This is a genomic window from Edwardsiella piscicida (genome assembly GCF_021733145.1).
Taxonomy (GTDB): domain Bacteria; phylum Pseudomonadota; class Gammaproteobacteria; order Enterobacterales; family Enterobacteriaceae; genus Edwardsiella; species Edwardsiella piscicida.
Map to the genome: position 1 here is coordinate 2,582,588 of NZ_CP090968.1, position 115,343 is coordinate 2,697,930.

Here is a 115,343-nt window from a genome sequence, read left to right on the forward strand (position 1 = left end):
CTACAGCCTGGCCTATACCACCTGGAGCCAGTTTAAAGAGCTGAAGGCCACCGATAACAGCAACGATACCCTGTTCCAGAAGGATGAGCAGTTCCACGATGCCTATCGTATGGCGCTGGGGGCCACCTACTACTACGACGATAACTGGACCTTCCGCGGCGGCGTAGCCTTTGACGCGACGCCGGTGCCGGCGGAGCACCGCTCCATCTCCATCCCGGATCAGAACCGCGCCTGGCTGAGCGGCGGCTTTAGCTACGCCTTCAATCGCGATCTCTCCGTGGACGTCGGCGCCTCCTATATGCACGGCTCCCACGTTGACTTCAAGGAAGGCCCCTACACCTTCCGCTCCGTCGGCAAAGCCTGGCTGTACGGCGCCAACCTGAACTACGCGTTCTAATCGCGACGCCGTTGCAAACCGAGCGCCCCTGCGGGGGCGCTTTTTTTTATCTCCACGTCCGCGGCCGCCCGGCAAACCACCGCCATGCGGTGCCAACGATGATGGCGCGAGAGTGATGATGGCGATAGAGAGGCGCCGACGCGGCAAAGTCCGGCGGCATAGCAAGGGTCACGAGAGAGGGACGCACAGCGAGCGCGGCGCGGCAGAGATAAAAAACGGGCGCCCGTTGGGCGCCCGCGCGGCTATATGGCTCAGTTAGCCGAGTCGATGTCCTTCAAATCGTCCTGGATCGCCTGCGCATTGGGGTTGGTCTCCGGCTGAACCTGGCCGCCGTTGACCAAGAAGTCATTGTACTGGAAATAAGCCTCGCGCACCGTGATGTACGGATCGGGCGAGTTGCGCAGCAGGCCGTCGGAGTCCAGCAGCTGGGCCCGGGTTTCAATCCCCTCCAGCGCCCACTTACCGGCCGACATCCAGAAGGTCAGCCACCCCAGCGGCGGATAGAGGTAATCCACCGAATCGCCCCCCTCCTGGCGCAGGGTAAAGCTACCGTAGCCCGGCAGCACGACGTAGGGGCCGTAGGGGATATGGTAGTAGCCCAGCGTACTGCCGAAGCGCTGCGGATCCTGCTTGCCCAGCTTGTCAGGGTTGGCCATCGCCGCAACGTCGATCAGCCCGCCCATCCCCAGCGTCGTGTTGAGGAAGAAGCGGTTAAAGTGACGGAAGCCGTCATAAATCCGCCCCTCGGCAAAGCTGTTCACCATGCTGGCCGGCTCCGCCAGGTTAACGAAGAAATTCATCAATCCGTTACGCGCAGGGCGAGGAACGTAGTCACGCCATACCACGGCCACCGGCCGCACCAGGTAGGGGTCAAGGTAATCATAGTTCACGCTGAACATGGCCCGGTTAAAGCCCTCCAGCGGATCCGATCGCCCCTGTGTATCCTGCTGGGAAGACCCCGTGGCACAGCCAGCCAATACCACGCTTGCCAGGGCCACCCCCGCCAGACGATATTTCATAATTCACTCCATAAACAAGAACGCCCCTCTACGGGGCGCCCTTCACCAGCCTTACGCACCGCTCAGCCGCTTAAGGCGCCTGACGGCTAAGGGTTATCGCCACCGTTTTACCGTTAGTATAGGGTAAAACTGCACTTTCTCCGAACACATCGCTCGGCCCGTCCACCTCCGCGCCCGGCGGCACCACCCGCGCCCGGATGGAAAACTGCGTCAGCGAAGAGAGCAGCCGCTCCGGCATCATCGCATCGCCGTCTGACAGGGTCACCGACTGCGGGAAATGGCCCAGCGGCAGCCGTTTTACCGCCACCGGCAGCGGGCTGCGGCCGTCGGTCAGGGTGATCATCAGCTGGCTGCCGGACGGCAGCTGACGCTCCAGCGCCGGATCCATGCTGATATCGACCCGCACCTGCGCGGCGTCGATCCCCGCCTGCACCCGCGCCTGCGCAATGCTGCGCTCGATCATATCGCGACGCCGATCGTCCGGCGGCAGCAGCTTCAGCATCATCTCCCAGGCGCCGATCGCCTGACGGAACTCCCCCTGTTCGAAGGCGTTAAACGCCAGCAGGCTCAGCACCCGGGTATTCTGGTGATCCTGGCTAAGCAGACGGCGCAGCAGCGCGGCGGCGTCGCGGTTATCCTGCGCATCGCTGGAGCGCGTCAGAACCTCGGCGTAGCCCAGCCCCACCTCCGGCGCGTTGGGGGCCAGCTTATAGGCATGGGCAAACGCCTGCGTGGCCGTCGTTGCGTTATTCAACGCCATCCCGATCCGCCCCAGCATCACCCAGTCCGCCACGTTGTTCGGCTGCGACTGCAGCTCGGTGCGCAGCCCCAGCCCAAGGCGCGTCAGCTCCTCGCGATCCAGCGGCTGCTGATCTTCGTGCATCACCCGCTCGCGCAGCTGCGGCAGCTGCGTCATAACCCGCTGCCACTCGGCCACCTGGCTCCAGCCGCCGGTTTTCAGGTAGAAGCCCAGCGACAGCGCCACCAGCACCAGCACGCCCGGCAGCAGCGCCCAGCGCCCGATCGGCTGAGCGCGCGGCGCCCCGTGCTTCGGCACGTCATTCAGCAGGTTATGCTGCAGATCCGTCAGCATCTCTGCGTGACCCTCTACCAGCCCCTGCGCCTCATCCTTCGCCAGCTCGCGCAGGCGCTGATGATACAGCTGGGTATTCAGGCGATCGCGATCCGCCCCGTCGTCGCCGCGCGGCGTACGCAGCGCCGGGACCAGAAACAGCGCTGCGGCAGCGGCCAGCAGCAGTAGCACTATCAGCCAAAAGGTTATCATCGCGGCTCTCCATCATGCTCTTGGTTAAGCAAGCGCCGCAGGCGCTGCCGCTCGGCCTCGCTGAGGTCAGCCTGCGCCGCCTCGCTATCGCGCTGCGCCGCGCGCGCCGGACGGCGACGGGCCAGACGCACCAGCACCCATCCCCCGCCCAGGATCGCCAGCAGCGGCCCGATCCACAGGATCAGGGTCGCCGGCGTCACCGGCGGCTCATAGGTCACAAAGTTGCCGTAGCGCGCCACCATATAGTCCACCACCTGCTGCTGGCTATAGCCCTGCTGCATCAGCTCATACACCTTCTGGCGCATGTCCGAGGCGATGATGGCGTTGGAGTCGGCAATGCTGTTGTTCTGACACTTGGGGCAGCGCAGCTGCTCCGTCAGCTCGCGATACTGCTGCTCCTGCGCCTCGCTGGTAAAGTTGTAGGTGTCGATCACCGCCGCCCACAGGACGCCCGGCAGCAGCAGTCCCAGCGCCAGCAGCGCGCCGCGTAGCCCCGTCATGATTGACCTCCCTGATATTTCAGCCACAGCGGCTCAATCTCTTCTTTCCAGACCCGCTCATTCAGATCGCCGGCGTGGCGATAGCGAATAATGCCGTTACCGTCGATCAGGAAGGTCTCCGGCGCGCCGTACACCCCCAGATCCAGCCCCAGCATGCCGTCGCCGTCATACAGGCTCAGCGCATAGGGATTGCCCAGCTCGTTCAGCCATTTTATCGCCTTCTGCCGATCGTCCTTGTAGTTCAGGCCGACCACCCGGATCCCGCGCGCCGCCAGGGTATTCAGATACTGATGTTCGGCATAGCAGGTGGGGCACCAGGTGGCCCATACGTTCAGCAGCAGCGGCTTGCCGTCGCGCAGCACCGACTGGCTGTAGGTTTTGCCCGGCGTATCCAGCGAGGCGAGGCGGAACGCCGGCACCGGTTTACCGATCAGCGCCGACTCCAGCATCGTGGGATCTTCACCGCTGGCGTTACGCTGCAGCTGGATCAGAAACGCCAGCACCAGCAGTAAAAACAGCGCCAGCGGAATAAAAAGCAGTTTACGATTCATGCCGTTTTCTTCTCCTGAGCATCCTTGGCGCGGCGCGCGCTGCTGCGGTAGCGTGGATCCAGCATACACAGCAGGCCGCCGAGCGACATCAGCACGCCGCCGTACCAGATCCAGCGAACAAAGGGTTTGTAGTACAGCCGGACGGCCCAGGCGCCGTCATCCAGCTCCTCGCCCAGCGCGGCATACAGATCGCGCGTCAGGCCGCCGTCCACCGCCGCCTCGGTCATCATGCTGCGCGCGTTGGTATAGAAGCGCTTCTCGGCGCGCAGCGTGGTCTCCGGCCTGCCGTTGCGCAGCACGTCGATCAGCGCCTCGCCGCCGCTGTAGTTCGGACCGCTGATCTCATGCACATCGCGGAAGACAAAGCGGTAGTCGCGGATCTCCAGGCTATCGCCGGACTTCATGCGCACGTCGCGCTCAATGCTGTAGTTCTGGCTGAAGGCAATGCCGATCACCGTCACTGCCACCCCGAGGTGGGCCAGCACCATCCCCCACTGGCTGCGCGACAGCTTACCCAGCCCGCGCCAGAAACCGTCGCGGTGAGTCGCCCGCTGGTACAGCTCCACCAGCGTCAGCACCACCACCCACAGCGCCATCAGCAGCCCCAGCACCGTCATCGCCACGATGCGATCCTGCAGCAGCCACGGCAGCAGCAGCGCCAGCGCCGCGCTGATCACCAGCGCGGCCAGCAGCGGCGTGCGCAGGCGGCCCAGCGTATCGCGGCGCCAGCGCACCAGGGGGCCGACGCCCAGCAGCAGGGCGAACGGCACCATCAGATAGGTGAACATGGTATTGAAAAACGGTTCGCCGATGGAGATGCTGCCCAGCCCCAGCTGCTTGTGCACCAGCGGCAGCAGCGTCCCCAGCAGCACCACCAGCGTCGCGGCCACCAGCAGCACGTTGTTCCCCAGCAGCAGCGTCTCGCGGGAGAACAGCTCATGGCGGGTATGGCTGCGCACCTGACCGCCGCGCAGCGCGTACAGCAGCAGCGAGCCGCCGATCACCACCACCAGATAGGCCAGGATAAACATGCCGCGCGCCGGATCGGAGGCGAAGGCATGGACGGAGACCAGCACCCCGGAACGCACCAGGAAGGTGCCCAGCAGGCACAGGGAGAAGGAGGTGATGGCCAGCAGCACCGTCCAGGCCTTAAAGGTGCCGCGCTTCTCGGTCACCGCCAGCGAATGCAGCAGAGCGGTGCCGGTCAGCCAGGGCATCAGAGAGGCGTTTTCCACCGGATCCCAGAACCACCAGCCGCCCCAGCCCAGCTCATAGTAGGCCCAGAACGATCCCAGCACGATCCCCAGCGTAAGGAATACCCAGGCGGCCATGGTCCAGGGGCGCGACCAGCGTGCCCAGGCGGTATCCAAGCGCCCGGCCATCAGCGAGGCGATGGCAAACGCGAAGGCGACGGAGAAACCGACGTAGCCCATGTACAGCAGCGGCGGGTGGAAGATCAGCCCCACGTCCTGCAGCAGCGGGTTCAGATCTCGCCCATCGATGGGAAAGCCCGGCAGCGTGCGAATAAACGGATTGGAGGTCAGCAGGATAAACAGCAGGAAGCCGATGTTGATCATCCCCATCACCGACAGCACCCGCGCGACCGAATCCAACGGCATGCGGCGGCTCAGCAGCGATACCGCCAGCGTCCACCAGCTGAGCAGCATCACCCACAGCAGCAGCGACCCCTCATGGGAGCCCCAGGTCGCGGCGATACGGAAATAGACCGGCAGCTGCGAATTGGAGTTGGCCGCCACGTAGGCCACGCTAAAGTCATTGGCGATAAAGGCATACACCAGGCAAATAAAGGCCAGGGTGATGGTGGCGAACAGCCCAAAGGCCAGCGGCCGCGCCAGGGCCATCATGCGCAGATCGCCGCGCGCCGCGCCCCAGCAGGGGTAGACGCTGAGCAACACGGACAGCGCCAGCGCCAGCGACAGTAAAAAGTTACCGATCTCTGGGATCATGATGGATTTCCGTCCCGTTGCTCTGCGCCCGACGTGGGCTGATGATGGTTCTCTTTCATCGCTTCTTCGATCTCCGGCGGGGTGTATTTCTCATCATGCTTGGCCAGCACCTCTTTGGCCTGAATGACGTTGCCCGGCGCCAGTACCCCCTGGGCGACGACCCCCTGCCCTTCACGGAACAGGTCGGGCAGAATGCCGTTGTAGGTCACCTCGACCGCGCCGCGGGCGTCATACAGCTTGAAGCTCACCTTCAGGCTATCGGCATCGCGCTGCACCGATCCGGGCATCACCATGCCGCCGATGCGCAGGCGCTGGCCCACCTCCGGCTTCTCATGCTGCGCCCCTTTCCCCATGATGATTTCACCGGGGGTGTAGAACAGATCGATGTTGGCGCGCAGGGCGTACAGCACCAGCGAGACCGTGACGGTCAGCCCCAGCAATACGCCAACGGCCAGATACAAACGGTGTTTACGTCGTGAATTCATCATACGGGGTCACTCTCCCTGTTATCGTCATCCGCGGCCTGCTGCGCCCGGCGTATCCGCTGCTCCCGCGCCTGATGGCGGCGGATCTCACCGAACAGCGCGCGCCGGCGCAGGCGGGTATGCAGCACCAGCCCCAGCAGCGGCAGCAGCGTCAGCGCAACCGACAGCCAGACATAGAAGGCGTAGCCGCCCATCGCAAAAAACGCCTGCCAAGAATTAAAGAACGGTGTCATTGCGGGCGCCTCCCTCGCGAAGCCGGCGACGACAGCAGCGCGGCGACCCAGGGGCGGTGCCGCTCCTGCTGCAGAATAAGGTTACGCAGACGCATCAGCGTCAGCGTGACAAAGAAAAACAGGAAGCCAAAGATGCTCAGCCGCAGCGGGGCGCGCATGCTGGGATCGATGCTCTGCTGCATATTGCTGGACCCCTGGTGCAGCGTGTTCCACCACTCGACGGAGAAGTGGATGATCGGCAGGTTGACCACCCCGACCAGCACCAGAATGCCCGCGGCCCGCCCGGCGAGACGGCGATCCTCAAAGGCGTTATACAGGGCGATCACCCCCAGGTAGAGAAACAGCAGCACCAGCTCGGAGGTCAGGCGAGCGTCCCACACCCACCAGGTTCCCCACATCGGCTTACCCCAGGCTGATCCGGTCGCCAGCGCAATAAAGGTAAACACCGCGCCGACCGGCGCCATGGCCGCGCCGACCAAATCCGCCATCTTCATCTGCCAGACCAGCCCGACAAAGGCCGCGACGGCCATGCCCGCGTAGATCCCCATCGACCAGATGGCCGCGGGAACGTGCAGGTACATAATGCGGTAGCTGTTACCCTGCTGATAGTCCGCTGGTGCAAAGCCGAATCCCCAGATCAGGCCGGCCAGAAGAAACAGGATACCAAGCCCCCCTAGCCAGGGGGTCAGTCTGCCGCACAGCCGATAGAGCCGTTCCGGCATGGCAAGCTGATGAAGCCATTTCCACATAGCGATTGCTCACAATTGTAATGAATGGTCCGGGCTGGCGCCCGGAGTGATGAAAAGTCATTCAAATTCGGCATTTATATACAATAAACGCCGCAAATTTTGTCCTGCCGATAGCCCTAGCATCAACACGGTTTTAGTTATCGCTGCATGCAAGAACCGGCCTATAACTGTCACCCTACTGAATACTCACCCGCAGCGCGGCGGCGGCGGCAAAGGGCGCCAGCGTCATGCTGCCCGCCAGCATCGCGCCCAGGATGGCCAGATAGCCGCCGATGGGCATCCCCATCGACGCCGCGTCGATGGCCGAGGTGGCGAAAATCAGCACCGGGATATAGAGCGGCAGCACCAGCAGGCTCAGCAGCACCCCGCCCTTGCGCAGCCCGACCGTCAGCGCGACCCCGATAGCCCCGATAAAGCTCAGGGTCGGCGTACCGAGCAGCAGCGTCAGCGCGACGGCCTGCCAGGTTGCCGCGTTAAACGACAGCAGCAGCGCCACCAGCGGCGACAGGATCAGCAGCGGCAGCCCGGTCAGCAGCCAGTGGGCGATCACCTTGGCCAGCACCGTCAGCGTCAGCGGCGCCGGGATCAGCACCAGCTGCTCCAGCGAGCCGTCCAGAAAATCGTCCTTGAACAGCCGCTCCAGCGACAGCAGCGCCGCCAGCAGCGCCGCCACCCAGACGATCCCCGGCGCGATACGCGCCAGCAGCTGCGGCTCCGGCCCGATGCTCAGCGGGAACAGCGTGACCACAATCAGAAAAAACCACAGCGGGTTGATGATCTCCGCGCCGCTGCGCAGCGCAATGCGCAGCTCGCGTCGAATGACTGCCAGTATCATACCGCCTTCTCCTCACCGCGCAGGCGCAGGCGACGCATGGCGGGATAATTCAGATCCTGGTGGGTCGTCAGCACGATAGCGCCCCCGGCCGCACAGTGGCGCTCAAATAGCCCGATCAGCCGGGCCACGCCGCGTTTATCGATCGCCGTCAGCGGCTCATCCAGGATCCACAGCGGCGCCTGGCTCAGCCACAGCCGCGCCAGCGCCACCCGACGCTGCTGCCCCGCCGACAGCTGGGCGACCGGAACATCCTCAAAGCCGACCAGCTCGACCTGCGCCAGCGCATCCCAAATGGCGGCCTCATCCGTCTGCCCCAGCACCCGGCAGAAAAACGCCAGGTTCTCAAACGCCGTCATCACGCTTTTGACGCCGGGATGATGCCCTAAATACAGCAAATTCTGCTGATAAGTCTCACGCTGACGACGGATGGGCTGCCCCTGCCACAGGACCTCGCCGCGATCCGGTAAGGCCAGCCCCGCCATCATCCGCAGCAGCGTGGTCTTCCCCGCCCCGTTAGGGCCTTCAATCTGAATTATCTCCCCCGCCTGTACCCGAAAGTCCAGATCGTCAAACAGCACACGCTCATCGCGGCGGCAGCCCAGCCGGGAAATGGTCAACATGGATAGATTCTGTCCTGATTTTAATCGCTGCATAATAGCATAAGCCCTTCGTCCCCCGAACCCCGTAGGTGACACTCCTCCTAACTCATTCGGGGTAAAATAACGCGTGAGATCAAGGATAATCACCGGGTAGATCCCGCCAAGGCACCGGAAATGCCGCCCATACCGACGCAGTTCACATTTTACCGCCCGACGCCCGGCGCGCGCTCCCTCGACAGGAGGAAAGCGGCCGGAGAAAACGCGCTGCGATCTGCGCCAAGAACAGACGGCGTAGCGTAGCGCACCTCACCCATCGCGTTGGCGTCAGCCTCCGCGAACCGCGCGCTTTCCTATCCCGCCCCATCATCATTAAGCACAATAAAGAAAGAATTAAGCACAATAAAGAAAGACTTCATTATTTCTTAATTAGATTAGGCTGATATATAGCAAATATATCGCGTATATATATTATGAAAATACATCCCCGCACTACAGCGCAAACACCGCGTCTCTCGCGGCCCCGTAAATGTGACGCCTCGGCGATACGGCGCGCGCCCTCGGCGTCGATTTACGGCGATACGATGGAGAATAGTAGCTATAATAGCATAATAAATATGATGATTTTGGTTAGAAACCCGACAATCCCAGATAGCGCGCGTCGGCTTTAGTGATACATTGGATTTACTTATAAAGATCTGTTTCATTACCACACGAAATAGTAATTATCATTATCAATGGTGTGTTATATAGTACCTAAATAGAACTACTATAATAGCCACAGGTAATCATGGAACTCTTCAACGATGTCGTGTTGCTTAACGCCTTCATCCCCAAGCTGGTGGTATTAGGTATTCTTTGTTTCATTATCACTCAGCTGTCGGTTAAATTTGCCGCACGCTATCGTCTATTACGCTATTTCTGGCATCCGCGCCTGATCGTCTGGGCTTATGCATCGGCCGTCTATGCATTACTGGTTATCACCACGCTTTATATTTAACGGGTCATGATATGCTAAAGTCACCTGCTTCACGCACGGCGTTATTTCTCGCCATCACCTTCACGATCATTATCTTTGCCATCCATAAATACAATCAGCAGCTGAGCACTCGCCACGGCGTCGTGCGGGCGAATATCATCAATATCGCGCCGCAGGTGAGCGGCCTGGTCACTCAGGTCAATGTGCGTCACAACCAAGCGGTCAAGAAAGGCGATCTGCTCTTCTCCATCGACGACAGCGACTACAAGATCAATCTCCAGAATGCCCAGGCGAATCTGGCGAACGTCGAGCAGCAGCTGCTTGAGCAGAGCGCCGCGGTGCTCTCGGCCAAGGCGGCGCTGCAAAACGCGCAGAGCCAGTACCGCTATCGGCAGGCGAACTTCCAGCGCATCAGTAACCTGAAGCAGCGTAATTTTGCCTCGACCAACGATTACCAGCAGGCCGAGACGGATCTCAGCGTGAGCAAGGGAAATGTGGCCACCGCGCAGGCGCGGCTGCAACAGGCGATCGCCGCCCGCGGCGCTATCGGCCCAGACAATGCGCAGCTGCTGGCGGCCAAGGCCGCCTTGGCGAAGGCCGAGCTGGACCTAGCCCGCACCCACATCTATGCCCCCAGCAACGGAAACATCGCCACGGTCAACCTCAACGTCGGCGACTACGCACGCCCCGGCAGCGCCGTCCTGGCCGAGGTCGATACCGATAACATCTGGGTAGAAGGCGCCTTTCCAGAAACCGTCATCGCCGGCATTCGCGTCGGCGATCAGGCCAAGGTCTACCTGATGGCCGATACCCACATCGTCTACCGCGGCCATGTACAGAGCATCGGCTCCGCGATCAACTCCAAGGAGTTGCCAAACCCGGGCCTGCTGTCGGAGCTGCCCCAGGTCTTTGACTGGGTTCGCCTGGCGGAAAACGTCCCGGTCAATATTCAGCTGGACCCTGGCAGTGACATGGCGAATCTGATTCCGGGGCTCAGCGCTACCGTCGATATCGTTAAATAGGGCGTCCCATGCTACTGCAAAGTTTAAAAGCCCTGCGGCTCACCCTTGCCGTGATGCTCTCGCTCTATATCGCCATGCGACTGGGGATGCACTCGCCGGATTGGGCCGTAACCAGCGCGCTCATCGTCTCGCTGGGGACGATAGGCCAAGTCCGCAGCCGCTGGTGGCAGCGCATCGTCGGTAACTTTGTCGGTGGCTGCATCGGGTTCTTCGTCATCTGGTGGTTAGCGCAGGATCCCTTTACCATCATGCTCTGCGCCGCGCTGTTTGGCAGCGTCTGCACCTATATCAGCCTGACCAATTTTCAATATAAGGATATGTGGCGCTGGGTGCTCATCGGCTTCATCATCGTCTTTAGCGCCTCTCTCTCCAATCCCAGTCACGCCTTCAGCGTACTGTTCGACCGCGTAGGCTGCGTGTTCATCGGCTCCTCGGTGATCTTCATCTTCAACCTGCTGTGGCCGCTGGAGTATGCCGCGTCGTGGCAGAGTCAGTACCACGCTATCCTGGAAAAACTGGACTCCCTGCTCAATAAAGAGGATGTGGATGCGGTGACGCTATACCTGGATCTGTCGCAGAAGATCGACCTGCTGCGTCAATCCATGTCCTTAAACTATAGCGACTACCGCGCCATCTACTCCCATGAATACAATCTGATCAATAAAATCTACGCGCTGGAGAAGCTCAGCCGCCACCTCTACTCCCTGCGAATGCAGCACGCGCTGGATAGCCAGACAAAGGCATGGATTAGCGCCGCCATCGCCGCGGCCAAGGCGCACCAGACCATCCCGCCGATGACGATGGCGCACTCCCCGCGCTACGCCTCGCTGCTGACGCTGATCGCCGCCGATTTGCACGACATCGTGCAGAAAAATGCCACCACTGACGCACAAAGCCGCTTTCGCTGGCAGTGGCAAAACCGCATGTTCAGCGCCGGAACCGACTCCGCCTTTAGCAGCGCGCTCCTGTTCTTTGTCAGCTGTATTCTCAGCATGCTGCTCTGGCGCTATGGCTGGCCCGGCGGTCCTCAGGTGATGCTCTTGACGGCGGTGCTGCTCGTGATGTGCCAATACGGCGAGCGAATGTCGCCCAAGGGGTTCGCCATCGGCTTTAGCCTCGGCACGCTGTTCGCTTTTCCGATCTTTATTTTTCTCCTGCCTAGCCTGCACAGCGCCAACGCATTCTGGCTCAGTATGCTGTTAATCTATTTTCCGATGGCCTTTGTGATAAATGGGCAATATAAAGTGCGGACGCTCCCCTTTATCGCCTTTGCGGTCGCCGTCATGGTCAACGCCAATAGCCACAACTATGTTCCTGGCAATGACTATTTCAATGGCTACACCACCTTTCTCTTCGCCCTGGTCGCCGTCATCACCATCAGCTCGGGAGCGCTAAGCCTACTGGTGGTGAATGATACCGAGACCCGACTCAAGGCGCAGATCGACGGATGGGTCAAGGAGCGCCAGCGTTTTTTCAACCGCCGCAGCCAGGCGCGGAGCAAGATACTGGTACGCCTAGAGCGCCGCACCGACATCATCCTTAGCATGTACAGCAAGCTCGATCCGGCGCAGCAGGAGAATTGGCGTAAAAGGGTATCGACAATACCGTTGATGCTGACGCGCATCCAGCGCTGGGAACATCTCGATACCCTCGCGGCATCGACAAGCACCTGATGCCGGCGGGGCTACGGCGCCCCCGCTCAGCGCGGCGCCGCGGACTGCGCATTTAGTAGGCGGCGCCGCGCAAAAAGAGCGCGTTCTGTCCCCTCTCCCGAGGATCGGCTTGAAAAAAAGAGAGGGAATACGGTAGGATAGCTCAATGCTTCGGCACGGATAGCGCCGCTGCGCCACACCGTATACACGTGTTCCCTTAGTTAAATGGATATAACGAGCCCCTCCTAAGGGCTAGTTGCAGGTTCGATTCCTGCAGGGAACGCCATTACATAGTTCGTCAACATCCGCATAAGTTCGCTAACCCCACGCCAGATAAGCAATCACAGATAATTTCCGTCCGCTACCGTTCGATTTAGATCGTTGACAGCCGCACTCTTTTGCGGGTAAAAAGCGGGTAAAACATTTTACCCACCGGGGTTTTACCCATGCTCACGGTTAAACAGATTGAAGCAGCAAAGCCAAAAGACAAGCCCTATCGCCTACTGGATAGCAACGGGCTATACCTCTACATACCAGCCTCTGGAAAAAAGGTGTGGCAACTGCGTTTCAAACTAGGCGGTAAAGAGAAAATTTTAACCGTGGGTAAATATCCTCTTGTTTCTTTACAAGAAGCTCGTGACAAAGCCTACCAGGCAAGAAAGGATATTGCCGATGGTATAGATCCAGTAAGGACCAAAAAGGAAAGCGAGAAGGATAACTCATTCTCCGTGATCTATAAGGAATGGTACGCCCACAAGCGCCAGGTATGGTCTGAAGGGTATGCGAATGAATTACAGCGGATGTTTGAAACTGATATTCTCCCGCTCATAGGTGCGATGGAGATGGATGAAATCGAGCCTATGGCCCTTTTATCTGTTGTGAGGCGGATTGAAGAGCGCGGAGCCATGGAGAGAGCAAACAAGGCCCGGCGTCGTTGTGGTGAGGTGTTTCGTTACGCCATAGTAACGGGGAGAGCAAAATACAATCCAGCGCCGGATCTCGCTGATGCAATGAAGGGATACAGGAAGAAAAATTTCCCTTTCCTTCCTGCTGAACAGATCCCTGCATTCAACCAGGCATTGGCTGGATATTCAGGCAGTATAGTTTCGAAGATTGCCACTATGGTGTTGCAGTATACAGCCCTGCGAACCAAAGAGCTCAGATCTATGAAATGGCCTAACGTCGATTTCACTTCCGGACTAATTACGATCGACGAATCGGAAATGAAGAGCCGTAAGCCTCACATTGTCCCTATGTCGCACCAAGTCGCTGAGTTGCTCAAAGCATTAAAGCCAGTCACTGAACCTGTATCGCAGTTTGTATTTGCCGGTAGAAATGATAAAAATAAGTCGATCAGTGAAAATGCCGTTCTATTGGTCATTCGCCAAATCGGCTATGAAGGGCTGGCGAGTGGTCACGGTTTCCGCCACCAATTTAGCACCATTCTACACGAGCACGAATGGCCTTCTGAGGCGATAGAGCGCCAGCTTGCTCACACAGATAAACAGTCCGTGCGCGGGATCTATAACCATGCACAATATCTGGATAAAAGGCGAGAGATGATGCAATGGTGGGCTGACTGGATAGACGGCAATGTCGCATGACCTTCGCGTTACGAACTCAAAGAATTGCCTTGTAACATAACCAACGCCGCGCTCACACCGTCCCACGTGTTTATGGCGTCCATGCCCCACCCCAATCACTCAACCAGCCGGCTTTGGCGGCCATGCGATATCAGGAGCCGCCGAGGTATCAACTGCCTGAACCGCCTTGATGTAGGTCATCCAGGTAATCAGGGCAGCTTTATCGCTATCGGTAATCATGCCGAGTTGCAGCTCCGTCTGCCACAAGCCAATTTTCTCTTGAGCTTCACTCAGTAGGAGGCTCTTTTTCTGTTCAGCAAGTTCCACATTAGCAGCATGCTGAGCATTGAGATCGGTAACCCATGCTGTACCATCCCACGCATCGTATGGTGTGCTTGGCTTTATCAGGGTATATCCTGGCTTTATGTCACCAAGATACGTGACTTGCGATGACTCACCAGTTGACGTTGAATACACAGTATCCCCCCTGTGATCATCTATATATTCCCAAGCACTCCCGTTAAAAATACGAGTTTTACCTGAAATTTCCTTTGGCGGCGTCAGAATAGTGGAGTCGCTTGGTATTCCTGTCCCTGATAATAATCTGACATCATAACCTCCAATAAACTCATGATCATTACGAGAGAAACCATATACAGTCATGACGATATCGTTTATCGCATTACCATTCTTATCTAACATAATTATTTTGCCCTAGTGATATAATTCCATGCTACAGACTTAACCCGAGTCTGTTCTGCGGTTCTAACGACATTAGAGGCATTAAACCCAATTGCACAATCACGCCTTTCAGTTCCGCCACCCCAGACATTAGCACCAATTTTATCAACCGAAAAAGCACCAGATGCTACGGGGGACGATCCATTAAATGGCATCCATCCAAATTGTCCTGTTATATTTTGTATTGCATCATCTTGATAGCTGAGTAATGCGCGACCTATATCGATCCCCCTACCATTATCCCACCCTCTTGCGGTATACCCCCGCATATCTGTAGGAAGCCTGTTGTCAGGATACACATCATGTAATTTTGGGAATAGCTCTGGATCAAAAGATTGGCCCATGTATGGGATAAAGTGCATACCACAATTAGGCCATATTTCTTGAGGCATTCTCTCAAGTGCCCAAGGGATTAGCGATCCAATAAGCGGACATCCATACTCAAAACTGGAGTTAGGGTCATAAACTGCCCACGACTTAAAATTTGGTTGATCACCCCACTTAATTCTCGCTGCAATCTGACCATTGTGTGATATATACAGCTGCGATATTGTACCACTATTTGATGTTACATATAAAACACCATAACCATAGATATATGTTCCATTTTTCATTGGAAAGTCGGCAACAGATGATGGCGTCCCTATTGAGACCTCATAAATGCCTCCCTGGTTACATCCAGCAAAAGCTCCGCCATTGTTAAGACGTCCAATATATTTTTTTGACCATGCATTACCCGCTAAAGTTACGGTTTCTTTTAACCCTAGGCATTCAATAGCACTGTCTTGGTCAGTTTTACTCAGTAGCGATTTAGCAAATGTACTCAAGTCCGCAGCCTCGACAGAGCTGGGCCCCGTCAACACAACGATCTTATTTGCCGCATCCTGCAACGCAGCAATCGCGCCCAGTAGTTCTGATTTATCCTGCTTGGTATCCAACCCCCCAGAGATACGATCAGCCTCTACCTTGGCACTCTGTGCAGATCCTTCCGCCGCCAACGCACTCCCTGCGGCGGCTGTTTCCGAGGATTTCGCGGCGCTAGCACTACCTGCTGCCGCACTGGCTGAGCTTGATGCCTGTGACACTGATTGCGCAGCAGATGATGCGCTCTCTGCCGCTGCAGCTTCTGAAGCTTTCACTTTATCGGCCAATCCCGCCGCCTGTGACGCTGACTGAGCAGCTGCCATTTGCGAATTATGAGCACTACTTGCCGATCCAGCAGCCTGCTCTGTAGAGGAATGCGCTTCCGTGGCGCTGGATGCGGCACGATCTGCATCTGCACGCACAGCCTCCTTCAGAGTAGCCTCGGTTGCCTGTGCCGCTTTTGCAGCTGCATCATTTGCCGCAGTTTCCGCAGAGGAGGTCGCGGCCAACTCCGACGCTTTCGCAGCATTCTGGCTGGCCAATGCTGCAGCTGCGCTCTCCGCGGCTGCCGACTCTGAACCATGGGCGGACTGCTGACTGGCCTGAGCGGCCAGGGCGCTACTGGCGGCTGCCTGCTCTGATTCTTTAGCTGCATTCTGACTGGCCAGCGCAGCAGCAGCGCTGTCTGCTGCCGCAGACTCCGAGGCTTTGGCCGCTTGCTGGCTGGCCTGCGCAGACTGGGCGCCACTAGCAGCTAATTGCTCCGACGCTTTCGCGGCGTTCTGGCTGGCCAGTGCTGCAGCGGCGCTCTCCGCGGCTGCCGACTCTGAACTATGGGCGGACTGCTGGCTATTCAGTGCTGATCGAGCGCTCTCTGCGGCGGCATCCTTATTTTTTTCAACCTCAGCAGACTGGGCTGAAACTTTGGCCACCATTATCTCAAACTCTTTCATCACATCAGGGCGTAAATCACCATCCACTGGGAGCCCTAGGAAATAGTTCAGGGTGCCATCAGGAGAGTCGTGGTAAATTTGGATATCCCCGACATACTCCGGCGGATATCCATCCACACAGAGCGTTACGCGGTACTGCCCTGGCTCCGCTGCCATGTCATATAGCCCTGCCTCTCCAGGGCTCTGTGATGCGACAGTATGAACAATGACGCTTGCGCTCGTTCGTAGCGCTTTCAACGCAATTTCACAATTGGTAATAGGTTTCCCCATCCCATCTTTTAGGATGCCGGTAATGCGTGCCATATTGACTCCATAAATAAAAAAGGCCACCGATGGTGGCCCTGTTACTTAGTGACTATTTATTCAGAATGGGAGAGCCCAAGTAATACTAATGGTCCCATCTCGAAAGTTAGCATTCCGATCACCTCGCCAAAAATACCGTGTTCCGCTATAGTTACTATATGAAATTGATAAATCACCAGGTTGATAACCTGAAACATAGCCAATGCTATAGGTATAGTCTGCATCCCATGGTTGTTGCTGAGATCTATCTGGGTAAAAGAACGTCGAAACCCTGAAAAAATAATTATGTTTTAATGTATACCCGCAACTTCCAAGCAATACACTCTTCCCTTTCCGTATTCTACTCTCTTGTGTCGAGTAATATCTTGGGCCATATAAATAGCCTATTTGGCATGTTAGGCTATCACTAGGATATATCAATATATTTTTATTCCATGAGTTCGGAAGCGAAAACTTATATGCCGCAGTAATCATTCCTTGCTCTATTTTTGTTCTGCGATCACCTTCTTGTGGGAAGAATTTATTATTGTCACCATAATTGCTATATACTAGGCTGAATGTTCCTGGCCTCCAATCATCATAGCCAAAACTATAAACAAAATCAGCTCTATAACGATTAATATTTTGCAATGGTGTCCTAACCGTCAAATTAGCAAAAAAAGAGCTTAATGGGGAGTACTGAAAACTAACAAAGACTCTTTGGTTATATATGTTTTTGGTCTCACTCTCAGTATAACTTACTGGTATATACTTGTCTTGATTAGACAATGGTGCATTATAAGTAATAGCTGTAGACAATCTCGCTTCTGAACCAGAAAAAAGGCGAGACCACGGGGTGGTAAACACGGGAACAGAGTCCTCTGCACCATCAGCACCAAAAGCACATATCGGAAAAATAAAAAACAATAAAAAAACATATTTTCTCTTATTCATTTATCTCATCTCAACCATCCTTAGGCTTTTCTTTAATTAAGAATAGATACAGGTGGATGCTTTCTCCACCCCATAGAGAGAAAACAACAAAATGAATACACATCTTATTGATTTATAAGAAAGTGCAAAGCGAACCAATAACATTTAATCGCACCACACTTACCCGTCATGTCAAAACTCTAAAAAATAAGACCAACCCCAACCAAAAAGCCATGGCTGCGGTCATCACCGCCAACACCGGTATATGAGAAGTCCAGGACATAACCTCCGGCGTTAAGCTGGACTCCGGCGGCGTAAGCCATCGATACACGGGTTAACTGCTGATCCGCAGTGTGCAAAGCCGTCCCAAGCACATCGTTAGCGCCATCGTCCACCTGAATATGCCAGCTCAGCCGATCAACGCTGGCACCCGCCAGCCCATATAAACTGAGATTGTCGGTAACTCGATACGATGGACCCGCCATGATCCCCCATCGCTGGGAACGGCTACGCCCATCAACAAGTACAGGGACACCCGGCCCATAATTATGCCCGCGCCGGATCTGCATTCCCCGGCGTAATCCGGTGTAACTTAGCCGCCCTATCACGCCCCAGCAGTCGGTAAACTCATAGCGATAGGAAAGTGCAACACCTTCCGCATCACGGTATGGCGCCGTGGACGCACCAAAGTGTTCAGATCCAATAAACTGATCTGTAATCTGCTTAAACCCAGCCAAATCTTTCTCAACCTGGCCATTCGATTGCTGTATATAATTCAGCGTTATTGTTGAATCACCTGAACTCGCTTGAGCCATACCAGCAGCGAAAAGCAAAATAGCAGGACATAAAATGCATACACGCATACCAGATCCTTTTATGAAGGGGTAATGTGGAATAGTAGAAATAAGGGAGGAAGTTAAAAGGAGAAGTAATCTTCTGCGTCAAGTACCATCAATGGCGAGTCACCAACAAACCATGGCGATGAATGAGCAAACTCACCAGAAACCCGCCCCATTGCCGCGCCGATCGAAAAACCATCGCTGCGCTGGTATAGCTTGCGGACCCCACACTGACCAACACCTGTAGGCATATACATTGGCCTGCGAATGCCGGAAACCCCGGTCATACTATTTTGAGCCATACCATTCATATTTAACAGTATTGGCCGTGTTAGCATACGCCACCCTGAGTTATAGGCCAGCACGCCATTATTGTATAGTTCAAGGCCATAGGTATCACGTTGAAGTCCGCTACCTCCATTTCCCGTACCAAAGATAACAACTTTCGCACGAACAGACCTTGGCTCAGCATTACTGATATCTACCGGGTAAAAATTTATTTGCTGTGGCTCTTCATGACACGATATGCAAACAGTAGGATCAGTGGTATAGAAAAACACTACAGAGTTATATCGATTGAATGCCGGATTGATTCTGGACGGAGCCCATCCGTAATCTATGGTTACCTCTCCTCTAAAAAGCTCAGTGCTAAATGATGTATCACCTGTCAACCTAAATAATGCAGACCCATTTAACACCTCCAAACCATATGTGGCTTTCTGCTGCGTTTTAGTCGGCCACGCAATGACAGCATAAAACAGGGCAGGAATACGATAATCGGCGGTATTGGTTGTATCAATAAGCACTCGCCTTGCGCCATCAAGGCGCGAGTATCTCCGATGAAACCCCCACGGCCCTCCTATCGATAACCTGTCATAACCAGCGATGGGGGCACTATTCCAGCAATAGTAATCGTACCCATCAGGAATAACGATCCCTGTATTAAATGGCGCCTTGGCGAGATTTAAGCCATCACCAGGAACTCTTGATACTCCCAAAATTTTTGATACGGTTGTCTCGCTGTTCAGCGTTAGGAAGGAGCCATCATCACGAAAGATTCTCAGACCATAGTCACTCATACCAGCGTTTTCCTCAAATCTCCCAATTTTATAACTGGCCGGCCCGATTCATCATTAATCTGTATCAGATCGCTATCCATCATTAAACCAACGCGGCTATCTTTGTGAGATCGAATGGTGAGCTGTCCATCTGGAGTAACAATAAACCTATCGTTAATATTAAGTGACTTCATGAAAGCCTCATCAATAATAACCTGGCCATTCTGAATGATGAAAGGCAACAACTCGCTGCCATTATTGGGATTCATAACGGCAAAACGATCGGCAAGTATCAGCACTTGGCCAACACCTCCCTCAGCCGTAGCCTGAATCCCGGCAATAACCTTTTTACCGTCTTGTGTGGTCTGAACCTGCATTGACCACATGGCAGACACATCGCCCTTAAGATCTGCCTGCGCCTTGGAAATCACCTGGACAGCAGAAGCGTTGTCTCCTACCTGAGCATTAACATTATCTATCTTCTGGGATAACGCTGCATCCTCCGTCGCAACAGTCTGAGACAACGCCTGCAATTGAGCCTTAGAGTCACCAACAGCAGACTCCAGAACTGTCAATGCCTGATCAACTTTAGCCTCTGAATCATCCAGTGCTTTATTAAACTCATCACGCACCAGATTATTATCAATGCCTTTCAGAAAATCCTGCGTCATCTGACTGGCGGTAATTTTATCTTTCAGAATGTCGAGGACGCCATCAGCATCGCTATTTACCTGACCAACAGCCTCAACGAAAGCAGACTTTCCAACCTGATTAACACTGCGGACGTAAAAGTAATAATCAGTCCCCAACTTCAACAGCTGATCTTTTACCCAATAGCTCGCGATCCCCAACCGCGATGCTTGTGATTCAATCTGTCGCACATCAACAATTCGATTTTCAGAAAACCAAAATTCGAACTGCGTATCTTTCTGGTAATAACTAAGACGCGGATTAACCGTTATCTGAAAATAGCCTGGCGTTAACTCAATAAATGCTGGCGCCTCCGGTGCAGAGATATTGAATTCCACAGATGATGGATCACCTTTCTGACCGAACTGATTAATTGCTCGAACAGACAAATCATATTTACCGAGAGGAAGTGATGAAAAATGATACTCCATGTCGGAGGTTGTCTGCGTTCCAACAACACGATCAGAACGGTTCAGTTTTAGTTCAAACTGCACACCGCTAACCACCCTTGGCGTATCCCACCGCGCAATGGCCTGATATTGACCATCGTCCGGGGTTACCTCTACAGTGAGATGCTCTACGGCTGGAGGAATAGATGAACTATCAGAGCCTGGTTTGGGGTCAAAGCTGGCGCCATTATCAACAATTTCCTCTTTCTCTGGGACATGTTGAATGGCCACAACGCTATAAGTGCCGTCTCGATTATCCTTGATAGATATGCAACGATATAAACGCTGACGCAGGGACGGCAACAGCAATGACCACACGCCCAACTCTTTCAGCCCGACGGGGATACGCTTTAACAACAGCGTATCAGGGGCCGGATGCCCTTCAACATCCAGGCGAACAGGACGGCCATCATCACCAATAGTGTTTACGGTAACCTTACCGTTTGGCAGAGTGACGGCCCTATCCAAAGTAATAGTCCGCCGCGCAACATCAACATGAAGTAATCGCCCGCCAATCTGGTTAGCGGCATAGTCATTATCAGCGACCTCGATCACATCACCCGGTAAATGCTTGAGCCCGTCAGCGCCGACTTTGAAAGATACGGTTTGCACCTCAAGCTTTTCCGTCGTTAAAATCCACAGGCCATGTCGATGCGCTTGTCCTCTGCTTGTACAGCAAAAGGCGTCGACATCGATCTGATTCAACCCATTAGCTGCGATCGATAAATCATCTGATACATACTCAAAATCCTCTTTCCACCCGTTGTCAGGGTTAATCCAACGCACGAGTACCGCATTATGCCTAGATGATTTAGGGCTAAAGGTATACGAGAACTTGCCATCAACCACGTTGGCATTGGTATAGGGCCAAACACAATCAGCAGGGCGATCCTGAATAAAGGTAAGTTGCTGGCCGTTCCAGACGGGCATACACCGCATGATAGAGCAGAAATCACTAATCACCTCATAGGCAGAACGGCGATCGGTGATATAACCATTGCAGCGCATACGCGCCTCTTCACCGCCATAGCCATTAGGCACCATGGCATCAGCATATTGCCCTATTGCGTAAAGAGCCCATTTATCCACGATAACTGAGCCAATTTTTTTACCAAGGCCATAGCGGGGATGAGTCAGCACATCGTATAGGCACCAAGCGGGATTATCTGTCCATCCGGGTTTGAATGAGCCATCCCATATACCACTATATTCCCTGGTCAGCGGGTTATAATTCGCAGGAATTTGCACAATGCGCCCACGGATGTGATAGTTACGACTTGGGATCTCACTACCGTACTGCTCACTGTCAAATGTCAACCCGACAACTGCCGTATTGGGATACTGCTGCTGTACATCAATGATCTCGGTGTAGCTGGCCCACAGCGTTTTGTTTTGTAGTGTGTCGCTGCTGCTGTTAGGTGTATTTCTCACCATTCTGATATCAAACGGACGCGGCGGGAGATCGTCGATCACCAACGCATTCAGATACTGCGATGTTGTTTTCCCTGAGATCGTAATATTTCGCTCTGTCACCCACGCCTTATCCCGCATAATCTGGATCTGCAAATCAACTGACGTTCCAACACGGTCGCCGTTGTCCTTAACCTGCACTAAGGACTGCACACCAAACGTAAAGCGCAGGCGGTCAATGTTTGTAGAGGTAATGGTGCGGGTCAACGATGCGCCGTTTTTAATTTCAGCGTTTACCGGCACCTCCGTTCCCGACCCTTCAAACCCTTTCAGTGCCGGCTGCTCGTTCTCACCAGCTACCCACTGCAGGCTCATACCATTCACATTACTGTTGCCGTTACTGTCCACAGCTGGCGTCATTTTCAACAGGACACTCTGCAGGCCATTAACCGGCCCCTCGATTGGCCCCTCACCGATCGCATCGATAATTGAAACCTTCTGCTTTGATTTCAGGCTATCGGGTTGTTCATAAGGCGTATGCTGCTCGCCCCCACCTTTTCCCATGGCTATGCTCCAGAAACAGAAAAGCCACCCGAAGGTGGCTTATTGAATAGCGCGAAAATTATAACGTCTGCCCAGCTTTACCGAGATCGACATCAGTATCACCGTTGCCATCCCATATACTGACGGACTGCGATATAACCCGCGACCCGGTAAGGATCTCGCCATAGGGAATTGGCATGACATTTCCCTGTGAAACGGCGTTATCCAGGTTGGAGAAATAGCTATTCCCCTTTCCGTTATCGCCCTGTGACGACGCAGGCGTCCGAGGTGTTGGCGTCAGCATTTGAGCAACACCCCCCAACATCATCCCGATACCCGCCGCTGTAAGGGCAGAGCTAATCCCTGTCCAAGATGTCAATAAACCAACAGTAGTGAGCACGGCACCAGCAATGAACTGGAAGATACCGCCTTTCGCCGCACCCTCCATACGCGGAACGATATGCACAATCGCCCCGGGGGGAAGTGGTTCATGCAAACGCTGCATTACTTTGTCTGACGCCACATCATGACCCGCAATGCGTACCTGATACCATCCTTCGCGTAAATGCTGACGCAAGCCACTAATCTGCACTAACAAGGCGTGGAGCCCCTCTGCCGCCGTCATGACCTGTAATTGAATTCTGCGACCAAATCGTTGTAGATCCCCATGAAAGAGGAAGGTTGCCATGCCGTATGTCGCCATAGGCTGTGCATGCGTCGTTGCCATGATCCGGTTAGCTCCTCTCGCTTGCTGAGTTGGTTAGGAAGGTGATGAAGGATAGTCTGCCCACCACAGTAAATGGCGGCATGGTTGGCGACCGAGCATCCATAACAGAACAGCATGATATCGCCTGGCTGCGGCACACCTTTGACTTGCCTAAACCCGGTGGCCACCATATTTTCTAAATAGAGATTTTGACCATGCCGCCACCAGTCATCCTCCCGGCTAAAGTCGGGCATAGCGATCCCAACCAGGTGATAGGCGTCTTGGAATAAGGTGTAACAGTCCATCACCCCATGCGTAAACTTACGCCCTAGCAACGGCGGAACGCAGCGGAATCTCTGGACCGAACCATCACAGATCAACCACCAAGGCAAGGCACTTTGCACTTGGATCAACCGATCTGCGGAGCTCAGAAATGGAGGCCCCTCCGGGTGGCTGTGCACAAGGGCGACAACATCACCTTTAGACTGCGCTGCAAAAAAGTCCTCAGGAGCCATGCGGAAATACTGCGTAGGTTCGATCGAGCTATTTTTAACGGGTAGAAAAATATCACCTTGTTGTGTGCGTACCACATAACCGCACGCTTCAGCTGGCGTACATTGGCTGGCATACGCAACGAGATCATCATCAAACATATGGCTCCCAATGCAAAAAGCCCGACATATAGTCGAGCTTAATAAGAAGTGTTTACTCAATCAATAGAATTGATGGTAAGGCTTATGACTCTCCACTCATCGCTATCAGGCTAATCACAGCAGATATTTCCAACTGGTGCACATGACAGAGCCCCCTTGCATCATATGCTCTTGACCACTGGCACAACCAATTCTCCAAGTCATCCACATCATAATCCTTGCAAGCCAAACCAACCGCTATTTCGACGATCTCGTCTCCTGGGGCGGTAAGTTCATAGCCATTCAATAGCAAAAATACAGCCCCCGCCATCATGGCTGTTCGCTTGTTTGCGTTCGCGAACGGATGATTTTGAATCAAACTTTCAATTAATGAGGCAGCTAAAACAAACATATCATCTGTTTGCTTATAGTACTTGACCATGCTTGGGCGAGCTTGGGAAGATGACAGATTGGATAAATTTAGAACCCCGATAGGCTCATCTGGCGTTTGTGCCTCGATGAGCCTTCGGTTGAGGTAAATCAGATCGTCAACGGATAAGTAGTTTACCGCATCAACTATATCTGCCATGCAGTATTAAACCTTTGAAAGGTCTTGCATTGCTGATGCATATCGGGTGAATGCAAAATCAAAAGCGTTCTTAACTTGATCTGCATGCAAGCATTTTTCGTCGATCGCCGCACGTGGATGAGCCAGCTGAGACTTGTCACGAGGCTGAATGCTCAAGCGAGCGGCCTTTTTCAATGCGTGACTCATGATGATACCCTCTGTATTGCTGCGCAAAGTTACAGCGACGCTGCAACTGAAAACTATGTATGGCTTTGGCTATGTTAAGTACATTTAATACCATTAGTGATATCAGGTCAACATCATGCTGATCATTACTACCACTTAGTCAAGCCCATACATAGCAAAAATCACAGTTATTACGATAACTTACTGATGGACAAGAAGCCACCAAAGCGGCCCATGTTATTACGCAGCTCACACGATTTACGGCACTTCCCACACTTGTCTTTGAGCGGGTCGCTAGTTGTTTTATCAAACTCATCGGCCACAGCCGCCCCCCGGTAACCACACTCATCAGAGCGATATACCCAGGAGCAAATGTCCGCCAACATGGTCCTGCCAGGGAACTGAGCGCCATCAGTCTCTGTCGGAATAGAGAGCGTGAATATAGCCCACTCACAGGTTAGCTCCGACAGCTGCTGAACCTCATAGCGAGATACAACCTCCTCGGTGGGATCTGCCGTAGGATTCCCACGCTCAAAGTTCTCCCCATCCAAAAAGCAGGCATAGACCTGTCTCCGCACTACTCTAGCGCCAACCAAGCCATCATAATCCTCTGCTAGCCCAGTAATCAGGCCAAACAGATTGGATAACTTCATCGTTGGGCGGTTACCGGGCCCCTTGCCATTAAACTCAAATCCATCGCCACCGGCAGGGTATGGTTCATATTTACGCCCCTGCCAGATAATAGCCTTTCCGCGCTCATTAACCCCATCGTGGAAAAAGAAGCGTGTACCGCCAAATGGGGTGAGATCGATCTCCCACAAATCGAGGTGGGGATTTTGCGTAAACTCCCCCAGCTGTCTCAGTGTGCCTTGAGGGATATCTTGCATACAGCCTCCTTATGCCGCCACCTGATCGAACTTGCAGGACACGTCCACATAGTTGTTATAGACCTGCTCAGACCATTCACGACAGACCACACGGATCAGGACGTGTCTCTGCGGAGAGCGCCACAAGAACGCCTTTACAGCGCCTTGACGCCGGAAGAACGCTTCGATCTCCCGAAACTCGTCATGGCTAACGCGGAATACCGGGGAATAACTCTCTAGGATGTGGTTAATGCCAGCTGGCCGCCGCTGCTCATAGCCATCGCCAAATTTAACCACAGTAACGCTGGGCTTAATGGACGCCCCCATAGCTGGCCGTGGCGACCAGTGAAAAGTATCCATATTTATTTATCTCAATAGTAAAAACCCGCCGAATGGCGGGTATATAGTTTGCATTTATTTGCTAAGACTCATATCCCTCGTCTGCACACATTGCATGAGAAATAGAACCTGCTGTGATTCCTCCCTGCGCCCAGTCAATAACGCCACGGCTATTTTTTCTGACCTCAAGCGCTATAAGGGTTTTCCCTACATATCCACCATATGAATTTTTTGAATTAACCCAAGCGCAATATAGTCCACCGCCTTTATAATCCTGCCAAGTATATTTTGCACTGTCAGGATCTTTTAGTTGCGCATTGACAATACCCATAATCACTTGCTTTTCTGATTGCGCCAACTCCCTCGCAATGACAGATGTCGAAACAAACGCCGACACACCACATAGGGCTAACAATATTAATTTTCTCATAACGCCTCCTATCTGTGTTGTGCCCGAATACTGGCACAATCCAGGCGAAAACGCTAAGACCGACGCCGGACGAACTGATCCAGATCGCCGCCATCACGCATTGCATCTTGCAACTTAGCCTCTACCGTGCCGATCACCCACTGTTTAACCTCCTTCGTGAAAGCCGGCTGCTGCGTATTATCGACATCACCTTTGTCTTGATGCACTGATATGGGAACCGAAATGTTCAGCGTAATCGGCGCCTTTGGCGTTGCCACTGACGCAGAGGGTGATGGCGTCGATGGCGATCTTCCGCCAACCAATCCCCCATCAGCATAACCCTTTCCATAAGTCAGTTGATTGAGAAAGCCCAGCATACCCGGCTGCTTTACCACCTCTTGAGGGACAACCCATTCTCCTCGGTGAACGACGCCTGCGACGTCATGCTTTCCGCCATCACCGGTATAGCCACCACTGGACCACCCCATGAGACTGGTTCCGGCTTTAACCAAATTAAATACGGCCATTTTTGCCATCATAGCGGCAATATCAGACAATACCGAGGTTGCAAAGGAGCGGAAATCGCCCTTACCCTTCACAACAAAATTCGCTACCGCGTCCCCCATCGAGTTCATGGTATTCATCGCCGCATCCTGCGCCAGGCTAAAGGAGTTACCTGCAGCCTCTTGCCAGTCCTGTAGCCCTTTTTTCATCCCCTCATAACCATTAGCTTCAATCGTAACTTTTTTATCGTTACTAGCCTGAACTATGGCTATTTGCTCTTGTTCCTGGGCAATTAAATACTCAACCCATTTTTTATAATAGGATGATGTTTTATCAACAGACTCTTTGTCGAGCTGCTCGCGCTGTTTACGAAAATCATCCTGAATGCGCTGGATCTCAACCATCTGATCATAGGTAGCTGGGGTCATGCTCATCTGCGCAATTTTATTGTTATGCTCCTGCTGTAACTGGCGGGTAGACTCGGCCACATCGCGCATCTGCTCCTGGGCTTTCAACGCAATCTGATGCTGCTGCGAAGCTTTCTCCAGGCTGACGTTGATCTGCAGCTGGGCGCGTAGTTGGGCCTCGGCATTCAGCAAGCTCTTCTGACTGGCTGTCAGTATCCGCTTGCTTTTTATCTCTGCCATTTCCTGATTAAAGGCCAACAGCTTTTTCTCAGCGGCGGTCAGATCTTCAGTCGTCGTATTCTGCTGGCGCAGCACCACCTCCTGCTGCTTTAACTCCGCCAGGCGGCGAGTGGCCTCATCATCCTTATAAGCTCCCGTTGCCTTCTTCTGGCGTTCGCTATACATCTTATCGACGCCTTTCAGCGCCTGTGCATACTCGTCAGCCGTCATCCTGCCCGCTTTATAGCGGGCGTTGATTGCATCGGTGAGTTTGATAGCCTCGACTTTCTTATCGGCGCCCGCTTTCATCACAGCCGCGATCTGACTTTCCGTGCGCAGCGTTTCTAACGCCTGCTGCTGCTCATCCTTGAGTTTACGGGTTCGTTCTTCGGCTTTGGCCTTATCATCGGCCGCGGAGGATGAGGCGGCCTTAATCTGCGGTATCTGCGCAGATAACAGGCCAAACTCCCCCATCGCAACGTTGGCGCCGCGCCAGCCCAACGCCAGCTGCTTCAGCGACTCAGTCTGTTCATCTGTCAGGCGCTTCTGCTCTTCCAGATTGCGCTTGGCCGCCTCAGCAGCCTCCTTTTGCGCCAGATCACCGGCAGCGACCTTTTCCCCCCGGCGCTCCAGCGCGGAAATCTGCTGGATGATGGTTTCATTTAACACCACGCCCTGCTGCGTCAACTGCTCCATGGCACGTAGCGGATCATCACGCAGGGCGCTCAGCTGGCTGACCAACTCATCAGCACTGCCGCCGGCTTCATCTATCTGCCTGGCCAGATCGGCAACCTCAGTCAGTGCCCCTCCGGAGAACCCAGCGGATACTGTTACCAACGGTGCGAAAGTGATCCATATCCGACGCCTGAAATTAGATCCAGGGGTTAATCTGCTCTCCTGATTCGGGAGAGCTTATGGTCACTTTTGAGACAGTTATGGAAATTAAAATCCTGCATAAGCAGGGTATGAGCAGTCGGGCGATCGCCAGGGAACTGGGTATCTCCCGTAACACCGTAAAGCGTTATCTGCGTGCGCAGTCTGAGCCGCCAAAATATACGCCGCGTCCCGCAACCGCTTCACTCCTGGATGAATACCGGGACTATATTCGGCAACGCATCGCCGATGCTCATCCTTATAAAATCCCTGCAACGGTCATCGCCCGCGAGATCACGGAGCAGGGTTATCGTGGTGGCATGACCATCCTGAGAGAGTTCATACGTTCACTTGCCATTCCTCAGGAACAGGAGCCTGTCGTGCGCTTCGAAACAGAGCCAGGACGACAGATGCAGGTTGACTGGGGCACCATGCGTAATGGCAAATCACCACTTCATGTGTTCGTTGCCGTTCTGGGGTTCAGCAGAATGCTGTATATCGAGTTCACTGACAATATGCGCTACGACACCCTGGAAGAATGCCACCGTAATGCGTTCAGCTTCTTCGGTGGCGTACCGCGTGAAGTGCTCTACGACAACATGAAAACGGTAGTGCTACAGCGCGATGCTTATCGGGCCGGGCAACACCGGTTCAACCCTTCACTGTGGCAGTTCGGCAAAGAGATGGGCTTCTCTCCACGGCTGTGCCGCCCCTTCAGAGCACAGACTAAAGGCAAGGTGGAGCGGATGGTGCAGTACACCCGCAACAGCTTCTACATCCCGCTAATGACTCGCCTGCGTCCGTTGGGGATCACCGTCGATGTTGAAACAGCCAACCGCTACGGCCTGCGCTGGTTGCACGATGTCGCTAACCAGCGCAGGCACGAAACAATACAGACCCGTCCCTGCGATCGCTGGATCGAAGAGCAGCAGTCCATGCTGGCTCTACCGACGGAGAAAAAACAGTATGACGTGCAGGTAGACGAAAGCCTGGTGACCTTCGACAGGCAGCCACTGCACCACCCGCTATCCATCTATGACACGTTCTGCAGAGGAGCCGCATGATGGTGGAACTGCAACATCAACGGCTGATGGTGCTTGCCGAACAGCTGCAACTGGACAGTCTGATCAGCGCAGCGCCAGCCCTGTCACAGCAGGCAGTGGAGCAGGAATGGAGTTACATGGACTTCCTGGAGCATCTGCTTCACGAAGAGAAACTGGCCCGACATCAGCGTAAACAGGCAATGTATACCCGGATGGCGGCCTTCCCGGCAGTGAAAACGTTCGAAGAATACGACTTTACCTTCGCCACCGGTGCGCCGCAGAAGCAGATCCAGTCGCTGCGTTCACTGAGCTTCATAGAGCGCAACGAAAACATCGTGTTGCTGGGGCCATCCGGCGTGGGGAAAACGCATCTGGCAATAGCAATGGGCTACGAAGCGGTACGGGCGGGTATCAAGGTTCGCTTCACTACGGCGGCGGATCTCTTGCTTCAGCTGTCCACGGCACAACGCCAGGGGCGCTATAAAACAACGCTTCACCGTGGCGTGATGGCACCAAAGCTGCTCATCATCGATGAAATAGGCTACCTGCCGTTCAGCCAGGAAGAAGCCAAGCTGTTCTTCCAGGTCATCGCCAAACGTTATGAAAAGAGCGCGATGATCCTGACCTCCAACCTGCCGTTCGGGCAGTGGGATCAGACGTTCGCCGGTGATGCGGCGCTAACATCCGCGATGCTGGACCGGATCTTACACCACTCACACGTTGTTCAAATAAAAGGAGAGAGTTATCGACTGAAACAGAAACGAAAGGCCGGGGTTATCGCTGAAGCTAATCCTGAGTAAAACGGTGGATCAATATTAGACCGTCGGTGGAGATGTAAGTGGATCACTTTTTACCCGTCGTTGACACACAGTGCGTTCGGCTATTGAGATTGCGCATCGTGTTGATTGGGATTTTCGTGAAGCGGAGCGTGTAGCTAAAGAAGTTGCCGCTGCTGGCATCGGTAAGGGGGAGTGAGGCATGAGTTATTCAACAGTGGTTTCAGTATGGCCCGGCGAAAAATCAGAGGAACTGGAAGAGTTGCAGAATGCTTATGGTAGTGGTCCGGTCATCTGGAATGACATGGCTGTACGCTATCTCGGTATGGCCAGAAACTCTTACACCTGGGAGATCGATAAAGTCTGGCCCTTACCTAAACGCATGGATATCCCCGAACATAATCGCGCTGTGCTGGCGATGACGTACGACAACATGATCGTAGTTCGAGAAGACTATGCCCGCGCTGCGCAATGCATTCGCCAGTATCTAATTGATTTCCCCGTGGACGAAAGATACGTCAATCACTGGCCTCGAATTGCTGAAATTTTCGAGAGCAATCCTGAATCACCAGCAATTGGTTTATGGCTCACATCTGTTTGCGAAAACCCATTTGCTGGGGAATGGAATGAAGATGCTGATGAGTACGATCAGCAAGATTGGTCGAAATACTGGAATGTATTTGAATGGCTGGACGCTGGCGCCAGTAAGGGGGAGTGAGATGGCAGAGCAAGCAGTTTTAGATATGTGCTGCGGTAGCCGCATGTTCTGGTTCGACAAGCAGAACGAGCGCGCTGTTTTTAGCGATATTCGCGCCGAACAGCACACCCTTTGCGACGGGCGTAGCCTAGTCATAAACCCTGACGTGATTGCTGACTTCCGCGCGCTACCGTTCGGCGATGCTTCTTTCCCTGTGGTTGTATTCGATCCGCCGCATCTTGAGCGCGTCGGTGAAAACGCCTGGATGGGTAAAAAATACGGTCGGCTGAACAAAGAAACCTGGCGCGATGACCTACGCGCCGGATTTCGCGAAGCCTTCCGAGTGCTGCGGCCACAAGGCGTTCTTATCTTCAAATGGAATGAAACCCAGATACCGGTAAGCCAGATTTTAGCGCTTACAGACGAGAAACCGGCGATTGGCCAGCGCACCGGGAAGGGCGACAAGACCCACTGGATCATTTTTGTAAAGGACTAACCCATGACCACTATTACCAAAGAACAGGCACAGAAAATCATCGATGCCGCCGATGATGTTATTTCCGCATTAGCTGGCACTAACGATGATATTCATCCAGAGAGTGAGACGATGATTCACGCATACGACTACCTGAACGACGTTGCGGCACCGCCTGCAGTTGTGCGCGAACTGGCGCGCATCGCGCTGGCGTCGCTGGAGGCTGCAAAAAGCGACAATCCTATCCATGATTTGTTTTTGCGGGCAAAGGCACTGATGTACCAATCGGGCGGCTCGCCAATCGAAAACTCACTAAATCCTGTTGACGCATGGCTGTTTGAAGCGGAGCGCTCCGGGCTGCCGGTAGCGCCACTCTACACCGCCCAGCCAGCGCCGGCAGTTATAGATGAGCGAGCATTGTTCGACGCGTGGAATAACGAAGACAACCTTCCAATTGCAGGAGTTGGTGCGAAAAACGCTGCCTGGTTAGCATGGCAGGAACGAGCCAAGATGGGAAACCAGCCAGCACCTGAACTGAAAATGGCGCACCTGATTAACAAATTTTATGAGCGCTATCCGCTGAACACCTTCAAAAGCGATTCACGCAGCGAAGCATTGGGTTATTTCATGGCTGGCGCTGAGTTGCAGTGTTTTGGTGAGTTTATTAATTATGCTGAATTGCTGGGTGATGAATAATGAAACTCACAAAAGAGCGCCTGCAGGAGATTGTAGAAGATGGCTTCCTGAAGCACGGGGAAAGCAAAGAGCTGGCGCGTATCGCGCTGGCTAAAAAACTGAATCTGGAAATCATCCATCAGACTACAAAGGCGGCCAGCGATGACTAAAGACGTCGTTATCGATACCGAAACCATGGATACCGTGCCGAGCGCCCTGCTGCTCTCTATCGGGGCTTTTGCAGTAGATGTCAGCAATCTGGAGGATACCCAGGCCAACATCCTGAAGGTATCCCGCGATATCGATCTGCAGGACTTCTCCGTGCTGGCTTTTTATACCCGGCTCGACGCCACAGATCAGCTGATGCTGGGCCGAACCGTCAGCCAAAAAACCCAGACGTGGTGGAAAGACCAGGCCGAGGATGCACACGAAGCTCTAACCGGCGATCGCGTAGCCCTCAGCGAAGCCCTGATCGGCCTCTCTCGCTGGCTGGATTATCACCCCGGTGCCAGGGTGTTTTTTCGTGGGCCAGATTTTGATGGCGCCATTCTGGAGAACGCCTACCGCATGTGCGGTCTGGAGTGTCCATGGCGTTACAACGGCAAGCGCGACGTTAGGACATACATCGATACCAAGGTCCCAACCCGCGGGCGTAAGGGCTATTTAGAGGGGCACCAGCCGTGCTTCCAGATGATTAAGCACCATGCGCTTCATGACGCTATGAATGACGCAGAACAGATGGCCATCGCGTATCAGGAGGCGTGTTAATGGAAACCTTTGCTAAATACTCAGCCACCGATTGGATGATCATGCTTCAGGTTGTAATCATCTGGCTCTGGATGAGCATCAAAGCGTGGCAATGGGTTTTCGCCATAGCCTTGCGTAAAGGCTGGCGGTGGTGGAATAGGAAAGACGATAAATCACTGGCCCTAGAATCATTTTGCGAGGCGTTCAACCTTGAGGCTATTCAGCCAGGGCGCTCCATAGTAGTCAAAACCAAAGGTGACATGCTGATTCTCATCAGCAGGACAAAGGAGGTCAGCAATGGCTAACTCATTCAAGAAGATGTCCCGAAAAGGTGGCCCTATCTCTCGCCGTGACAGCGGAATGTTCATCAGCCTGGATAATATCCACGTACAGGAAGGGTTTAACAAGCGTATTGATGATGAGCGGACGCAGCAGGCTGATGATGATCTATTTCAGTTCCTGTTTTCCGGCGGAACGGTGCCGCCGCTTGAGGTCCGTCCACGCGATGAGGGCGGTGTATGGGTCGTAGAGGGGCACCGCCGCATTCGAGCGTATCGCCGGGTAAGAGAGGCTGGCAAACCCATCGAACTGATCGCCATTGCTCCCTTCACGGGCAGCGATGTGGAGCGCGTAGCGCGCATCATGACCAGCAACAACCAATTGCCGCTGACGCAGTTCGAACAAAGCCTCGTTGTGAAGGAGCTGGCCGCGTTCAATCTGACACCAGATGAGATCGCCAAGCTGATCCACAAAAGCCGCGCAACCGTAGACAAACTGCTGATCCTCAGCGCGTCGAATTACGACGTACAGCAGCTGGTGAAAGACGGCGAGGTAGCTATGGATGTAGCAGTCGATCGCGTGAAGGAGCACGGGGAGAGCGCCGGGGATGTACTGCAGGAGGATGTGAAGCGGGCGAAAGCCCAGGGAAAAAAGAAAGTCACCCGCAGCGTCACCGGCAGCCAGTTTAGCGCAACACGCGCACGCCGGCTGGTCGAGCTGCTCAGCGATGCCGAGATCGATGGGGATGGACGCACCCTGGTCCTGCGGGAAGGGGTTGGTGAAGAGGTGCTGAAGATTATCAACGAATACATGCATAGATAGATCTGCTGGCGCAGACGCACTGAACACTTAGGCAATCAGATCAGGAAAAAATGACAGGTTCGATTCCCTGTCCGGAGATAAAATCATGACACATAATATGACCCCAGATTCGCTCGTTGATTTGAAATTCATCATGGCGGATACTGGCTTCGGGAAAACCTTCATTTATGACCGAGTGAAGGATGGAACCCTGGTAAAACCTGAGAAGATTCATGGACGTTCACGCTGGCGCTATCGCGACCACTGTGAATTTAAGAATCGCCTCCTGTCCAGCTCCAATGGGTAAAATTACGGGTAAAAAATTTAACGAACCCGTAAAAATCATTTTATATCAATTCCCTGTATAGCAACTTCGACGTATGCAGGGAACGCCATGAGTACCGCTTCTGAAGTCTACCAAACCAATCACGTATCCAGAGAATCAGTAAAACAGCTTCAATACTGGATAATGGAACGCGTGGTTAACCTTTCGCCTTAAGCACTGCAGAGCTTTATCGACTTGAGTTTTAGACCGATAGCCTGTCTATATGCAGCTCAAATCTCCCTCGCGCCAGCCAACGAGAAGAGACGTCAATACCGAGATAAAAACACCGTTCTGGGTTGAAATCTCGCACCGGGCCACTAAACGCTCCACGGTGAAAGCCTCCAGTGACAACACGTGAGCGCCCTGGCAACATCGACCGCCAAGTACCTTGAAGATACCCCCGTAGCCAATCAGTATCTGAGAGACTGGATTGATGGCTAGAAAAAATGCTCACCACCGCGTAATAATAGAAACGACCATTCTCCGCATCAAGATGCTACCCGGAGCGCATCTGAATTTGCATGACGGTGCGAAATATATTGTAAACTCTCTTCCATCCCCCGGTGCCAGCAAGGCTTTGTCACTAACGATTTATTAGTACACTATCTTGCTCTTTTACTTATTTTTAGTGCAATAGACCAGACAGAAACGCTCCCAACTTACCTTCTATATTACTGTCGATCGTACATAACCTGAGCAATGGCAGGTTACATTTCTTCAATATACTGTTCTTAAGTTCATCGCGCTCAATCTGTGGGCTTTCCAGATGATATCCGCCATCTACTTCAATAACACCCAACGGAGTCTTACCAACCTTATAGTAAATAACAAAATCACAGCTGGCCCGGTTATGCATAAATGACAGTTCTCTGGGGGTAAATTCACCCAACTCCAACGATACCAACTGGTTCAATGCTATCTGTGAATGGAACATCATGTTTCGATAGTTATCCAGTGATAATGCATCCCGCAGCAGGCTAGCAACAATCTGCTCTGACTTAAAATTAGAATCATCTGGGTTCAGCTGGATATTTAACCGTTCCAGTGATTTATCATACTCGCTATACAGCAAATCAAACGCAGATATCACTGGGCTCTCGCAAATATCCTCATCGTTAGCATAATATTTGATGTAACGAATCAGTGCAGCAATATGCTTGCCGTGATTTTCAAAGACATCATCTCCTGTCACTAGGGTAAATTTTTTTCGAGCTCTAGAAACTGCGACGTTCACCAGATTAGGGTCATCAACAAACATAATATTCTTACTTTGCTGACTACTGTGTTTTCTATCCAGAACGGTTGAGAAAACGATCTCATCACACTCTCTTCCTTGAAATTTATGCACCGTCGATTTCACAAAGTCAGCAGGTAGCACAGTTTCAGCTAGATTAACCTGTGCATTATAAGGGGCAATATATCCTCTACTGCTTTTTTCATCCCAGGAATGTTCCTCTATTGATTCAAGCTCCCTGAGGTTAGAGAAATTGCGGGTATGGTTTCCTTTTGCCGTAATCACCAAAGATAATGATGACTCGCCTGAGTCTGTTGTCAGCGGGATCAGTGTATTATCATAAAACTGCTTATTACAGAACTGAATTATTTTAGGGTGACAGCGATAATGTTCTTTCAAAAGCGTTACCGGTGCAGTTTTCCCAAATAAAATACAGAGAGAATCAAGAAGGCTATTCGTCACGCAATTATAGTATTCTGTCGGTGGAATACTTGAGCTAAATACAGGAACATGCGGGAGCTGCTTGCGATCCCCTACAACAATCACATTTCGGGCACACCCTAACCCCAAAATGCCTGGAACAATATCTTGCTGCGAGGCCTCATCGATGATTACATAATCAAGAATAGCCCCATTCCCAAGAGAGTTGATAATGGAATGGGTGCTACTTCCGATAATAGGAAAGCGTTTTATAAATTGGTTAAAGTTATCTTTATACGTCTCTGCGAAAAATGACTTTGTTATTGGAATGCTTTTTTTTAAATATCCTTTCAAATAATCCATCGATAGCGACACAAGCTGGCCTAGCAAAGTATTAAAATCTGATGTAGCTAATATAACATTATACTCATCTAGAGATTTTTGTTTTTCCTGAATGGATTTTTTATAAAAAGATAACTGAAGAGAAGTGAAAATCCCCAGTCTTTTCTCCTGGTTCTTCAGTGGCTTTACTCTTATAATTCTAAAATTCAGAAATAAATCAATTCTATTTTTAAACCCAACCCGCCGCCCAGAAAGATAATGAATGTAAGCCATCAGGTCAGCTGTTTTCCGAGAGGAAAAATGGTGGCTACTAGCAAAAGACTCCTCAGATAGGAGATTCCTCTCCTGCCATTGCTGCAAGTATTTATGCTCAATATTCAGCTCATCAATTTCCGCTTTCAACAAAGCAACTTGATTGATGGCGTTTAGATATTTTTTCACCTGTTGAAGAACATCGTCAATTACACCTATTGGCGGAGAATCTGATAATACTTCATCAGGTATCAAGGATAGTGTAGAAAAAAATCGCTGTCTATTTTCCGAACTCCCCAGTCGGGCAATCAGATATCCCAGCCCTTGCTTATCCATTTTCTCATAAACATTACTGACTGCTGTGTTATTGTTGGATAAAATCGCCACTGTTTTATTTTGAATCAATATGTTCGCAACAATATTGAGAATGGTCTGCGTTTTACCGGTTCCTGGAGGCCCTTCGATAATTGAAATCTGTGAAGAGAATGCCCGTTCGACTGCCAGTAATTGACTTTCATTAAGACCGAATGGAAAAATCAAATTTCCCGAAAAATCACGCTTTTTATTCTGTCCTGAACAGTATGCATGCAAGGCAGTATCAGGATGAGGAACAATTCTCTTTATCTGACGAAGGACATTCTCAGCAATACTCCTATCGTTTCCACGAGCATCACTAATACGCTCTTCAGCTATACGACAAAAATAGTCAAACACAGCATGTTCTGTGAAATTTGAACACGCCTGAAAATTAAGCCCTGCGGTTTTCATAATGTAGGGTTTGTCATTTCCCGAGTAGTAAACAACCGCATATTTATTGCCATAGAGAATAACCCGTTCAGCCCGAGATGTTACAGCAAAGCCTTTCCGTTCAAGAAACACATTGTGCAGGGTGCTAGTCGGCGTTATCTGGCATACAGAAAGCGGACGGGTATATTTTTTTCCGCTACGGAAATGGCAGGTCAGCATAACATCCCCATTACCATATCCAGACCATAAAGTCCAATCTGATATTTTATTGGTTTTATTTTCCCCGTCAACGCAAATCGTAACCATATTATCATCCAATCATCATTGATTAACTTACGGAAAAACCGTTAGGACACGCTGAGATCTTATCCTAAATGGAGTTAACCATTTTCTCTTTTAGAGGGAGTTTTACCCCAACACACTTTACCGCCGATTGACAACCTGGATTACTCTACCTCGTAGGCTATTTCATCCGTCCGGATCACTCATTTCTGAATATAGCACTCTCAGCAGAGGATCTTATCCTAGGATACTGGTGCCAAACCTCGTCAGGCCCATTCCCCAGCCTAGGCTAAAATAGCGCACGAGATACATCCCGGCAGCAGCCCATTCATCCATATCATATATTCGCATCAATGCCATTCCCAGCGCCATCCACGCGCTATCCCTTACCCCGCTTCAGCTGGGGCGCCGAACCGCTCCCCGCCCCGACGATTCTACTCTCCTCTCGCCAATAATTTATATAGATCGGCGTATGAAAAGTCATATTCTCCACATAAATAACTGTATGTTGAGATCACCTCAGCATAAAAGCCTACCTGATAGAGGCCAGCTTGCCCCTGCAGGGGGTCGACATTGCGGATACGGCTCAGTATTTGAACCTCTTCAATCCAGACTGGGACTGGCTCCTTAATTCAACCTGAAACGCTGGACAATACGGAGCACTGCGTTAACAGCTTCAATTTTAAACACCCCGAGATAACGCTCCCCATCATGAGCTCCTCGCATTAGGTCATCTTAATGACGAGGAAAGGCCTTTTAAAATCCTTGGTGATTCAATCACATCAAAAAGCATCATCAACATTCATAGCATCACTGCCGCTACGCTAGATTACTCATAAGCATTATTCATATCGTTACAATTTCCTTACAGCCTCAAAACGGCTAAAATGGACAATATTTCCACTAAAAATTAAAGAGATGCTCTTCTCTGGCAATCAGGAACAATGTTGGAATGAATCCACGCTTAACCCGCGGCTATCGCAAAATAAGGCACTATCTACACGGGCGGCCGCGCTTTCTCTTTTCCATACTGATGGCCACCGTCATCTACCTCTGCCTTACGCCGTTTTTCTCCCCGGCGATCCGCCTGATGTTTGGCTGGAACGTCTTCGCCTGGCTGTATATCCTCTTTTTGCTGACCAAAATCGTTAACCGCAGGGCCCACGATATCCGCAAAATCACCCGGCTGGAGGATGAGAGCGCCAAGATGGTGATCTTCTTCGTCGTCATCGGCTGCTGCATCAGCGTGCTGGTGCTGTTTCTGGAGCTGGCCACCGCCGGGCAGACCAGCGGCCACCAAAAGATCCTGCACTTCATTATCACCGGCTCTACGCTGATCTCCTCCTGGCTGCTGCTGCCGATGGGCTTTACCATGCACTACGCCCATGTGTTCTACTCCAACCCCAAGACAGACGATCCCTGGCTGCTGTTTCCCGACAAGATCCAGGCGCCCTCCTACTGGGACTTTATGTACTTTTCGTTCACCATCGCCGTCGCCTCGCAGACCGCCGACGTCTGCGTCGGATCTCAGGAAATGCGCAAAATTGTCCTGCTGCAGTCGGTGATCTCCTTCGTGTTCAACATGACCATTCTCGGTCTGTCGATCAACGTCTGCGCCAGCCTGTTCTAAGCCCGCGCTCGGGGGCGCCGCCGCGGCGCCTCCCGGTTACTTCTGCGAGAAGCCTCACACTTCATCACTCTCTCCCGCCGTGTCTATTGTCTGTTCAGACGCGTAACGGTAAATTTACTCAAATCTGGTTTAAACCAAATGGATTATATCATGGAGACAGTTTCTACCGTCGAGCTGGCCAAAGAGCAGCTCAATCAATGGATTGACAATGGCATGATCGGCGCCGGCGGAAAGCTTCCCTCAGAGCGTGAGCTCAGCGAGCTGCTCGGCATCAAGCGGATGACCCTGCGTCAGGCGCTGCTCAATCTGGAGGGGGAGTCCAAAATCTTCCGCAAAGATCGCCGCGGCTGGTTTGTCGCCCTGCCGCGCTTTAACTACAACCCCAATGAGGCGACCAGCTATAAGCAGGCCGCCATCGAGCAGGGGCGCGTGCCCTCCTGGGGCTATCTGGAAAAACAGCGGGTGCTGGATGCGCCGCCGCGGATGCAGTCGCTATTGCAGGCCGACCCGCAGCAGGGGCTGTTCCGTATTCGCGGCTGGGGGGCGCTGGACGGCCACAAGGTGTTCTATCACGAAACCTATATCAACCCGCTGGTCGCCCCCGACTTTATCGACCATCTGGGCGAAAGCGCCTTTGCCGACGTGTGGAGCCAGCACTACCAGCGCCCGACGGTCACCCGGCATCTGGCGTTCAAGCCGACGCGGCTGAATGCCGAAGCCAGCCGGGTTATCGGCGGCAACTGCACGACGCCGGCGATCCAGGTGGAAAAGTTCCGTGCCGATATGCTGCGCAATATCCTGCAGATTGACATCGAATACTGGCGTTTTGAATCCGTAGATTTTTATATCGACCTATAAGGTAATTCCCATGACACCCGAACAGGCTACAAAAATCGTTGCGCGCGCCGACACGCTGCCGCTGTATCTGCACGCCTACGCTTACCACCTGAATATGCGTCTGGAGCGAATCCTTCCCGAGGATCTGCTGGAGATCGCCCATCGGCAGGGGCTGCACGGCGTAAAGGTTCACGTGCTGGATGGCGAAAGCCGCTCGCTGGCCCACGCCAGCGCCGAGCGGCTGACGCGCTTTGGCGCCGCGGCGCGTCGGCTGGGGCTGGATATTCACATTGAAACCAGCGCCTCAGATAGCGATGCCCTGGCGCAGGCCATCGCCATCGCCGAGGGCTGCGGCGCCAGCTCGGTACGCTTCTACCCGCGCTATGAGGGCGCCCTGAGTCAGGTGTTGAGCCAAATCCGCGCCGATATCCAGACGCTGCGCCAGCATCACCGGCACAGCGGGCTCCGCTTTACCCTGGAGCAGCATGAGGACCTGAAAAGCCACGAGCTGGCGGCGCTGATCGCCGAAAGCGACTTTCCCGCCCTCTCCCTGCTGTTCGACTTTGCCAACATGATCAACGCCAACGAAGAGCCGCTGCCGGCCCTGCGCGCGATGGCACCCCATGTCACTCAGGTGCACATCAAGGACGCGCGGATCACCCGCGAGGCCCGCGGGCTCGGGCACCAGGCCTGTATCTCCGGTCAGGGGGAGATGCCCATGCGCCAGCTGCTGACCGAGCTGATCTGCCTGGGCGAGACGCAGCCGCAGGTCACCGCCTATGGGCTGGAGGAGGAGGTCGACTACTACGCCCCGCCGCTGCGCTTTGCCGACGAGGGCGCCGATCCCTGGATCCCGTGGCGCGCGATGAGCGAAACTCCGCTCCCTCAGCGCGATCTGGCGCAGCGCTTGGCGCAGGAGCAGCAGGATGCGCTGAATCAAATCCACTATGTCCGCACGCTGGTTCAGGATATCAAGCGAGAAGCCTTAAATTTAATTAATTGATCGCCATTATTATTTTTTAATTTATTCCGCAGCGTCAGCGCGAATTATTCCTTCGGGAGTAAGGATGCCTGTCGACCCTACATAACGCCATGCCATACATTTTTATGTGTGTCGGGGGGACTTTATGCTAACGAAAAGAAAATGGGCCATCTTCAGTCTATTAATGCTATGCGGTGGCACGATTTATAAACTGCCATCGTTAAAAGATGCGTTCTATATTCCAATGCAGCAATATTTTCACTTAAGCAACGGTGAGATCGGCAATGCAATGTCGGTAAACTCGATTGTCACCACCATCGGATTTTTTCTCTCGATCTATTTTTCCGACCGCCTGCCGCGCAAATACACCATGTCCTTTTCGCTGATCGCCACCGGCCTGCTCGGCCTGTACCTGAGCACCATGCCGGGCTACTGGGGGATCCTGTTCGTCTGGGCGCTGTTCGGCGTGACCTGCGATATGCTCAACTGGCCGGTGCTGCTCAAATCCGTCAGCCTACTGGGCGATAATACCCAGCAGGGGCGTCTGTTCGGCTTCTTTGAGACCGGGCGCGGCGTGGTCGATACCGTCATCGCCTTTTCCGCGCTGGCGATCTTCGCCGGATTCGGCAGCGGCTATCTGGGGTTTAAGGCGGGGATCCTGTTCTACGCCGGCTGCGCCATCGTGATCGGCATCCTGATCCTGTTCGTCCTCCGCGCAGACGGCGATGCGCCCTCTGCGCCCGTCGCCAAGCCCGAGCAGGCCAAACCGGGCATCGGCAGCGTACTGAAGGACAAGACGGTCTGGCTGATCGCCTTCAGCGTCTTCTGCGTCTACGCCGTCTACTGCGGGCTCACCTTCTTTATTCCGTTCCTGAGCACCGTCTACGCCCTGCCCATCGCGCTGGTCGGCGCCTATGGCATCATCAACCAGTATTGCCTGAAAATGGTCGGCGGCCCCATCGGCGGGCTGATCGCCGATAAAATTCTCCGCTCACCGAGCCGCTACCTTTTTTACACCTTTATTCTCAGCGTACTGGCGCTGCTGCTGCTGATCGTACTGCCCCATGAGAAGATGCCGGTATACCTTGGCATGATGTGTACCCTGGGGTTCGGCGCCATCGTGTTCACCCAGCGCGCCGTCTTCTTCGCCCCCATCGGCGAAGCACGGATTGACGAGGCGCACACCGGCGCCGCCATGGCGCTGGGCAGCTTTATAGGCTACGCCCCGGCCATGTTCTGCTTTAGCCTGTACGGTCATCTGCTGGACGCCTATCCCGGGCTGCGCGGTTATCAGATCGTGTTTGCCCTGATGGCCTGCTTTGCCTGCCTGGGGATCATGGTCTCCGGTCTGCTGGTCAAGCGTATCCGTACCCAGCGCGCCGCCGCGCCGCAGCCGGCGCCGACCGACGCCTAAAAACGAAAGGCCCGCACCGCGGGCCCTCTATAAGCAAGACGCAAGCGCGGCGGAGACGCTCAGGTGCCGAAGCCGTTATAGGCGCGAATGTCGCTCGCCAGCGCATTCAGGGCCGGCTGCATATCCTGCAGCGTCAGCGGGGTCTGATCGTTGCGCAGCGGATTACCGGCGATCTTGCGCACCACCTTCAAGACCGGCTTATTGGTCGCCGCATCGATAAACTCCGCCTGCAGATAGATAGCGCTATCCAGCGTACGGTGCCCCGTCGCGGCCTGCGTCCCGGCGATCAGCAGCGTCACCGGCAACACCTCATAAAACTGCAGCCCCTTTTTCTCCGTGTCGATGGCGGTGATCGCCCCGCGGAAGATCAGCGTCTTACCGGTCGGCTTATCCACCAGCGGGTAGTGACTGGCCAACGCCGCCTTCACCCTATCGTTGGCGTATGCCAGGATCTGATCCAGCGTGCTTTGGCTGATCTGCGCCGTTGGCTTCGGACACGGCGCATAGATCACCGGTTGATAGATCAGGCTATTAAACTGCTTCATATCCACCCCGGGCGCCCGCCAGTACAGCACCGGCTGACCCGACGCCGTCGTTCCCCGGGTGACGTTTTCATAGGGGGTAAAATAATTGCCGTATTTGTCCTTCTCCGGCACCTTGGAGGCGCAGCCGGCCAGCAGCAGCAGCGCCGGCAGCACGACGCAGCCAATGACCTTACTCTTCAATCGTTTCATATTTTACCGATCCTTAAATAACATCTGAGTTGCCCGTTCGATGCCGCAATACGCGCGGAGGAGCAGCGCGGTAATAAGACGCAGCGGTGCCGCCAGCCTGCCGCAATAACAGGCTGTGCCATCCCTTATTTATCCTCTTCTCCATCAGACGCTTTATTTTCCAGCGGGGCGCTGGAGCCCATCCGAGAGACCCGCGAGCGTCAACGTAATCTAGACGCATGTCCGGGCCGCCCCCCACCGTTATTCCACCGCCGACGCCGCGGGATAATAACAGCGTAGCACACGCCTGACGCCGCGCTGGCCCGTTTATAGATGCGCGCGACGCCGCGGATAAACCGTTTGTCCAACACCCTGATGACGTTAAAAAAACCCCGCCAGGGGGCGGGGAAACGTCGTGCAGCGGTTATCTTTCGCCGCCATCATAATCTGCGCGCCAGGCGTCATCATCTGGTATTTTTGCTAAAGATAGATATCATTTTTGATATACCTCCTACTGGATCACCCGATGAAAGATTATAAGTTTGATGAGCTGCGTATCGCCCTGGCGATCGCCGGTCAGGGCAGCGTCACCCGGGCGGCGCAGCTGCTGCAGATGCCACAGCCCAACGTGTCGCGCACCCTGGGCAGCCTAGAACGCCGTCTGGGGCTGGCGCTCTTTGTCCGCCACCGGCAGGGGCTGATCCCCAGCGAATTCGGCCAGCGTTTCCTGGCTCAGGCCGAGCTCATGCTGGAGCAGCATCGCGCCCTGCAGAGCTTCTCCGACAGCTACAAGCGCAGCCTGCAGGGCGGCGTGACGCTGGGTGCCCCCATCGCTATCCACGCGCTGCTGGCCCGCCATCTGCTCCCCGCGCTGCAGCGCGACATGCCCGGCCTGATCCTCGATCTGCGCACCCGGAACCCCAGCGCCACGGAGCGCCAGTACGGCGCCATCTTCGACAGCGACTGCGATCTGCTGATCAGCCCCTTTCAGCCGCAGAACGAAAGCCTGATCGCCCGCCCGCTGGTCAACTTTCGCATGGGGATCTTCGCCGCGCCGGCGTATCTGGATCGTCGCCCGCTGACGCTGGCCCAGGCCGCCGATCTGGACGGACACGACTGCATCACCCTCAGCATGCTCGGCGGGCAGCGCAACCGCTGGCAGTTTCCCGACGCCCAGGGCCACCTCCAGCAGTGCGAGGTCAGCGGCGTCTGCATCTGCGACAATCTGCTGCCGGCCATCGAGCTGGCTCGTCAGGGGATCGGGCTGCTCTACGCCCCCTTCTACGCAGTGGCCGCCGATCTGCAGGCGGGCACCCTGCGCACCTGTCTCGCCCACGCCGACGGCCTGTCGATGAACAGCTACCTGATTTACCGCCAGCGCAGCACCCTGCCACACCGAGTACAGGCGGTGATGGAGGCCATCGCCAGCCAGCTGCCGCGCATCCTGCCCTGACGCGCGGCAGCCGCCGCCCCGCACCCGCAGACTATTCGCCGATACGACCACGCGGGCGGTTTTTTCTGCGTGGACAGCGCTATTTCCGCACAATTTTATCCTCACCGTCAAAATCGACTTGAGGCGTTGGCTAAAAACGCGTAGATATTAATATCAAAAAAGAAAGCTTCGGCGTTTAACATAAATCCGATGAATCATTCAGCCTTTTTTTAAATAAAATCTAAATTGGCATCGCCAACGTATTTTTATTATCCTGCACCAGTCGCATAGACAGACACGTTGACCATAAATAAATTATGGATGGAATGTTAATTTTATACGGATATTAAATTTAATTAAGGTGAGACATATGCTGCATAAGAAAAGTATCTTGGCATTAGCATTAATCACGGCGCCGCTGTTCGTGCAGGCCGCCGTAACGCAGGGTCAGTTAACGTTTACCTGGCAAGCCACGGTGCCTGCGACAGATGTACTCAGTGGCGCCTGGAAATTTACCGATCCAACCGGCGGTGATTATACGCCGAGCGTTATCGCTCTGCAGGCGAGCATTAACGATGATAAATCATTGGATCTGGTGACACAGACACCGGCAACCTTTGAGATCCGCAGCGTAAACGCGAATAATCTGAACTCCGTTTCGGCCTATCTGGCCAGCGTCCCGAGCGGCACCGGTATCACTAAGCCGTTGACGCTGAAAACCACGCTGGCGGCGCCTGGAGAAGACGAGGTGATCGTGGTTCTCAATGACCAGGCGCTGAACTCTGGCAGCAACAACGCCATCACGATCCAAAACAATGTGAATAATACCGCTACCAGCATGTCGCTGGCGCTGTATGCTAAGGTTGCGACGAATAATTATACCCCGGGCGGCAGTATCAGCTTCACGACGCCGGTTATTTTCTCGGTTAATGTCGCTGATTCCATTTCCTCTTAATCGTCCGCGGCCACTCTTGCTGTAGTTTTGTAGTAACGCCTTATTGAACAAATCAATTACGTTATCAAGCAAGCATTGATATTGCATATAGAGCTGACGATAAATCCTTATATTAACGGCAAGCATGATTAGCCGCTCGCCGTTATTTAAAACGCGCCGAATTATTTATTATGGTATATTATCGATGATGAAATATGCTCTGCTTTTGTGGCTATTGATTATCTATAGCCAGTCTGGCTTCGCCTTCAGCGTAGATTCGCTATTCAAGGTAGATGGAGAGAATAGCCGTTTCTTCGTGTTGAAAAATCCAGAGCGTGATCCGATTTATCTCGCTATCACCCTAAGCGAACTCCAGCGCAAGGCGGGGGGAGGATATCACGAGACGCCCTTCCTCGCCGCGGAGTTCCTGAACTGGCCGCTGTATATCGATCCGCCCGATGTGGTGGTCGATGCGGAAGGCGAGGTGCGCGTCTCGGTGATACGGGCCAATCGCGTGCCGGAATACGATCGGATCATCGGCGTCTCGTTTATTCCCGATGCGCTGCGCCAGCAGCAGGAGCAGCCAGACAGCAATGTCGCTATCTCTATCGGCTATAAATCGTGGTACATCATCCCCGGCAGCCTGCCTATCAAGGGTGAGCCGACGGCCTGGGTGGGCGACGGAAAGATCCACTTCAACAACCAGAGCTCGCGGGTCCTGCGTTTCGAGATGGATCTCTGCCAGGGCGTCAGCGAAGAAAAGGCCAAGGCGCTGTGCTACGGCGAATCCATATTGCTCCCCGGTAATCACAAGATCATCGATGTCCCTTTAGGCGCCAACGTCCGTCAGGGTCGGGTCACCTTTTCCGCACTCAGCGGCAGCTACAACAAAGCGATTGCGCTGCAACCTGCGCACTAATAGACGATGGAACACGCTGGTTTAGTTTAGCCAGTGTCTTTGTATAAATGCTTATGAATATGAACGCCCGCCTCAACAAACTAAAATTAAAGCGGAGATATTTACCGCTCTTATTTCTGCCGCTGGCGGCCTGGGCTGATAATCCCCCAGCAACGCAGACGCTGGCCAACAATAGCCCTCCCCCGATGACGATTGCCGCGACGAATACGGCGACGCTGGCCATGGCGCGCGGCATGGCGCTAGCATCGGGAGAACTGCTGGCGCATTCGCGCTACGGCAAGATATTAACCCCCAGCGCCATGGCGCTGACGCTGGTGATCCCCCAGTTGGCCGAAGCGCAGATGGAGGGCGCACTGGCGCTCGACAGCGTGCAGATCGGCGATGAGCGTGCGGTGATCCGTTTCCTGCGGCAGGCCGGACTGGCGCCGGAGTATGCCCGTCAGGCCGCGACACAGCTGGCGCAGGGGGTGAATCATGACGCCCGCTGCAAGGGGAGCCGCAGCCAGTGCGTGGTGAACAGCGACGGCATGGCGGTGGTCATCGACTACTATGCGCGCCAGGTGCGCCTGTTCTTCGCCCCGGCATGGTTTATCCGCGATGAGCGTCAGGTGGAATATCTGCAGAGCGGCAGCGGCCGCATGGCGCTGATCAACCACGCCAGCCTCTCCGCCAACCGCTACAGCAGCGGCAGCAGCATCTACGCCCGCGATTACGGCCTGCTCGGCCTGCCCGGCGGCTACCTGAAATATGACGCCTCCGCCAACGAAACGCGGGTCGATGTCAGCGACTTCAACTATGTTTTTCAGCGCGGTTGGCTCAAGGCGCAGCTGGGCGCCATCGGCAATGGCTACGACTTTAACCCCTCGACGCAGCGCAGCCTGTTCCGTAACAGCCAGATGAGCGGCGCCATGGTGGGGAACTCCGCGGAGCTACGGGTACGCGACCGCAGCGATCGCAGCTACGGCTACTACGCCCCCCTGCCGGGGGTCCTTGAGGTGTGGCGTGACGATAAGCTGCTGCTGCGGCGCAGCGTGACGGCAGGCCGGGGGGAGCTCTCCTACCAGACGTTACCGAGCGGGATCTATCAGGCGCAGGTACAGATAAAGGGGTTGAATGATGAGATCTTCTCCAGCCAGTCGCTGCTGATCGTCAACGATGGCCCCGCGCTAGAGGGAGTGAGCAGCCATATCACCGCCGCCCATCTGGACAGGCACGGCTACTATGGCAATAGCTGGATGAGCGAGCTGGGCGTCACCGTGCCCGTCGGCCCGCGTCTGAGTCTCTCCGCCCTGGGGAACTACGTGAGCGGAGATAACGGCGAGTGGCTGGGCACCCTGGGCGCGGACTGGCGCAGCGGCGACATCACCCTGTCGATGCTGCAGACCCTGGGTAACAACGGCTACCTGAAGAGCGATGCCATCGCCACCCTCTACCCGCTGTCGCTGCAGTTTACCCAGGAGCGCTACCGCCAGCGCAACAGTCGCGCGATCGACGCCCCCGCGCTGACGTTAACGCCGGAGGATGTCCTGGCGCCGGCAACGCTGCCGGACTACCGCCGCGATAATCCCGGCGAGACCCTGACCCGCCGCAGTCTGCTGGCAAACTACAGTGTGTCCCTGACGACGAATCACTCCCTGCAGCTGGGCTATCAATGGTTTGATGAGCGCGCGCAGCGTAGCAACAACTACAATGTAACCCTGTTTAGCCGCCTGTGGTGGGAGATCAACCTGACCGCGGGCGTGAATTATACCCGCCGCAATCTCTGGAGTGCCAATCTCGGCCTCTCGATTCCGTTCGGTAGCCTGCAGGCGAGCAGCTACTACCTACAGCAGAATCACGGACGCTGGCGTAGCCAGAACACGCTCAATTACACCCAGAACCTTGGCGAGGCCTGGTCGGTCAACGCCCAGGCGGGCCAGCAGTTTGCCAATAACGGCCCGCAGAGCAGCCTCTCGTTCGGCGGGACCTATCAGGGTCCCATCGATGCCCGTAGCCAGATCTATCTGGCCAGCGACCAGCACGGCGTCACGGGCAGCCTGGATCTGCAGTCCCATCAGGTGGTTTCCGCGCAGGGGATCTCGTTCCACAGCGCTAGCGAGCTGGGCCAGAACGCCATTCTGCGTCTGCCCCCGCAGCCCACAGGCGAGGTTCAGCTGGCGTTAAAAGATCAGGCCAGCGGCCATACCCGCTATTACGCCCAGGGAGAGGGGCGGATCGTCGCCCTGCCGGCCTACAGCCGCTACCAGCTGGAGGGGCGCCTGATCGGCAGCGACAGGGTCTTCGATAACCACCAGTCCCACTACCGACGTCAGGTGGATCTGCTGCCGGGGCGGATGATCGACGCCGGGCGCCCGGTGTTCTCGGTGCGCAATCAGGCGGTGCTGGTCCGGCGTGACGGCAAGGCCATCGATCAATTGCGCTGCGAGGGCGCCGGCTGCATCAACGTGCGGCGGGTACAGGAGGGGCTGTTTATTCTGCAGCTACAGCAAAATGGGGCGATCCATCTGCTTTCCGACGGTGAGCGCTGTGCCACGCTGCCCTCGGCAACGGCACTCCCCGCCGATCAACTACCCATCGTGGAGTGTCAGCGTGAAAAAGTATAGACCCCCCCTCGGGCTGGTATTCCTTCTGCTGGCGGGGGCGGCCTCGGCCGCGACAATCACCAATAATAGCCAACGAATAGAGGAGACGCTGCTGCTGACCGCCGATATCGATCTGGGCCAGAGTGTCGTCGCGCCGCTGGAGGTGATCAGCAATACCCCGCCCTTTCAGCATATCCTCTGGGACAGCGCGACCCGACGCTTCAGTGAGATGAGGATCTCGCTGCGCGCGCTGAGCGGGAGTCACGGCCAGCCGCTGCTGCTGGATATCCTCAGCGACAGCTACCTCTGCGCCAGCGTCTCCCCCCAGGCCAGCGCACAGATCACCTTCTCCGCGATCAATGCGGGATACACCTACGCTGTCGAGACCGGCGGGCGCACGGTCGCCACGCTGCGCTCAGGCGGCGCGACGCGGCATACCTTTGAGACCGGGCAATGGCAGTATTCAGGCGCGCTTTCCGGCGCCGAGCGCGGCAAATATCTGCTGGATTTTTTACTCAGGGTGACGCTGCCCGATATCGCGGAGAAGCTACCTGACCATCCGGCGCCGGTAATCTGCGACGGGCAGGTGATACTGATGGTCAGTACGCCGCTCGCGGCCTCATCGTAACCCCGGCAATGACGGCTCACCGCCGGGCCCCCCGCGCTAAGACGTGCGGCTAAGGGCGGCGGGCCCGGGGCCTGTCTAACCGTTCAACCTCGTGGGTAGGAAAATGTTATCGAAGAAAATAAAGCGCCTCTCTGTTACCACTCGCACGCGTTGGCTCTGCTTTCTGCTGAGCGTATCCATTGTCTCACCGCTGTGGGCGGTACGGATCGGCGTCAATACGTATAATGACATTGCAAGGATTGCCTATGGTGACAATATAGATACGATTGATGGCGGTATCATCCGTGCTAATGACGGCTATAGCAGCATCACCGGCTTTCAGTTAAATGACGTTGGTGATAGCGCCGGACGTCACTTCCGCGATAACAGCTTATTCAGCGTTACGCTGACCGGTTATCAACATGGGCAGACCATCCAACTGCCCGTTAAACTGGGGCAGACGACCTTCAATACTCGGTCGAATAGGGCAACACATTTTAATGATAATAATACGGTCGTCAATAATGGCTGCGTTAGCATAGAGCCGTCGACCATTTATCTTCCCATCGGAGAGCAAACGGTCGATATCGTGCCGGGTAACAATATCAGCCAAAACTGCAGCGGAAATAGCGTCGAATTCCGTTACACTGATATTAAGCCCGCGCAGGGTATCCGCCGTGAGGTGCTGTTCGATCTCCCCTCTATGATGCGCACCGAGGCGTATCAGCGACTGCCGCCCGATCTCTACTTTTTCCAGGGCAGCGTATCGGGCCTGGAGCACTGGAAAGCCCGCGTCGGCGGCTCACGCGATTTTCCCCTGCCCCTTACTATCAACATTCGTAAGCAGGCCTACTTCACCGGGCTCTCCCTGCCCGCAACCACCCTGCCGCTGAGGGTCACCTATGCCGATCAGCGGGTACGGGGCAGCGCCTCAATGCCGATAACCCTGCAAGGGGCCTTCGACCCGACCTTTGGCCAGGTCAGACTCAGCGCGCGCTCCAGCGGCGGCTTCTCGCTGCGCAGTGGCAGCAGCGAAGTACCCTATCGGGCCGAGGCGGTGGTCAATCAGCGGCGCTACGCGCTCAATGACGGCAGCAGCGCCAGCGCACCGGTCGTATTGGGGAACCTTAACGATGTGCGCCAGATCCCCCTGCAGCTGGAGGTGACGTTCGATAGCCCCCGCAGCCAGATTAGCGTCAGCGGGAGCTATCGCGATAACCTGACGCTGATCGCCGAGGTGCCACTGGTATAGACTGACACAATACCGCCGGCGCATCCAATAATGCGATCCGATGCCCGGCGATGATCGCCGGGCGCTATTCCACGGCGGCATATCTCGTCGCCGCGCGGTCGCGGCGGGACCGCGCCGGGTGCGTCCAGGCGCAGGGGCATCCCTCTTTATTGGTGGGCATGGCATCGAGGGGAAATACCACACGAACGTAATATGATCATCCCTTATTTATATGATTTATTCTTATTAAATAAAACACTAATCCATATCGATCTATTTTTATAAATAAAAATAAAAACATCTTGTTGATATCCATCGCCATTATTCCTTTCACTCCCCCAGCCCGAATAACCGCCGCGTCATAAACGGCGCCATCATTGATCTGACGCAGTTTTTAGCCGCCATTTTGGCGTAGTTTTATCCACAATCTCATTTTTATTGTTTGCTGCCCCGCCCTATCCCACCGCGGTGGGCCGCCGGGCCGCCATTTTTTTATCGATGAACCCATACTGCCTCGCCCTACGGGTGGCGGTAGGTTTTACGGTTGTCTCTTTTCCCTGTACAACAACTGATAAAGAAGCAATATGATGAGCAAAAATCAACGTGATATGACGCAGCCACCGGATCTGGGCGCCGCCTCAGGCACCGGCCCTATCCGCAGCCAACGCCCCGTCTATCGGGATTCCCTGCCCCCCTGTAATCATGCCTGCCCCGCCGGCGAAAACATTCAGGCCTGGCTGGCGCTGGTGCAAGCGCAGCGCTATGAAGAGGCCTGGCAAAGCCTGATCGCCAACAACCCGATGCCGGCGATCCACGGCCGCGTCTGCTACCATCCCTGCGAACAGGCCTGCAATCGCCTGCAGGCCGATCAGCCGGTCAGCATTCACGCCGTCGAGCGCTTCCTGGGTGACATGGCGCTGGAGCAGCGCTGGAAACCCCGCATCGACGCCGTCGACAGCGGTAAAAAGGTGCTGGTGATCGGCGCCGGCCCCTCCGGTCTCTCCTGCGCCTGGCACCTGCGCCGCCTGGGCCACCGGGTTGAGATCCGCGAGGCGGGACCGATGCCCGGCGGGATGATGCGCTTCGGTATTCCCGCCTACCGCATGCCGCGCGACATCCTCGACCGGGAAATCGACACCCTCCTCTCCACCGGCATCACCCTCACCCTGAACCATAAAGTCGACGACGTGCAGCAAGAGATGCACGACGGCGGCTTCGACGCCGTCTTTATGGCTATCGGCGCCCATCTGGCGAAAAAAACCGATATTCCGGCGCGCGAGGCGGGGAAAATCCTGGACGCCGTCGGCTATCTGGCCGCCGTCGAACGCGGTGAGGCGCCGAAGCTGGGGCGGCGGGTCGCCATTTACGGCGGGGGGAACACCGCCATGGACGCCGCGCGCACCGCGCGACGCCTCGGCGCCGACGAGGCGATGATCATCTACCGCCGCGACATGGCGCATATGCCGGCCCACGCCTTTGAGGCCGAAGAGGCCATGGAGGAGGGGATCAAGATCAACTGGCTGCGCACCATCCGCAACATTGACAGCACCACCGTGACCGTAGAGCAGATGACCATCGACGATCAGGGGCGCCCGCAGCCGACCGGCCGCTTTGAGACGCTGCAGGCCGACAGCCTGATCCTGGCGCTGGGCCAGGACGTCGATACCCGAGTGCTGACGCGTATTCCGGGGATCACCGTACGCCCGGACGGCATCGTCGAGGTAGATGAACATATGATGACCGGCGTGCCCGGGCTGTTCGCCGGCGGCGACATGGTGCCCTCCGAGCGCACCGTCACCATCGCCACCGGCCACGGTAAAAAAGCGGCGCGTCACATCGACGGCTGGCTGCGTGGCCACCCCTATCACAAAGCGCCCAGCGGGCCGACGCTGGCGTACCCGCGCCTGCACCTGTGGTTCAACACCGACGCCGACGCCACCCGTCAGCCGGAGGTGTCACCGGCGCAGCGCTGCGGATTTGACGAAATCATCGGTGGGCTAAGCAGCGAACAGGCGACCTATGAGGCCGCCCGCTGCTACTCCTGCGGTAACTGCTTCGAGTGCGACGGCTGCTACGGCGCCTGTCCGGAGGGGGCGGTGATCAAGCTGGGCAAAGGGCTGCATTACCGCTTCGATTACGATAAATGCACCGGTTGCCAGGCCTGCTACCTGCAGTGCCCATGTCATGCCATTGAAATGATTGCCGAGGAGAACGCCCGATGAGCCAGCCGGATAATGATGTCATGGTCGACGGTAATGAGGCCGCCGCCTGGGTCGCCTATAAACTGAGCGAGGTCTGCGCGATTTACCCCATCACCCCCAGCTCTACCATGGCGGAGCTGGCGGACGAGTGGGCCAGCCGCCATATCGCCAACCTGTGGGGCAACGTTCCCGCCATTATGGAGATGCAGCATGAGGGGGGCGCCGCCGGGACGGTGCACGGCGCCCTGCAGGCGGGCGCCCTGAGCACCACCTTCACCTCGTCGCAGGGGCTGATGCTGATGCTGCCCAATATGTATAAAATCGCCGGCGAGCTGACCAGCGCGGTGTTCCACGTTGCCTCCCGCTCCCTGGCTACCCAGGGGCTGTCGATCTTTGGCGACCACCAGGACGTGATGGCGGCCCGCAGCACCGGCTTTGCCATGCTGAGCAGCGCCTCGGTTCAGCAGGCGCAGGATCTGGCGCTGATCGCCCACGCGGCGACCCTGGAGTCACGCATCCCCTTTGTCCACTTCTTCGACGGTTTCCGTACCTCGCACGAGGTCAACAAAATCCATACGCTGAGCGAAGACGATCTGCGTGAGATGATCGATGACGAGCTGGTGTTGGCCCACCGCGCACGCGCGCTGAATCCGGACCGCCCGGTGATGCGCGGCACCGCGCAGAACCCGGATACCTATTTCCAGGGGCGCGAGAGCGTCAACGCCTACTACCAGCGCGTACCGGGTATCGTCGAGCGCCATATGGCCCGCTTTGCCGAGCTGACCGGGCGCCGTTATCGCCTGGTGGAGTACGACGGTCCGGCCGACGCCCGCCACGTGGTGGTGGTGATGGGCTCCGCCGCCGCCACCCTGCGTCAGACCGCCGCCCTGCTCAACCGGGACGGCGGCAGCAATGGCGTGCTGACGCTGCACCTCTACCGCCCCTTCCCCAGCGAGGCTTTTCTGAATGCGCTGCCCGCCGCCTGCCAGGTGGTCACGGTGCTCGATCGCACCAAAGAGCCGGGCGCGCAGGGGGAGCCGCTGTATCAGGATGTGCTGGCGACCCTGGTCTATGGAGTGCAGCACGGCCTGCGCGCCGCGCTGCCGCGCCTGAGCGGCGGGCGCTACGGTCTCTCCTCCAAAGAGTTTACCCCGGCGATGGCCCGCGCCGTATTCGAACAGCAGCAGGCCGCCAGCGCGCGTCCGTTCTTTACCATCGGCATCCACGACGACGTCAGCGGGCTGAGCCTCCCCTGGGACGCCGACTGGAAGCCCGAACCTGACGATCAGATCCGCGCCCTGTTCTTCGGCCTCGGCGCCGACGGCACCGTCGGCGCCAACAAGAACAGCATTAAGATTATCGGCGGGCTGCCCGACTTCTACGCCCAGGGCTATTTCGTCTATGACTCGCGCAAGTCGGGATCGCGCACCACCTCGCACCTGCGCTTTGGGCCACGCCCCATCGACTCCCCCTACCTGATCGGCAGCGCCAACTTTATCGGCTGCCACCAGTTCAACTTTGTCCACACGCTGGATATGCTGGAGCACGCGCGGCCCGGCGCCACTTTCCTGCTCAACAGCCCCTACCCGGCCGAGGCGGTCTGGTCCCATCTGCCGGCGGCGATGCAGCGGCAGATCCGCGCAAAAGCCCTGGCGTTTTATGTCATCGACGCCGCCGCGGTCGCGCAGGAGGTCGGCATGGGCAGCCGCATCAATACCATCATGCAGACCTGCTTTTTTGCCCTCTCCGGCGTGATGGACAAGGAGAAGGCGATCGCGCTCATCAAGAGCAGCATCCGCAAGACCTACGGGAAGAAGGGAGAGGAGGTGGTGCAGAAGAACTTTCTGGCCGTCGATAAAACCCTGGAGCATCTGCATGCGGTGACGCCGCCGGCGACGGACACCCTCTCGGAGGAGCAGGGCTGGCACCTGCCGACAACGGCGCCGCGCTTCGTACGCGAGGTCACCGCGCCGATGCTGCTCGACCGCGGCGAACGGATTCCGGTCTCGCTGCTGCCGGCCGACGGCACCTATCCCACCGGCACCACCCGCTTTGAAAAACGCAATATCGCCCTGGAGATCCCCGCCTGGCGCCCGGATCTGTGCATCCAGTGCGGCAACTGCGCCTTTGTCTGCCCCCATGCCGCCATCCGCGCCAAGTTTTACCATCAGGATCTGCTCGACGGCGCGCCGCAGGATTTCCGCTCTGCGCCGATCAGCGCGCGCGGTTTCCCGGAGACCCGCTATACCCTGCAGGTCTACCCGGAGGATTGCACCGGCTGTGGGCTGTGCGTTGAGGCCTGTCCGGTGCGTCATACGGAGGCGGGTCAGCCCACCCCGCAGCGCGCCATCAGCATGCAGGACAAGCTGCCGCTGCTCGAGGCCGAAAAGCGGGCGCTGGCGTGGTTTGAGCACCTGCCATGGCCGAATCGGGCGCGGGTCGACTTCTCCAACGTGCGCGGCGTACAGTTCCTTGAGCCGCTGTTTGAGTTCTCCGGCGCCTGCAGCGGCTGCGGCGAGACGCCGTACCTGAAGACCCTCACCCAGCTGTTCGGCGACCGGATGATGGTGGCTAACGCCACCGGCTGCTCCTCTATCTACGGCGGCAACCTGCCGACCACCCCCTGGAGCCACAACGCCGAAGGGCGGGGCCCGGCCTGGTCCAACTCGCTGTTTGAGGACAACGCCGAATTCGGCCTGGGCTTCCGCCTGGCCGCCGATAAACACCTGGCGATGGCGCAGAGCCAGCTACAGGCGCTGGCGCCCCAGATCGGCGCCGATCTGGTCGCCGAGATCCTGCAGGCTCCGCAGCAGCAGGAAAGTCAGATCTGCGCCCAGCGCACCCGTCTGCAGCAGGTGCGCGATCGCCTGAGCCGCCTGCGCGGCGCGCAGATCGATAGCCTGCTGAGCCTGCTGGATCACCTGGTGCGTCGGTCGGTGTGGATCATCGGCGGCGACGGCTGGGCCTACGATATCGGCTCCTCCGGGCTGGACCACGTGCTGGCCTCCGGGCGCGATGTGAACGTACTGGTCATGGATACCGAGGTCTACTCCAACACCGGCGGGCAGATGTCCAAGTCGACCCCGCTGGGCGCCGTGGCCAAGTTTGCCGCCGGCGGCAAGACGATGGCGAAGAAGGATATCGCCCTGCAGGCCATCGCCTACGGCGATGTCTACGTGGCCCGCATCGCCTTTGGCGCCAACCCGCAGCAAACGCTGGAGGTACTGCGCGAGGCCGAGGCCTATCCGGGGCCGTCGCTGATCATCGCCTACAGCCACTGTATCGCCCACGGCATCGATATGCGCCAGGGGCTGATGCAGCAGAAGCGGGCGGTCTACGCCGGCCACTGGCCGCTGATCCGCTATAACCCGGTGCTGCGGGAGCGGCATGTCAATCCGTTCCTCCTCGACAGCCTGCGTCCATCGCTGCCGCTGCTGGAGTACCGTCAGCATGAAACCCGCTACCAGGCGCTGATGCGCGCCCACCCGCAGGAGGCGCAGCGCATGATGGCGATTGCCCAGCAGGTGGTCGATCTGAAGTGGGCGGAGTACGAGGCGATGGCGCGCCGCGACGAGCGCGCCTTCCCGGATACACACTGATCCCGCGTGCCTATCCCTCTACAGCACACCGCCCGGTTCAACCGGGCGGTGTGCTATTCTCGCTATGAGTTCACGCGGCGGTTCCACGGCATCTTCATCAGGAGACGCGCCATACCGCAAAAGCCGCTGATCCCGGCAAACAGCAGACCGGCGCCGACCACGCCGGAGATCAGGAAGAACCCCGGCGCCACGCCATAGCCCAAGATAACCCCCAGCAGCACCAGCGCACCGGCGGCAATCTGTACCTGACGCATCAGCGGCAGGGGCTGACGCCGATCCTCCACCGTCGGCAGACCGGCCTGCTTCCAGGCCGCCAGCCCCCCCTGCATCACATAGGCCTGGCCCGGTGCCACCCGCGAGGCCAGCAGCGCCGCGTTGCTATCCGAGCGCATCCCGGACTGACACATAAAAATGACCGCCCCCGACGGCGGCGGCGTCAGCGGCATCCCCTGCTGCCAGGCGGAAAGCGGCGCCAGCGTCGCCTCGGCAACGTGTTCACGCGCATACTCCTGCGCATCGCGGATATCGATCAGCCGGGCGCCCTGCGCCAGCATCTCGCTGGCCTGACGCGGTGTAAGGGTATTCACCTGCATAGCTGCCTCCCGTTACGGACAATAGTGGGTTTTGAGCGTGGCGATGATCTGGGCGATCGCCGGGTTATGGATCCTGTACCGTACGTGGGTGCCCTCCCGCTCACTGGCGATCAGCCCTTCGGCGCGCATCTTGGCCAGATGTTGGGAGGTCGCCGAAGGCGTTAGACCGACGGCGCGGGCCAGCTCGCCGGCCCCGGCGCGCGGCTGCCCCAGCAGAATGCACAGGATCAGCAGACGCTGGGGATGGCCCATGGCCTTCAGCAGCGCCGATGCCCGATCGGCGCTGGCCTGCAGGTGCTGTAGCGAAGGACGTTCTTCCATCGGCCTCACCTCTATTTTAGCAAATTCTTAATTAAGCAAATACTAAAATAAAGACGGCGCAGGCGCAAGCGCCGAGGTATCGCCGCGGCGGCAAGCAAACGGGACAGCGTAGAGAACGTCCCCGCGGCGGGCCTTGGCGCCGCGCGGGGAGACGGCGGGATCAGCGTCCCGCGGAGCGGACCACCGACTCGCCCAGCTGCCATACGGCCATGGCGTAGTGGGTGCTGTGGTTATAGCGGGTGATCGTGTAGAAGTTGGACAGGCCGTACCAGTACTGGTAACCGCTGCCGACGTCAAGGCGCAGCAGGCTGACCTGACGCTCGTCCGCCAGCGCGCGCTGGGGCGATAGCCCGGCCTGCGCCAGCTCGCTCACCGAGTAGCGGGTCTTGAAGCCGTTATCCAGCCCCGGCGCCTGGCCGTTGGCCTGCACCGCGACCGCGGCGCCAGGCGTCCAGCCGTGCCCTTTAAAATAGCTGGCCACGCTGCCGATGGCGTCCACCGGATCCCACAGGTTCACGTGGCCGTCGCCGTTAAAGTCGACCGCATAGGCCTGAAACGCCGAGGGCATAAACTGACCGTAGCCCATGGCACCGGCGAACGAGCCGCGCAGCGTCAGCGGATCCTTCCCCTCCTCACGCGCCATCAGCAGATAGGTTTGCAGCTCGCCGCGGAAGTAGTCGGCGCGGCGCGGGTAGGCGAAGGCCAGCGTGGCCAGCGCATCGATGATGCGCGTCTTGCCCATCACCCGTCCCCAGCGGGTCTCCACCCCGATGATACCGACGATGATCTCCGGCGGCACCCCGTAGATCTGCTGCGCCCGCAGCAGCTCGGCATAGTACTGGTTATAAAACTGCACGCCGTTCTGAATGTTGTCCGGCGTAATAAACTTGTCGCGATAGCGCAGCCAGGCGCCGTTTGGCCCGGCGGCCGGCCGGCCGGTCGGCGCCTGCCGATCCATCAGGCGCAGCACATAGTCCAGACGCTGGGTCTGCGACAGCACCGTCTCCAGCTGGCGGCGCTCGAATCCATGCTCACGCACCATCGTGTCGATAAACTGGGCGGCGGCGGGGCTATAGACAAAATCGCCGGTCGGCTGATACTGCGCGTGCTCGGGCGCCAGCGTAAAGCCCCCCGACTGGCTACAGCTCAGCGCCTGCTCCGCCGTCTCCGGCGCCGCGGTTTTCGGTTTATGGCTGCTACAGGCGCTCAGCATCGCTACCAGGGGGAGCAGCACGATTAATTGACGCATTGGACTTCCATTTAACGAGGTCAAAAATAGGGTATCGCTATGGTAGAACATTGCCCGCGGCGAAAACATCCCCGAAAGCGGTTCCTGGACGCATCGGCGGCGATCGCCGAGCGCCGCCGATGCGTTTGCGCAAACTCTGTCCATCCGCGCCGCGCGGACGCAACCTTTTTCACATCGGCCTGCGGACAGGAGATGATTTTTTATAAACCGTTAACAATGGCACATTGTTGATCGCCCTAACGCAGAGTAAAATGGCCGGCGCCGAGGCGGAAATACCGCGCCCGGCGCACCGTAGGGCGGCTCAAGCCGCTTTCCGGCTGTGAAAATCGTTACACGTCTATGCCCCCTGCACGTTGCGCAAACGCCGCGGCGTTTCCCGTTCGGGTGGGGTCAGCGTCGGCGTAACCCACGTTTTCATACCGCCCGCGATAATCTCAACGCCGTTAACCGTCGCGCCTGTCCCCTGGGGTCAGCCGCACACCGATCTTCGGGTTATAAAAAATGAATCAAGTACAAGACGAAACCTATTGGAAATTCTATAACACCGCCAATGGCCAGTGGCGCTGGTGCCAAGTGGAGTCGACCGGATATATTATTTGCTGCTCTGGCACCACCTTTCGCCAGCGCGCCGACTGTATCCGCGATGCCCAGGCGCACGGCTATGAAAGCCCTCTGGCGCTGAGCCACGCCTGAGTTTACCGTTTCGGAGGCCGATGTCCCTCGGCCTTCGCACCTTATTCCTTCCCCTATTCTGCTCCCTTTCACCCCCGCGCTTTTCTGCGCCTTTTAGCGTATTTATTACTATCACATATCTATTAATCAGATAATTCACACCGCCAATACGTTCGCGCTCGATAGCCGTATCCGACCGACGATAAACGCGCCATTACCCTGTATTTGCTGCGCCTTCTCTGCTGGTTTATCACGCAATAACGCGTCTCGTTGCATCCTATACAAGCGCAATCAGTGATCCTTTCTGCAAGATCGATAAAACATTACCAAATGTAACATCGCGCACGGAGCGCTCCATTATTATTCATAGGCATTGTTGTTTATATGCAAACCCATTTGTCTGTGCATGAAAAATAAAAGCAAAAGGAATGTTATGGATAATCTTGGTAAGTCCCTCCTCTGGATCGCGCTGGCGCTCCTCGGCGCCTTCTCGCTCGGCTACATCGCCCTGAACCGCGGCGAGCAGATCAATGCGCTGTGGATCGTCGTCGCGGCGGTGTGCGTCTATCTGATCGCTTATCGCTACTATGGGCTCTATATCGCCAACCGCGTGCTGGGGGTCGATGCCACGCGCATGACGCCGGCGGTGCGCCACAACGATGGCCTGGACTATGTCCCGACCGATAAGAAGGTGCTGTTTGGCCACCACTTTGCCGCGATCGCCGGCGCCGGTCCGCTGGTCGGCCCGGTGCTCGCCGCCCAGATGGGCTATCTGCCGGGCATGCTATGGCTGCTGGCGGGGGTCGTACTGGCCGGCGCGGTGCAGGATTTTATGGTGCTGTTTGTCTCCACCCGCCGCGACGGTCGCTCGCTGGGGGATCTGGTGAAAACCGAGATGGGCAACACCGCCGGGGTGATCGCCCTGGTGGCCACCTTTATCATCATGGTGATCATCCTGGCGGTGCTGGCGATGATCGTCGTGAAGGCCCTGACCCATAGCCCGTGGGGGACCTATACCGTCGCCTTTACTATTCCGCTGGCGATCTTCATGGGTATTTATACTCGTTACCTGCGGCCGGGACGCATCGGTGAGGTGTCGATCATTGGCCTGGTCTGCCTGATCTTTGCCATCATCTCCGGCGGATGGGTCGCCGAAAGTCCGGTCTGGGGCCCCTATTTTGACTTTAGCGGGGTTCAACTGACCTGGATGCTGGTCGGCTACGGCTTTGTCGCCTCGGTGCTGCCGGTATGGCTACTGCTGGCGCCGCGCGACTACCTCTCCACCTTTCTGAAGATCGGCACCATCGTCGGGCTGGCCATCGGTATCCTGATCATGCGCCCGACCCTGCAGATGCCGGCGCTGACCCGCTTTATCGACGGCAGCGGGCCGGTCTGGGCCGGGGATCTGTTCCCCTTCCTGTTTATCACCATCGCCTGCGGGGCGGTCTCCGGCTTTCACGCCCTGATCGCCTCGGGAACCACCCCCAAAATGCTGGCCAATGAAAATCAGGCCTGCTTTATCGGCTACGGCGGCATGCTGATGGAGTCCTTTGTCGCCATCATGGCGCTGGTCGCCGCCTGCGTCATCGATCCGGGGGTCTACTTTGCCATGAACAGCCCGCTGGCGATCCTGGCGCCGGCCGGCAGCGCCGACGTGGTGGCTTCCGCCGCCCAGGTGGTCAGCAGCTGGGGCTTCCACATCACGCCGGATGCCCTGAACGCCATCGCCAGCGAGGTGGGCGAACAGAGCATTATCTCCCGCGCCGGCGGCGCGCCGACGCTGGCGGTCGGCATGGCCTATATTCTGCACGGCGCCCTCGGTGGGCTGATGGATGTCTCCTTCTGGTATCACTTCGCCATCCTGTTTGAAGCGCTGTTTATCCTGACCGCCGTCGATGCCGGCACCCGGGCGGCGCGCTTTATGCTGCAGGATCTGCTGGGCGTGATCTCGCCGTCGCTGAAAAAGACCGACTCGCTACCGGCCAACCTGCTGGCGACCGCGCTGTGCGTGCTGGCCTGGGGCTACTTTCTCCACCAGGGTGTGGTCGACCCCCTCGGCGGGATCAATACCCTGTGGCCGCTGTTCGGCATTGCCAATCAGATGCTGGCGGGCATGGCACTGATGCTGTGTGCCGTGGTGCTGTTCCGCATGAAGCGCCAGGCCTACGCCTGGGTCGCCCTGCTGCCGACCGCCTGGCTGCTGATCTGCACCATGAGCGCCGGCTGGGAGAAAACCTTCAGCGCCGATCCGCGGGTCGGCTTCCTCGCCATCGCCAACAAGTTCCAGGCGATGATCGACAGCGGCGCCATTCCGGCGCAGTACACCCAGTCGCAGCTGGCGCAGCTGGTCTTTAACAACCGCCTGGACGCCGGGCTCACCCTGTTCTTTATGGTGGTGGTCGTGGTGCTGGGGCTGTTCTCCCTGAAAACGGCGCGGTCCGCGCTGCGTAACCCGCAGCCCAGCGCGCATGAGGTGCCCTACCAGGCCATGACGCCGCCGTCGCACGGGGATCATCGGTTGCCTGAGCATCAGCGTCAGGCGTGAAGGTGGCCACGCCGCGTCGGTACAGCGCGCCGACGCGGCGCAACGAAGGAGGCGCTATGTTCGATACCCTGGCCAAGGCCGGTAAATACCTCGGGCAGGCGGCCAAGCTAATGGTCGGCGTGCCCGATTACGATAACTATGTCCAGCATATACGGCTGACGCACCCCGAGCAGACGCCGATGAGCTATGAGGACTTTTTCCGTGAGCGCCAGGATGCCCGCTACGGCGGCAAAGGCAGCACCCGCTGCTGCTGAGCGACGGCGCGCGGCGTTATGTATCCGCGGGGCGCCTGCGCGCCCCGCCAACCCGGGAGAGACCATGCAGAGCCCCGTTTCCGTTACCCTGTTGACCGGCTTCCTCGGCGCCGGCAAAACCACCCTGCTCAACCACTATCTGCGCAGCGGCCCCGATCGGCGCCTGGCCATCGTGGAGAATGAGTTTGGCGCCGTCAACCTCGACGGCGCCCTGCTGGAGGCCGACGCGTCGGTGTCGGTCACCGAGCTCAGCAACGGCTGCCTCTGCTGCAGCGTGCGCGGCGAGTTCAGCGCAGCGCTGAGCGATCTGCTGGCCCAGCGCCGCGCCGGGCAGCGCCAGTTCGACCATATCATCATCGAAAGCACCGGCCTGGCCGATCCCGCGCCGATCGTGCAGACCTTCTTTGTCGAGCCCGCGCTGCGCGATGCCCTGCGTCTGGACGCGGTGATCGCGCTGGCCGACTGTCAGCACCTGCCGCGCCAGCTGGACGAGCATCCCGTCGCCGCCGCCCAGTTGGGCTTTGCCGATCGCATCCTGCTGACCAAGGCCGATAGGGTCGACGAGGCACAGCGCGAGGCGGTCATCGCCCGGATTCGGCGCATCAACTCGCGGGCCGAGCTGTATCAGGTCGAGCGCGGTATCTGTCCCGCGGCCCTGTGGCTGGATCTGCACGCCTTTACCCTCAGCGACGATCTCAGCGTCTCCCGCGGGCTGCATATCGTCACGGCGCACGCCGCGGCGGCGCCGCGCTTTCAGCCGTTCCGCGCCGCGGCGGCCCCTTCCACCGCGGTCGATGACGCCATTCAGGCGCATCTGCTGGAGGGGTGAGAGCTGGATCTTCAGCGTATCGGCGCCTTTATGGCGCAGTGCGTCGAACGCCACGGCAACGATATGCTGCGCTATAAGGGGGTATTGGCCATCGCCGATCAGCCTTGCCGCCTGGTGGTACAGGGCATCCATCGGGTGGTCGGCTTTGACTATGGCTCCCCCTGGCCGCCCGATGCGCCGCGTCGCTCCCAGCTGGTGATCATTGGCCGTCATCTGCCGATAGCGACGCTGCGGGCCGAGTTTAACGCCGCCCAGGGCGGTGAAGGCGCAGCGTGACGCTCCCTGCGGACGCAGAGGCTCAGGACGATGCTAGGTATTCAGGCACAAGCGCGGAGGAGGAGAAACGGCGCAGAGATATAAATATATTGAATTAAATAATGCCGCCTATGTCATTAGGCTCGCTGGCATAGGCGGCATGGGAAACGTCCGAAGACTGTGCGGGAGGTTAAATCAACCTTTACCTGTTTAATAAACCGTTACTCCTTAATGGCACGCTCCACCATCCACGCCAGCGCATATGCGATCATCAGCAGAGGAATATTAATAAATACGTGATACCAGCTATTCATTTCACCCCAGGCCATTGAACGCACCAGGCTCATTCCGAAGAAAAAAACCACTGTAAACAATAAAGTATAATCACCATGCCCACGATAGACCGGCATGAGAGCCCAACGCATCGAACCACGAAAACCAGAATAAATTGCCGTCAACATAATATTTCTCCTTGGATTAAACAGAACCTATACCTTTTGGTTCTAAGACGACTCATTAATCTCACGATAAAATGTGGCGTTCAAGTCAAAACCCAGAAATTAACGCTGACAATAGAATTTGTCGTAATCGGCTTATAGTTATAAGTTTTGCTAATTATGGAATTTTATGCAGATCTCCTGTGCGAATATTCTACAACGTCGCCGATGTAATCCGCTTCTCAGCCTCCCCCGCCGCATAGATGTGGTAAAAACGTGCGTAAATAAGCATATCCATAGGTGTACGCCAGCGCGTACGCCGACGACCAAAGAAATGCCGACGACGCTGGCGGGTTGCAACGCATTTCACAAATCTATATGTTCGCTAAAGTAATAATGATTACACTAAATAGTGTTCCGCGCAGCGTCGGAACACCGCCTCTCGTCAGCGCGGGCCGCACGCCGCGTCAGACGAAGGCACGTCGGGTCGGCGTCGGTAGGAAGAGGGGAAAAAACAATAAATTATCTCTATCTTCCCCTAGGCACCCCGCGGACATCGCGGCGGCGCACCACCGCGCCGACACTCGTTTTTTTAACGCACGGTACGTTTCTGCGTTTCGGACCGGGGAGCACCCGCCATCCGTGGCGATGTCGCCTCCCGCCGACGATTCATTCGAGGCTACACATGCAACAGTTTCTCTGCCGTTATGACCGTATTCTCACCCTGAGAGAGGAAAACACCGGGAAAACCACCGCCAGCAAAGAGCAAGGCGCCTTTGTCATCAGCGCGGAGTCGCGCCCCAAGGCGATGATGAAGGCCAACGCTCGCCTGGCGGCGATGATCGATCTGCATAACACCTACCATTTGACCAGCGTCGACTGCTGTACCGCCTAGCGCTCCGTCCGGGCGCCGCGGAGAAGTGCTGTCCCGACAGGCCGTGCGCAGCCCGGCTTGGCGGTGAGGCTACGCCGGAAAAAAGGTCGCAGCGAGACGCTCCGCGACCTGCATCTTGCCTCTGCCATTCGGCGCCTAAAGTGTGTAGAATAATCGAACATTATTAAGGCAATAGTTCCGCATAACTCACTAACTAAAACGAGGTTGATGTGTTAGAAAGCTTTGGCGTACTCAATATCTGGACGTATGTCCTGGGTGCGATATTCATCATTCTGGTCCCCGGTCCCAATACGCTGTTCGTCCTCAAGACCGGGATCACCGGCGGTATCCGTGAAGGGTATAAGGCCGCCAGCGCAGTGCTGATCGGCGATGGAGTCCTGATCTTCCTGGCCTATTTAGGGATCGCGTCGCTGATCCGCTCCTCCCCGTTTCTGTTTAACCTGATCAAAATGCTCGGGGCGCTCTATCTGCTCTATCTGGGGATCAAAATCCTCTACTCTGCCCTGCGCCACACCCCGCGTCAGGCCAGCGAGGAGCACGTCGAGGTGAGCCATACCTTCCGTAAGGCGCTGACGCTCAGCCTGACCAACCCTAAGTCGATCCTGTTCTATGTCTCCTTCTTCGTGCAGTTTATCGACCTGAACTACGCCCACACTGGGCTCTCGTTTTTGATCCTGGCGACCATCCTGGAGTGCATCAGCATCTGCTACATGACGTTTCTGATCTTCTCCGGCGCCGCGCTGGCCCACTTTTTGGGACAGAAACAGCGTCTGGCCCGCCTGGGGAACTCCATGGTCGGCCTGATGTTCCTTGGCTTCGCCAGCAAACTGGCCACCGCCACCGCCTAACGACCGCCTCACCGCCGCCCGGCGAAGACCCGATCTTCGCCGGCCTCCTCCATATTCTCTCCCCATTGCCGCCATTATTACGCCTGGAAACACCTAGCTGGCATTTCTTTACAAAACAACAAGAAGCCTTAGTTTTTGTATAAGTCTCTCTATTTTTGTTCCGCTACTATGGAGACAGGCACACACAACGCCAGCGATGAGGGACACCCAATGACAACCCAGGGACAGCACCAGCTGTTGGTCGACGCATTAATTCAGTGGATAGAGCAGAATCTGGACAAGCGTATTCTGATCGACGATATCGCCGAACGGGCGGGTTATTCCAAATGGTATCTGCAGCGCCTGTTTAAAGAGGTCACCGGCTACAGCCTGGCCGCCTATGTGCGCAAACGCCGCCTGATCCGGGCGGCGGTGGAGCTGCAGCGCAGCAATAAGAAGATTATGGAGATCACGCTGCAGTACGGCTTTGATAGCCAGCAGACCTTCAGCCGGGCCTTTAAGCGCCGCTACGGCACCTCGCCCGGCAGCTATCGCCAGCAAACGGACGGCGAGCACCGCGTTGCGCTATCGCTCGCCTAATGTCCGTACGCCCCATCGCGGCGGGCGTCATCGGCCCGCCACCGCGCCTTATTTGATCTGCGCGTCCATCACCGCCGGCTGGGCCTGCCAGATACGGTACTTCACCTGAACGCCCTGCGGCACATAGACCACCAGCGGCAGCTTGCTGTTGTAGCGCTGCAGCGCGCTATCGCCTAAGTGAACCGTCACAAACGCCGGATGACGCTGATTATCCGGGCAGGCCATCAGCGTACCCATCGGTCCGCTGACCTTATCCATCACCAGGTAGTCGTATCCCCACCCCTGCAGGGTCTTGCTCTCCAGCTGCCCCATCAGGCGCTGGCGGTTACAGTCGACCTGCAGCGTTTTACCGATCAACAGCTCAACCCGCAGCGCCGCTTCATCGTCGCGCGGCGGCAGATAGATAACCTGACGCGTCATGCCCTGTTCGGCCTGAGGATAGGGTGCCACCTTATCCAGCGGCTGACGGCTGAGATCCGCCGAGCCGGCCCAGGCGCTCACGGAAGAAGCGGCTAGCATCATGCCCGCCATCATCATAGAGAATGTCTTCATCATCAAATCCTTATTTATCCTGTGCGCGATGCGCCAAACGGGTAACAGCCTACCACATCGGCATGCGCGCTCCCCATAGGCGCATTCTGACAAACAGGGGCAGCGCGCGGCGTCGGCCGTGCGACAACGCGCGCGCGCCGCCGTGCCCCGAAAAAAAAACGGCCCCGCAGGGCCGTTCGTTTACTCATCGACGCCTTTACTGCGCAGGTACTCTTCGTAGCCGCCGCCAAAGTCCACCACCTTCTGCGGGGTGATCTCCACGATCCGGGTCGCCAGCGAACTGACAAACTCACGGTCGTGGGAGACGAAGATCAGCGTTCCCTGATACAGCTCCAGCGCAATGTTCAGCGCCTCGATCGACTCCATGTCCATATGGTTGGTCGGCTCATCCATCACCAGGACGTTGGGGCGGCGCATCATCAGCTTACCGAACAGCAGACGCCCCTTCTCACCGCCGGAGAGCACCTTAACCGACTTTTTGATGTCCTCTTGGCTAAACAGCAGACGACCGAGGAACCCGCGCACGGCCTGCTCGTCATCGCCCTGTTGGCGCCACTGGCTCATCCAGTCGAACAGGGTCATATCCTGTTCAAACTCATACTCGTGATCCTGCGCGTAGTAGCCTATCTGGGCGTTTTCAGCCCACTTGACGCCGCCGGCGTCCGGCGTCAGATCGCCAACCAGGGTTTTCAGCAGGGTGGATTTACCGACGCCGTTGGTCCCCAGCACCGCCAGCTTCTCGCCGGCCTCCAGCAGCAGCTTCACCCCGCTGAACAGCGGGCCGTTATCGAAGCCTTTGCTCAGGTCCGTCAGCTCCAGCGCGTTGCGGAACAGCTTTTTCTCCTGCTCGAAGCGGATGAACGGGTTCTGACGGCTAGAGGCCTTCACATCGTCCAGCTTGATCTTATCGATCTGACGGGCGCGCGAGGTAGCCTGACGCGACTTAGAGGCGTTGGCGCTAAAGCGACTGACGAACGACTGCAGCTCGGCGATCTGCGCCTTTTTCTTGGCGTTGTCCGCCAGCAGGCGCTCGCGGGCCTGGGTGGCCGCCGTCATATAGTCATCATAGTTGCCCGGGTAAATGCGCAGCTCGCCGTAGTCCAGATCGGCCATATGGGTGCACACCATATTCAGAAAATGGCGGTCATGGGAGATGATGATCATGGTACTGTTGCGCTCGTTCAGCACCGTCTCCAGCCAGCGGATAGTATCGATATCCAGGTTGTTGGTCGGTTCGTCGAGCAGCAGGATATCCGGATCGGAAAACAGCGCCTGCGCCAGCAGCACGCGCAGCTTCCAGCCCGGCGCCACTTCGCTCATGGTGCCATAGTGCTGTTCGACCGGGATGCCGACGCCCAGCAGCAGTTCACCGGCGCGGGCCTCGGCGCTGTAGCCGTCCATTTCACCGTAGGCGACCTCCAGATCGGCGACGCGGTATCCCTCCTCTTCGCTCATCTCCGCCAGCGCGTAGATACGATCGCGCTCCTCTTTCACCGCCCACAGCTCCTGGTGCCCCATGATGACCGTATCGATCACGCTGTATTTTTCAAAGGCGAACTGATCCTGACGCAGCTTACCCAGACGCTCATTCGGATCCAGCGCGACGTTCCCGGCCGTCGGCTGCAGATCGCCGCCGAGGATCTTCATCAGCGTAGACTTTCCGCAGCCGTTGGCGCCGATCAGACCGTAGCGGTTTCCACCGCCAAATTTGACAGAAATATTCTCAAACAGCGGCTTACTGCCAAACTGCATGGTGATGTTGTTACTTATCAGCACAGCGCAATCTCAATAGGTTAACGTGATTTTGTTCACATTATGCCACAAACGCAGCACAAATGTCGTCCACTGCGCGGCGCGATGGCGCCCCCCCCCCCCGCCGCGCTCGCGGGAGACCCGCGCCCCGCCGGCGTCCACGACATATTTCGTGTGCGACCAATAAGCGATCGGACAAAATAAAAAAGATTATTCTCTGCGACAGCGCCAATAGCGTCGCACTCAATTAATAATTAGCATATATTTACGGGGCAGCTCATTAATACTTTCTATTTAGAATAAAAAGAAAATAAAATTTATTACACTGACGGCAAAACATTAATCACTCCGCGCAAATAGTAACCCGCGGGCTTTATATTTAATCACCACACCAAAATAAATATACAGATATATCTGCATAGCTATTCAAAGGGATATATGATAATTAATTTGCGTTATGGCAAGATGAAAGTCTTTCTTTTATCTAAAGTATCGAATAAAAAAATAAATCGGCGTTTATCCGTATTCACTTTCCGTATTTTGCTGATGGGCCATGCCCTTTTCACGCATGACGAAAAGCGCATCGACCACCGGCGCGCGACGCGCCCCGGACGGAGCCGCCTATGCGTATAAATCTGGAGGTGCTGCTGATCCTCGATGCGCTTGATCGACACGGCAGCTTCGCGGCGGCCGCCCAGTCGCTGTATAAAACCCCCGCCGCCCTGAGCTACATGGTACAAAAGCTGGAAAGTAACCTGAATCTACAGCTGCTCGACCGCAGCGGCCACCGCGCGCGCTTTACCCGCGCCGGGCGCATCATTCTGGAAAAGGGGCGCCGCCTGCTGAACGAGGCGCAGGAGCTAGAGCGCCAGGCGACGCTGCTGGAGTCGGGCTGGGAGATGGAGATGTTCATGGCGCTGGAGGGCTATATCCTGCCGCACACCCTGCACCCGGTGATCGATGCCTTCATTCAGGCACACCGTCATACCCGCCTGCACCTGATGCCCCATGCGCCGACGCAGAGCGGAGCAGGCGGCGAGCGCGGCGCCATGGCCGATATCATCATTGGCACGGCCCCCCAGCTGCCGGAAAACGGCGGCTACACCTATCAGAGCCTGGGCTATATCGATACCCTGCTGGCGGTGGCACCCGACCATCCCCTGAACCGCTGCGCGCACCCGCTGACGCCACAGCAGCTCGGCGAGCAGCGAACCATCGTGATGGGCGACAGGCTCGCCGTCAGCCCCGCCGCCGCGGGGCAGGAGACGCCGCAGCATATCGTGGTCTATGACGCGGCATACCAAATCAGCCTCTTGCTTAGCGGCGCGGGGGCCGGCTACCTGCCGCGACACGCCGCGCGCCCCTACCTGACGCAGCGGCGCCTCTGCGCGCCGCCCCTGGCGTTTACCCCCCCGCGCGAGGTGGCCTACGTCGGCTGGCGCCACGCCAAGGCCGGACGCGCCGTGCAGTGGTGGCGAGAACGCCTGCTGAATGGCGACCTTCATCCCACGTTGTTTGGCGATTAATGGCGTCCGTTTTATCCTACCGCAGAACGGTCAATGCGACTCGTTCTGCGCTGGGATCGCCACGTTATCCTTACACGCCACATTTAATTAATTAGCTAAACCATTAAAGTTTTTACACTATCAACCGACAGTAATAGCACACCTTTTTCCGGCCTCGGTACCTCTGCGCGCCGGACATTGACTCCATTACTGCTCACGACAGGTTAGATATGTTTGAACGATTGAAAATTTCACGGGGACTGATGGCCGTTCTGGCCCTGTTCTGCGGCCTGCAGATCTTTTCCGGCATCTGGAGTCTGCGCGATGCCTCCAGCACCGACACCCGCCTCGATCAAATCTCCAGCGGCTTCAACCAAATTATGGCGATGGACCGCGCCTATGCCTCCATTACCCAGATCCGCGAAGAGATCATGAAGGATGCCCTGGCGCTGAGCGCCCACAGCGATGAGGGCAACGCCCGCGTCTCCCTCGGCAACCTGCTGCAGAAGCTCAGCAACGTCGATAAAGAGATGGAGAACTTCTACAGCCTCTCCCTCAGCAGCGGCCACGATAACGGCCGCGCCGAAAAAGTACGCGGTCTGTATGGCAAAGCGCGCGCCGATCTGGTCTCGATGATCGAATGCCTGCAGAGCAACGATATCGCCGGCTTTCAGAGCGTGCTGAAAAACCACTCCAGCAGCGGCTTTATGTCCTCTCTGGATGAGGCCTCCGACTACGTCGCCAACCAGATCATCAGCCCGGCCTCCCAGGCAGCGGCGGCCAACTACCGCCAGATGATCCCGCTGACCATCGGCTTTATGATCCTGTTCCTGGCGATGACCGCCCTGGTGCTGTACTGGGTGCGTAACCACATCATCGCCCGTATCCAGCAGGTGATCGCCTATCAGGCCGAGATTGCCCACGGCAACCTGGCCATCGATATTCAGGCGCGCGGCGATAACGAAGTCAGCCAGCTGATGCAGGGGCTGCGCCATATGCGCGACGAGCTGGCCCACATGGTCGGCGCGGTACGCGCCGGCACCCAGAATATCTTTACCGGCGTGCAGGAGATTGCCGCCGGCAACAACGACCTCTCCAGCCGTACCGAGGAGCAGGCCAGCTCGCTGGAGGAGACCGCCTCCAGCATGGAGCAGATCTCCAGCACGGTGAAAAACAACGCCGACAGCGCCCGCGAGGCCACCGACCTGGTGCAGAAGGCCTCAACCATCGCCGTCAACGGTGGAAAGATCACCCGTCAGATGGTCAGCACCATGACCGAAATTGCCGAAAGTTCACGTAAAATTGGCGATATTACCGGCGTAATCGACGGCATCGCCTTCCAGACCAACATCCTGGCGCTGAACGCCGCGGTCGAAGCCGCCCGCGCCGGTGAGCAGGGACGCGGCTTCGCCGTCGTCGCCGGCGAAGTGCGCAACCTGGCGCAGCGCAGCGCGCAGGCCGCCAAAGAGATCAAGGGGCTGATCGACACCTCGGTAACCCGAGTCGATCAGGGCAATCAGCTGGTGGAAAACGTCAGCCATGCGATGGAAGAGATTGTCACCTCCGTGAACCACATCTCCGACACCATGCAGGAGATCTCCTCTGCCTCCGAAGAGCAGAGCCGCGGCATTGCCCAGATAGCACTGGCGATCAATGAGATGGATAAGGTAACCCAGCAGAACGCCGCCCTGGTGGAGCAGTCCGCCGCCGCCGCCGGCGCGCTGGAGGATCAGGCCGACCGCCTGAACCAGACCGTCTCCCAGTTCCGCACCAACGACCAGGAAGAGAAGGCGCCGGTCAGTGCCAAGCCCGTCGCCGCACCGGCGACGCCGGCGCCGTCCGCCAAGGCGGCCGCGGCCTCCCGCAGCGACGACGACGCCAACTGGGATCAGTTCTAATCCTTGAGACGATCGGCAGGGAGCGGCGCCTGGGCGCCGCTCCTCTCACTCCTCTCCCCGCCTTGCCCAGCGGCAAAACCGGCGTCCGCTCGCACAATTAACGCCGCACCGGCAATCGCCGAGTGATCGCAGCGCCGCTTTGCCCTACCATAGACGCCATCCTTTTTCTCGACGAGATAAGCGTATGGCTATCATTCCCAAAAACTATGCCCGATTGGAAAGCGGCTACCGCGAACAGGCCCTGAAGCTGTTTCCCTGGGTCTGCGGACGCTGCGCCCGCGAATTTGTCTACTCCAACCTGCGTGAGCTAACGGTGCACCACCTCGATCACGACCACACCAACAACCCCGCCGACGGCAGCAACTGGGAGCTCCTGTGCCTCTATTGCCACGATCATGAGCACGAAAAATACACGGAGGCCGACGCATTTGGCACCCGCGTAGTCGCCGGTGAAGATGCGCAGCAAGAGGTGGGCGTAGCGACCTACAACCCGTTTGCCGACCTGAAAAGCCGCCTAAACGGGAAAAAATAGTCCCAGCCGGGGTGACGCCGCCGCGTAACCCCGGTGAGCGCGGGCGCGGATTACCAGGTATATTTTAGACCGATACGATAGCGTCCCTGGCGCCGATCGCTGTCGCGGCTCTCCTTGATATCGCCGATTTCGATAAAGGGGCGCCAGTTGGCATCAATGGCGTATACCACCCTAAAGTTATTGGCATAGTCCCACTTTTTACCGTTATACAGCGGCTGGCCGTTGGCGGACATCTCACGCATCAGATCTAGCTGATACTGAAAGTTCCACTGCCCCCACTTATAGCCAATAAACGTATCAAACTCCTGGATCTTTGAATGGTAAGGCTGTTGGTCTACCCCCTTCATCGAGTAGTCCCATAGCTTCCACTTATAGCGCCCATTGATATAGAAACCATTATCAAAGGTGTAGTTCAGGCGCACAAACGGAATGAATACCAGCCCCTCAGAGGTAAAGTCAAAGGAGTTACCTGCCAGCAGCAGGGTATTTTTATTCAGATCGGTATAATAAAAAACATTTAGCTCAGAGCCATTCAGGTACATCTGATCATAGGCTTTATCATCGTGGTTACCATAGCGGGCATCAAACTCGAAGCCGATATGATTGCCGGTATCTAAAAATACCTTAAACCTATCGCTATGTTTTTTTACGCCCTCACGATACTCATGACGGTATTCAACGCTGGTTTTATAATTATTGGCCCATGACGGAGAGGCAGAAAACAAGCATGGGAGTGCGGCCAAGTAAATTAACTTGTTCATCGTATCCTTAACTCTTTTCAATATTAATTATTGACTGATGGGTAACCCGCGCGTTGCCGTTATGATGCCCGAGCCATAGCGCATTGACGCCGCGCAGCGCCGACGCCAGAGCGATCGAAGCCGCCGTTGGCGTAGGGATATACTACGCGCGCTAAAGTTTCATTTTATTACGCACGATCACAAAATCACACCAAACAGAAAGCAAGCGAAAGAAATAAAAAGAAAGGATAGTGCCATAATAAAAAAAAACGGTATCCCCCGTAGGCGATACCGTCGCAGTAAAATAACCCCAAAACTTTCGGCAATCGATCAATATTCCGTTAACGGCCAGCGCCGAAAATAGATATGGCTGGCCTGAGCATCTACCTTGGCAACATTATCCGCCAATAAATGGCGAGCGACGGTAAAGGCAAACTCAAAACTGACGCCCAGTCCCTTGGCCGAGATAAAGCGGCCATCGACCACCACATCCCTGTCCACATACTCGCCGTCGGCAAAACGCTCGGCCAGCTTGTCTCCGGTGCTGTAGCGCCGTCCCTCGAGCAGGCCATGGGCGGCTAACACCTTGGCGCCGGAGGAGCACAGCGCGCAGATATATTTATCTGCCGCAATGTGGCGGCGTAAAAATGCGACCACGCTGGCGCTGGCGTTCAGGCGGTCGGTGCCCTGAGGCCCGCCCGGCATCATCACCGCGTCGTACAGCGTCTCCAGGCGATCGGCCAGCAGCGCATCGGCCCGGATAGGGGTCTCAAAATAGCTGTTCAGCGCCAGGCTCTCCTCGCAGGAGAGGATCTCCACCTGAATATCCAGGCGACGCATGATGTCGATAAACACCACCGCCTCACCCTCTTCAAACCCGTGCGCCAACAGGACGGCAACCCGTTTCGTCATCCTCAGTGCTCTCCTTACAGCTGTCCGGCGCTGCCGCAGATGCGGATCTTCTGTTCCACCACCTGCTGCATCGCCGCCTTACCCGGTTCCATATAGTGACGCATATCGTTCGCCGCGGGATGGCTGGCGAAATAGGCTTTCACCGCGTCAGAGAAGGCGATCTTCAGCTCCGTCGCCACGTTGACCTTACAGATCCCCAGCGAGACGCAGCGCTCGACATCCTGATCCGGGATGCCGGAGGCGCCATGCAGCACCAGCGGAACCTCGGTCTGACGGCGGATCAGGGCCAGGCGGTCAAAGTCCAGGCGCGGCGCCTCTTTATACATGCCGTGCGCGGTGCCGATAGCGATGGCCAGGGAGTCGATGCCGGTCGCCTGGGCGAACTCGGCCGCCATCGCCGGATCGGTATAGCTGCCGTGCGCCGCGTCGACCACCAGATCATCCTCCTGACCGACCAGTCGGCCCAGCTCGGCCTCAACGGTGCAGTCCAGACGGTGGCAATACTCCACGACCCGACGGGTCAGGGCCACGTTCTCCGCAAAGGCGTGGTGCGAAGCGTCGATCATCGCCGACCGGACGCCGCTCGCCACCTTGGTGCAGATATCCTCATAGGACTCATGGTGGTCCAGATGCAGCGCCAGCGGAATACGGTATTCACGCGCCGCCTCGCGGCAAATATCCACCAGATAGGCGACGCCGGCGTAGCTAAAGGTACCGGGCGTACCGGCCAGGATCACCGGAGACCCCATCTGGGCCGCCGTCTTGGCAATGACCTGAATGGTCTCCAGGTTGTGAATGTTAAACGCCGGTACCGCGTACCCCTTGGCCTGCGCCTGCAGCAGCATATCCCGGGAAGAAACCAAAAACATCGTCACACCTCCGCATCTTCATCTGCTTTCATTTAATCATTAAAACAAAATAAAGAAAACATTCAAAAGACAATAAAAGTGTGACATTGACCGGCGAAACTAAAAGTAAAGATCCATCTTCGAACTGTAGCAGGTCACCCCCTTGCGCAGCAGGTTGTTTTTTGGCCGCTCGGCGCGCCCCGTTAGGCTCTCCTGCAGCCACTGCCACGGGCGCTGGCGCAGCAGGCGACGGCTCAGGGGACTCTGCGCCTTGGTATAGTCGTGCAGGAACAGCGCCACGCTCTCGCCGGTCTCCTGACAGCCCAGAAGCTGCACGCCGATCGCGTCGATACGGTGCGAAAAGTCGCCCTGCTCTACCGGCAGCGGCAGCGACGTCGCCTGCCATAGCCCGCTCTGCGGCGCGCTGTACAGCGCGATATTCAGCGCGCGCAGCGACCAAAAGCTGCTGGCCGGCCCGCTGTAGTTGTCCACCAGGCGCGCATCATCGGCAAACAGCCCCTGGGTCGGCGCGCCGGCCCGCATCGCCCCGTTGGCGATGAAATAGCGCAGCGTCACCTCCAGCGCCCGCCGCGCACAGCCCAGGCTCTGCGCCGTCGCAGCCTGACTGGCCTCCGCCAGCAGCGGTGCGGCGGCGGCCAGGCGATAGCAGGCGCTGCGGCCGAAGAAGGCGATCCCCTGGGGGGTAATCAGGTGACGGTAGCCGTCGTTAAACTGGCGCAGGGCGTCGTGAATAAAGGCCCGGTCAAACTGCGGATCGATCTGATCCAGCCAGTACAGGGAGTAGTGGAATCCCCAGGCATTGTAGTAGTCATAGTTACCGCGCGCGCCGTCGCGGAACCACCCCTCGCCGACATAAAACGCCTTAATTCGCTGATACTTTTGCGGGTCTATCTCGCCTTCGCCGCTCAGATCACACAGCACCGCCTCGACCGTCAGGCCGAACAGGTGCCAGTTGTTGTCCACCGTTTGACGCGCCGGCACCTGGCGAAACCAGGTCAGGATCTGCGCGCGCGCGCGCGCGTCGAAGCGCGACCAGACCCACGTCTTGCTCAGCCACAGCGCCAGCGCCAGATCGGCGCTCTCGCAGATGCGCTGATCGTAGTCGTGCAGCGTACCCCAATAGCCGGGATGCGCCGGATCGGTGCCGGCCAGAAACGCCCGGCTCAGCATCTCGGCGATGTCCCAGCGCTGTCCGTTCAGCCCCGTCAGGACGCTGTTCCGCCCCTGCGCCGCCGCGCTATGCAGCCAGGTCGCCAGCGTCGGCAGCACCCGGCTGCACCCCTCCATGGCGTCGGTGCGGGCATTCTGCTGACTGGGTCGGCCGGGGTAGTAGGCATGGGTATAATCCCACACCGCGTAGTGGTCAAACGCCTCCGCCACGTAGCGCACCAGCGTGTCGCACTGGCGCTCCAGCGGCTGGCTATCGTCGGCAAAGCAGGCCCGCAGGGCGGCGTCGTTGCGGGTATAGGCGCGCTTACGCCAGCGCAGGCGGATCAGACGCTCGCGCAGCAGATGCAGGTACATCTGCCCATCGGGGTGCTCATAGGGAATGATCGGACGCGGTGCGCCCTCGATTTTCTTCTGCGCCATACGGACGCCCTCGCTCAGAAAAAAGTCAAAAAAAGGGCAGCGCATACGGCGCTGCCCCGCTCAGGCCCCTCAGCTGCGGGCCGACTGCTCCAGCATATGGTAGCGATCCTGTCCCCAGGCGACCGGCTTGGGCTTGGTCTTGATCCAGTCGTGGTAGGCCGCCTTCATCTCGGCCACCCGCTGCGGATACTTGGTCGCCAGATCCTGAGACTCCGCCGGGTCGAGGCGATCGTTGAACAGCTGTACCCGATTGCTGCCGTCGTCATAGAAGTAGAGCGTCCACTCCCCGTCGCGTACCGCCCAGGATGAAGGCGAGAGCTTCTCCAGGTTCGGGTTCTTCGGCGGCATCGGCGCTTCATAGGTGATCCACTTCCAGTAGTCGAACCAGAACGGCTGGTTCTCCTCGCTGTAGTGCTTGGCGCCCGGCCCCGCCCAGAACAGGTAGCGGTGCGGTGACGTCTGCGCCTTACCGCTCAGCTGCGGCATGATGTCACGTCCGTCCACCTTCATCGCGTCGGGGATAGTGATCCCGGCGGCCTTCAGCGCCGTAGGCAGAATATCGATGGCGCTGACCATCACGTTGCTCTGGGTGCCGGCCGGGATATGCTTCGGCCAGTAGGCGACGAACGGCACGTGTACGCCGCCGTTGAACATCTGCCCCTTGAAGCCGCGATCCATTCCGTTGAGCGGCATCGGCGATTCGTGCACCGCCCCGTTATCAGAGATGAAGAAGATCAGGGTGTTATCCAGCTCCCCCAGCGCCTTCAGGCGTTCGATAATCTGTCCAATGCCCTCGTCGGCGGCGTTGACGGCGGCAAAATACTTGTCCGCCTCGGCGTTGCCGGTATGGAATTTATCCATATAGCGGGCCGGAGAGGCCTGCTCCAGCGGAATATGGGGAACGCTGTAGGCCAGACTGATGAAGAAGGGCTTGCCCTGATGATCGTCGAGAAACTTCAGCGTCTCGTTAGTCAGGTTATGGGTCAGGTAGCCCGGCGCGGCAATATTCTTGCCATTCTGCCAAATCGCCGGCGAGTTCCACAGCGCCGCGCCGGAGGCGTAGTAGCTGTAGGAGTAATCGAAGCCGCGCGACTCCGGGCCATAGCCCGGCGCGCTGACGGAGATCATGTTGTCGTGATAGTCGCGGGTCTGATCGGCCTTATCGACAAAGTTCTTCTTGTCGATGCGGGCGTTGTGCCACTTGCCGATATTGGCGGTCGCATAGCCGTTTTCCTGGAACAGCGCCGGCAGCAGCGTGATGTCCAGCGGAACGCCGAGCATGGCATCGTCGTTGCTGTAGGTGCCAAAGCTGGCCGGATAGCGCCCGGTGAAGATGCCGGCGCGGGACGGGCCGCACACCGGATGGGCGACAAAGGCGTTGGTCATTTTCACGCCCTGGTTCGCCAGCTGGGCCACGTTGGGCATCGCCCGACGCGCCGCATCGATCATCTTGTCCAGATCGCCCTGGTAACGCGCGGCCACCGGGCGTTTGCCCAGCGCCTGGGGATCCAGCGCATCCAGCGCAAAGTCCAGCTGACCGGTGCCCAGATCGTCCATAATCACCAGCAGGACATTGGGGCGGCTGTCGGTCGCCGCCGCCGGCGCCGCCGACGATGCACCGCACAGACAGGCAGCGGCCACCAGCCCTGCCAACTGCTTCTTCTTGCTACTGAAAAACGTCATTGCCAACTCCGTTGTTATGCATGTTTAACCAGGGTGTGTCCCGTAATGGTGCGTGTCGTCGACGCTCACGACCCGTTACGGAACACGTCCTAAAGACATCACATCCGCCGCCACCCCCCCGCGCCGGATCACCGCCTGCATCATCTGCATTGCCGGGGCGGTGTGGGTAAAAAAGTGCAGATAGGACGGGCACAGGTAGTTGTGCCGATGACGCTCGTCGGAGAGCCCCATAATTCGGTGTTTGGGACAGCCCCCCTGGCACAGCTGGCGCACCGGACACTGCTGACAGCGCGCCGTGAGCCGATCCTGCTTCGCCTGGCCAAAGCGCTGCTGACGCGCCGACGTCGCCAGCGTCGCCAGCGAGGTATCGGCAACGTTGCCCAGGCGGTTGGCCGGGTAGACAAAGTGGTCGCAGCTGTAGACGTCGCCGCTGGCTTCAATGATCATCGCCTGGCCGCAGGTGGCCGACTGAACGCAGGTCGAGGCCGGATAGCCCATCCATACCCCGAGCAGGCTGTCGAACTCACGCACGTAGTAGCGTCCGACGTCATGCGCCACCCAGGCATCAAAGACATCGGCCATAAACGCGCCGTAGCCGTGGGCCGGGACGCTAAAGGGCGCCATCTGCGGCGAGGCAGGCGGTGAATAGTGGTGGCCATGGCCACAGCCGCAGGCGGCGTCCACCTCCACCAGCGGAATGAACTGCATAAAGGTCGAGCCCAGCGCCTTGAGCGCCTCATAGGTCTGACGCCCCTTGTCCCAGTTCTGATCGTTCACCACCGTCAGGGTATTGAACTCGACCTGATGGCTACGCAGCGTGTCGATGGCGCGGCAGACGCGATCAAACGTGGGCTGCCCCTGCGCGGCGATACGGTAGCGGTTGTGCACCGCGGCCAGCCCATCCACCGAGACGCCGATCAGAAACCCGTTCTCGGCAAAGAAGTCGGCCCACTGGCTATTGATGGCGATCCCATTGGTCTGAAAGCTATTGGTGATGGTCTTGCCGCCGGCATATTTCTTCTGGTACTCCACCGCCCGCTGATAAAACGGCAGACCGGCCAGCATCGGCTCGCCGCCCTGCCAGGCAAAGTCCACCTGCTCCCCCGCGTGGGACTGGATATAGTCACGCACGTAGCGCCGCAGCGTCGCGTCGCTCATGGTTTCCGCCGAGCGCGCGCCGGCCTGCTGCGGCACTACCTCCTCCTTTTCCAGATAGAAGCAGTAGCTGCAGCGCAGATTGCAGCGATAGCTCGCTGGCTTGGCCATCATATGAAAGTGGGCTTGCTGTGACGGAGAACGCGACATGGGAGAGACTCTTATTTAAAACGATGTTTCTTATTTTACGAAATACAAGGAAAATAAGTGATGCGTAAAATCACAATACCGAAAAAAAACGAAAGATATTGAGCGGTACAGCGTAACCAAACAGGCACGTTCGCGCCGAGTCATGCGCGAATGAAAATCAATGAAAGAAAAGCCCGACACTAAGCCGGGCTAGAGATTCAGCGCTGCGGATCAGGCATACAGCGCCAGCATCGCGCTGCCCGCCAGCAGATAAGCGCCCGCGCCGTAGTCAATATTGTGCTCCGCACTCACGTCGCGCGGGTTGAACGCCGGCAGCTGTACCCACCCCAGCATACCGTTGTCATGAATGCAGCCGCGCAGCGCCGACCAGGCGCGCTCAACCATGGGCAGATAGCGCGCGCGATCCAGGATCCCCTGCTGGATCCCCCAGGCCACGCCGTAGCAGAACAGCGCGGTGGCGCTGCTCTCCGGCGCCGGGAAGCGCGCCGGGTCGCGCATGCTGGTACGCCAGAAGCCGTCCGCCTGCTGATAGTCGCTCACCGTTGCCGCCAGGGCGCTGAACATCGCCAGATAGCGTGGGCGGCTGGGGTGATCGGTCGGCAGATGCGCCAGGATACGCGGCACCGCGGCCAGCACCCAGCCGTTGCCACGGCTCCAAAAGACCTTCTCGCCGTTCTCTTCGCGCAGTTCACCGCCTTTGCCATCGGGAATGTAGCGGTAATCGCGGTAAAACAGCCCGCTCTGCGCATCGTACAGGTGCTCGACCGCATCCCAGAAGGCGACATCCATATAGTCGGCATAGCGGCTATCGCCGGTGCGCGCGCTGAGGGCGGCAAAGGCCGGCGGCGCCATAAACAGCGCGTCGCACCACCACCAGTCCTCGCGCCCCGGACGCGGCTCATCCACCATCAGCCCCAGGGACTTGATGGTCGGCTCCAGCGCCTCTGGCTGATTCACCTGGGGATAGACATCCAGATAGGCCTGACAGCACACCATATCATCGGCGAAGCGGGCGTTAGGGCCGGTGCGGAAGCCGGTATGCAGGGTGTAGTTCATCACCCCGTCCAGATAGGTCGTATCGCCGGTGGCCTGCCAGGCCGCCGCCGCGCAGGACCAGAACACGCCGCGCTCCCAGTCCGTATCCTTGATGAAGCGCGTCTTACCGCTGCGGCGTACGACGCTGCGCGTCTGGTGAGCCGCCTGATAGCGGTACACCCGCAGCATGTCGCGCAGAATCTCTTCACGTGTTATCGCAGTCATTGCATTATCCTCGCTGGGCCCGCTCATCTCCGCACTGGCGATGACTCCCCTGCGGGCCTTCGGTTTACCGCGGCCATGGCTGACATGGCCGCGCCTGGTTGTGTAGGGGCGAGCGACGCCGCCGACGCTCAGGCCGGGCGTCGATAGGCGCACTCGCCGTTAATGTAGGTCTCCGCCACCGTCATGGCCGGATCCACCGCCGTAAAGCTGGCGGCGGCGCCGGGGCGGATCGCGCCCAGACGATCCTGCAGGCCGAGATAGGCCGCCGGCACCGCCGACGCCATCTGCACCGCCTCCCAGACCGGAACGCCGGCCAGGGTGACCATGTTACGCACCGCCTGATCCAGGCTGCAGGTGCTGCCCGCCAGCGAGCCGTCGTCGGTTCGCGCCTCGCCGTGGCGCACCGTGATCTCCTGAGCGCCCAGGCGATAGCGCCCTTCGCCCAGTCCACCGGCGCGCATGCAGTCGGTGATCAGCGCGATGTGGCGGTAGCCCTTCATTCGATAGGCCAGATTCAGCATCACCGGGTTAACGTGGATCCCGTCAGCGATCAGCTCCGCCAGCATATCCAGATACAGCACCGCGCCGCAGCAGCCCGGCTCCCGATGGTGCAGGCCAGACATGCCGTTATACAGATGCACGCCGCAGTCGGCGCCCAGCGCATGGGCCTCGTTGACCTGGGCAAAGCTGGCCGCGGTATGGGCTACGCCGACCTTTACACCGCGCGCACGCCACCAGGCGATCGCCTGCATCGCCGCCGTCGACTCCGGCGCCAGCGCGGCGCGCAGCAGCGTTCCCTCGCTGGCCAGCCACAGGGCCTCCAGTGCGGCGCCCTCGGGGGCGCTCAGAAACGCCTCTGGGTGCGATCCCCGGAAGGGGGCGGTAAAGTGCGGCCCCTCCAGAAAGCTGCCCAGCAGGCGAGCCCCCTGCGCTTGACCGGCGGCGATAAACGCGCCGACCTGCCGCAGCGCCCGGCAGACATCCTGCTGCGGCGCGCTGACCGTGGTGCCGACCCAGGCCACCACGCCGGTCTGCGGCAGCGCATCGGCGATGGTCTGCAGCGCCTGCGGCGTCGCATCCATCACGTCGGCGCCGGCGCGACCGTGAATGTGGATATCGATAAGCCCCGGCCACAGGCTGTGACCGGGCAGACGCACCATCCGGGTGCCCGGCGGGATCGGCTGACCGACGCCGGTGATCACGCCGTCGGCAACCAGCACGGCGACGTCCCGCTCAATCCCTCGGGGGGTGAATACGCTGTCGGCCAGGTAGGCGGTTAACATGGTTTACAGTCCGTCGCTGGCTTCACACTCGGCCGGTGCCATCGCGGCCTCCAGCGTCTGGCGCATATTCTGTACGCTGCTGGCGCCAATCTCCTGCAGAATGGCCACCAGCTCCGCCAGCGTCGCACCGTCGCGCTCAAAGGCGGCGTTGGCGATCATCGGCAGGTTGACCCCGGCCAGCACCTCAACGCCCTCGCGGCGCATCAGTACGTTCAGCGCGCGGTTGCACGGCGAGCCCCCCGGCAGGTCGGTCAGGAACAGCACCCCTTCCCCGTCGTCGACCTCATCGGCCGCCTGGCGCAGCGCGTCCTCCAGATCGTCGGTCGACATGGATTCAACAAAATCGATAAAGCGCATCTGCGGCTGATCGCCGGCGATGGCGTGCACGGCGGAGGCCATGCCGGTTGCAAAATGGATGTGCCCGGAAATGACAAGACCAATCATCGTATTACCCTTACAGCTTACTCATCGGGAACGCCCCGCCCAGCCTTAGGCCGCGACGGGGCGCAGTGGTTACAGAATGCCCAGCAGGTGACCGACCACGCCGGCCGCCAGCGTGGAGAAGATCAGCACCGGTGGCTTAGCCCAGAACCCGGTCCCCTTCACCATGCGGAACATAAAGAACACCAGCAGCAGCGGCAGCATGTTCGGCATGATCTTATCGAACAGGGCGCTCTGCAGATCCACCGTCTTGCCGCCGAGCTCTATCGACGCCGTGGTACTAAATCGTATAAAGGTGGCGCACAGCGCACCGATGACGAAGATACCCATGATGTTGGCGGCGCGCGCCAGCTTCTCCGTCGCGTCGCTCATGCTGACCATCGCCGCCGTACCGGCGCGGTAACCCATGAACATCAGGCCAAAGTAGACCAGGAAATGCACGACCTGATACAGGATGAAGAATACGAACGGACCGGCGATGGAGCCATCGATGGCGATGGATGCGCCCAGCGCCAGGGTCAGCGGCATCAGCGTCATGTGGTCAATGGCGTCGCCAATCCCACCGGTCGGCCCCATGCCCGCCACCTTCATCACGTTGATGGTCGACGGCTTCTCTTTGTTCTCTTCCATCGCAATGGCGGTGCCTAGCAGGAAGGTGAACAGCTTCGGACTGGCGTTAAAGAACTGCAGATGGTTCTTCAGCGACTTGGCCAGATCCGCCCGGTTATTACCGTGGATCTTCTTCAGCGCCGGGATCATCGAGTAGGCAAAACCACCGCCCTGCATACGTTCGAAGTTAAAGTTGCCTTCCATGAACAGGCCGCGGAACGCGCACTTCCACAGATCTTTCTTGGTGATAACCTTGCGGACCTCGCCATCCTGATAGGCATCAACGTTGTCTACCAGGCTTGCGGCCTTACGCTTTTCATCCTGCGCCGGGGAGATAATGACTTCAGATGCCATCTTCGAATTCCTCTTTAACCTGCTGCTGTGAATTGGTCTTATTACCGCTGAAGAAGTAGTACAGCACCGCGATGGACGCGCCGAGGATCGCCACGGCCATGATCGGCAGCTTCAGATAGGTGGTCATGACGAAGCCGATGAAGAACACCCCGGCCATCTCTTTGGACCACATGATTTTCAGCAGCATGGCGAAGCCGATAGCCGGAACCATCTTGGCACCGATACCCAGCCCTTCCAGCAGCGCTTTCGGCGTGTTCTGATCGATCCACTCGGCGGCGTGCTCACCGAAGTAGACCGTGGCAAAGGCGATCACGAAGTACAGCATCGAGCGGGTGATGATGGTGCCTATCAGCAGGCGGGAAATACCGCCGGCATCGGCCTGTTCCGCGCACTCGTCCGCTTTACCCATGGTGAACGCGGTCAGCGCAAAGAAACCGATGACGATCATCTGCATCAAGACCGCGATCGGCATGCCGACCCCCATGGCCACTTCCGGAGACTGGCCGGTCATCACGGCGAAGGCGACGGCGGCGATGGTGCCCATGGTCACATCCGGCGGCTGCGCCCCGGCGTTCGGCACCAGACCCAGCCAGGCCAGCTCCAGGGTGGCGCCGGCGATCAGCCCGATCTCCATATTCCCCATGATTAAACCGACCACCGGGCCAGTAATTAATGGACGGTGAATATTTAATGCAACGTCGTATTTATCGATACCACATAAGAATGCCCAAATGGCAACCAGGGTAGCTTCGAAGACCATAAATATATTCCTTAGACGGAGTGTTACAGCGGGGGAATAATCCCCCCACTGAATTAGGCGCTTTTAGCCAGTGTCAGAATATCAACCGGTGACTGGTCTGGCGTATTCTGCACGGTGCAGGAAACCCCCAGATTGATCATGCGACGGAAGGCATCCAGATCGCTGTCATCAACCGATACCGTCTTAGCGATTTGGCGCTTGCCCTCATGGAAATGCATATTACCGATATTACAATGAGTAATCGGCACACCGCCCTCAACCAGGCGCGCAACATCGTGCGGATTATTGCACAGAATAAAAATTTTCTGGCGCGCGGCGGCTTTGTGAATCACATCGATGGTTTTTTGAATGGTAAAGAAGCGCACATCATATTCACCGCCAGCGGAGGCTTTCATCCCCGCCTGCATAAATGCAGCGCTATCGCCTTCGGCCGCATCATCATTAGCCACCAGAATCAGGTTGGCCTCCGTATGTTTACCCCAGGTAATGCGGATCTGCCCGTGCAGTAAACGTTCGTCGATACGAGTCCAGACAATGTTAGGCTGATTCATAAATTTTCCCTTCGAGTGATTTTTCAAAACCGTAAATAGTTACGCCCTGAACAACCCGGTTAATCTCCCCGGTCGGAGATGGGTTATCCGGTGAATTTCCAACGGCGATTGAATTATGGAATGCAAATGCCTGTGCCAACATCAAATACGCAAATAACAGTCCAATGTCATCGCTTTGCGCTACGCCCGGCACAATAATATGCCGACCGGCAGTTACCGTATTATCTTCATAGGCGGACACGGCAATAATTTCGCGTGCAACATTATCGCTACGAAGCTCTTTCAACAGGTCGAGGTCGTACTTACGCGTATAAGGATTGTTAGAAATAAAAACGAAGATTAATGTTTCGTTGTTAACTATTGCTTTAGGGCCATGACGGAATCCCAATGGGGAATCGAACATAGCAGCAATTCTTCCTGAGGTTAATTCCAGCACCTTCAGTGCCGACTCCTGAGCCAATCCTTGTAATCCTCCGCTACCCAGATAGATAACGCGCTGATACTGCCCGGCCCGGATATTATCTACAAATTGGCGGTTTATTTGTTTGAACCAATCCGCACTTTTTTTACAAAATTCTTCGATATCTTTCGAATATTTATCAAGACCGGCAAAAATCGTAACTGCCGCCATCATCATGGAGGAGAAGCTGGAGGTCATCGCCAGCGACTGATCGTTGGTCTCCGGCGGCGTCAACACCGCCAGCGCGTCCGGGCTGTTCTGGCAGAAGCGGTACAGATGACCGTCCTGGTTACAGGTCAGCACCAGATGGCAGCACTGGGTCAGGCACTCGGAGGCCACCTGCAGCGCCGCGACGCTCTCCGGGCTGTTGCCGGAGCGGGCGAAAGAGACCAGCAGGGTCGGGACATCTTCGCTCAGATACTGCTGCGGGCAGGAGACCAGATCGGTGGTGGCGATCGCCTCCATCCGGCGTGACACATAGCGTGACAGCAGCGGCACCAGCGCGCGGCCGGCAAAGGCCGAGGTGCCTGCGCCGGTGAAGATCACCCGCGCATTATCGGCGGCCAGCGCACGGCGTAGAAACGTCTCGATCTCCGTGTGCATGCCGCTGACGATCTGCTGGGTCTTCTCCCAGCATACCGGCTGTTGCTCAATCTCTTTCGCCGTCCATGTCGCGCCGAGACGCTGCAGCGCGTCCAGGTCATATCCCATATAGTGTTGCATAGTCACGTCCTAATTAGTTACGCAGGCAGGCCTGCGCGTAGCCGGATAAAATCTGTTTAATGTGCGCCTTGACCAACGCCTCAGGCTGCAGCGCCAGTTCGCCTTCACGCACGGCGGTGAACTCGCGCGGCAGATACTGGCTGAGCAGCGGATAAGGGATCGGCGCCTGGGTCAGGTTGTGGAACAGCGTCTGCTGTGCCGCCTGCACCGCCGGCGTCGGCCAGTAGTAGCGAATGCGGTCGCTGAAGCTGTAGCGACGGGCGAAACGCACCTGCTCGTCGCTGCCGCTGTAGTATTTTTGCCAGTTCTGCGGGGCTTCCAGCATCGCCGTTTCAATCGCCTGGCGCAGACCGGAACACTGCTCCGGCCCATACATTTCCTCTTCGATGTGGCACAGGCTGAACAGCGCCTCACGCAGGGCGAAGGTCAGCGCCGGGCCGACCTTCAGGATCGCAAAGTGGTTGTCCACCAGCTCGCGGTAGGCGCGATCGGTCTGGTAATCGGTGGAGTGGGCCTCGAACACCTGGTGCGGGTAATCCGCCAGCACCTGGCTGAGCGCCTGGGCCTGCTGCGGGCGAAAATCGATCACCCCGGTATGGTCAAACTCGACGCCCGGCTGTACGACCAGGCCGATGACGCGGTTCCAGCATTCGGCGATCCCGGCGCGGGCAAAGGCTTCGCGGTGACACTCGATGGTCTGGCGCGCCGCCTGCGGCGAGGTGACCTCCAGCGTATCGATATGCTCTTTGGCGCCGCCCGGCACCGGCACTTCGGTACCGATAACGTACACCAGCTGGCTACGGCCAACCTGTTCACGGGCGGTGCGCTCGGCGATGGCGGCCAGACGTGCGGCGCGCTCGGCGACAGTGGCATCGCTCAACGGCACCGGATCGTCGGCGCAGGACATGCTGCAATCGAGATGGATTTTTTGGAAACCGGCGGCCACGTAGGCGGCGATCAGGGTGTCGGCGTGGGCCATCGCCTCGGCGGCCGGCAGGTGCTGCCAGCGGTTAGGGCCCAAATGGTCGCCGCCCAGGATCAGGTTGGCTAACGGGAACTGCAGTAAATCGGCCTGGCGACAGACATAGTCGCGAAAGTCGGCCGGCGTCATCCCGGTGTAGCCGCCAAACTGATCCACCTGGTTGGAGGTGGCTTCGATCAGCAGGAGCGAGTCGTCCTGCAGCGCCTGCTCCATCGCGGCCTCAATCACCAGCGGATGGGCGGAGCAGACTGAATAGATACCGACCGGCTCACCGGCCTTGTGACGCTGTACGAGCTGTTCTAACTGATGCATCAAAATACTCCACAATAAACACGGGCCGGTTTACCGTGGAGTCAGCGCGTCACTTCTCTTTTTCAGCGATAATCACTTCAACGTGTGCTTCCCGCAGACGCTCGACGTACTCGTCGGGAATGCCGGAATCCGTGACCAGAATATCGATATCAGCGAAGTCCCGGATCATGTGGTAGCCGCGCTTGCCGAACTTGGTCGAGTCGGCAACGGCGATCACCTGATCGGAGATCTCACACATCAAGCGGTTAAGACTGGCTTCCTGCTCATTGTGTGTGGTGATACCCGCCCGCAAATCGAAACCATCCACCCCGAGAAAAACCTTGTCGAAACAGAAGTTTTTCAAACAGGCTTCGGCCTGCGAGCCTGAAAAAGACATTGCGCTCTTACGTAACACCCCGCCGGTGCAGACCACTTCCACTCCCGGCGAGGAGACGAGCTCCACGGCGACATCCAGACCGTTAGTCATGACCACCACGTTCTCCAGGCCCCGCAGGTGCCCGGCGATCTCACGGGTCGTCGTACCAGAATCCAGAATCACCGCGTCACCGCTGTTAATCAGCTTGGCCGCCGCCAGACCTATCTGAGACTTCACACCGCTGTTGCGGTGGCGCTTCTCGTGGACGCTCAGTTCGGCGATCACCCCGGTATTGGGGATTGCCGCGCCGTGCGAACGCACGATGTAGCCGTTCTCTTCCAGAAAAGTCAGGTCACTGCGGATGGTGACGCTTGAGACGTTAAACCGTGCGGCCAACTCCTCAACGCGTGCCTTCCCTTGGGCGGTCACTACGTTGAAGATTTCCATGCGCCTTTCGATTGCTGCCGCTTTCACTTTTGTCCCCTTACGAAACCGGTTAAAGCGAACTTCAACAGGCCTCGACCTAAGATTAATAACATTACGATTGCTTTCAACATAAACAACCGAAAAATATGATTGCTTTCACAAACTTTCGAATAACAACCAAAGACTTTCAAAACGATCTCGTTCACAGCCTGTCCGCGGCGCTCCGCCGCCCGCTGTCGGGCGTACGCACCACCGGAGAGCAGAGACAGACCCCGGCATATCCCGCCGCGGCGGCGGTCATGCCCTGTTTCTGCGCATCTGGCTGCACACTGTCATGGTAGCAAACGAAAACCATCTTCTTCGTTAAGTTACGCAAAAAATGAAATAAAAAACAAATAAAAGCGATCGGCGTAAAAACACACAACGACACCGAACCGAGGGGGGAAAAAACGCCTTAACCCGTCGCATTACGCGCGCTTTTCATCCCACATAACGCTTTGCCCGCTATTTATCCAAAGATCACCCCCGGAAAGCAAGCGTTAAATCCGCCACCCGCGGCGCGCTGGCGCCGCCAAACGGCCCGATACCGACGAGGATCCGACAATACCTTTCGAATACCTTCGCGATAATGCGAAAGTAAAAACAATCAGATATCGGCAATAACACAGAAAAAGAAAAGGAAGGAAAAGCGAGAAGATCGACGGGGCGACGACGGCGCCCCGCCGCGGTCAACGACGCAGCAGACGCCGCGCGCCGAGGATCAGCGAGACGAGAAGCCCCCCCAGCAGGATACCGAACAGCATGTTCAGCAGCGACGGCCCGATGCCGCCCAGCAGCATCCCAACGCTGGGCAGCCCAACGGCGGACTGACTCAGGGCCGCGATGCCGTGATGCAGCCAGGGCAGTCCGTGTACCACGATGCCGCCCCCCACCATAAACATGGCGGCCGTTCCGGCCACCGACAGCAGGCGCATCAGCCAGGGGGCGGCATTCAGCAGCGCCCGCCCCAGGCTGCGCGCCAGCCTACCCGGGCGGGCGCTCAGCCACAGCCCGGCGTCATCCAGCTTCACGATCAGCGCCACCAGGCCATACACGCCCAGGGTCATCACCAGCGCGATGCCGCACAGCACCAGCACCTGCTGCACAAACGTCGCGCTGGCGACCGTACCCAGCGTAATCGCCACGATCTCAGCGGAAAGAATGAAGTCGGTGCGGATAGCTCCCTTCACCTTCTCGCGCTCATAGGCCTGCATATCGTCCGGCAGCGCCGGCTCGGCGTGCTGCGGCGCCTGCCCACGCTGCAGCCATTGATGGGCCAGCTTCTCTGCACCTTCGTAGCACAAAAATGCGCCGCCCAGCATCAGCAGCGGCGTAATCAGCCAGGGCGCCAGGGCGCTGATCAGCAGGGCCAGCGGCACCAGGATCGCCTTGTTCAGCAGGGAGCCGCGCGCCACCGCCCACACCACCGGCAGCTCACGATCGGCGTTGACGCCGCTCACCTGCTGCGCATTGAGCGCCAGATCGTCACCCAGTACCCCGGCGGTCTTGCGCGCCGCCATCTTACTCATCAACGCCACATCATCCAGCAGTGAGGCGATATCATCAATCAGGGTCAATAAACTGCTGCCGGCCACCGTCACTATCCTTTCAATAATATTAACGTGCTCATCATAAGCCGCCGCCGCAAAAAAGTCGTGCGCCAACCGGCGCACGCAGACAGCATTCCACTCACCGCCCCGCCAGCGGGGCGGTAAATATCAGTTTTCGGCCAGACGCTGGCCCAGGTTTTTCTGCTGCTTATAGCTCAGCGCCGCCGCCGGAACCGGGGCGGACTTCCCCGTCAGCATCCATTCGCGCAGCCGATTGGCATCGGCGAAGTGGGTATACTTGCCAAAGGCATCCAATACCACCAGCGCCACCGGGCGACCGCCGATCACCGTCCGCATCGCCAGGCAGTGCCCCGCCTGGTTGGTAAAGCCAGTCTTGGTCATCTGGATATTCCACTTGTCATTGCGCAGCAGGTGGTTGGTGTTGTTAAAGGTTTCCGTATAGGTCGGATGGGCAAAGGTGACGCTCTTGGTCTCCGTGGTGCTCAGCTCGCCGATCAGCGGATAGCCTTTCGCCGCCTGCAGCAGTTTGACCAGATCGCGGGCGCTCGACACGTTGTTCGGCGACAGCCCGGTGGGCTCCACGTAATGCGTGCGGGTCATCCCCAGCGCCCGGGCCTTGGCGTTCATCGCCCGGATAAACGCGTCGTAGCCGCCGGGATAGTGATGCGCCAGCGTCGCGGCGGCGCGGTTCTCCGACGACATCAGCGCCAGCAGCAGCATTTGACGCCGGGTCAGCTCGCTACCCACCCGCACCCGGGAAAAGACGCCCTTCAGCTCTTTGGTACGGTGAATGTCGACCGCGATAACCTCATCCAGATTGGGGTGCGCATCCAGCGTCACCATCGCCGTCATCAGCTTGGTTATCGAGGCGATCGGCACCTGCACATCGGGGTGGCTGGCATAGATCACCTGGTGATTATTCATATCCACCACCATCGCACTGCCCGAGGCCAGCGCCAGCGGCGCACGCGGCGCGGCGGCGGCGATCGGCTCGCGTGCCTGAGCGGCCGGCAGCGCGCTGATGCCGCCGCCCAGAATCAACAGACTTAACAGGGAATAACGGAGTTTAACAGCCATGTTTCTTCATTAATCTCACAAGGAATGGACCCGGTATACGCCGGGAAGCCCGCCGCACTGATGACCGACAGCGGTCCACGGGCAGGAGTACGGAGCCAAACGTCATACCCATCATGCGTTTACGCCCCTCAGCACCCTTCGTCCGCTCAGACGGCGCCGCGTGACGGAGCGTGCGGCACACAGCCTAATCGCTCGCTCGAAAGGCAGCAAAAATAAAAATGTTTCCGTATGTGAATCGCCGGGCGGCGGCGACGGCGCGAAATATCGCCGCGCGACGGCGCGAAAAAACACACGAAAGGATGCCATTGACTATAGTTGTTTTATCAGAGGGATACCCGGAAAAAACGCCCTGCGCTGCCCGCGCGGCGGCGCCGGGATAATAACCTAACGCGGAGAGTGGACTATGGGGCTAAAAGATACCCTGCTGGCGCTGTTGGTGGTGGCGATCTGGGGCGTGGGATTCGTGGTGATGCAGACGGGGCTGCAGCATTTGCCGCCGCTGCTGCTGGGCGGTCTACGCTGCCTGCTGCTGGCGCTGCCGGCGGTATTTCTGCTGCCGCGCCCGGCGCTGCCCGCCCATACGCTGATCCTGTATGGACTGCTGATCGGCTTCGGTCAGTTCGCCTTCCTCTTTTTTGCCCTGCAGGGCGGCCTCAGCGCGGGCGTGGCGGCGATGCTGCTGCAGCTGCAGCTGCTGTTCACGCTGCTGCTTGGCGCCCTGCTGTTTGGCGAGCGCATCCGCACCAGCCAAATTATCGCCCTGCTGTTTGTCCTCACCGGTCTGGCGCTGCTGCTGCATCCGGGTCTGACGGGGCTACCGCTGTCGCGCGGGGTCATCCTGCTCGCGCTGGGGGCGGCCCTCTGTCTGGCGCTGGGTAATCTGATTCAGCGCCTGCGCATCCGCGACAACATTCAGGGCTCTCTGCCGGCGCTGATCGCCTGGGCGGCACTGGCGCCCATTATTCCCTTCTTCCTGGCCGCCTGGCTGTTTAACGGCGCCCAGGCCACCCTGACCTCTCTGCGCACGCTGGACTTCAGCGCGCTGCTGGCGCTGATCTATCTGGCCTATATCGCCACCCATCTGGCCTATGCCATCTGGGGGCGATTGCTGCTGCGCAACCGGGCAACGCACCTGATGCCCTTTACCCTGCTGATCCCGCTGGTGGCGCTGGGAGCCGATCTGCTCACCTACGGCGATCGCCTCAGCCCTGCCCAGCTCTATAGCCTGCTGCTGATCCTGCTGGGGCTGGCGCTGGCGGTGCTGGGCAACCGCCTGGTGGATTTCCGCCTGGTGCGCCATTAGCGCTGGTGCCTCTCCCCTACGGCGGCGCGCCGGAAAAACCGCGCGCCGCCGCGATTACCGGGGGATTCCGGGCCGCAAAAATGGCCGGCGTCAGACGTCAAGGACGCCATGAGCAATGCCTGGTGCCAGCCTATTTATCTATGCTGCACAGTGCAAATATCCAGGGCAGGCGGGTAAAGGTACTCCCGCGGGACGTCTTGAAACGCCAACCATCCCCCCGTTGACAGGCCCCCATATCGTCCCAGCCCCCTTTATCCCTACGTTTCCCGGTATGTTTTGCTCCGCGCTTTCCCGCTATGATGCCCGGCCAGACTCTTTAACAACGAAGCACGACATCATGAACGCAATGCGCGACTGGCTGGAGCGGCGCCAGATTACCCTCTATTTTTCTGTCATCCTGCTGGCCGCGCTGCTGGCCTATACCGCTCCCGTCGCCGGTGAACGGCTCAGCGCCGCCATCACCCCCGCGCTGGCGCTGATGCTGTATGCCACCTTCCTGCAGATGCCCTTCGCGGAGCTGCGGCGCGCCTTACGCCACCCGCGGTTTTTGCTGCCGCTGTTCCTGACCCAGTTTCTGTTGATGCCGGCGCTGGTCGCCCTGCTGCTCCCCTTTCTGCCGCCCGATCCCCTGCTGCGGCTCGGCGTACTGCTGGTGCTGCTCTCGCCCTGCATCGACTATGTGGTGACATTCGCCCAGCTCGGACGCGCCGATGCGCGCCTGCTGCTCGCCGCGACGCCGCTGCTGCTGCTGGTGCAAGCGCTGCTACTCCCGCTCTATCTGCACCTGTTTCTCGGTGAGCTGGCGGCAGACGTGGTCCGTCCGGCGCCGTTTATTGCGGCGTTTATCGGGTTAATCGTGCTGCCGCTGGGCTTGGCGGCGCTGACCCAGCGGGTATGCCGCCGCCGCCGCTACGGGCAGGCCATTGCCGGGGGACTCTCGCTGCTGCCGGTGCCCTCTACCGCCCTGGTCCTGGGGATCATCGTCGCCGCGACCCTGCCGCCGCTCCGTGAATCCATCACGCTGGTCTGGCGCGTGATACCGCTCTACCTGGTCTTCGCTGTCGTCGCGCCGCTGATAGGCTGGACGGTGGCGCGGCTGTTCCGCCTTGAGGCGCCGGCCGGGCGGGCGCTCGCCTTCAGCGCGGCGACCCGTAATTCGCTGGTGGTGCTGCCGCTGGCGCTCGCCGTCCCCGGCGCGATTCCGCTGCTTCCGGCGGTGATCGTGGCCCAGACGATCGTCGAACTGGCGAGTGAGCTGATGTATATTCGGTGGATACCGCGCCTGGGGGCGCGGAGCAAAGACGCGGGGAGGACGACCTGATGCCTCACCCCGCTATTGGGTGGACTCCAGCGCGCCGATGGCCACCGCGATCGCGCGGCTATCCATCAGCGGACGAACCTGACGGAACAGGGCGTCGGCCTGGGGGTACTCCTTACGAAGGTAGCTCAGCCACTGCTTGATGCGCGCCACGTGATACAGCCCGGTATCCCCCTGCTTCTCCAGCCGGGCGTAGCGCTGCAGCAGCGTGACCACCTGCGGCCACGGCATCTTCGGCGCATTCTCTTTGATAACCCGGCTCAGGTTGGGGATATTCAGCGCGCCGCGCCCGATCATCAGCGCATCGCACCCGGTCTGCGCCAGACACGCCTGGGCACTGGCGTAGTCCCAGATCTCGCCGTTGGCGATCACCGGGATCCGCAGGCGGCGACGGATCTCGCCGATCGCCGCCCAGTTGATCCGATCGGCGCGGTAGCCATCCTCTTTGGTGCGACCGTGCACCACCAGCTCCGTCGCCCCGCCCTGCTGCACCGCATCGGCGATTTCAACACGCTGGCTGTCGCACGCCCAGCCCAGACGCACCTTCACCGTCAGCGGCAGGTGCGCCGGTATCGCCTGACGCATCGCCTGCACTCCGGCGTAAATCAGCGCCGGATCTTTTAAGAGCGTAGCGCCGCCGCCGCTGCCGTTAACCGCCTTCGAAGGGCAGCCGCAGTTGAAGTCCACCCCCGGCGAGCCCAGCGTCACCGCGCGCAGGGCGTTCTCCGCCAGCCAGTGCGGCGACTGTCCCAGCAGCTGAATGCGCACGGGCGTGCCGCTCAGGGTCTGACTGCGGCGGTGCAGCTCCGGGCACAGGCGGTAGAACACTCTCTCCGGCAGCAGCCTGTCCACCACCCGCACAAACTCGGTGATGCACAGATCGTAGTCGTTCACCTCGCTGAGCAGCTCGCGCACCAGGGCATCCAGCACCCCCTCCATCGGCGCCAGCAGCACCCGTTTCACTTTCAGCATCGCGTTATCCTTAGACTCTCCCCTCACGCCATGCGTGACCGGCGCAGAGAGTACTGCGTTCCCCGCCGGTCCGCAACGGGGCTTCACGCGTCGCCGTCGCGCCGCCGCCAGCCGTCCCAGGGGGTATCCGCGGGGGGCGTCTCTGACTGCAGGGAATCCAGATACAGCGCTTCAACCTTGGCGCGGGCCCAGGGGGTCCGACGCAGAAACTTCAGGCTGGATTTAATGCTGGGATCGCTCAAAAAGCAGTTGATGGCGATGCGGCGGCCGAGCTCCGGCCAGCCGTAGCGCGTGACCAGCGCCGTCAGCAGGGCTTCCAGGGTGATCCCGTGCAGGGGATCGCGTGATGGGTTCATAGTGTTTCCGCTTGGCATAACAGGGGGGCTTACCCTAACGGCACTCGGGCCGCCGGGCAAGCAAAAGCTGCGCCCCTAGGGCGCATTCTTAAACTGCTCGCGCAGAATGTGGATCTCGTCGCGCAGCGCGGCGGCCTGCTCAAACTCCAGGTTCTGAGCATGCTGGTACATCTGCGTCTCCAGACGCTGGATCTGCTGCTCGATCTGCTTCGCCGACAGATCGCGGTAGTCCGTACGCGGCTCTGCCGCACGCTGTCCGCGCGTCCCTTTGGCCCGGCTGCGCGACGGCGCGTCGCCCAGCTGCAGGATATCCGTGACCTTCTTGTTCAGCGCCTGCGGCGTGATGCCGTGCGCCAGGTTAAAGGCCTGCTGGCGCTCGCGGCGGCGCTCTGTCTCTCCGATCGCCCGCGCCATCGACGGGGTCATTTTGTCGGCATAGAGGATCGCCTTGCCGTTCAGGTTACGCGCCGCTCGGCCGATGGTCTGAATCAGCGAACGCTCCGAGCGCAGGAAGCCCTCCTTGTCCGCGTCCAGAATCGCCACCAGCGACACCTCCGGCATATCCAGCCCCTCGCGCAGCAGGTTGATCCCCACCAGCGCGTCAAACTCGCCCAGGCGCAGATCGCGGATGATCTCCATGCGCTCGACGGTGTCGATATCGGAGTGCAGATAGCGCACGCGCACGCCGTGCTCCTCCAGATACTCGGTCAAATCTTCGGCCATCCGCTTGGTCAGGGTGGTCACCAACACCCGCTCGCCGATGGCGGCGCGCTGATTGATCTCCGACAGCAGGTCGTCCACCTGGGTCGCCACCGGGCGCACCTCGATCAGCGGATCGAGCAGCCCCGTCGGGCGCACCACCTGATCGATCACCTCGTCGCCCGACTTCTCCAGCTCGTAGTTACCCGGGGTCGCCGACACATAGATGGTCTGCGGCGCCAGCGCCTCGAACTCCTCAAAGCGCAGCGGGCGGTTATCCAGCGCCGACGGCAGGCGAAAGCCATACTCCACCAGCGTCTCTTTCCGCGCCCGGTCGCCGCGGTACATTCCGCCGATCTGCGGGATGGTGACATGGGACTCATCGATCACCAGCAGGCCGTCCGCTGGCAGGTAGTCAAACAGGGTCGGCGGCGGCTCACCGGGCCCGCGCCCGGAGAGATAGCGGGAGTAGTTTTCGATCCCCGAGCAGTAGCCCAGCTCGTTCATCATCTCCAGATCGAACTGGGTGCGCTGGGCCAGACGCTGCTCTTCCAGCAGCTTGTTATTGGCCAGCAGCGACTGACGGCGCGTCGCCAGCTCGGCGTGGATCTCCTCCATCGCCTGCAGGATGCGTTCGCGCGGGGTCACATAGTGGGTCTTTGGGTAGACGGTAAAGCGCGGCACCGTGCGCAGCAGCTGCCCGGTGAGGGGATCGAACAGCGACAGGCGTTCCACCTCGTCATCAAACAGCTCCACCCGCAGCGCCTCGTCGTCGGCCTCCGCCGGGAAGATGTCGATCACCTCGCCGCGCACCCGAAAAGTCCCGCGCGCAAACGCCTGATCGTTCCGGGCATACTGCAGCTCGGAGAGGCGGCGCAGAATGCTGCGCTGATCGATCAGCATCCCCTGGGTCAGGTGCAGCATCATCTTCAGGTACAGATCGGGATCGCCCAGGCCGTAAATCGCGGAGACCGAGGCGACGACCACCACGTCGCGCCGCTCCAGCAGCGCCTTGGTGGCCGACAGGCGCATCTGTTCAATGTGCTCGTTGACCGACGCGTCCTTTTCGATAAAGGTATCCGAGCTGGGCACATAGGCTTCCGGCTGATAGTAGTCGTAGTAGGAGACAAAGTACTCCACCGCATTTTCCGGGAAGAACTGCTTCATCTCCCCGTACAGCTGGGCGGCCAGCGTCTTGTTGGGCGCCATCACCATGGTTGGCCGGTTAAGATCGGCGATCACGTTGGCGATGGTAAACGTCTTGCCCGAGCCGGTCACCCCCAGCAGGGTCTGATGCGCCAGCCCATCCTCTAACCCCGCTTCCAGACGGCGGATAGCCTCTGGCTGATCGCCGGAGGGCTGAAAGGCGGAATGCAGTTTGAAGGCTTTGCTCATGACTCACTACCCCATTACGCGGCGGCGACCCGCCGGCAGATGAACCGCGCTGCGCTGCGCCGGATTATTGTGTGAACCGGTTATATTACTGGATATTTACCCAGCTTAAAATACCCGCACACGGACGGCGCCCGCGCGTTCACATCCGTTTCACAATTTTCACCGCAGAGTGACATTTATCCCCATTTCATCCCCCGACGGCTCACCCTGTCAACGATGCGCTTGTCAAGGGGGCCTCCCCGCGGCATGGCAAAACCCATACACGCCTTGATTTTAATTAATTCATTGATAATTAAATAAATTAACATAAGGACGATAATCCGAGCGGGTTAAGGGCGAACCGCGCGGGCTCTGGCTTCGCCCCGGTTTTCTAAGCCTAATGCACAAGGTTATCCACAGGAATAGTGGATAAGTTGCCGCACCCCGCCCGGCAGCGGCACCGCGGCGGGGGCAAAAATTTTTTTCCGCGCCGGCGCGGCCGCATTATTAAGCGATTTTTCAAGTCTTAATTCAAAAAACAACCCGTAATTGTGATAATAGGAGGAAGCTCCCCCCGCCGACACCGTCACGGGAGAAGGCAGGTCAGATCCAGGTAGGCCGCCCGATCGCGGCTCTCCTCGCCGGGGCTAAAGGGGATCTCGCCCAAACAGGGCGCTGGCAGCAGCGCATGGAGCGCCGTCAAATATTCGGCGTGGCGCGCCCCCGGTGCCTGTATCTGATTCGCCACCCAGCCCGCCAGCCTCACGCCGGCGCCGACGATGGCGCGCGCGCTCAGCAGGGCATGGTTAATGCAGCCCAGCTTAACCCCCACGACCAGGATCACCGGCAGCTGCTCCGCGACCACCCAGCGCTCAAAACTATACGCCAGGCTCAGGGGGGTGAGCCAGCCGCCGGCCCCCTCCACCACCACCCACTGCGCCTGACGCTGCAGATCGTGCAGCCCGGCGCTGAGGCGCCGCGGATCGATGGGGATCCCCTGCTCGGCGCTGACAATGTGCGGCGAAGTCGGCTCGGCGAAGGCGTAAGGATTCACCTGCTCATAGCGCAGGGGCAGGCTGGAGGCTGCCTGCAGCGCCAGCGCATCGTCGTTATACAGTCGACCCTCACGCAGCGCGCTGCCGGAGGCCACCGGTTTATAGCCCGCGCAGCGCAGCCCGCGGCGAGCCGCCGCCTGCAGCAGCGCGGCGCTGACCACGGTTTTTCCCACGTCGGTATCGGTACCGGTCACAAACCAGCGCTGTACATCGCTATTCACGGATCAGTTCTCCTATGACCAATTGATAACTCAGCGTCACCCCCTGCGCGTCGCGCGGATAGGCCTGCGCCAGCCGGGCCAGGCGCTGCCGCCCGCTCAGCCCCGCCTGCCGACCGTCGTGAAGATGGGTCGCGCCAATGCCCTTCAGAGAGCGCATCAGCGCCAGCACATCGGGGAAATGACAGCGCTCCAGGCTCGGCGTCAGACGGTGGCGATAGGGTGCACAGGCCGCGGCGATCTGCGCGACGGAGAGGAACCGGTTCACGTGCCGCCGCCCGTCGACCTGCCGCCAGGCGCGATCCAGCTCGCCCAGCGAGCCATCGGCCAGGGTAGCGAACAGCACCCGCCCGCCGGGGCGGGTCACCCGCATCAGCTCGGCCAGCGCCTGCGGCAGCGAGGCGCACCACTGGATAGCCAGATTGCAGAAGCAGAGATCCATCGACGCCGTCGCCAGCGGCAGGCGCTCCATATCCGCCAGCAGATAGTGCTGCGCGCTCCGCTGACGCTGCGCCTGCGCCAGCATCCCCGGCGCCAGATCCAGCGCCGTCACCCGATACGTCAGCGCCGTCAGGCGACGGCTGAAGTAGCCGGTGCCACAGCCCACGTCCAGGGCATCCCGTCCGCCGTCGGCGGGCAGACACGCCAGCAGCCGCTCGCCGCTCAGGCGCTGAAACGCGGCCGCATCGTCATAGCTGTGCGCGGCGCGGCTAAAGGCGTCGGCCACGGCGGGCTTATCGACGGCGTCACAGAGCAACGTCATGCAGCGCCTCCAGCAGTCGGTCGAGATCCTGCGGCTGATGCGCCGCGCTCAGGGTGATGCGCAGGCGCGCGCTGCCGGGCGGCACGGTGGGGGGGCGCATGGCGCAGACCCACAGACCACGCTGGCGCAGGCGCTGTGCCAGCGTCAGCGCCGCCTGATTATCCCCGACGATCAGCGGCTGAATGGCGCTGTCGGACGCCGCCAGGCCGAGCTCACCACCCGCCAGCGCCCGGCGCAGCCGCGCCACATGCTGCGCCAACCGCGCCCGCGGCGCATCGGCGGCGCGCACCACCTGCAGCGCCGCCTGCAGCGCACAGGCCTGCGCCGGCGGCATGCTGGTGCTGTAGATCAGATGACGGGCAAACTGCAGCAGGTATTCCGCCGTCGCCTCGCCGCACAGCAGCGCCGCGCCGCCGATGCCAAAGGCCTTGCCGAAGGTGACGATCAGCAGATCGGGGCGCACCCCCTGCGCATCGCAGCTGCCGCGCCCCTCGCGCCCGCAGACCCCGATACCGTGGGCGTCGTCGACCATCAGCCAGGCGCCGTGGCGATCGCACTGCGCCCGCAGAGCGCTCAGCGGCGCGCTGTCGCCGTCCATACTGAAGACCCCTTCGGTCACCACCAGCGTCTCCCCCTCGCAGGGGGCCGCCAGCAGGGCCGCCAGCCCGTCGGGCTGATTATGCGGAAAGCGGCGCAGCGACGATGGCGCCAGCATCGCCGCCTCCATCAGCGAGGCGTGGCTCAGCCGATCCGCCAGCACCCGATCCTGACGTTGCATCAACGCCAGGATCAGCGCCTGATTGGCGGCGAAGCCGGAGATAAACAGCAGCGCGCGCGGGTAGCCGAGCCACTCCGCCAGCGCATGCTCCAGCGCCGCGTGGGCCGTGGTTTGCCCGGTCACGTGCGCCGAACCGCCGGAGCCGGAGCCGTAGCGCGCCAACCCCTGCTGCCAGGCGGCGATCGGCGCCGGATGCTGGCTGAGCCCCAGGTAATCATTGGATGAAAAATTAATATAGCGCCGTCCCTCAACGACGATCTCTCGCCCGCCGGGCGCCTCGCGCACCGTTCGGCAGCGATAGGCATCGGCGGCGCGCCGCGCCGCCAGCGCCTGGGTAAACCGCGTAGACCAGCCCATCATCAGCGCGCCGCGTTATAAAACAGGTCGCCATCCGCGTGCAGCACCTGCTCCGCCAGCTGCTGCTGCTGCTGGTTATCGCCATAGGCCACCTGCGTTTGCTGGGGGTTCAGCCCCAGCTTGCGGAACAGCTGCAGATCGCGATCCTCTGCGGGATTCGGCGTCGTCAGCAGACGACAGCCGTAAAAGATGGCGTTGGCCCCGGCCATAAAGCACATCGCCTGGGTCTGCTCGTTCATCTGCTCGCGCCCGGCGGAGAGGCGGACATAGGCCGTGGGCATCATGATGCGCGCCGCCGCGATGGTGCGGATAAAGTCGAAGGGATCAACGTCCGGGGCTTCCGCCAGCGGCGTGCCCGCCACCTTCACCAGCATGTTGATCGGCACGCTTTCCGGCGGCGTCGGCAGATTGGCCAGCTCCACCAGCAGGGCCGCCCGATCGCCTACCGCCTCACCCAGCCCGACAATCCCACCGGAGCAGACCTTGATCCCCGCCTCCCGCACCCGCGCCAGGGTATCCAGACGATCCTGATAGCGGCGGGTGGTGATGATATTGGCGTAATAGGCTGGTGAGGTGTCCAGATTGTGGTTGTAGTAGTCCAACCCCGCCTGCGCCAGACGCTGGGCCTGCTCGGCGTTCAGCGCCCCCAGGGTCATGCAGGTCTCCATGCCCAGCGCCTTGACCCCGCGCACCATCTGCTCCAGGTAGGGCATGTCGCGCTCGTGGGGATTTTTCCACGCCGCCCCCATGCAGAAACGGGTGGAGCCAGCGGCGCGCGCCCGACGCGCGGAGTCCAGCACCTGCTCTACCTCCATCAGTCGCTCCGCCGCCAGCCCCGTTTTATAGCGGGCGCTCTGCGGACAGTATTTACAGTCCTCTGGGCAGGCGCCGGTCTTAATCGACAGCAGGGTGCTCACCTGCACCTGACGCGGATCGAAGTGTTGACGGTGAACCTGCTGCGCCTGAAACATCAGCTCCAGCAGCGGTTGTTCAAACAGCGCCTGCGCCTGCGCCTGCGTCCAGCGCCCGGAATGCGGTATCTCTGCCACGGTGGCATCTCCCTTGTTCAGATCGGTAAAAGTGGGCTCAGTGTAGAACGGAGAAATACCATGTCAACCAAGTTATATGTGTAATGGTTTACAGATTGAAACCAACAAATCTCCACATATCGGCATGGAGCATGACGCAGCGGCGTTAACGCGCTAAACTGTAAACTCAAAAAACACAACAGGGTTTACCTAACGAGCGCCATGAACGCCAGCGACCTCGACTTTGACCGCCGCCATATCTGGCATCCCTATACTTCGATGAGCCAACCTCTGCCGGTGTACCCGGTCACGGCGGCGTCCGGCTGCGAGCTGCAGCTGGCGGATGGCCGACGTCTGGTGGACGGCATGTCCTCCTGGTGGGCCGCCATTCACGGCTATAATCACCCCCATCTGAATCAGGCCATCGCGCGTCAGATGGCGCAGATGGCCCACGTCATGTTCGGCGGCGTCACCCATCCCACGGCGGTCGCCCTGTGCCGAAAGCTGGTCGAGATGACCCCCCAGGCGCTGGAGTGCGTGTTTCTGGCCGACTCCGGCTCCGTTGCCGTCGAGGTGGCGCTGAAGATGGCGCTGCAGTACTGGCAGGCGCGCGGCGAACCGCGCCAGCGCTTTCTCACCCTGCGTCAGGGCTACCACGGCGACACCTTTGGCGCCATGTCGGTATGCGATCCGGATACCTCGATGCACAGCCTGTACCGCGGCTGCCTGCCGCAGCACCTGTTTGCCCCGGCGCCGCAGTGTGCTTTTGACGATGACTGGGATGAGGCAGACTTTGTCCCCTTCGCCCGCCTGCTGGCGGCCCATCATCGCGAGATTGCCGCCGTGATCCTGGAGCCCATCGTGCAGGGCGCCGGCGGCATGCGCTTCTATCATCCACGCTATCTGCAGCGGGTGCGGCAGGCCTGCAGCCGCCACGGCGTGCTGCTGATCGCCGATGAGATCGCCACCGGCTTTGGCCGCAGCGGGGCGCTGTTTGCCTGCGACCACGCCGAGGTGACCCCGGATATTCTGTGCCTGGGCAAGGCGCTGACCGGCGGCTACATGACGCTCTCCGCCACCCTGACCACCCGCAGCGTGGCCGACACCATCAGCAACGGCGAGGCGGGCTGCTTTATGCACGGGCCGACCTTTATGGGCAACCCGCTGGCCTGCGCCGCGGCGGTGGCCAGCCTGGAGCTGATCGCGCAGGGGCACTGGCGTAGCCAGGTCACCGCCATCGCGGCTCAGCTGCGCGCCGCCCTGCTGCCGCTCAGCGACCACCCGCGGGTACGTCAGGCCCGGGTGCTCGGCGCCATCGGGGTGCTGGAGACCCATCAGCCGGTCAATATGGCCGCCCTGCAGGCTTTCTTTGTCGAGCAGGGGGTGTGGATCCGTCCCTTCGGTCACCTGATCTACCTGATGCCGCCCTACCCGATCGCGACGGCGCAGCTGAGCCAGCTGTGTACCGCACTGGCGGCGGCGCTGGACCACCCCGACCACTTCCTGACGGCCTGAGAAGGGCCGACCAGCGCAGGATAACGGCTGTCGTCCGTCGGCCATCCGGTGTAACATTTGGCGCAGAATCCATTGATTTAAGGTATCGCCAATGCACTATCGCTTGATTGCCCTCGATCTGGACGGCACCCTGCTCAACGCGCGCAAACAGATCCTGCCGGAATCCCTGGCCGCGCTGGCCGAGGCGCGCGCCGCCGGGCTGGAGGTGATGATCGTCACCGGCCGTCACCACGTCGCCATCCATCCGTTTTATCAGGCCCTGCAGCTGGATACGCCGGCCATCTGCTGCAACGGCACCTACCTGTACGACTATCCCGCTCGGCGCGTACTGGCCGCCGATCCGCTGCGCCCCGAGCAGGCGCGGGCGGTGCTGGCGCGCCTGGAGCAGCAGCAGATCCATGGACTGATGTATGTGGATAACGCGATGCTCTACCAGCGGCCGACCGGCCACGTACTGCGCTCTCACGCCTGGGCGGAGTCTCTGCCGGCGGATCAGCGCCCGGTGCTGCAGCAGGTCGATAGCCTGCACGCTGCCGCCGAGCAGGTCGACGCTATCTGGAAGTTCGCGACCTCAGACGAGGACACCGAGCGCCTGCGCGACTTTGCCGCCGGCATCGAGCGCGATCTGGGGCTGGCCTGCGAATGGTCATGGCACGATCAGGTGGATGTGGCGCAGGCGGGAAACAGCAAGGGACGCCGCCTGGCCGAGTACGCCGCCGCGCGCGGCATCGCGATGGATCAGGTGGTCGCCTTTGGCGATAACTTTAATGATATCAGTATGCTGGAGTCTGCCGGCCTCGGCGTGGCCATGGGCAACAGCGCCGACGCCGTCAAGGCGCGCGCCGCGGAGATCATCGGCAGCAATGAGACCCCGGCCATCGCCGACTTCCTGCGCCGCCGCGTGCTGTCGTAATCATCGGGCGTCACGGCGCTCGCCGTGACGCCGCAGGCGGACCTATTGGTTGATGGACACGCTCTTAATCTGGGCGTACAGCCGCTGGCCCGGCGCCAGCCCCAGATCGTCGCGCGCCCAGGGGGTGATCCGCGCCCACAGGGTCTCCCCCTCCAGCGCCAGCTTCACGTCCACCTGCCCCTCCACCTCCAGCAGCTCGACCACGCTGACCGCCAGAATATTGCGGATGCTGCTGGCGCGCGGCACCTCCCGCACCAGCGAGACGTCCGCCGCGTTGATGCGCAGCCGCAGCCGATCGCCCGGCTCGCCCGCCTGACGGCTCACCCACAGGCACTGTGCGCCCAGCGCCAGGGCGCTCATCGCATAGTGCGGATGGTGGCGATCGAGGCGCACGTTGAGCACGCTGCTCGGCTCCTCCTTTTGCAGCCAGGGGCGCAGGGCGCTGCTGGCCCAGACCTCCTCTAGACGGCCAAAGGCGCGCATCTGCCCGCGATCCAGCAGCAGCACGTACTGCGCCAAACGCAGGATCTCCTCCATGCTGTGGCTGACGTACAGGATGGGCGTGCGCACATCGCGCGCCAGACGCTCCAGATAGGGCAGCAGCTCACGCTTACGCGGCAGATCCAGGGAGGCCAGCGGCTCATCCATCAGCAGCAGCTCCGGCGCGGTCAGCAGGGCGCGACCAATGGCCACCCGCTGCATCTCGCCGCCGGAGAGGGTGCGCGGGAAGCGATCCAGCAGCGCGTCGATGCCCAGCAGGCCGACGATATCGTCGAACTGCCCACGCATCTGCGCCGCCATGCCATAGGTCAGGTTGCCGCGCACCCGGTAGTGGGGAAACAGGCGCGCATCCTGGAACACATAGCCGATGCGCCGCTGCTCCGGCGGCAGGCAGATCCCGCGCTCGCAGTCCACCAGCGTACGCCCGTTGAGCACGATGCGCCCCTGCTGCGGGCGAGTCAGTCCGCCGATGGCGTTAATCAGCGAGGTCTTGCCCGCCCCGGACAGGCCGAAGATGGCGGTGATCCCCTCGCCCAGCAGATCGGCATCGACCCGCAGATCCAGATCGCCCAGGCGCTGGCGAAGCTCAATATGCAGCATCTCAGGCACCCCCCAACCGTTTCTGACTCCAGCGCGCCAGCCACTCGGAGAGCATCAGCGACAGCAGCGACAGCGCGATGGCGATCGCGCACAGCCGAGCCGCCTCCGATTCGGCGCCCGGCGTCTCGATCAGGGTATACATCGCCAGCGGGATGGTGCGCGTTTCACCGGGAATGTTGGATACGAAGGTAATGGTGGCGCCAAATTCGCCCAGCGAGCGGGCGAAGGCCAGCACCGTCCCGGCCAGAATGCCGGGAAACGACAGGGGCAGCGTGATGGTAAAAAAGACCCGCAGCGGGCTGGCGCCCAGCGTGCGCGCCGCCTGCTCCAGGCGCCGATCCACCGAGGCCAGCGCCAGACGGATGGCGCGCACCATCAGCGGAAAGGCCACCACCGCCGACGCCAGGGCGGCGCCGTGCCAGCTGAAGCTGAAGCTGAAGCCAAACCAGCTGTACAGCCAGGCGCCGATGACCCCCTTGCGCCCCATCGCCAGCAGCAGCAGGTAGCCGATGACCACCGGCGGCAGCACCAGCGGCAGGTGGATCACGCTGTCCAACAGCGACTTACCGGGGAACCGGTAGCGCACCAGCACCCAGGCGGTAGCAATGCCCAGCGGCAGACTGAAGATCACCGCGGTGCCCGCCACCTGCAGGCTGAGCACCACGGCCTCCCATTCGTAGGGACTGAGAAACATACTCACGGATTAACGCGGGGTGAAGCCGTAGCGGGTAAAGATCGTGGCCGCCTGCGGCCCCTTCAGATAATCGTAGAAGGCGTTGACCGCCGGGCTCTGTTTCCCCTTGACGATCGCCATCGGGTACTCCACCGGCTTATGGCTGTCCGCCGGGAAGACCCCAACCACCTTCACCTTTTTGCTGGCCACCGCGTCGGAGCCATACACGATCCCCAGCGGCGCCTCGCCGCGCTCAACCAGCGCCAGCGCCGCACGCACGTCGTTGGCCCGCGCCATCAGCGGCGATAGCGTCTCCCAGGCTCCCAGCGCCTGCAGCGACGCCTTGGCATAGATCCCCGCCGGCACGTGGTCCGGATCGCCCACCGCCAGACGGCCGCCGTCCAGCAGTTTTTTCCAGTGAGTCTGCGCATTAATGGTCATTTGACCCAGCTTACTGTCAGCCGGCGCCACCAGCACCAGCTGATTCCCCAGCAGGGTATAGCGGGTATCGGCCACCACGGCGTGTTTGTCGATGGCGTAGTCCATCCACTTCTGATCGGCGGAGATGAACAGATCGGCTGGCGCCCCCTGATCGATCTGACGCGCCAGCGTCGAGGAAGAGGCGAACGAGGTGACGATGCTCACCTGCTTGCCCTGCTGATACTGCGCCGCAATCTCCTGCAGCGCGTTGGTCAGGGAGGCGGCGGCAAAGACTGTCACCTTGTCTTCGGCCTGGGCGCCCTGGCAGACGCCGACGGCCAGTACGGCCCCCGCCAGTAATCTATTCCACGCTTTCATCACATCTCCCCGCTCATTCGGTTATATCGTTGTATAATCGATTATATGGCGTAAGCGCAGGCAAGGACACTGAAAAAAGCGCTAAATATGACGCCGTTAGCATTTAGGCGCCCGGGCGAGGCAGAGATATCCCTCGCCCGGCGGCGCACTTAGGCCGGACGAAAGCCATAGCGCTCACCCAGCGACGCCGCCACCCGTGTAAAGGCCGCCTCCACCGCGTCGGGAATGGCGACGTGGGCGATAAAATCGCGCCCGCGCGGCCCGTAGCCCCGCGCATCGTCGCGCAGGCGCGGGATCTCCCCCAGCAGCAGCGACATAAAGCGATCCAGCGTCCACAGGGGAGCGGGGGCTCCCGCGATCGTCACCCCGTCCACGCCGCGCTCCAGGCGGGGCACAAAGGTCGGCCAGCTGGCAAACTGCACCGTGGGGCAGTCCTGCCAGACCCGCTGAAAGGTAGCCAGCGTGCGGCGCTGCATCAGGGGGTCCTGAACCAACAGCAGGCGCGACGGCGTCGCCCCCTTCTCCTGCAGCAGCGCCCGGGCAAAGCGCGCGTTCTCTCCGCAGTTGGTCGACGCGCTCTCCAGCCAGATCTGCGACGGCGTCAGCAGCCCCTGACGGAGGGCCAACGCCGCCAGCAGCGGGGCTTCGGCCTGCCCCGCCGTCGCCAGCCCGCGGGCCGCCGGCGCATCGGCCAGCGCCTGGTACAGCAGCGGGGTGGAGTGGCCAATCCCGCCGGCGATCAGCAGCCGCGGCGCCACGCCGGCGCGTACGGCGTCAAAGCTGCGCCAGGCGGTCGGCAGCAGGGCGTTACCCAGCAGCACCAGCAGATCGGCGCTGCCGACGGCGGGCCGCTCTCCGGCGAACGCATCGCAGGCCAAAAAACGGGCGATCAGGTTGATATCATGCAGTTGGTCATCGGAAAACACGGCAGCCTCCGCGGCGGGTGGAAAGTGGCAGCGCCAGACAGCACATCGCCCGGTAAAACCGGGCGATGTCGGAATAACAGCGGCGCGATAGGCACCCCGCAGGGGTACGTCGCGCAGCGAAGATCAGGACTCTTTCTCTTCCGGGTGGCCCCAGGCGGAGATCAGGTTACACAGTTCCCCCATTCCCCAGATAAGGCCCATAATAATCGCCATCACCACGGGTACCATGATGGCGGCGACAACCAGACTCTTCAGCAGTTCAAACATGGCTGACTTAACTCTCCGTTGATATGCGCAGTGCGCTAACCCTACCGTTGACTTCGCCGCGAGCGGCGCAAAAAAGGCAGTATCCTGCTCTACAGTGTAACCCAGCCGATGGCGTTTGGCATTGTTCAATCCGTGCGATACGCGCGGTTTGCCTGACGGGCGCCGGATCGGCCACAATAGAGGGAGCGTCAATGCGAGGAGCCGCCATGCAAGCCGATATTTTACTCACCCTTAAACTACAGGATCGTCTGTTTGCCGATCCGCGCCGCATCGAGCTGCTCAAGCAGGTGCGCCATACCGGCTCCATCAGTCAGGGAGCTAAGCTGGCCGGGATCAGCTATAAAAGCGCCTGGGATGCCATCAACGAAATGAACCAGTTGGCGGACGACGAGATCGTCGAGCGCGCCACCGGCGGCAAAGGGGGCGGCGGTGCCCGGCTGACCCGCTACGGCGAGCGCCTGATTGCGCTGTACGATCTGCTGGGGCAAATCCAGCAGAAGGCCTTCGACGTGCTGAAAACCGACGATCTGCCCCTCGACAGTCTGCTGGCGGCGATCGCCCGCTTCTCCCTGCAGACCAGCGCCCGCAACCAGTTTTTCGGCACCGTCATCGAGCGCGGCGAGGAGTCGGTCCAGCAGCATCTGCTGGTACAGCTGGCGGACGGGAAGACCCGTCTGCGCGCCGCCGTAACCGCCCAGAGCGCCCGTCGTCTGGCGCTGCGTCCGGGTAAAGAGGTGCTGGTGCTGATCAAAGCGCCCTGGATCCGCCTGTGCACCGATAACGCCCTGTGCGGCGCCGCCGACAATGCGCTGAGCGGCCAGGTCAGCCATATTCAGGCCGGCAGCGACAACAGCGAGGTGCTGATCGCGCTGCCCGGCGGTGAAACCCTGTGCGCCACCGTCGATAACCGCACCATGAGCCAGCTGCACCTGAGCGTCGGTATGCCGGTCAACGCCCTGTTTAACGCCGATCGGGTCATTATCGCCACCCTCGCGTAAAGCGCCGGGCCCCTCTCCCGGCCGGCCCTGTCCGCCGTTTAACGGCGGTTTACCCCGCCGTGTTAACATGATAGAAAACAAATGACGACATTTGTTAACAATACCTGAGGGAGTCTTATTCTTATGTGGTGGATCATGTTACTGCCGCCGGCGCTGCTGGCGCTGGCGCCGCGCGTCGCCTTTCTGCTGGCCGGATGCGCTGTCCTGCTCCTTGCGCAGCAGGGATTCATCACGCTGCCGGCCGTCGCCACGCTGGCGCTCATGGCGCTGCTGCTATCGCTACGTCAGCGTTTCTCTCCGCGCTGGCGGGGCATCAGTGAGATCGCGCTTCTCCTTGGCATTATCGCCCTCTACAAACACGATTTTCCCGGCTTTCACAATCCGCTGTTACTGGATCGGGTAAGCGCCGGGCCGCACAGCGCCCCTTTTACCCTGTATGCCAATCTGGATAAAGCGCTGGTGCCGCTGCTGCTGCTGGCGCTCTATCCCACGCTGCTGCGCCGCCCCGGCGTGTCCCCCGCAGCGCCGTGGCGCTGGGGAGTCCTGCTGCTCAGCGTACCGGCCCTGCTGCTGCTGGCCGTCGCGCTGGGCGGCCTGCGTATTGAACCGCACTGGCCCGTCTGGACGCCGCTCTTCGCCATTATCAATCTGCTGTTTGTCTCCCTGGCGGAAGAGGCGCTGTTTCGCGGCTACCTGCAACAGCGCCTGAGCGTCTGGCTGGGGCCATGGATTGCGCTGCCTATCTGCGCCGTTCTATTTGGGCTGTCCCACCTGGGCGGTGGCCTGCTGCTGGCCATCTTCGCCACCCTCGCCGGGATCATTTACGGGCTGGCCTGGCAATGGAGCGGGCGCCTGTGGGTGGCCACCCTGTTCCACTTCGGCCTGAATATGCTGCACCTGCTGTTCTTTACCTACCCGCTCTATCGGCCTTAAGCCGTCGAGCGCAGCGTCGATGCTAGTGTAAGCGATACCACAAACCGCATTTCACCATCGCATCCTATCTAGACTCAATGCTAGCAAGTCGCCATTCTCATTGGAGAGTGGCGTTTACGCCCTTAGTGTAAACGATTCCATTTTTACCGCACAGATCACCTTTTTGAGCCCCCGCGCATGCTACCTTTCTGCCATTAGCATCGCATTGGGAGTCCAACATGATTGTATTAGTCACCGGGGGAAGCGGTTACATTGGCAGCCATACCTGCGTCCAACTGCTGCAGGCGGGCCATACGCCGGTCATCCTCGATAATCTGTGCAACAGCAAGGCCAGCGTGCTGGATCGCATCGCCACCCTGACCGGCACGCGTCCGCGGCTGTACCAGGGGGATATTCGCGATCGGGCGCTGCTCAAGCGCATCTTTGCCGAACAGGCCATCGACGCCGTGATCCACTTTGCCGGCCTGAAGGCCGTCGGCGAATCGGTGCAGCAGCCGCTGGCCTACTACGACAATAACGTCGGCGGTACGCTGATCCTGCTGGAGGCCATGAGCGATGCCGGGGTGCATAACATCATCTTCAGCTCCTCTGCCACCGTCTACGGCGAACAGCCCCAGGTCCCCTATGTCGAGACCATGCCCACCGGCATGCCCGCCAGTCCCTATGGCCGCAGCAAGCTGATGGTGGAGCAAATCCTGCAGGATCTGCAGCGCGCGGCGCCGCAGTGGAGCGTCACCCTGCTGCGCTACTTCAATCCGGTCGGCGCCCACCCCTCTGGCCTGATGGGCGAAGATCCGCAGGGGATCCCCAACAACCTGATGCCCTATATCGCCCAGGTAGCCATCGGCCGCCGCGACGCCCTGGCCATTTTCGGCAGCGACTACCCGACGCCCGACGGCACCGGCGTACGCGATTACATCCACGTGATGGATCTGGCCGATGGCCACCTGGCGGCGCTGCAGGCCAAGACCCAGCGGCCCGGCGTTCATATCTACAACCTCGGCGCCGGCGTCGGCTACAGCGTTCTGCAGGTGGTGGACGCCTTTAGCCGCGCCTGCGGTAAGGCGCTGCCCTACCGTTTTGCCCCGCGCCGAGAGGGCGATCTGCCCGCCTACTGGGCCGACGCCGCCAAGGCCGAGCGCGAGCTGAACTGGCGAGTCAGCCACACCCTGCAGGCGATGGCCGAAGACACCTGGCGCTGGCAATCACAGAACCCCACCGGTTACCCACAGTAAGGAGCGTGGCGATGAGCATTCCCTTTAATCCGGCGGATCACCCGCACCGCCGCTACAACCCCCTCAGCGATCAGTGGGTGCTGGTATCACCGCACCGCGCCAAGCGCCCCTGGCAGGGAGCGCAGGAGACGCCGACCGCGGCGGCGCTGCCGGCGCACGATCCCGACTGCTACCTGTGCCCGGGTAACCTGCGCGTGACCGGCGATCGCAACCCGGACTACCGCGCGACCCATGTGTTTACCAACGACTTCGCCGCGCTGATGCCCGACACCCCCGATGCACCGCACAGCGATGACGTCCTGATGCGCAGCGCCAGCGCACGCGGCACCAGCCGGGTGATCTGCTTCTCGCCCGACCACAGTAAGACCCTGCCGCAGCTGACGCTGCCGGCGCTGGAGGCGGTGATCGAGACCTGGCAGCAGCAGAGCGCCGAGCTGGGCAGCCGCTATCCCTGGGTGCAGGTCTTTGAGAATAAAGGCGCGGCCATGGGCTGTTCGAACCCCCATCCGCACGGCCAGATCTGGGCCAACAGCTTCCTGCCCAACGAGGCGGCGCGCGAAGATCGGCTGCAGCGCGACTACTTTGCCCGCCATCGCCGTCCGCTGCTGCTCGACTATCTGCAGCGCGAGCGGGATGACGGCAGCCGCACCGTGGTGGAAACGCGCCACTGGCTGGCGGTGGTGCCCTACTGGGCCGCCTGGCCGTTCGAAACCCTGCTGCTGCCCAAGCAGCACCTGCTGCGTCTGCCCGATATCGATGCGGCGCAGCGTAGCGATCTGGCGCTGGCGCTGAAAAAGCTGACCAGCCGCTACGACAACCTGTTCCACTGCCCGTTTCCCTACTCCATGGGGTGGCACGGCGCACCGTTCGGCCAGGATGAGGCCGACCACTGGCAGCTACACGCCCACTTTTACCCCCCCCTGCTGCGCTCCGCCACGGTGCGCAAGTTTATGGTGGGATATGAAATGCTGGCGGAAACCCAGCGCGATCTGACGCCGGAGCAGGCGGCCGAACGCCTGCGCGCCGTCAGCGACGTCCACTTTAGCCAAGCCTGATCCCGAGAGGAGAACAACCATGCGCCTCCATGACCTGATTGCCGTGACCCGTGACATTTTTACCCGTGAGTTTGGCTATGCGCCGCAGCTGTGCGTGCAGGCACCGGGACGGGTTAACCTGATCGGTGAACACACCGACTACAACGATGGCTTTGTGCTGCCGTGCGCCATCGACTACCAGACCGTCATCAGCTGTGCGCCGCGCCGCGATCGCCGCGTGCGCGTCATCGCCGCCGACTACGACGATCAGCAGGACAGCTTCAGCCTCGATCAGCCCATCGACGCCCGTGACGATATGATGTGGAGCAACTATGTTCGCGGGGTAATAAAACACCTGCAGCAGCGCTGCGATGGCGTCGGCGGCGTCGACATGGTGATCAGCGGCAACGTGCCGCAGGGGGCGGGGCTCAGCTCCTCCGCCTCGCTGGAGGTCGCCGTCGGCCAGGCGCTGCAGGCGCTGTATCAGCTGCCGCTGGACGGCGTCGCGCTGGCGCTCAACGGCCAGGAGGCGGAAAACCGCTTCGTCGGCTGCAACTGCGGCATCATGGATCAGCTGATCTCCGCCCTTGGACAGGCGCAGCACGCCCTGCTGATCGACTGTCGCTCCCTGACCACCCGCGCGGTGCCGCTGCCGCCGGAGGCCGCGGTGGTGATCATCAACTCCAACGTCAAGCGCGGACTGGTCGACAGCGAATACAACACCCGCCGCCAGCAGTGCGAAGCGGCGGCGCGCTTCTTTGGCGTCGACGCCCTGCGCGACGTCACCCCGCAGCGCTTCGCCGCCGAGTCCCACGGGCTCCCGGCGCTGACCGCCCACCGCGCGCGCCACGTGATCAGCGAAAATCAACGTACGCTGCAGGCGGCCGACGCCCTCGCCGCCGGCGATCTGGTGCAGATGGGGGCGCTGATGGCGGCGTCCCACGCCTCCATGCGCGATGACTTCGCCATCACCGTCCCCCCCATCGATACCCTGGTCGAGATCGTCAAAGGGGTCATCGGCGATCGCGGCGGCGTGCGGATGACCGGCGGCGGCTTCGGCGGCTGCGTCGTCGCGCTGATGCCGCAGACCCTGGTCGAACCGGTGCGCGCGGCCGTCGCCCGTGACTACGCCGCCCGCACCGGCCTACGTGAAACCTTTTATGTCTGTCAGCCCTCTGCGGGAGCCAGCGTATGTTAACCCCACAGCCCGCGTATGAGACCGCGCCGGACGGCGCCCCCTTTCAATTCACCGCGCTGCACAACGCCCGCGGCAGCACGCTGCTGCTGATGGACTGGGGAGCGACCTGGCTCTCCTGTCGCCTGGCGCTGCCCGACGGTCAGGCGCGCGAGGTGCTGCTCGGCTGCCAGCGCGCCGGGCAATACCCGCAGCAGCAGGCCTTTCTGGGGGCCACCGTGGGGCGCTACGCCAACCGGATCGCCCACGCCCGCTACACCCGCCAGGGGCAAACCGTCGTGCTTCAGCCCAGTCAGGGCGTCAATCAGCTGCACGGCGGCCCGCAGGGGTTTGACAAGCGCCGCTGGCAGCGGGTCGCCTGCGATGCGCGCTCGGTAACCTATCGGCTAGACTCGCCCGACGGCGATCAGGGCTATCCCGGCAACCTGCGCGTAGAGACTCGCTATACCCTCAGCGACGACGACCAGGTCGAGATCCACTGGCAGGCCAGCGTCGACCGCGCCTGTCCGGTCTGTCTGACCAACCACGCCTACTTTAATCTGGACGGCGAGACGCAGACCGATGCGCTGGCGCAGCGCCTGCAGCTGAACGCCGATCGCTACCTGCCGGTGGATGAGACGGGGATCCCCTGCGCGCCGCTGACCGCGGTCTCAGGCAGCGGAATGGACTTTCGCCAGGCCAAGCGGCTGGGGCAAGATCTGCTCAAGGATGCCGATCAGCGGCGAACCAAGGGCTACGACCACGCCTACCTGCTGCAGGCGCGCTGCGCCGACGGCGCCTACCCCGCCGCCGTACTGAGCGCCGCCGATGAGCGAGTTAGCCTGCGGCTATACACCAGCGCCCCGGCGCTGCAGCTCTACAGCGGGAATTTCCTGGCCGGCGTCCCCGACCGCCGCGGCGGCCACTATGCCGACTATGCCGGCGTGGCGCTGGAGAGCGCGTTTTTGCCCGACAGCCCCAACCACCCGGAATGGCCGCAGCCCGACTGCATGCTGCAGCCCAGCGAGACCTACCGGGCCTTTACCCGCTATCAGTTCACGCTGCGCTGAGCGCGATCGCCGCGCGCAACGGTGCCTCCGTTCGCGCGGCGAGGGCCGCAGAGCGCCTCAGCGCCAGAAGAACCAGGCGAACAGGCTGAGCGCAACGATGCTGGCCAGGTTAAGCCAAAAGCCGACCCGCACCATCTCCTGCTGACGGATATAGCCCGAGCCGAACACGATGGCGTTCGGCGGCGTGGCCACCGGCAGCATAAAGGCACAGGAGGCGCCGATCCCGATCACCAGCGTCAGCAGGCTCTCCGGCATGCCCAGCGCCTTGGCGACGGTCGCGAATACCGGCACCAACAGCGCGGCGCTGGCGGTATTGCTGGTAAACTCGGTCAGGAAGATGATGAACGCCGCCACCGCCAGCAGAATGATAAACCAGTGGCTCTGACCAAAGATATCGGCCATGCCGCGCGCCAGGATAGCGCTGGCGCCCGAGCCCTCCAGGATCAGGCTCAGGGTCAGACCGCCGCCGAACAGCATCAGCACCCCCCACTCCGTATTGCGCTGGATCTGCTCCCAGCTGGCCACGCCGGTGGCGCCGATCAGCACCGCGGCCGACACCGCCACCAGGGTATCGAACTGCTTGATCCCGCCCAGCAGGGCGCTGAGCTGGGCGCTGAAGATCCAGCCGAACACCGTCAGCCCGAAGATAGCCAGCGCAATCAGGCGCGGCAGGGTCCACTCCAGCGTCTCCACCTGCAGCGTAACCCGGTGCTTCAGGTTCGGGCGCAGGATCAGGTAAAGCAGCCCCATCATCAGCGGCATCATCACCACCATTACCGGAATGCCAAACTTCATCCAGGTGAGGAAGTCGATCCCCAGCTGCGCCGCGGCGATGGCGTTGGGCGGGCTGCCCACCAGGGTGCCAAGACCGCCGATGCTGGCGCTGTAGGCGATCCCCAGCAGCAGAAACACATAGGTATTACGCTCGCGCACCGGATCCAGGTTGGCCAGGATCCCCAGCGCCAGCGGCAGCATCATCGCCGCCGTCGCCGTATTGCTGATCCACATGGAGAGCGCCGCGGTGACGCTGAACAGCATCAGCACCGCCGTCCCCATGCGCCCGCCGGCCAGCAGCAGCAGCCGGTTGGCGATCAGGCGATCCAGCCCCTGCACGTGCAGCGCCGTCGCCAGCACAAAGCCGCCAAAAAATAGAAAGATGGTCGGGTTAGAAAAAGACTTCAGCGCGCCGCCAGCGTCCAGTAGCCCAAAGCCGATCGCCAGCAGCGGCACCAGCAGCGCCGTGATGGTCACGTGCACCGCCTCCGTCAGCCACAGCACGCCGATAAACACGGTCAGCGCTAGGCCGGTATTGGCTTTTGCGTCAAAAGGCAGGGTATTGAGCAGCAGCAGCAGCAGCGCGATATCGAGCGCGATAATCACTAAGCCCCGCTGCGACGGCGGGCTGGCCACTGCAGCGGTCAACGGGGTTGCTTCCATGTGGAACCTCTCTATCCTGAATCGATGCCATACCTACCCCGATCGGCGCCGACGGGGCTCAATACCGAGAGGAATCGATGCCGGACTCCGGGGCGCGGAGCAGACCTTAATGTTAACAATTGAAACAAGCCGTTAACTATAATCAACAATCCCCCGGGGAAAAACCCCGGAGCGGCAAAAATGAGAGGCGGATAGGATCCCGTGCGCGTCGGGCGGCGGCAATCGCTCGAATCGCGATCTGCCGCGGCGGCGCATCAACTACACTGAGAAGATTGCGCCGCGCGGACGAGAAGCGCGCGAGCGCACGCAGGGCCATTGCATTCCACGCACCATGATGATAATAATTATCATTATAGAGTCGTAATTAAGGAGTCTCACTATGGCTGTCACCAAACTGGTTCTGGTCCGTCACGGCGAAAGCGAGTGGAACCGGGAAAACCGCTTCACCGGCTGGACCGACGTTGAACTGTCAGAGAAAGGGCGCCAAGAGGCGCGGGCGGCGGGTCGCCTTCTGAAGGCGCAGGGATTTT

At 59.0% G+C, this 115,343-nt stretch carries 111 protein-coding genes and 1 tRNA gene (2 of these 112 running past the window's edge); 50 read left to right on the forward strand and 62 right to left on the reverse strand.

The genetic code is table 11. The features are described from left to right. A protein-coding gene (fadL, locus tag L1P05_RS11695) for a long-chain fatty acid transporter FadL (protein ID WP_012849280.1) crosses the window boundary here: on the forward strand, positions 1–397 show its end. Its footprint begins 920 nt before the window's first position; the window shows 397 of its 1,317 coding nt (coding positions 921–1,317); its start codon lies off the left edge, out of view; it ends in the stop codon at positions 395–397. A 251-nt stretch (positions 398–648) separates the two neighbouring features. Here fadL and mlaA read toward each other — a convergent pair whose 3' ends face one another. From mlaA to ccmA, 10 genes are all read right to left on the reverse strand, one after another. Next, positions 649–1,416, reverse strand: coding sequence for a phospholipid-binding lipoprotein MlaA (mlaA, locus tag L1P05_RS11700; RefSeq protein WP_012849281.1), 768 nt, complete (start codon positions 1,414–1,416; stop codon positions 649–651). Positions 1,417–1,486: 70 nt separating this feature from the next. Next, the gene (gene ccmI, locus L1P05_RS11705; RefSeq protein WP_012849282.1) at positions 1,487–2,701 is read right to left on the reverse strand and encodes a c-type cytochrome biogenesis protein CcmI; all 1,215 of its coding nucleotides are present in this window, start codon (positions 2,699–2,701) and stop codon (positions 1,487–1,489) included. After that, positions 2,698–3,201, reverse strand: a complete 504-nt coding sequence (locus L1P05_RS11710) for a cytochrome c-type biogenesis protein (protein WP_012849283.1) — start codon at positions 3,199–3,201, stop codon at positions 2,698–2,700. Before L1P05_RS11710 ends, ccmI begins: the two co-directional genes overlap by 4 nt. Next, a complete protein-coding gene (locus tag L1P05_RS11715; protein ID WP_012849284.1) occupies positions 3,198–3,752 on the reverse strand; it encodes a DsbE family thiol:disulfide interchange protein in 555 nt (184 codons plus the stop codon). Before L1P05_RS11715 ends, L1P05_RS11710 begins: the two co-directional genes overlap by 4 nt. Then, on the reverse strand, positions 3,749–5,719 hold the full coding sequence (locus tag L1P05_RS11720) for a heme lyase CcmF/NrfE family subunit (protein WP_012849285.1): 1,971 nt from the start codon (positions 5,717–5,719) through the stop codon (positions 3,749–3,751). The genes L1P05_RS11715 and L1P05_RS11720 overlap by 4 nt, the downstream gene beginning before the upstream one ends. Beyond that, positions 5,716–6,204, reverse strand: coding sequence for a cytochrome c maturation protein CcmE (ccmE, locus tag L1P05_RS11725; RefSeq protein WP_015461968.1), 489 nt, complete (start codon positions 6,202–6,204; stop codon positions 5,716–5,718). The genes L1P05_RS11720 and ccmE overlap by 4 nt, the downstream gene beginning before the upstream one ends. Then, positions 6,204–6,437, reverse strand: a complete 234-nt coding sequence (gene ccmD / locus L1P05_RS11730) for a heme exporter protein CcmD (RefSeq protein WP_012849287.1) — start codon at positions 6,435–6,437, stop codon at positions 6,204–6,206. Before ccmD ends, ccmE begins: the two co-directional genes overlap by 1 nt. After that, positions 6,434–7,186 (reverse strand): heme ABC transporter permease, encoded by a 753-nt coding sequence (locus L1P05_RS11735; protein WP_015461969.1) that lies wholly within the window; start codon positions 7,184–7,186, stop codon positions 6,434–6,436. The genes ccmD and L1P05_RS11735 overlap by 4 nt, the downstream gene beginning before the upstream one ends. Positions 7,187–7,361: 175 nt before the next feature. Beyond that, positions 7,362–8,021 (reverse strand): heme exporter protein CcmB, encoded by a 660-nt coding sequence (gene ccmB / locus L1P05_RS11740; RefSeq protein WP_012849289.1) that lies wholly within the window; start codon positions 8,019–8,021, stop codon positions 7,362–7,364. Next, on the reverse strand, positions 8,018–8,641 hold the full coding sequence (ccmA, locus tag L1P05_RS11745; protein WP_041692531.1) for a cytochrome c biogenesis heme-transporting ATPase CcmA: 624 nt from the start codon (positions 8,639–8,641) through the stop codon (positions 8,018–8,020). Before ccmA ends, ccmB begins: the two co-directional genes overlap by 4 nt. Before the next feature lie 766 nt (positions 8,642–9,407). Between ccmA and L1P05_RS11750 the strand changes: the two genes are divergently transcribed. From L1P05_RS11750 to L1P05_RS11770, 5 genes are all read left to right on the forward strand, one after another. After that, positions 9,408–9,617 (forward strand): DUF1656 domain-containing protein, encoded by a 210-nt coding sequence (locus L1P05_RS11750; RefSeq protein ID WP_012849291.1) that lies wholly within the window; start codon positions 9,408–9,410, stop codon positions 9,615–9,617. Between the two features lie 11 nt (positions 9,618–9,628). Further along, entirely contained in the window at positions 9,629–10,618 is a 990-nt protein-coding gene (locus tag L1P05_RS11755) for an HlyD family secretion protein (protein WP_012849292.1), read from the forward strand. An 8-nt stretch (positions 10,619–10,626) separates the two neighbouring features. Beyond that, positions 10,627–12,291 carry an FUSC family protein gene (locus L1P05_RS11760; protein ID WP_012849293.1) on the forward strand — a complete coding sequence of 555 codons (1,665 nt, stop codon included), beginning with the start codon at positions 10,627–10,629 and terminating at the stop codon, positions 12,289–12,291. Between the two features lie 190 nt (positions 12,292–12,481). Further along, positions 12,482–12,556 (forward strand) — tRNA-Arg (locus tag L1P05_RS11765). A gap of 160 nt (positions 12,557–12,716) precedes the next feature. Beyond that, complete coding sequence (locus tag L1P05_RS11770) at positions 12,717–13,874, forward strand: tyrosine-type recombinase/integrase (RefSeq protein WP_012849294.1); 1,158 nt, start codon at positions 12,717–12,719, stop codon at positions 13,872–13,874. A gap of 99 nt (positions 13,875–13,973) precedes the next feature. Here the strand turns inward: L1P05_RS11770 and L1P05_RS11775 are convergent, their stop codons facing one another. The 14 genes from L1P05_RS11775 to L1P05_RS11840 form a co-directional block, all read right to left on the reverse strand. Next, entirely contained in the window at positions 13,974–14,555 is a 582-nt protein-coding gene (locus tag L1P05_RS11775; RefSeq protein WP_012849295.1) for a tail fiber assembly protein, read from the reverse strand. Between the two features lie 2 nt (positions 14,556–14,557). Further along, the gene (locus L1P05_RS11780; RefSeq protein ID WP_012849296.1) at positions 14,558–16,714 is read right to left on the reverse strand and encodes a prophage tail fiber N-terminal domain-containing protein; all 2,157 of its coding nucleotides are present in this window, start codon (positions 16,712–16,714) and stop codon (positions 14,558–14,560) included. Positions 16,715–16,774: 60 nt separating this feature from the next. Continuing rightward, positions 16,775–17,647 carry a hypothetical protein gene (locus L1P05_RS11785; RefSeq protein WP_014526502.1) on the reverse strand — a complete coding sequence of 291 codons (873 nt, stop codon included), beginning with the start codon at positions 17,645–17,647 and terminating at the stop codon, positions 16,775–16,777. A gap of 179 nt (positions 17,648–17,826) precedes the next feature. Further along, on the reverse strand, positions 17,827–18,489 hold the full coding sequence (locus tag L1P05_RS11790) for an Ail/Lom family outer membrane beta-barrel protein (protein WP_012849299.1): 663 nt from the start codon (positions 18,487–18,489) through the stop codon (positions 17,827–17,829). A gap of 53 nt (positions 18,490–18,542) precedes the next feature. Then, positions 18,543–19,544 carry a hypothetical protein gene (locus L1P05_RS11795; protein ID WP_012849300.1) on the reverse strand — a complete coding sequence of 334 codons (1,002 nt, stop codon included), beginning with the start codon at positions 19,542–19,544 and terminating at the stop codon, positions 18,543–18,545. Next, positions 19,541–22,636 carry a TipJ family phage tail tip protein gene (locus tag L1P05_RS11800; RefSeq protein WP_012849301.1) on the reverse strand — a complete coding sequence of 1,032 codons (3,096 nt, stop codon included), beginning with the start codon at positions 22,634–22,636 and terminating at the stop codon, positions 19,541–19,543. Before L1P05_RS11800 ends, L1P05_RS11795 begins: the two co-directional genes overlap by 4 nt. A gap of 58 nt (positions 22,637–22,694) precedes the next feature. Next, positions 22,695–23,342, reverse strand: a complete 648-nt coding sequence (locus L1P05_RS11805) for a tail assembly protein (protein ID WP_041692532.1) — start codon at positions 23,340–23,342, stop codon at positions 22,695–22,697. After that, a complete protein-coding gene (locus L1P05_RS11810; protein ID WP_041692533.1) occupies positions 23,237–23,974 on the reverse strand; it encodes a C40 family peptidase in 738 nt (245 codons plus the stop codon). Before L1P05_RS11810 ends, L1P05_RS11805 begins: the two co-directional genes overlap by 106 nt. An 82-nt stretch (positions 23,975–24,056) precedes the next feature. Beyond that, positions 24,057–24,542: a type II toxin-antitoxin system death-on-curing family toxin gene (locus L1P05_RS11815; protein ID WP_034168785.1), complete on the reverse strand. Its 486-nt coding sequence runs from the start codon at positions 24,540–24,542 to the stop codon at positions 24,057–24,059. A gap of 6 nt (positions 24,543–24,548) precedes the next feature. Beyond that, positions 24,549–24,728, reverse strand: coding sequence for a hypothetical protein (locus tag L1P05_RS11820; RefSeq protein WP_071818528.1), 180 nt, complete (start codon positions 24,726–24,728; stop codon positions 24,549–24,551). A gap of 170 nt (positions 24,729–24,898) precedes the next feature. Beyond that, positions 24,899–25,594, reverse strand: coding sequence for a phage minor tail protein L (locus L1P05_RS11825; protein WP_012849305.1), 696 nt, complete (start codon positions 25,592–25,594; stop codon positions 24,899–24,901). A gap of 9 nt (positions 25,595–25,603) precedes the next feature. Beyond that, complete coding sequence (locus L1P05_RS11830; RefSeq protein ID WP_015461979.1) at positions 25,604–25,933, reverse strand: phage tail protein; 330 nt, start codon at positions 25,931–25,933, stop codon at positions 25,604–25,606. A 61-nt stretch (positions 25,934–25,994) separates the two neighbouring features. Beyond that, entirely contained in the window at positions 25,995–26,342 is a 348-nt protein-coding gene (locus tag L1P05_RS11835; RefSeq protein ID WP_071818529.1) for a hypothetical protein, read from the reverse strand. A gap of 53 nt (positions 26,343–26,395) precedes the next feature. Next, on the reverse strand, positions 26,396–28,288 hold the full coding sequence (locus L1P05_RS11840) for a phage tail tape measure protein (protein WP_012849306.1): 1,893 nt from the start codon (positions 28,286–28,288) through the stop codon (positions 26,396–26,398). Between the two features lie 77 nt (positions 28,289–28,365). Between L1P05_RS11840 and istA the strand changes: the two genes are divergently transcribed. The 10 genes from istA (at position 28,366) to L1P05_RS11890 (ending at position 34,124) form a co-directional block, all read left to right on the forward strand. Next, complete coding sequence (gene istA / locus L1P05_RS11845) at positions 28,366–29,388, forward strand: IS21 family transposase (RefSeq protein ID WP_012846921.1); 1,023 nt, start codon at positions 28,366–28,368, stop codon at positions 29,386–29,388. Next, complete coding sequence (gene istB, locus L1P05_RS11850; protein WP_012846920.1) at positions 29,385–30,167, forward strand: IS21-like element ISSen3 family helper ATPase IstB; 783 nt, start codon at positions 29,385–29,387, stop codon at positions 30,165–30,167. Before istA ends, istB begins: the two co-directional genes overlap by 4 nt. 178 nt (positions 30,168–30,345) lie before the next feature. After that, the gene (locus L1P05_RS11855) at positions 30,346–30,861 is read left to right on the forward strand and encodes a hypothetical protein (RefSeq protein ID WP_041692534.1); all 516 of its coding nucleotides are present in this window, start codon (positions 30,346–30,348) and stop codon (positions 30,859–30,861) included. Between the two features lies 1 nt (position 30,862). Continuing rightward, positions 30,863–31,336, forward strand: a complete 474-nt coding sequence (locus tag L1P05_RS11860; RefSeq protein ID WP_012849308.1) for a class I SAM-dependent methyltransferase — start codon at positions 30,863–30,865, stop codon at positions 31,334–31,336. A 3-nt stretch (positions 31,337–31,339) separates the two neighbouring features. Continuing rightward, positions 31,340–32,011: a hypothetical protein gene (locus tag L1P05_RS11865; RefSeq protein WP_012849309.1), complete on the forward strand. Its 672-nt coding sequence runs from the start codon at positions 31,340–31,342 to the stop codon at positions 32,009–32,011. Beyond that, positions 32,011–32,160, forward strand: coding sequence for a hypothetical protein (locus L1P05_RS11870; RefSeq protein ID WP_012849310.1), 150 nt, complete (start codon positions 32,011–32,013; stop codon positions 32,158–32,160). Before L1P05_RS11865 ends, L1P05_RS11870 begins: the two co-directional genes overlap by 1 nt. Continuing rightward, the gene (locus L1P05_RS11875; RefSeq protein WP_012849311.1) at positions 32,153–32,758 is read left to right on the forward strand and encodes a 3'-5' exonuclease; all 606 of its coding nucleotides are present in this window, start codon (positions 32,153–32,155) and stop codon (positions 32,756–32,758) included. The genes L1P05_RS11870 and L1P05_RS11875 overlap by 8 nt, the downstream gene beginning before the upstream one ends. Continuing rightward, on the forward strand, positions 32,758–33,042 hold the full coding sequence (locus L1P05_RS11880) for a DUF4752 family protein (RefSeq protein ID WP_014526507.1): 285 nt from the start codon (positions 32,758–32,760) through the stop codon (positions 33,040–33,042). The genes L1P05_RS11875 and L1P05_RS11880 overlap by 1 nt, the downstream gene beginning before the upstream one ends. After that, the gene (locus L1P05_RS11885) at positions 33,035–33,838 is read left to right on the forward strand and encodes a hypothetical protein (RefSeq protein ID WP_012849312.1); all 804 of its coding nucleotides are present in this window, start codon (positions 33,035–33,037) and stop codon (positions 33,836–33,838) included. Before L1P05_RS11880 ends, L1P05_RS11885 begins: the two co-directional genes overlap by 8 nt. A gap of 85 nt (positions 33,839–33,923) precedes the next feature. Further along, positions 33,924–34,124 carry a helix-turn-helix transcriptional regulator gene (locus L1P05_RS11890; RefSeq protein ID WP_045475097.1) on the forward strand — a complete coding sequence of 67 codons (201 nt, stop codon included), beginning with the start codon at positions 33,924–33,926 and terminating at the stop codon, positions 34,122–34,124. 643 nt (positions 34,125–34,767) lie between these two features. Here the strand turns inward: L1P05_RS11890 and L1P05_RS11895 are convergent. Next, entirely contained in the window at positions 34,768–37,443 is a 2,676-nt protein-coding gene (locus tag L1P05_RS11895; protein WP_015683420.1) for a DEAD/DEAH box helicase, read from the reverse strand. Positions 37,444–38,371: 928 nt separating this feature from the next. On the opposite strand from L1P05_RS11895, the gene L1P05_RS11900 reads away from it, so the two are divergent. From L1P05_RS11900 to L1P05_RS11915, 4 genes are all read left to right on the forward strand, one after another. After that, positions 38,372–39,049: a DUF1345 domain-containing protein gene (locus tag L1P05_RS11900; RefSeq protein ID WP_012849316.1), complete on the forward strand. Its 678-nt coding sequence runs from the start codon at positions 38,372–38,374 to the stop codon at positions 39,047–39,049. A 150-nt stretch (positions 39,050–39,199) separates the two neighbouring features. Further along, a complete protein-coding gene (locus L1P05_RS11905) occupies positions 39,200–39,907 on the forward strand; it encodes a GntR family transcriptional regulator (RefSeq protein ID WP_012849317.1) in 708 nt (235 codons plus the stop codon). A 10-nt stretch (positions 39,908–39,917) separates the two neighbouring features. After that, on the forward strand, positions 39,918–40,889 hold the full coding sequence (locus L1P05_RS11910) for a sugar phosphate isomerase/epimerase family protein (protein ID WP_012849318.1): 972 nt from the start codon (positions 39,918–39,920) through the stop codon (positions 40,887–40,889). Positions 40,890–41,013: 124 nt separating this feature from the next. Further along, on the forward strand, positions 41,014–42,282 hold the full coding sequence (locus tag L1P05_RS11915; protein ID WP_012849319.1) for an MFS transporter: 1,269 nt from the start codon (positions 41,014–41,016) through the stop codon (positions 42,280–42,282). A gap of 59 nt (positions 42,283–42,341) precedes the next feature. Here L1P05_RS11915 and L1P05_RS11920 read toward each other — a convergent pair whose 3' ends face one another. Continuing rightward, on the reverse strand, positions 42,342–43,016 hold the full coding sequence (locus L1P05_RS11920; RefSeq protein ID WP_012849320.1) for a DUF3313 domain-containing protein: 675 nt from the start codon (positions 43,014–43,016) through the stop codon (positions 42,342–42,344). Between the two features lie 505 nt (positions 43,017–43,521). Between L1P05_RS11920 and L1P05_RS11925 the strand changes: the two genes are divergently transcribed. The 8 genes from L1P05_RS11925 (at position 43,522) to nifJ (ending at position 56,500) form a co-directional block, all read left to right on the forward strand. Beyond that, on the forward strand, positions 43,522–44,448 hold the full coding sequence (locus tag L1P05_RS11925; RefSeq protein WP_012849322.1) for a LysR family transcriptional regulator: 927 nt from the start codon (positions 43,522–43,524) through the stop codon (positions 44,446–44,448). Between the two features lie 349 nt (positions 44,449–44,797). Continuing rightward, on the forward strand, positions 44,798–45,382 hold the full coding sequence (locus L1P05_RS11930; RefSeq protein ID WP_012849323.1) for a hypothetical protein: 585 nt from the start codon (positions 44,798–44,800) through the stop codon (positions 45,380–45,382). 184 nt (positions 45,383–45,566) lie between these two features. Further along, positions 45,567–46,280 carry a hypothetical protein gene (locus L1P05_RS11935; protein WP_015683423.1) on the forward strand — a complete coding sequence of 238 codons (714 nt, stop codon included), beginning with the start codon at positions 45,567–45,569 and terminating at the stop codon, positions 46,278–46,280. 185 nt (positions 46,281–46,465) lie between these two features. Further along, positions 46,466–48,883: a TcfC E-set like domain-containing protein gene (locus L1P05_RS11940; RefSeq protein ID WP_015683424.1), complete on the forward strand. Its 2,418-nt coding sequence runs from the start codon at positions 46,466–46,468 to the stop codon at positions 48,881–48,883. Further along, a complete protein-coding gene (locus L1P05_RS11945) occupies positions 48,870–49,490 on the forward strand; it encodes a hypothetical protein (RefSeq protein WP_012849326.1) in 621 nt (206 codons plus the stop codon). Before L1P05_RS11940 ends, L1P05_RS11945 begins: the two co-directional genes overlap by 14 nt. A gap of 103 nt (positions 49,491–49,593) precedes the next feature. Next, the gene (locus tag L1P05_RS11950) at positions 49,594–50,721 is read left to right on the forward strand and encodes a hypothetical protein (RefSeq protein WP_012849327.1); all 1,128 of its coding nucleotides are present in this window, start codon (positions 49,594–49,596) and stop codon (positions 50,719–50,721) included. A gap of 563 nt (positions 50,722–51,284) precedes the next feature. Continuing rightward, the gene (locus L1P05_RS11955; protein WP_012849329.1) at positions 51,285–52,922 is read left to right on the forward strand and encodes an NAD(P)-binding protein; all 1,638 of its coding nucleotides are present in this window, start codon (positions 51,285–51,287) and stop codon (positions 52,920–52,922) included. Continuing rightward, on the forward strand, positions 52,919–56,500 hold the full coding sequence (gene nifJ, locus L1P05_RS11960) for a pyruvate:ferredoxin (flavodoxin) oxidoreductase (RefSeq protein WP_012849330.1): 3,582 nt from the start codon (positions 52,919–52,921) through the stop codon (positions 56,498–56,500). The genes L1P05_RS11955 and nifJ overlap by 4 nt, the downstream gene beginning before the upstream one ends. Before the next feature lie 62 nt (positions 56,501–56,562). Here nifJ and L1P05_RS11965 read toward each other — a convergent pair whose 3' ends face one another. From L1P05_RS11965 to mltB, 3 genes are all read right to left on the reverse strand, one after another. After that, a complete protein-coding gene (locus L1P05_RS11965) occupies positions 56,563–57,093 on the reverse strand; it encodes a rhodanese family protein (protein WP_012849331.1) in 531 nt (176 codons plus the stop codon). 12 nt (positions 57,094–57,105) lie between these two features. Further along, positions 57,106–57,414 (reverse strand): ArsR/SmtB family transcription factor, encoded by a 309-nt coding sequence (locus tag L1P05_RS11970; protein ID WP_012849332.1) that lies wholly within the window; start codon positions 57,412–57,414, stop codon positions 57,106–57,108. Between the two features lie 160 nt (positions 57,415–57,574). Beyond that, the gene (gene mltB, locus L1P05_RS11975) at positions 57,575–58,663 is read right to left on the reverse strand and encodes a lytic murein transglycosylase B (RefSeq protein WP_034168680.1); all 1,089 of its coding nucleotides are present in this window, start codon (positions 58,661–58,663) and stop codon (positions 57,575–57,577) included. Positions 58,664–59,164: 501 nt separating this feature from the next. On the opposite strand from mltB, the gene L1P05_RS11980 reads away from it, so the two are divergent. The 5 genes from L1P05_RS11980 to L1P05_RS12000 all read left to right on the forward strand — a co-directional run bounded on the left by L1P05_RS11980 (position 59,165) and on the right by L1P05_RS12000 (position 63,239). After that, complete coding sequence (locus tag L1P05_RS11980; protein ID WP_012849335.1) at positions 59,165–59,356, forward strand: hypothetical protein; 192 nt, start codon at positions 59,165–59,167, stop codon at positions 59,354–59,356. A gap of 412 nt (positions 59,357–59,768) precedes the next feature. Continuing rightward, entirely contained in the window at positions 59,769–61,880 is a 2,112-nt protein-coding gene (gene cstA, locus L1P05_RS11985) for a pyruvate/proton symporter CstA (RefSeq protein WP_012849336.1), read from the forward strand. A gap of 56 nt (positions 61,881–61,936) precedes the next feature. Continuing rightward, positions 61,937–62,134, forward strand: coding sequence for a YbdD/YjiX family protein (locus tag L1P05_RS11990; protein ID WP_012849337.1), 198 nt, complete (start codon positions 61,937–61,939; stop codon positions 62,132–62,134). A gap of 64 nt (positions 62,135–62,198) precedes the next feature. After that, a complete protein-coding gene (locus tag L1P05_RS11995) occupies positions 62,199–62,963 on the forward strand; it encodes a CobW family GTP-binding protein (RefSeq protein ID WP_012849338.1) in 765 nt (254 codons plus the stop codon). A 30-nt stretch (positions 62,964–62,993) separates the two neighbouring features. Further along, complete coding sequence (locus L1P05_RS12000; RefSeq protein WP_012849339.1) at positions 62,994–63,239, forward strand: GTP-binding protein; 246 nt, start codon at positions 62,994–62,996, stop codon at positions 63,237–63,239. 200 nt (positions 63,240–63,439) lie between these two features. Here the strand turns inward: L1P05_RS12000 and L1P05_RS12005 are convergent, their stop codons facing one another. After that, positions 63,440–63,679 (reverse strand): hypothetical protein, encoded by a 240-nt coding sequence (locus tag L1P05_RS12005; RefSeq protein ID WP_012849340.1) that lies wholly within the window; start codon positions 63,677–63,679, stop codon positions 63,440–63,442. 661 nt (positions 63,680–64,340) lie between these two features. On the opposite strand from L1P05_RS12005, the gene L1P05_RS12010 reads away from it, so the two are divergent. The 3 genes from L1P05_RS12010 (at position 64,341) to L1P05_RS12020 (ending at position 65,977) form a co-directional block, all read left to right on the forward strand. Further along, entirely contained in the window at positions 64,341–64,550 is a 210-nt protein-coding gene (locus tag L1P05_RS12010; RefSeq protein WP_012849341.1) for a hypothetical protein, read from the forward strand. Positions 64,551–64,759: 209 nt separating this feature from the next. Then, positions 64,760–65,398 (forward strand): leucine efflux protein LeuE, encoded by a 639-nt coding sequence (leuE, locus tag L1P05_RS12015; protein WP_012849342.1) that lies wholly within the window; start codon positions 64,760–64,762, stop codon positions 65,396–65,398. A gap of 210 nt (positions 65,399–65,608) precedes the next feature. Beyond that, on the forward strand, positions 65,609–65,977 hold the full coding sequence (locus L1P05_RS12020; RefSeq protein WP_012849343.1) for a helix-turn-helix domain-containing protein: 369 nt from the start codon (positions 65,609–65,611) through the stop codon (positions 65,975–65,977). A gap of 48 nt (positions 65,978–66,025) precedes the next feature. Here the strand turns inward: L1P05_RS12020 and eco are convergent, their stop codons facing one another. Together eco and L1P05_RS12030 are read right to left on the reverse strand one after the other, a co-directional pair. After that, entirely contained in the window at positions 66,026–66,529 is a 504-nt protein-coding gene (gene eco / locus L1P05_RS12025) for a serine protease inhibitor ecotin (RefSeq protein WP_015683427.1), read from the reverse strand. A 180-nt stretch (positions 66,530–66,709) separates the two neighbouring features. Beyond that, complete coding sequence (locus tag L1P05_RS12030; protein ID WP_012849345.1) at positions 66,710–68,305, reverse strand: ABC-F family ATPase; 1,596 nt, start codon at positions 68,303–68,305, stop codon at positions 66,710–66,712. A 599-nt stretch (positions 68,306–68,904) separates the two neighbouring features. On the opposite strand from L1P05_RS12030, the gene L1P05_RS12035 reads away from it, so the two are divergent. The 3 genes from L1P05_RS12035 to yajD all read left to right on the forward strand — a co-directional run bounded on the left by L1P05_RS12035 (position 68,905) and on the right by yajD (position 72,216). Beyond that, the gene (locus L1P05_RS12035; protein WP_012849347.1) at positions 68,905–69,807 is read left to right on the forward strand and encodes a LysR family transcriptional regulator; all 903 of its coding nucleotides are present in this window, start codon (positions 68,905–68,907) and stop codon (positions 69,805–69,807) included. A gap of 209 nt (positions 69,808–70,016) precedes the next feature. Further along, entirely contained in the window at positions 70,017–71,684 is a 1,668-nt protein-coding gene (locus L1P05_RS12040; protein WP_012849348.1) for a methyl-accepting chemotaxis protein, read from the forward strand. A gap of 184 nt (positions 71,685–71,868) precedes the next feature. After that, the gene (gene yajD / locus L1P05_RS12045) at positions 71,869–72,216 is read left to right on the forward strand and encodes an HNH nuclease YajD (protein WP_012849349.1); all 348 of its coding nucleotides are present in this window, start codon (positions 71,869–71,871) and stop codon (positions 72,214–72,216) included. A gap of 50 nt (positions 72,217–72,266) precedes the next feature. On the opposite strand, the gene L1P05_RS12050 is transcribed toward yajD, so the two are convergent. From L1P05_RS12050 to pbpG, 17 genes are all read right to left on the reverse strand, one after another. Further along, on the reverse strand, positions 72,267–72,977 hold the full coding sequence (locus L1P05_RS12050; protein ID WP_012849350.1) for an oligogalacturonate-specific porin KdgM family protein: 711 nt from the start codon (positions 72,975–72,977) through the stop codon (positions 72,267–72,269). A 309-nt stretch (positions 72,978–73,286) separates the two neighbouring features. Next, on the reverse strand, positions 73,287–73,868 hold the full coding sequence (locus L1P05_RS12055; RefSeq protein WP_012849352.1) for a DJ-1/PfpI family protein: 582 nt from the start codon (positions 73,866–73,868) through the stop codon (positions 73,287–73,289). A gap of 14 nt (positions 73,869–73,882) precedes the next feature. Continuing rightward, positions 73,883–74,737, reverse strand: a complete 855-nt coding sequence (locus L1P05_RS12060; protein ID WP_012849353.1) for a tagatose bisphosphate family class II aldolase — start codon at positions 74,735–74,737, stop codon at positions 73,883–73,885. A gap of 99 nt (positions 74,738–74,836) precedes the next feature. Then, positions 74,837–76,327: a DUF2264 domain-containing protein gene (locus tag L1P05_RS12065; RefSeq protein ID WP_034168605.1), complete on the reverse strand. Its 1,491-nt coding sequence runs from the start codon at positions 76,325–76,327 to the stop codon at positions 74,837–74,839. 69 nt (positions 76,328–76,396) lie between these two features. Beyond that, the gene (locus L1P05_RS12070; RefSeq protein WP_012849355.1) at positions 76,397–78,010 is read right to left on the reverse strand and encodes a sulfatase family protein; all 1,614 of its coding nucleotides are present in this window, start codon (positions 78,008–78,010) and stop codon (positions 76,397–76,399) included. A 75-nt stretch (positions 78,011–78,085) separates the two neighbouring features. Further along, positions 78,086–79,315 carry an anaerobic sulfatase maturase gene (locus L1P05_RS12075; RefSeq protein WP_034168603.1) on the reverse strand — a complete coding sequence of 410 codons (1,230 nt, stop codon included), beginning with the start codon at positions 79,313–79,315 and terminating at the stop codon, positions 78,086–78,088. A gap of 210 nt (positions 79,316–79,525) precedes the next feature. Beyond that, positions 79,526–80,575 (reverse strand): glycoside hydrolase family 88/105 protein, encoded by a 1,050-nt coding sequence (locus L1P05_RS12080; protein ID WP_012849357.1) that lies wholly within the window; start codon positions 80,573–80,575, stop codon positions 79,526–79,528. A 128-nt stretch (positions 80,576–80,703) separates the two neighbouring features. After that, on the reverse strand, positions 80,704–81,858 hold the full coding sequence (gene nagA / locus L1P05_RS12085) for an N-acetylglucosamine-6-phosphate deacetylase (protein WP_012849358.1): 1,155 nt from the start codon (positions 81,856–81,858) through the stop codon (positions 80,704–80,706). Between the two features lie 3 nt (positions 81,859–81,861). Then, complete coding sequence (gene agaF, locus L1P05_RS12090) at positions 81,862–82,302, reverse strand: PTS galactosamine/N-acetylgalactosamine transporter subunit IIA (RefSeq protein WP_015462056.1); 441 nt, start codon at positions 82,300–82,302, stop codon at positions 81,862–81,864. Positions 82,303–82,371: 69 nt separating this feature from the next. Next, positions 82,372–83,262: a PTS system mannose/fructose/sorbose family transporter subunit IID gene (locus tag L1P05_RS12095; RefSeq protein ID WP_012849360.1), complete on the reverse strand. Its 891-nt coding sequence runs from the start codon at positions 83,260–83,262 to the stop codon at positions 82,372–82,374. Further along, positions 83,252–84,022, reverse strand: coding sequence for a PTS N-acetylgalactosamine transporter subunit IIC (agaW, locus tag L1P05_RS12100; protein WP_012849361.1), 771 nt, complete (start codon positions 84,020–84,022; stop codon positions 83,252–83,254). The genes L1P05_RS12095 and agaW overlap by 11 nt, the downstream gene beginning before the upstream one ends. 53 nt (positions 84,023–84,075) lie before the next feature. Next, positions 84,076–84,573 (reverse strand): PTS N-acetylgalactosamine transporter subunit IIB, encoded by a 498-nt coding sequence (gene agaV / locus L1P05_RS12105; RefSeq protein ID WP_012849362.1) that lies wholly within the window; start codon positions 84,571–84,573, stop codon positions 84,076–84,078. Beyond that, positions 84,560–85,756, reverse strand: a complete 1,197-nt coding sequence (locus L1P05_RS12110) for an SIS domain-containing protein (RefSeq protein WP_012849363.1) — start codon at positions 85,754–85,756, stop codon at positions 84,560–84,562. Before L1P05_RS12110 ends, agaV begins: the two co-directional genes overlap by 14 nt. Positions 85,757–85,769: 13 nt before the next feature. Continuing rightward, the gene (kbaZ, locus tag L1P05_RS12115; RefSeq protein WP_012849364.1) at positions 85,770–87,050 is read right to left on the reverse strand and encodes a tagatose-bisphosphate aldolase subunit KbaZ; all 1,281 of its coding nucleotides are present in this window, start codon (positions 87,048–87,050) and stop codon (positions 85,770–85,772) included. Between the two features lie 49 nt (positions 87,051–87,099). Next, positions 87,100–87,852: a transcriptional repressor AgaR gene (agaR, locus tag L1P05_RS12120; RefSeq protein WP_012849365.1), complete on the reverse strand. Its 753-nt coding sequence runs from the start codon at positions 87,850–87,852 to the stop codon at positions 87,100–87,102. Positions 87,853–88,559: 707 nt separating this feature from the next. After that, positions 88,560–89,465: a DUF808 domain-containing protein gene (locus L1P05_RS12125; protein WP_034168606.1), complete on the reverse strand. Its 906-nt coding sequence runs from the start codon at positions 89,463–89,465 to the stop codon at positions 88,560–88,562. A 123-nt stretch (positions 89,466–89,588) separates the two neighbouring features. Beyond that, on the reverse strand, positions 89,589–90,518 hold the full coding sequence (pbpG, locus tag L1P05_RS12130; RefSeq protein ID WP_012849368.1) for a D-alanyl-D-alanine endopeptidase: 930 nt from the start codon (positions 90,516–90,518) through the stop codon (positions 89,589–89,591). A gap of 403 nt (positions 90,519–90,921) precedes the next feature. Between pbpG and L1P05_RS12135 the strand changes: the two genes are divergently transcribed. Further along, complete coding sequence (locus L1P05_RS12135) at positions 90,922–91,821, forward strand: EamA family transporter (RefSeq protein ID WP_012849370.1); 900 nt, start codon at positions 90,922–90,924, stop codon at positions 91,819–91,821. Between the two features lie 346 nt (positions 91,822–92,167). After that, complete coding sequence (locus L1P05_RS12140) at positions 92,168–93,142, forward strand: bile acid:sodium symporter (RefSeq protein WP_012849371.1); 975 nt, start codon at positions 92,168–92,170, stop codon at positions 93,140–93,142. A gap of 12 nt (positions 93,143–93,154) precedes the next feature. Here the strand turns inward: L1P05_RS12140 and dusC are convergent, their stop codons facing one another. The 7 genes from dusC to bioB all read right to left on the reverse strand — a co-directional run bounded on the left by dusC (position 93,155) and on the right by bioB (position 100,751). Beyond that, a complete protein-coding gene (gene dusC, locus L1P05_RS12145; protein WP_012849372.1) occupies positions 93,155–94,111 on the reverse strand; it encodes a tRNA dihydrouridine(16) synthase DusC in 957 nt (318 codons plus the stop codon). A gap of 83 nt (positions 94,112–94,194) precedes the next feature. Next, positions 94,195–94,467 (reverse strand): VF530 family protein, encoded by a 273-nt coding sequence (locus L1P05_RS12150; RefSeq protein WP_012849373.1) that lies wholly within the window; start codon positions 94,465–94,467, stop codon positions 94,195–94,197. Positions 94,468–94,542: 75 nt separating this feature from the next. Next, positions 94,543–96,561, reverse strand: coding sequence for an excinuclease ABC subunit UvrB (gene uvrB, locus L1P05_RS12155; protein ID WP_012849374.1), 2,019 nt, complete (start codon positions 96,559–96,561; stop codon positions 94,543–94,545). 565 nt (positions 96,562–97,126) lie between these two features. Next, a complete protein-coding gene (bioD, locus tag L1P05_RS12160) occupies positions 97,127–97,816 on the reverse strand; it encodes a dethiobiotin synthase (protein ID WP_012849377.1) in 690 nt (229 codons plus the stop codon). After that, a complete protein-coding gene (gene bioC, locus L1P05_RS12165; RefSeq protein ID WP_012849378.1) occupies positions 97,809–98,576 on the reverse strand; it encodes a malonyl-ACP O-methyltransferase BioC in 768 nt (255 codons plus the stop codon). Before bioC ends, bioD begins: the two co-directional genes overlap by 8 nt. Continuing rightward, complete coding sequence (gene bioF / locus L1P05_RS12170) at positions 98,560–99,711, reverse strand: 8-amino-7-oxononanoate synthase (protein ID WP_015462062.1); 1,152 nt, start codon at positions 99,709–99,711, stop codon at positions 98,560–98,562. The genes bioC and bioF overlap by 17 nt, the downstream gene beginning before the upstream one ends. Before the next feature lie 2 nt (positions 99,712–99,713). Then, positions 99,714–100,751 carry a biotin synthase BioB gene (bioB, locus tag L1P05_RS12175; protein WP_181365863.1) on the reverse strand — a complete coding sequence of 346 codons (1,038 nt, stop codon included), beginning with the start codon at positions 100,749–100,751 and terminating at the stop codon, positions 99,714–99,716. 210 nt (positions 100,752–100,961) lie between these two features. On the opposite strand from bioB, the gene bioA reads away from it, so the two are divergent. Both bioA and L1P05_RS12185 read left to right on the forward strand, forming a co-directional pair. Continuing rightward, on the forward strand, positions 100,962–102,254 hold the full coding sequence (gene bioA, locus L1P05_RS12180; protein WP_012849382.1) for an adenosylmethionine--8-amino-7-oxononanoate transaminase: 1,293 nt from the start codon (positions 100,962–100,964) through the stop codon (positions 102,252–102,254). A 91-nt stretch (positions 102,255–102,345) separates the two neighbouring features. Continuing rightward, on the forward strand, positions 102,346–103,167 hold the full coding sequence (locus L1P05_RS12185) for a pyridoxal phosphatase (protein WP_012849383.1): 822 nt from the start codon (positions 102,346–102,348) through the stop codon (positions 103,165–103,167). A gap of 42 nt (positions 103,168–103,209) precedes the next feature. Here the strand turns inward: L1P05_RS12185 and modC are convergent, their stop codons facing one another. The 5 genes from modC to L1P05_RS12210 all read right to left on the reverse strand — a co-directional run bounded on the left by modC (position 103,210) and on the right by L1P05_RS12210 (position 106,932). Further along, positions 103,210–104,268: a molybdenum ABC transporter ATP-binding protein ModC gene (modC, locus tag L1P05_RS12190; protein WP_012849384.1), complete on the reverse strand. Its 1,059-nt coding sequence runs from the start codon at positions 104,266–104,268 to the stop codon at positions 103,210–103,212. Position 104,269: 1 nt separating this feature from the next. Next, the gene (gene modB / locus L1P05_RS12195) at positions 104,270–104,962 is read right to left on the reverse strand and encodes a molybdate ABC transporter permease subunit (protein ID WP_012849385.1); all 693 of its coding nucleotides are present in this window, start codon (positions 104,960–104,962) and stop codon (positions 104,270–104,272) included. Positions 104,963–104,971: 9 nt separating this feature from the next. Then, positions 104,972–105,739, reverse strand: a complete 768-nt coding sequence (modA, locus tag L1P05_RS12200; RefSeq protein ID WP_015462066.1) for a molybdate ABC transporter substrate-binding protein — start codon at positions 105,737–105,739, stop codon at positions 104,972–104,974. A gap of 149 nt (positions 105,740–105,888) precedes the next feature. Then, on the reverse strand, positions 105,889–106,665 hold the full coding sequence (locus tag L1P05_RS12205) for a YdcF family protein (protein ID WP_012849387.1): 777 nt from the start codon (positions 106,663–106,665) through the stop codon (positions 105,889–105,891). Positions 106,666–106,788: 123 nt separating this feature from the next. Next, the gene (locus L1P05_RS12210) at positions 106,789–106,932 is read right to left on the reverse strand and encodes an AcrZ family multidrug efflux pump-associated protein (protein ID WP_012849388.1); all 144 of its coding nucleotides are present in this window, start codon (positions 106,930–106,932) and stop codon (positions 106,789–106,791) included. 206 nt (positions 106,933–107,138) lie between these two features. Between L1P05_RS12210 and modE the strand changes: the two genes are divergently transcribed. From modE to galM, 6 genes are all read left to right on the forward strand, one after another. Then, positions 107,139–107,930 carry a molybdenum-dependent transcriptional regulator gene (gene modE / locus L1P05_RS12215; protein WP_012849389.1) on the forward strand — a complete coding sequence of 264 codons (792 nt, stop codon included), beginning with the start codon at positions 107,139–107,141 and terminating at the stop codon, positions 107,928–107,930. 123 nt (positions 107,931–108,053) lie between these two features. Further along, a complete protein-coding gene (locus L1P05_RS12220; protein ID WP_012849390.1) occupies positions 108,054–108,863 on the forward strand; it encodes a CPBP family intramembrane glutamic endopeptidase in 810 nt (269 codons plus the stop codon). 218 nt (positions 108,864–109,081) lie between these two features. Further along, complete coding sequence (gene galE, locus L1P05_RS12225) at positions 109,082–110,098, forward strand: UDP-glucose 4-epimerase GalE (RefSeq protein ID WP_012849391.1); 1,017 nt, start codon at positions 109,082–109,084, stop codon at positions 110,096–110,098. 11 nt (positions 110,099–110,109) lie between these two features. Beyond that, complete coding sequence (galT, locus tag L1P05_RS12230) at positions 110,110–111,153, forward strand: galactose-1-phosphate uridylyltransferase (protein ID WP_012849392.1); 1,044 nt, start codon at positions 110,110–110,112, stop codon at positions 111,151–111,153. A 19-nt stretch (positions 111,154–111,172) separates the two neighbouring features. Beyond that, complete coding sequence (galK, locus tag L1P05_RS12235; RefSeq protein WP_012849393.1) at positions 111,173–112,330, forward strand: galactokinase; 1,158 nt, start codon at positions 111,173–111,175, stop codon at positions 112,328–112,330. Beyond that, positions 112,324–113,376: a galactose-1-epimerase gene (gene galM, locus L1P05_RS12240; RefSeq protein ID WP_012849394.1), complete on the forward strand. Its 1,053-nt coding sequence runs from the start codon at positions 112,324–112,326 to the stop codon at positions 113,374–113,376. The genes galK and galM overlap by 7 nt, the downstream gene beginning before the upstream one ends. A 57-nt stretch (positions 113,377–113,433) precedes the next feature. On the opposite strand, the gene L1P05_RS12245 is transcribed toward galM, so the two are convergent. Next, a complete protein-coding gene (locus tag L1P05_RS12245) occupies positions 113,434–114,813 on the reverse strand; it encodes an SLC13 family permease (protein ID WP_015462071.1) in 1,380 nt (459 codons plus the stop codon). 379 nt (positions 114,814–115,192) lie between these two features. On the opposite strand from L1P05_RS12245, the gene gpmA reads away from it, so the two are divergent. Then, positions 115,193–115,343, forward strand: the beginning of a protein-coding gene (gpmA, locus tag L1P05_RS12250; RefSeq protein WP_012849396.1) for a 2,3-diphosphoglycerate-dependent phosphoglycerate mutase. Its footprint extends 602 nt past the window's final position; only the first 151 of its 753 coding nucleotides appear in the window; it begins with the start codon at positions 115,193–115,195; its stop codon lies beyond the right edge, outside the window.

Bases quoted from the DNA above. Each gene is read 5' to 3' on its own strand.
- L1P05_RS12080 (WP_012849357.1), bottom strand. From the start codon at position 80,575: ATGACTGCGATAACACGTGAAGAGATTCTGCGCGACATGCTGCGGGTG.
- L1P05_RS11935 (WP_015683423.1), top strand. From the start codon at position 45,567: ATGATGAAATATGCTCTGCTTTTGTGGCTATTGATTATCTATAGCCAG.
- pbpG (WP_012849368.1), bottom strand. From the start codon at position 90,518: ATGGCTGTTAAACTCCGTTATTCCCTGTTAAGTCTGTTGATTCTGGGC.
- L1P05_RS12005 (WP_012849340.1), bottom strand. From the start codon at position 63,679: ATGTTGACGGCAATTTATTCTGGTTTTCGTGGTTCGATGCGTTGGGCT.
- galM (WP_012849394.1), top strand. From the start codon at position 112,324: ATGTTAACCCCACAGCCCGCGTATGAGACCGCGCCGGACGGCGCCCCC.
- L1P05_RS11865 (WP_012849309.1), top strand. From the start codon at position 31,340: ATGACCACTATTACCAAAGAACAGGCACAGAAAATCATCGATGCCGCC.
- L1P05_RS11955 (WP_012849329.1), top strand. From the start codon at position 51,285: ATGATGAGCAAAAATCAACGTGATATGACGCAGCCACCGGATCTGGGC.
- modB (WP_012849385.1), bottom strand. From the start codon at position 104,962: ATGTTTCTCAGTCCCTACGAATGGGAGGCCGTGGTGCTCAGCCTGCAG.
- L1P05_RS11980 (WP_012849335.1), top strand. From the start codon at position 59,165: ATGAATCAAGTACAAGACGAAACCTATTGGAAATTCTATAACACCGCC.
- L1P05_RS12140 (WP_012849371.1), top strand. From the start codon at position 92,168: ATGCGCGACTGGCTGGAGCGGCGCCAGATTACCCTCTATTTTTCTGTC.
- L1P05_RS11990 (WP_012849337.1), top strand. From the start codon at position 61,937: ATGTTCGATACCCTGGCCAAGGCCGGTAAATACCTCGGGCAGGCGGCC.
- L1P05_RS12210 (WP_012849388.1), bottom strand. From the start codon at position 106,932: ATGTTTGAACTGCTGAAGAGTCTGGTTGTCGCCGCCATCATGGTACCC.
- L1P05_RS11920 (WP_012849320.1), bottom strand. From the start codon at position 43,016: ATGAAACGATTGAAGAGTAAGGTCATTGGCTGCGTCGTGCTGCCGGCG.
- ccmI (WP_012849282.1), bottom strand. From the start codon at position 2,701: ATGATAACCTTTTGGCTGATAGTGCTACTGCTGCTGGCCGCTGCCGCA.
- ccmB (WP_012849289.1), bottom strand. From the start codon at position 8,021: ATGATACTGGCAGTCATTCGACGCGAGCTGCGCATTGCGCTGCGCAGC.
- galT (WP_012849392.1), top strand. From the start codon at position 110,110: ATGAGCATTCCCTTTAATCCGGCGGATCACCCGCACCGCCGCTACAAC.
- L1P05_RS11800 (WP_012849301.1), bottom strand. From the start codon at position 22,636: ATGGGAAAAGGTGGGGGCGAGCAGCATACGCCTTATGAACAACCCGAT.
- L1P05_RS11755 (WP_012849292.1), top strand. From the start codon at position 9,629: ATGCTAAAGTCACCTGCTTCACGCACGGCGTTATTTCTCGCCATCACC.
- cstA (WP_012849336.1), top strand. From the start codon at position 59,769: ATGGATAATCTTGGTAAGTCCCTCCTCTGGATCGCGCTGGCGCTCCTC.
- L1P05_RS11860 (WP_012849308.1), top strand. From the start codon at position 30,863: ATGGCAGAGCAAGCAGTTTTAGATATGTGCTGCGGTAGCCGCATGTTC.
- L1P05_RS11995 (WP_012849338.1), top strand. From the start codon at position 62,199: ATGCAGAGCCCCGTTTCCGTTACCCTGTTGACCGGCTTCCTCGGCGCC.
- L1P05_RS12055 (WP_012849352.1), bottom strand. From the start codon at position 73,868: ATGACGAAACGGGTTGCCGTCCTGTTGGCGCACGGGTTTGAAGAGGGT.
- L1P05_RS11760 (WP_012849293.1), top strand. From the start codon at position 10,627: ATGCTACTGCAAAGTTTAAAAGCCCTGCGGCTCACCCTTGCCGTGATG.
- ccmE (WP_015461968.1), bottom strand. From the start codon at position 6,204: ATGAATTCACGACGTAAACACCGTTTGTATCTGGCCGTTGGCGTATTG.
- L1P05_RS12245 (WP_015462071.1), bottom strand. From the start codon at position 114,813: ATGGAAGCAACCCCGTTGACCGCTGCAGTGGCCAGCCCGCCGTCGCAG.
- mltB (WP_034168680.1), bottom strand. From the start codon at position 58,663: ATGCGTCAATTAATCGTGCTGCTCCCCCTGGTAGCGATGCTGAGCGCC.
- L1P05_RS11735 (WP_015461969.1), bottom strand. From the start codon at position 7,186: ATGTGGAAATGGCTTCATCAGCTTGCCATGCCGGAACGGCTCTATCGG.
- L1P05_RS12040 (WP_012849348.1), top strand. From the start codon at position 70,017: ATGTTTGAACGATTGAAAATTTCACGGGGACTGATGGCCGTTCTGGCC.
- modC (WP_012849384.1), bottom strand. From the start codon at position 104,268: ATGCTGCATATTGAGCTTCGCCAGCGCCTGGGCGATCTGGATCTGCGG.
- agaW (WP_012849361.1), bottom strand. From the start codon at position 84,022: ATGGTCTTCGAAGCTACCCTGGTTGCCATTTGGGCATTCTTATGTGGT.
- bioA (WP_012849382.1), top strand. From the start codon at position 100,962: ATGAACGCCAGCGACCTCGACTTTGACCGCCGCCATATCTGGCATCCC.
- L1P05_RS11815 (WP_034168785.1), bottom strand. From the start codon at position 24,542: ATGGCAGATATAGTTGATGCGGTAAACTACTTATCCGTTGACGATCTG.
- kbaZ (WP_012849364.1), bottom strand. From the start codon at position 87,050: ATGCATCAGTTAGAACAGCTCGTACAGCGTCACAAGGCCGGTGAGCCG.
- L1P05_RS11790 (WP_012849299.1), bottom strand. From the start codon at position 18,489: ATGCGTGTATGCATTTTATGTCCTGCTATTTTGCTTTTCGCTGCTGGT.
- agaV (WP_012849362.1), bottom strand. From the start codon at position 84,573: ATGAATCAGCCTAACATTGTCTGGACTCGTATCGACGAACGTTTACTG.
- ccmA (WP_041692531.1), bottom strand. From the start codon at position 8,641: ATGTTGACCATTTCCCGGCTGGGCTGCCGCCGCGATGAGCGTGTGCTG.
- L1P05_RS11930 (WP_012849323.1), top strand. From the start codon at position 44,798: ATGCTGCATAAGAAAAGTATCTTGGCATTAGCATTAATCACGGCGCCG.
- eco (WP_015683427.1), bottom strand. From the start codon at position 66,529: ATGAAGACATTCTCTATGATGATGGCGGGCATGATGCTAGCCGCTTCT.
- L1P05_RS12020 (WP_012849343.1), top strand. From the start codon at position 65,609: ATGACAACCCAGGGACAGCACCAGCTGTTGGTCGACGCATTAATTCAG.
- istA (WP_012846921.1), top strand. From the start codon at position 28,366: ATGGTCACTTTTGAGACAGTTATGGAAATTAAAATCCTGCATAAGCAG.
- L1P05_RS12050 (WP_012849350.1), bottom strand. From the start codon at position 72,977: ATGAACAAGTTAATTTACTTGGCCGCACTCCCATGCTTGTTTTCTGCC.
- L1P05_RS12060 (WP_012849353.1), bottom strand. From the start codon at position 74,737: ATGTTTTTGGTTTCTTCCCGGGATATGCTGCTGCAGGCGCAGGCCAAG.
- L1P05_RS11950 (WP_012849327.1), top strand. From the start codon at position 49,594: ATGTTATCGAAGAAAATAAAGCGCCTCTCTGTTACCACTCGCACGCGT.
- L1P05_RS12075 (WP_034168603.1), bottom strand. From the start codon at position 79,315: ATGTCGCGTTCTCCGTCACAGCAAGCCCACTTTCATATGATGGCCAAG.
- L1P05_RS11925 (WP_012849322.1), top strand. From the start codon at position 43,522: ATGAAAGATTATAAGTTTGATGAGCTGCGTATCGCCCTGGCGATCGCC.
- uvrB (WP_012849374.1), bottom strand. From the start codon at position 96,561: ATGAGCAAAGCCTTCAAACTGCATTCCGCCTTTCAGCCCTCCGGCGAT.
- modE (WP_012849389.1), top strand. From the start codon at position 107,139: ATGCAAGCCGATATTTTACTCACCCTTAAACTACAGGATCGTCTGTTT.
- L1P05_RS11965 (WP_012849331.1), bottom strand. From the start codon at position 57,093: ATGCAGGTGAATACCCTTACACCGCGTCAGGCCAGCGAGATGCTGGCG.
- L1P05_RS11795 (WP_012849300.1), bottom strand. From the start codon at position 19,544: ATGAGTGACTATGGTCTGAGAATCTTTCGTGATGATGGCTCCTTCCTA.
- L1P05_RS11770 (WP_012849294.1), top strand. From the start codon at position 12,717: ATGCTCACGGTTAAACAGATTGAAGCAGCAAAGCCAAAAGACAAGCCC.
- L1P05_RS12065 (WP_034168605.1), bottom strand. From the start codon at position 76,327: ATGGCGCAGAAGAAAATCGAGGGCGCACCGCGTCCGATCATTCCCTAT.
- L1P05_RS11875 (WP_012849311.1), top strand. From the start codon at position 32,153: ATGACTAAAGACGTCGTTATCGATACCGAAACCATGGATACCGTGCCG.
- L1P05_RS11855 (WP_041692534.1), top strand. From the start codon at position 30,346: ATGAGTTATTCAACAGTGGTTTCAGTATGGCCCGGCGAAAAATCAGAG.
- L1P05_RS12095 (WP_012849360.1), bottom strand. From the start codon at position 83,262: ATGGCATCTGAAGTCATTATCTCCCCGGCGCAGGATGAAAAGCGTAAG.
- bioC (WP_012849378.1), bottom strand. From the start codon at position 98,576: ATGACGTTGCTCTGTGACGCCGTCGATAAGCCCGCCGTGGCCGACGCC.
- nagA (WP_012849358.1), bottom strand. From the start codon at position 81,858: ATGTTAACCGCCTACCTGGCCGACAGCGTATTCACCCCCCGAGGGATT.
- L1P05_RS11715 (WP_012849284.1), bottom strand. From the start codon at position 3,752: ATGAATCGTAAACTGCTTTTTATTCCGCTGGCGCTGTTTTTACTGCTG.
- nifJ (WP_012849330.1), top strand. From the start codon at position 52,919: ATGAGCCAGCCGGATAATGATGTCATGGTCGACGGTAATGAGGCCGCC.
- L1P05_RS11820 (WP_071818528.1), bottom strand. From the start codon at position 24,728: ATGAGTCACGCATTGAAAAAGGCCGCTCGCTTGAGCATTCAGCCTCGT.
- L1P05_RS11895 (WP_015683420.1), bottom strand. From the start codon at position 37,443: ATGGTTACGATTTGCGTTGACGGGGAAAATAAAACCAATAAAATATCA.
- bioF (WP_015462062.1), bottom strand. From the start codon at position 99,711: ATGGGCTGGTCTACGCGGTTTACCCAGGCGCTGGCGGCGCGGCGCGCC.
- L1P05_RS11905 (WP_012849317.1), top strand. From the start codon at position 39,200: ATGGAGACAGTTTCTACCGTCGAGCTGGCCAAAGAGCAGCTCAATCAA.
- L1P05_RS12000 (WP_012849339.1), top strand. From the start codon at position 62,994: ATGGCGCAGTGCGTCGAACGCCACGGCAACGATATGCTGCGCTATAAG.
- L1P05_RS11805 (WP_041692532.1), bottom strand. From the start codon at position 23,342: ATGGCAACGACGCATGCACAGCCTATGGCGACATACGGCATGGCAACC.
- L1P05_RS11720 (WP_012849285.1), bottom strand. From the start codon at position 5,719: ATGATCCCAGAGATCGGTAACTTTTTACTGTCGCTGGCGCTGGCGCTG.
- L1P05_RS12220 (WP_012849390.1), top strand. From the start codon at position 108,054: ATGTGGTGGATCATGTTACTGCCGCCGGCGCTGCTGGCGCTGGCGCCG.
- L1P05_RS11780 (WP_012849296.1), bottom strand. From the start codon at position 16,714: ATGGCACGCATTACCGGCATCCTAAAAGATGGGATGGGGAAACCTATT.
- L1P05_RS11775 (WP_012849295.1), bottom strand. From the start codon at position 14,555: ATGTTAGATAAGAATGGTAATGCGATAAACGATATCGTCATGACTGTA.
- agaR (WP_012849365.1), bottom strand. From the start codon at position 87,852: ATGGAAATCTTCAACGTAGTGACCGCCCAAGGGAAGGCACGCGTTGAG.
- L1P05_RS11830 (WP_015461979.1), bottom strand. From the start codon at position 25,933: ATGGATACTTTTCACTGGTCGCCACGGCCAGCTATGGGGGCGTCCATT.
- L1P05_RS12185 (WP_012849383.1), top strand. From the start codon at position 102,346: ATGCACTATCGCTTGATTGCCCTCGATCTGGACGGCACCCTGCTCAAC.
- L1P05_RS11940 (WP_015683424.1), top strand. From the start codon at position 46,466: ATGACGATTGCCGCGACGAATACGGCGACGCTGGCCATGGCGCGCGGC.
- L1P05_RS11810 (WP_041692533.1), bottom strand. From the start codon at position 23,974: ATGTTTGATGATGATCTCGTTGCGTATGCCAGCCAATGTACGCCAGCT.
- agaF (WP_015462056.1), bottom strand. From the start codon at position 82,302: ATGATTGGTCTTGTCATTTCCGGGCACATCCATTTTGCAACCGGCATG.
- L1P05_RS11880 (WP_014526507.1), top strand. From the start codon at position 32,758: ATGGAAACCTTTGCTAAATACTCAGCCACCGATTGGATGATCATGCTT.
- L1P05_RS11825 (WP_012849305.1), bottom strand. From the start codon at position 25,594: ATGCAAGATATCCCTCAAGGCACACTGAGACAGCTGGGGGAGTTTACG.
- L1P05_RS11750 (WP_012849291.1), top strand. From the start codon at position 9,408: ATGGAACTCTTCAACGATGTCGTGTTGCTTAACGCCTTCATCCCCAAG.
- ccmD (WP_012849287.1), bottom strand. From the start codon at position 6,437: ATGACACCGTTCTTTAATTCTTGGCAGGCGTTTTTTGCGATGGGCGGC.
- yajD (WP_012849349.1), top strand. From the start codon at position 71,869: ATGGCTATCATTCCCAAAAACTATGCCCGATTGGAAAGCGGCTACCGC.
- L1P05_RS12110 (WP_012849363.1), bottom strand. From the start codon at position 85,756: ATGCAACACTATATGGGATATGACCTGGACGCGCTGCAGCGTCTCGGC.
- L1P05_RS11870 (WP_012849310.1), top strand. From the start codon at position 32,011: ATGAAACTCACAAAAGAGCGCCTGCAGGAGATTGTAGAAGATGGCTTC.
- modA (WP_015462066.1), bottom strand. From the start codon at position 105,739: ATGAAAGCGTGGAATAGATTACTGGCGGGGGCCGTACTGGCCGTCGGC.
- L1P05_RS11970 (WP_012849332.1), bottom strand. From the start codon at position 57,414: ATGGAAGAACGTCCTTCGCTACAGCACCTGCAGGCCAGCGCCGATCGG.
- L1P05_RS12070 (WP_012849355.1), bottom strand. From the start codon at position 78,010: ATGACGTTTTTCAGTAGCAAGAAGAAGCAGTTGGCAGGGCTGGTGGCC.
- L1P05_RS11835 (WP_071818529.1), bottom strand. From the start codon at position 26,342: ATGAGAAAATTAATATTGTTAGCCCTATGTGGTGTGTCGGCGTTTGTT.
- galE (WP_012849391.1), top strand. From the start codon at position 109,082: ATGATTGTATTAGTCACCGGGGGAAGCGGTTACATTGGCAGCCATACC.
- L1P05_RS11885 (WP_012849312.1), top strand. From the start codon at position 33,035: ATGGCTAACTCATTCAAGAAGATGTCCCGAAAAGGTGGCCCTATCTCT.
- mlaA (WP_012849281.1), bottom strand. From the start codon at position 1,416: ATGAAATATCGTCTGGCGGGGGTGGCCCTGGCAAGCGTGGTATTGGCT.
- L1P05_RS11915 (WP_012849319.1), top strand. From the start codon at position 41,014: ATGCTAACGAAAAGAAAATGGGCCATCTTCAGTCTATTAATGCTATGC.
- dusC (WP_012849372.1), bottom strand. From the start codon at position 94,111: ATGCTGAAAGTGAAACGGGTGCTGCTGGCGCCGATGGAGGGGGTGCTG.
- L1P05_RS12010 (WP_012849341.1), top strand. From the start codon at position 64,341: ATGCAACAGTTTCTCTGCCGTTATGACCGTATTCTCACCCTGAGAGAG.
- galK (WP_012849393.1), top strand. From the start codon at position 111,173: ATGCGCCTCCATGACCTGATTGCCGTGACCCGTGACATTTTTACCCGT.
- L1P05_RS12150 (WP_012849373.1), bottom strand. From the start codon at position 94,467: ATGAACCCATCACGCGATCCCCTGCACGGGATCACCCTGGAAGCCCTG.
- L1P05_RS12035 (WP_012849347.1), top strand. From the start codon at position 68,905: ATGCGTATAAATCTGGAGGTGCTGCTGATCCTCGATGCGCTTGATCGA.
- L1P05_RS11900 (WP_012849316.1), top strand. From the start codon at position 38,372: ATGAATCCACGCTTAACCCGCGGCTATCGCAAAATAAGGCACTATCTA.
- L1P05_RS11785 (WP_014526502.1), bottom strand. From the start codon at position 17,647: ATGAATAAGAGAAAATATGTTTTTTTATTGTTTTTTATTTTTCCGATA.
- L1P05_RS12135 (WP_012849370.1), top strand. From the start codon at position 90,922: ATGGGGCTAAAAGATACCCTGCTGGCGCTGTTGGTGGTGGCGATCTGG.
- L1P05_RS11890 (WP_045475097.1), top strand. From the start codon at position 33,924: ATGACACATAATATGACCCCAGATTCGCTCGTTGATTTGAAATTCATC.
- L1P05_RS11710 (WP_012849283.1), bottom strand. From the start codon at position 3,201: ATGACGGGGCTACGCGGCGCGCTGCTGGCGCTGGGACTGCTGCTGCCG.
- L1P05_RS11910 (WP_012849318.1), top strand. From the start codon at position 39,918: ATGACACCCGAACAGGCTACAAAAATCGTTGCGCGCGCCGACACGCTG.
- istB (WP_012846920.1), top strand. From the start codon at position 29,385: ATGATGGTGGAACTGCAACATCAACGGCTGATGGTGCTTGCCGAACAG.